The 115,343-nt window shown below is 38.9% G+C and carries 101 protein-coding genes, 1 rRNA gene and 7 pseudogenes (1 of these 109 running past the window's edge); 60 read left to right on the top strand and 49 right to left on the bottom strand.

Going from position 1 to position 115,343, the window contains the following annotated elements; translation table 11 throughout:
* Together MSG95_RS09210 and MSG95_RS09205 are read left to right on the top strand one after the other, a co-directional pair.
* A protein-coding gene (locus MSG95_RS09210) for a pyridoxal phosphate-dependent aminotransferase (protein WP_077165317.1) crosses the window boundary here: on the top strand, positions 1 to 225 show its final stretch. 930 nt of this gene lie to the left of the window's left edge; 225 of the gene's 1,155 nt are visible here — the last part of the coding sequence; its start codon lies off the left edge, out of view; its stop codon occupies positions 223 to 225.
* A gap of 105 nt (positions 226 to 330) precedes the next feature.
* Complete coding sequence (locus tag MSG95_RS09205; protein WP_200027013.1) at positions 331 to 1,698, top strand: MATE family efflux transporter; 1,368 nt, start codon at positions 331 to 333, stop codon at positions 1,696 to 1,698.
* A 56-nt stretch (positions 1,699 to 1,754) separates the two neighbouring features.
* Here MSG95_RS09205 and MSG95_RS09200 read toward each other — a convergent pair whose 3' ends face one another.
* Entirely contained in the window at positions 1,755 to 2,588 is an 834-nt protein-coding gene (locus MSG95_RS09200; protein ID WP_004704843.1) for an SDR family NAD(P)-dependent oxidoreductase, read from the bottom strand.
* A gap of 194 nt (positions 2,589 to 2,782) precedes the next feature.
* Here MSG95_RS09200 and MSG95_RS09195 point away from each other — a divergent pair, with 194 nt between their 5' ends.
* From MSG95_RS09195 to phoR, 3 genes are all read left to right on the top strand, one after another.
* On the top strand, positions 2,783 to 3,454 hold the full coding sequence (locus MSG95_RS09195; protein ID WP_004704841.1) for a TetR/AcrR family transcriptional regulator: 672 nt from the start codon (positions 2,783 to 2,785) through the stop codon (positions 3,452 to 3,454).
* A 255-nt stretch (positions 3,455 to 3,709) separates the two neighbouring features.
* On the top strand, positions 3,710 to 4,420 hold the full coding sequence (phoB, locus tag MSG95_RS09190) for a phosphate regulon transcriptional regulator PhoB (RefSeq protein WP_000650776.1): 711 nt from the start codon (positions 3,710 to 3,712) through the stop codon (positions 4,418 to 4,420).
* Positions 4,421 to 4,429: 9 nt separating this feature from the next.
* Positions 4,430 to 5,788 (top strand): phosphate regulon sensor histidine kinase PhoR, encoded by a 1,359-nt coding sequence (gene phoR, locus MSG95_RS09185; RefSeq protein ID WP_049066296.1) that lies wholly within the window; start codon positions 4,430 to 4,432, stop codon positions 5,786 to 5,788.
* Positions 5,789 to 5,855: 67 nt separating this feature from the next.
* Here phoR and MSG95_RS09180 read toward each other — a convergent pair whose 3' ends face one another.
* The 6 genes from MSG95_RS09180 to pncB form a co-directional block, all read right to left on the bottom strand.
* Complete coding sequence (locus tag MSG95_RS09180) at positions 5,856 to 7,052, bottom strand: alpha/beta fold hydrolase (protein ID WP_139344765.1); 1,197 nt, start codon at positions 7,050 to 7,052, stop codon at positions 5,856 to 5,858.
* A gap of 39 nt (positions 7,053 to 7,091) precedes the next feature.
* Positions 7,092 to 7,511 carry a hypothetical protein gene (locus MSG95_RS09175; protein WP_077165318.1) on the bottom strand — a complete coding sequence of 140 codons (420 nt, stop codon included), beginning with the start codon at positions 7,509 to 7,511 and terminating at the stop codon, positions 7,092 to 7,094.
* Positions 7,512 to 7,641: 130 nt separating this feature from the next.
* Complete coding sequence (locus tag MSG95_RS09170) at positions 7,642 to 8,862, bottom strand: acetamidase/formamidase family protein (protein ID WP_077165319.1); 1,221 nt, start codon at positions 8,860 to 8,862, stop codon at positions 7,642 to 7,644.
* Between the two features lie 411 nt (positions 8,863 to 9,273).
* On the bottom strand, positions 9,274 to 10,125 hold the full coding sequence (gene asd, locus MSG95_RS09165) for an archaetidylserine decarboxylase (RefSeq protein ID WP_004704831.1): 852 nt from the start codon (positions 10,123 to 10,125) through the stop codon (positions 9,274 to 9,276).
* Entirely contained in the window at positions 10,122 to 10,970 is an 849-nt protein-coding gene (locus MSG95_RS09160) for a sulfurtransferase (RefSeq protein ID WP_077163749.1), read from the bottom strand. The genes asd and MSG95_RS09160 overlap by 4 nt, the downstream gene beginning before the upstream one ends.
* A gap of 150 nt (positions 10,971 to 11,120) precedes the next feature.
* A complete protein-coding gene (gene pncB / locus MSG95_RS09155; protein ID WP_019458569.1) occupies positions 11,121 to 12,335 on the bottom strand; it encodes a nicotinate phosphoribosyltransferase in 1,215 nt (404 codons plus the stop codon).
* Between the two features lie 168 nt (positions 12,336 to 12,503).
* Here pncB and dtd point away from each other — a divergent pair, with 168 nt between their 5' ends.
* On the top strand, positions 12,504 to 12,947 hold the full coding sequence (gene dtd, locus MSG95_RS09150; RefSeq protein WP_077165320.1) for a D-aminoacyl-tRNA deacylase: 444 nt from the start codon (positions 12,504 to 12,506) through the stop codon (positions 12,945 to 12,947).
* Positions 12,948 to 12,992: 45 nt separating this feature from the next.
* On the opposite strand, the gene MSG95_RS09145 is transcribed toward dtd, so the two are convergent.
* From MSG95_RS09145 to serB, 3 genes are all read right to left on the bottom strand, one after another.
* A complete protein-coding gene (locus tag MSG95_RS09145) occupies positions 12,993 to 13,472 on the bottom strand; it encodes a hypothetical protein (RefSeq protein ID WP_019458571.1) in 480 nt (159 codons plus the stop codon).
* A gap of 253 nt (positions 13,473 to 13,725) precedes the next feature.
* Positions 13,726 to 14,061, bottom strand: coding sequence for a ciprofloxacin tolerance protein AciT (gene aciT / locus MSG95_RS09140; RefSeq protein WP_039252398.1), 336 nt, complete (start codon positions 14,059 to 14,061; stop codon positions 13,726 to 13,728).
* A gap of 408 nt (positions 14,062 to 14,469) precedes the next feature.
* Positions 14,470 to 15,693 carry a phosphoserine phosphatase SerB gene (gene serB, locus MSG95_RS09135; RefSeq protein WP_324645026.1) on the bottom strand — a complete coding sequence of 408 codons (1,224 nt, stop codon included), beginning with the start codon at positions 15,691 to 15,693 and terminating at the stop codon, positions 14,470 to 14,472.
* A gap of 59 nt (positions 15,694 to 15,752) precedes the next feature.
* Between serB and MSG95_RS09130 the strand changes: the two genes are divergently transcribed.
* From MSG95_RS09130 to MSG95_RS09055, 16 genes are all read left to right on the top strand, one after another.
* Entirely contained in the window at positions 15,753 to 17,060 is a 1,308-nt protein-coding gene (locus tag MSG95_RS09130; RefSeq protein ID WP_077165321.1) for a hypothetical protein, read from the top strand.
* Between the two features lie 238 nt (positions 17,061 to 17,298).
* Positions 17,299 to 18,420, top strand: a complete 1,122-nt coding sequence (gene ribBA, locus MSG95_RS09125) for a bifunctional 3,4-dihydroxy-2-butanone-4-phosphate synthase/GTP cyclohydrolase II (RefSeq protein WP_077165322.1) — start codon at positions 17,299 to 17,301, stop codon at positions 18,418 to 18,420.
* An 11-nt stretch (positions 18,421 to 18,431) separates the two neighbouring features.
* Positions 18,432 to 18,902 (top strand): 6,7-dimethyl-8-ribityllumazine synthase, encoded by a 471-nt coding sequence (gene ribE / locus MSG95_RS09120; protein WP_001007829.1) that lies wholly within the window; start codon positions 18,432 to 18,434, stop codon positions 18,900 to 18,902.
* Positions 18,903 to 18,905: 3 nt separating this feature from the next.
* Positions 18,906 to 19,355 (top strand): transcription antitermination factor NusB, encoded by a 450-nt coding sequence (nusB, locus tag MSG95_RS09115; RefSeq protein WP_004704812.1) that lies wholly within the window; start codon positions 18,906 to 18,908, stop codon positions 19,353 to 19,355.
* Positions 19,356 to 19,374: 19 nt separating this feature from the next.
* Complete coding sequence (gene thiL / locus MSG95_RS09110; RefSeq protein WP_000807414.1) at positions 19,375 to 20,292, top strand: thiamine-phosphate kinase; 918 nt, start codon at positions 19,375 to 19,377, stop codon at positions 20,290 to 20,292.
* Positions 20,270 to 20,803, top strand: a complete 534-nt coding sequence (locus tag MSG95_RS09105) for a phosphatidylglycerophosphatase A (protein ID WP_000380679.1) — start codon at positions 20,270 to 20,272, stop codon at positions 20,801 to 20,803. Before thiL ends, MSG95_RS09105 begins: the two co-directional genes overlap by 23 nt.
* Positions 20,804 to 20,811: 8 nt before the next feature.
* A complete protein-coding gene (gene glmU, locus MSG95_RS09100; RefSeq protein WP_000108586.1) occupies positions 20,812 to 22,176 on the top strand; it encodes a bifunctional UDP-N-acetylglucosamine diphosphorylase/glucosamine-1-phosphate N-acetyltransferase GlmU in 1,365 nt (454 codons plus the stop codon).
* A 12-nt stretch (positions 22,177 to 22,188) separates the two neighbouring features.
* Positions 22,189 to 24,027: a glutamine--fructose-6-phosphate transaminase (isomerizing) gene (glmS, locus tag MSG95_RS09095; protein ID WP_000334192.1), complete on the top strand. Its 1,839-nt coding sequence runs from the start codon at positions 22,189 to 22,191 to the stop codon at positions 24,025 to 24,027.
* Between the two features lie 158 nt (positions 24,028 to 24,185).
* Complete coding sequence (locus tag MSG95_RS09090; protein WP_000085285.1) at positions 24,186 to 24,995, top strand: heteromeric transposase endonuclease subunit TnsA; 810 nt, start codon at positions 24,186 to 24,188, stop codon at positions 24,993 to 24,995.
* Positions 24,979 to 27,069 (top strand): integrase catalytic domain-containing protein, encoded by a 2,091-nt coding sequence (locus MSG95_RS09085; protein WP_000267721.1) that lies wholly within the window; start codon positions 24,979 to 24,981, stop codon positions 27,067 to 27,069. Before MSG95_RS09090 ends, MSG95_RS09085 begins: the two co-directional genes overlap by 17 nt.
* Positions 27,066 to 28,718, top strand: a complete 1,653-nt coding sequence (locus MSG95_RS09080) for an AAA family ATPase (RefSeq protein WP_000181344.1) — start codon at positions 27,066 to 27,068, stop codon at positions 28,716 to 28,718. The genes MSG95_RS09085 and MSG95_RS09080 overlap by 4 nt, the downstream gene beginning before the upstream one ends.
* A gap of 15 nt (positions 28,719 to 28,733) precedes the next feature.
* A complete protein-coding gene (locus tag MSG95_RS09075) occupies positions 28,734 to 30,266 on the top strand; it encodes a TnsD family Tn7-like transposition protein (RefSeq protein WP_000267038.1) in 1,533 nt (510 codons plus the stop codon).
* Complete coding sequence (locus tag MSG95_RS09070) at positions 30,256 to 31,857, top strand: Tn7-like element transposition protein TnsE (RefSeq protein ID WP_002026997.1); 1,602 nt, start codon at positions 30,256 to 30,258, stop codon at positions 31,855 to 31,857. The genes MSG95_RS09075 and MSG95_RS09070 overlap by 11 nt, the downstream gene beginning before the upstream one ends.
* A 349-nt stretch (positions 31,858 to 32,206) precedes the next feature.
* Complete coding sequence (locus tag MSG95_RS09065; RefSeq protein WP_000384516.1) at positions 32,207 to 32,494, top strand: hypothetical protein; 288 nt, start codon at positions 32,207 to 32,209, stop codon at positions 32,492 to 32,494.
* 4 nt (positions 32,495 to 32,498) lie between these two features.
* Positions 32,499 to 34,403: a Dam family site-specific DNA-(adenine-N6)-methyltransferase gene (locus MSG95_RS09060; RefSeq protein ID WP_000879942.1), complete on the top strand. Its 1,905-nt coding sequence runs from the start codon at positions 32,499 to 32,501 to the stop codon at positions 34,401 to 34,403.
* 2 nt (positions 34,404 to 34,405) lie between these two features.
* The gene (locus MSG95_RS09055) at positions 34,406 to 34,864 is read left to right on the top strand and encodes a DUF7226 domain-containing protein (protein WP_000215928.1); all 459 of its coding nucleotides are present in this window, start codon (positions 34,406 to 34,408) and stop codon (positions 34,862 to 34,864) included.
* Positions 34,865 to 35,050: 186 nt separating this feature from the next.
* Here the strand turns inward: MSG95_RS09055 and MSG95_RS09050 are convergent, their stop codons facing one another.
* Positions 35,051 to 35,548 (bottom strand): GNAT family N-acetyltransferase, encoded by a 498-nt coding sequence (locus tag MSG95_RS09050; protein ID WP_000336589.1) that lies wholly within the window; start codon positions 35,546 to 35,548, stop codon positions 35,051 to 35,053.
* Positions 35,549 to 35,735: 187 nt separating this feature from the next.
* On the opposite strand from MSG95_RS09050, the pseudogene MSG95_RS09045 reads away from it, so the two are divergent.
* Positions 35,736 to 35,885: pseudogene (locus MSG95_RS09045) on the top strand (LysE family translocator); the annotation flags it as partial.
* Here MSG95_RS09045 and murI read toward each other — a convergent pair.
* From murI to MSG95_RS09030, 3 genes and pseudogenes are all read right to left on the bottom strand, one after another.
* A complete protein-coding gene (gene murI, locus MSG95_RS09040) occupies positions 35,872 to 36,672 on the bottom strand; it encodes a glutamate racemase (RefSeq protein ID WP_001063723.1) in 801 nt (266 codons plus the stop codon). The pseudogene MSG95_RS09045 and the gene murI overlap by 14 nt on opposite strands.
* A gap of 23 nt (positions 36,673 to 36,695) precedes the next feature.
* A pseudogene (locus tag MSG95_RS09035) lies at positions 36,696 to 37,335 on the bottom strand (HAD family hydrolase).
* Positions 37,336 to 37,434: 99 nt separating this feature from the next.
* Positions 37,435 to 37,923, bottom strand: a pseudogene (locus MSG95_RS09030) (DUF885 domain-containing protein); the annotation flags it as partial.
* A 1,209-nt stretch (positions 37,924 to 39,132) separates the two neighbouring features.
* Between MSG95_RS09030 and MSG95_RS09025 the strand changes: the two are divergent.
* Together MSG95_RS09025 and MSG95_RS09020 are read left to right on the top strand one after the other, a co-directional pair.
* Complete coding sequence (locus tag MSG95_RS09025) at positions 39,133 to 39,903, top strand: HlyD family efflux transporter periplasmic adaptor subunit (RefSeq protein WP_077165327.1); 771 nt, start codon at positions 39,133 to 39,135, stop codon at positions 39,901 to 39,903.
* A gap of 13 nt (positions 39,904 to 39,916) precedes the next feature.
* A complete protein-coding gene (locus MSG95_RS09020) occupies positions 39,917 to 42,025 on the top strand; it encodes a peptidase domain-containing ABC transporter (RefSeq protein WP_123785505.1) in 2,109 nt (702 codons plus the stop codon).
* 44 nt (positions 42,026 to 42,069) lie between these two features.
* Here MSG95_RS09020 and MSG95_RS18925 read toward each other — a convergent pair.
* Positions 42,070 to 43,169: pseudogene (locus MSG95_RS18925) on the bottom strand (IS3 family transposase).
* A 526-nt stretch (positions 43,170 to 43,695) separates the two neighbouring features.
* On the opposite strand from MSG95_RS18925, the gene MSG95_RS09015 reads away from it, so the two are divergent.
* The 5 genes from MSG95_RS09015 (at position 43,696) to MSG95_RS08995 (ending at position 47,804) form a co-directional block, all read left to right on the top strand.
* Positions 43,696 to 43,902 carry a hypothetical protein gene (locus tag MSG95_RS09015; RefSeq protein ID WP_005066667.1) on the top strand — a complete coding sequence of 69 codons (207 nt, stop codon included), beginning with the start codon at positions 43,696 to 43,698 and terminating at the stop codon, positions 43,900 to 43,902.
* A gap of 77 nt (positions 43,903 to 43,979) precedes the next feature.
* Positions 43,980 to 44,651: a hypothetical protein gene (locus MSG95_RS09010; protein ID WP_227591713.1), complete on the top strand. Its 672-nt coding sequence runs from the start codon at positions 43,980 to 43,982 to the stop codon at positions 44,649 to 44,651.
* Entirely contained in the window at positions 44,641 to 45,351 is a 711-nt protein-coding gene (locus tag MSG95_RS09005) for a hypothetical protein (RefSeq protein WP_324645024.1), read from the top strand. Before MSG95_RS09010 ends, MSG95_RS09005 begins: the two co-directional genes overlap by 11 nt.
* A 6-nt stretch (positions 45,352 to 45,357) precedes the next feature.
* Positions 45,358 to 47,322 (top strand): carbamoyltransferase C-terminal domain-containing protein, encoded by a 1,965-nt coding sequence (locus MSG95_RS09000; RefSeq protein ID WP_002123852.1) that lies wholly within the window; start codon positions 45,358 to 45,360, stop codon positions 47,320 to 47,322.
* Positions 47,319 to 47,804 carry a GNAT family N-acetyltransferase gene (locus tag MSG95_RS08995; protein ID WP_001061528.1) on the top strand — a complete coding sequence of 162 codons (486 nt, stop codon included), beginning with the start codon at positions 47,319 to 47,321 and terminating at the stop codon, positions 47,802 to 47,804. The genes MSG95_RS09000 and MSG95_RS08995 overlap by 4 nt, the downstream gene beginning before the upstream one ends.
* Positions 47,805 to 47,887: 83 nt before the next feature.
* Here the strand turns inward: MSG95_RS08995 and MSG95_RS08990 are convergent.
* The 9 genes and pseudogenes from MSG95_RS08990 to hutC all read right to left on the bottom strand — a co-directional run.
* Positions 47,888 to 48,673: pseudogene (locus MSG95_RS08990) on the bottom strand (IS3 family transposase); the annotation flags it as partial.
* A gap of 52 nt (positions 48,674 to 48,725) precedes the next feature.
* A pseudogene (locus tag MSG95_RS08985) lies at positions 48,726 to 49,255 on the bottom strand (glutamate racemase); the annotation flags it as partial.
* A gap of 95 nt (positions 49,256 to 49,350) precedes the next feature.
* On the bottom strand, positions 49,351 to 50,271 hold the full coding sequence (gene hutG / locus MSG95_RS08980) for a formimidoylglutamase (protein ID WP_001016876.1): 921 nt from the start codon (positions 50,269 to 50,271) through the stop codon (positions 49,351 to 49,353).
* Positions 50,272 to 50,281: 10 nt separating this feature from the next.
* Positions 50,282 to 51,487, bottom strand: coding sequence for an imidazolonepropionase (hutI, locus tag MSG95_RS08975; protein WP_000737801.1), 1,206 nt, complete (start codon positions 51,485 to 51,487; stop codon positions 50,282 to 50,284).
* A 51-nt stretch (positions 51,488 to 51,538) separates the two neighbouring features.
* The gene (locus tag MSG95_RS08970) at positions 51,539 to 52,951 is read right to left on the bottom strand and encodes an amino acid permease (RefSeq protein ID WP_000081460.1); all 1,413 of its coding nucleotides are present in this window, start codon (positions 52,949 to 52,951) and stop codon (positions 51,539 to 51,541) included.
* Between the two features lie 64 nt (positions 52,952 to 53,015).
* A complete protein-coding gene (hutH, locus tag MSG95_RS08965) occupies positions 53,016 to 54,554 on the bottom strand; it encodes a histidine ammonia-lyase (protein ID WP_004833497.1) in 1,539 nt (512 codons plus the stop codon).
* Between the two features lie 88 nt (positions 54,555 to 54,642).
* On the bottom strand, positions 54,643 to 56,319 hold the full coding sequence (gene hutU / locus MSG95_RS08960) for a urocanate hydratase (protein WP_077165329.1): 1,677 nt from the start codon (positions 56,317 to 56,319) through the stop codon (positions 54,643 to 54,645).
* Positions 56,320 to 56,570: 251 nt separating this feature from the next.
* Complete coding sequence (locus MSG95_RS08955; protein ID WP_032067953.1) at positions 56,571 to 57,146, bottom strand: HutD family protein; 576 nt, start codon at positions 57,144 to 57,146, stop codon at positions 56,571 to 56,573.
* Complete coding sequence (hutC, locus tag MSG95_RS08950; protein ID WP_032067955.1) at positions 57,143 to 57,895, bottom strand: histidine utilization repressor; 753 nt, start codon at positions 57,893 to 57,895, stop codon at positions 57,143 to 57,145. The genes MSG95_RS08955 and hutC overlap by 4 nt, the downstream gene beginning before the upstream one ends.
* A 369-nt stretch (positions 57,896 to 58,264) precedes the next feature.
* On the opposite strand from hutC, the gene MSG95_RS08945 reads away from it, so the two are divergent.
* Complete coding sequence (locus tag MSG95_RS08945; protein ID WP_077165330.1) at positions 58,265 to 59,377, top strand: acyltransferase family protein; 1,113 nt, start codon at positions 58,265 to 58,267, stop codon at positions 59,375 to 59,377.
* 35 nt (positions 59,378 to 59,412) lie between these two features.
* Here MSG95_RS08945 and zigA read toward each other — a convergent pair whose 3' ends face one another.
* The 3 genes from zigA to MSG95_RS08930 form a co-directional block, all read right to left on the bottom strand.
* The gene (gene zigA / locus MSG95_RS08940; protein WP_077165331.1) at positions 59,413 to 60,678 is read right to left on the bottom strand and encodes a zinc metallochaperone GTPase ZigA; all 1,266 of its coding nucleotides are present in this window, start codon (positions 60,676 to 60,678) and stop codon (positions 59,413 to 59,415) included.
* Between the two features lie 148 nt (positions 60,679 to 60,826).
* Positions 60,827 to 61,507: a D-Ala-D-Ala carboxypeptidase ZrlA gene (gene zrlA, locus MSG95_RS08935; protein WP_077165333.1), complete on the bottom strand. Its 681-nt coding sequence runs from the start codon at positions 61,505 to 61,507 to the stop codon at positions 60,827 to 60,829.
* 158 nt (positions 61,508 to 61,665) lie between these two features.
* The gene (locus MSG95_RS08930; protein WP_039254015.1) at positions 61,666 to 63,054 is read right to left on the bottom strand and encodes an amino acid permease; all 1,389 of its coding nucleotides are present in this window, start codon (positions 63,052 to 63,054) and stop codon (positions 61,666 to 61,668) included.
* A gap of 356 nt (positions 63,055 to 63,410) precedes the next feature.
* Here MSG95_RS08930 and fahA point away from each other — a divergent pair, with 356 nt between their 5' ends.
* From fahA to MSG95_RS08910, 4 genes are all read left to right on the top strand, one after another.
* Positions 63,411 to 64,718, top strand: a complete 1,308-nt coding sequence (gene fahA / locus MSG95_RS08925; RefSeq protein ID WP_077165334.1) for a fumarylacetoacetase — start codon at positions 63,411 to 63,413, stop codon at positions 64,716 to 64,718.
* Entirely contained in the window at positions 64,705 to 65,337 is a 633-nt protein-coding gene (maiA, locus tag MSG95_RS08920) for a maleylacetoacetate isomerase (protein WP_077165335.1), read from the top strand. The genes fahA and maiA overlap by 14 nt, the downstream gene beginning before the upstream one ends.
* 16 nt (positions 65,338 to 65,353) lie before the next feature.
* Positions 65,354 to 65,902, top strand: coding sequence for a VOC family protein (locus MSG95_RS08915; protein ID WP_004704758.1), 549 nt, complete (start codon positions 65,354 to 65,356; stop codon positions 65,900 to 65,902).
* Positions 65,903 to 66,198: 296 nt separating this feature from the next.
* Positions 66,199 to 66,978, top strand: a complete 780-nt coding sequence (locus MSG95_RS08910; protein WP_039254009.1) for an IclR family transcriptional regulator — start codon at positions 66,199 to 66,201, stop codon at positions 66,976 to 66,978.
* A 65-nt stretch (positions 66,979 to 67,043) separates the two neighbouring features.
* Here the strand turns inward: MSG95_RS08910 and hppD are convergent, their stop codons facing one another.
* A complete protein-coding gene (gene hppD / locus MSG95_RS08905; protein WP_077165336.1) occupies positions 67,044 to 68,099 on the bottom strand; it encodes a 4-hydroxyphenylpyruvate dioxygenase in 1,056 nt (351 codons plus the stop codon).
* A 519-nt stretch (positions 68,100 to 68,618) separates the two neighbouring features.
* Here hppD and MSG95_RS08900 point away from each other — a divergent pair.
* On the top strand, positions 68,619 to 69,089 hold the full coding sequence (locus tag MSG95_RS08900) for a DUF523 domain-containing protein (protein ID WP_077165337.1): 471 nt from the start codon (positions 68,619 to 68,621) through the stop codon (positions 69,087 to 69,089).
* Between the two features lie 15 nt (positions 69,090 to 69,104).
* Here MSG95_RS08900 and MSG95_RS08895 read toward each other — a convergent pair.
* From MSG95_RS08895 to pncA, 3 genes and pseudogenes are all read right to left on the bottom strand, one after another.
* A pseudogene (locus MSG95_RS08895) lies at positions 69,105 to 70,448 on the bottom strand (MATE family efflux transporter).
* A 177-nt stretch (positions 70,449 to 70,625) separates the two neighbouring features.
* Entirely contained in the window at positions 70,626 to 71,564 is a 939-nt protein-coding gene (locus MSG95_RS08890; RefSeq protein WP_077165339.1) for a bile acid:sodium symporter family protein, read from the bottom strand.
* Positions 71,565 to 71,618: 54 nt separating this feature from the next.
* Positions 71,619 to 72,263: a bifunctional nicotinamidase/pyrazinamidase gene (gene pncA, locus MSG95_RS08885; protein WP_077165340.1), complete on the bottom strand. Its 645-nt coding sequence runs from the start codon at positions 72,261 to 72,263 to the stop codon at positions 71,619 to 71,621.
* Between the two features lie 329 nt (positions 72,264 to 72,592).
* Between pncA and dapA the strand changes: the two genes are divergently transcribed.
* The 5 genes from dapA to MSG95_RS08860 all read left to right on the top strand — a co-directional run bounded on the left by dapA (position 72,593) and on the right by MSG95_RS08860 (position 76,420).
* Positions 72,593 to 73,486: a 4-hydroxy-tetrahydrodipicolinate synthase gene (gene dapA / locus MSG95_RS08880; protein WP_004704743.1), complete on the top strand. Its 894-nt coding sequence runs from the start codon at positions 72,593 to 72,595 to the stop codon at positions 73,484 to 73,486.
* Positions 73,487 to 73,501: 15 nt separating this feature from the next.
* A complete protein-coding gene (locus tag MSG95_RS08875; protein WP_077165362.1) occupies positions 73,502 to 74,101 on the top strand; it encodes a lipoprotein-34 precursor (NlpB) in 600 nt (199 codons plus the stop codon).
* Positions 74,102 to 74,137: 36 nt separating this feature from the next.
* Positions 74,138 to 74,857, top strand: a complete 720-nt coding sequence (gene purC / locus MSG95_RS08870; protein WP_002119240.1) for a phosphoribosylaminoimidazolesuccinocarboxamide synthase — start codon at positions 74,138 to 74,140, stop codon at positions 74,855 to 74,857.
* 192 nt (positions 74,858 to 75,049) lie between these two features.
* Entirely contained in the window at positions 75,050 to 75,253 is a 204-nt protein-coding gene (locus MSG95_RS08865) for a hypothetical protein (protein WP_025469217.1), read from the top strand.
* A 327-nt stretch (positions 75,254 to 75,580) separates the two neighbouring features.
* Positions 75,581 to 76,420, top strand: a complete 840-nt coding sequence (locus MSG95_RS08860; protein ID WP_077165341.1) for a formate/nitrite transporter family protein — start codon at positions 75,581 to 75,583, stop codon at positions 76,418 to 76,420.
* 15 nt (positions 76,421 to 76,435) lie between these two features.
* Here MSG95_RS08860 and MSG95_RS08855 read toward each other — a convergent pair whose 3' ends face one another.
* The 3 genes from MSG95_RS08855 to MSG95_RS08845 form a co-directional block, all read right to left on the bottom strand.
* A complete protein-coding gene (locus MSG95_RS08855) occupies positions 76,436 to 77,701 on the bottom strand; it encodes a replication-associated recombination protein A (RefSeq protein ID WP_004704731.1) in 1,266 nt (421 codons plus the stop codon).
* A 105-nt stretch (positions 77,702 to 77,806) separates the two neighbouring features.
* On the bottom strand, positions 77,807 to 78,976 hold the full coding sequence (locus MSG95_RS08850) for a PQQ-dependent sugar dehydrogenase (protein ID WP_139344767.1): 1,170 nt from the start codon (positions 78,974 to 78,976) through the stop codon (positions 77,807 to 77,809).
* Between the two features lie 111 nt (positions 78,977 to 79,087).
* Positions 79,088 to 79,546, bottom strand: a complete 459-nt coding sequence (locus MSG95_RS08845) for a YcgN family cysteine cluster protein (RefSeq protein WP_077165342.1) — start codon at positions 79,544 to 79,546, stop codon at positions 79,088 to 79,090.
* Positions 79,547 to 79,739: 193 nt separating this feature from the next.
* On the opposite strand from MSG95_RS08845, the gene MSG95_RS08840 reads away from it, so the two are divergent.
* The 8 genes from MSG95_RS08840 (at position 79,740) to ahr (ending at position 85,025) form a co-directional block, all read left to right on the top strand.
* Positions 79,740 to 79,898 carry a DUF1328 domain-containing protein gene (locus MSG95_RS08840; RefSeq protein WP_002053759.1) on the top strand — a complete coding sequence of 53 codons (159 nt, stop codon included), beginning with the start codon at positions 79,740 to 79,742 and terminating at the stop codon, positions 79,896 to 79,898.
* 171 nt (positions 79,899 to 80,069) lie between these two features.
* On the top strand, positions 80,070 to 80,807 hold the full coding sequence (locus MSG95_RS08835) for a dienelactone hydrolase family protein (RefSeq protein ID WP_004704724.1): 738 nt from the start codon (positions 80,070 to 80,072) through the stop codon (positions 80,805 to 80,807).
* A 182-nt stretch (positions 80,808 to 80,989) separates the two neighbouring features.
* Positions 80,990 to 81,352, top strand: a complete 363-nt coding sequence (locus tag MSG95_RS08830) for an HIT family protein (protein WP_039253978.1) — start codon at positions 80,990 to 80,992, stop codon at positions 81,350 to 81,352.
* Positions 81,353 to 81,493: 141 nt separating this feature from the next.
* The gene (mutY, locus tag MSG95_RS08825; RefSeq protein WP_077165343.1) at positions 81,494 to 82,528 is read left to right on the top strand and encodes an A/G-specific adenine glycosylase; all 1,035 of its coding nucleotides are present in this window, start codon (positions 81,494 to 81,496) and stop codon (positions 82,526 to 82,528) included.
* A gap of 47 nt (positions 82,529 to 82,575) precedes the next feature.
* The gene (locus MSG95_RS08820) at positions 82,576 to 83,112 is read left to right on the top strand and encodes a M23 family metallopeptidase (RefSeq protein WP_077165344.1); all 537 of its coding nucleotides are present in this window, start codon (positions 82,576 to 82,578) and stop codon (positions 83,110 to 83,112) included.
* A gap of 9 nt (positions 83,113 to 83,121) precedes the next feature.
* Positions 83,122 to 83,367, top strand: coding sequence for a hypothetical protein (locus MSG95_RS08815; RefSeq protein ID WP_001287364.1), 246 nt, complete (start codon positions 83,122 to 83,124; stop codon positions 83,365 to 83,367).
* A 30-nt stretch (positions 83,368 to 83,397) separates the two neighbouring features.
* Positions 83,398 to 83,958 (top strand): DNA-3-methyladenine glycosylase I, encoded by a 561-nt coding sequence (locus tag MSG95_RS08810; protein ID WP_049066753.1) that lies wholly within the window; start codon positions 83,398 to 83,400, stop codon positions 83,956 to 83,958.
* 38 nt (positions 83,959 to 83,996) lie between these two features.
* The gene (gene ahr / locus MSG95_RS08805; protein WP_324624624.1) at positions 83,997 to 85,025 is read left to right on the top strand and encodes an NADPH-dependent aldehyde reductase Ahr; all 1,029 of its coding nucleotides are present in this window, start codon (positions 83,997 to 83,999) and stop codon (positions 85,023 to 85,025) included.
* A gap of 2 nt (positions 85,026 to 85,027) precedes the next feature.
* On the opposite strand, the gene MSG95_RS08800 is transcribed toward ahr, so the two are convergent.
* Positions 85,028 to 86,452, bottom strand: a complete 1,425-nt coding sequence (locus MSG95_RS08800) for a PLP-dependent aminotransferase family protein (RefSeq protein ID WP_077165345.1) — start codon at positions 86,450 to 86,452, stop codon at positions 85,028 to 85,030.
* 90 nt (positions 86,453 to 86,542) lie between these two features.
* Here MSG95_RS08800 and MSG95_RS08790 point away from each other — a divergent pair, with 90 nt between their 5' ends.
* Complete coding sequence (locus MSG95_RS08790; protein WP_077165346.1) at positions 86,543 to 86,917, top strand: hypothetical protein; 375 nt, start codon at positions 86,543 to 86,545, stop codon at positions 86,915 to 86,917.
* Here the strand turns inward: MSG95_RS08790 and MSG95_RS08785 are convergent.
* Positions 86,901 to 87,803 (bottom strand): LysR family transcriptional regulator, encoded by a 903-nt coding sequence (locus MSG95_RS08785; protein WP_077163774.1) that lies wholly within the window; start codon positions 87,801 to 87,803, stop codon positions 86,901 to 86,903. The genes MSG95_RS08790 and MSG95_RS08785 overlap by 17 nt on opposite strands.
* Positions 87,804 to 87,923: 120 nt before the next feature.
* On the opposite strand from MSG95_RS08785, the gene dkgB reads away from it, so the two are divergent.
* Both dkgB and MSG95_RS08775 read left to right on the top strand, forming a co-directional pair.
* Positions 87,924 to 88,727, top strand: coding sequence for a 2,5-didehydrogluconate reductase DkgB (gene dkgB, locus MSG95_RS08780; protein ID WP_077165347.1), 804 nt, complete (start codon positions 87,924 to 87,926; stop codon positions 88,725 to 88,727).
* Between the two features lie 4 nt (positions 88,728 to 88,731).
* Positions 88,732 to 89,922, top strand: a complete 1,191-nt coding sequence (locus MSG95_RS08775) for an MFS transporter (RefSeq protein ID WP_077165348.1) — start codon at positions 88,732 to 88,734, stop codon at positions 89,920 to 89,922.
* Between the two features lie 41 nt (positions 89,923 to 89,963).
* On the opposite strand, the gene MSG95_RS08770 is transcribed toward MSG95_RS08775, so the two are convergent.
* Entirely contained in the window at positions 89,964 to 90,617 is a 654-nt protein-coding gene (locus tag MSG95_RS08770; protein WP_004704705.1) for an START domain-containing protein, read from the bottom strand.
* A gap of 51 nt (positions 90,618 to 90,668) precedes the next feature.
* On the bottom strand, positions 90,669 to 91,490 hold the full coding sequence (gene dapB / locus MSG95_RS08765; protein ID WP_004704703.1) for a 4-hydroxy-tetrahydrodipicolinate reductase: 822 nt from the start codon (positions 91,488 to 91,490) through the stop codon (positions 90,669 to 90,671).
* Between the two features lie 184 nt (positions 91,491 to 91,674).
* Between dapB and MSG95_RS08760 the strand changes: the two genes are divergently transcribed.
* Positions 91,675 to 92,031, top strand: a complete 357-nt coding sequence (locus tag MSG95_RS08760) for a hypothetical protein (RefSeq protein WP_077165349.1) — start codon at positions 91,675 to 91,677, stop codon at positions 92,029 to 92,031.
* A 113-nt stretch (positions 92,032 to 92,144) separates the two neighbouring features.
* On the opposite strand, the gene dnaJ is transcribed toward MSG95_RS08760, so the two are convergent.
* The 4 genes from dnaJ to MSG95_RS08740 form a co-directional block, all read right to left on the bottom strand.
* Positions 92,145 to 93,257, bottom strand: a complete 1,113-nt coding sequence (dnaJ, locus tag MSG95_RS08755) for a molecular chaperone DnaJ (protein WP_004704700.1) — start codon at positions 93,255 to 93,257, stop codon at positions 92,145 to 92,147.
* Between the two features lie 104 nt (positions 93,258 to 93,361).
* Positions 93,362 to 93,739: a hypothetical protein gene (locus tag MSG95_RS08750; RefSeq protein ID WP_004704698.1), complete on the bottom strand. Its 378-nt coding sequence runs from the start codon at positions 93,737 to 93,739 to the stop codon at positions 93,362 to 93,364.
* A 139-nt stretch (positions 93,740 to 93,878) separates the two neighbouring features.
* Positions 93,879 to 97,004: an efflux RND transporter permease subunit gene (locus MSG95_RS08745; RefSeq protein ID WP_077165350.1), complete on the bottom strand. Its 3,126-nt coding sequence runs from the start codon at positions 97,002 to 97,004 to the stop codon at positions 93,879 to 93,881.
* A complete protein-coding gene (locus MSG95_RS08740; protein ID WP_077165351.1) occupies positions 97,001 to 98,107 on the bottom strand; it encodes an efflux RND transporter periplasmic adaptor subunit in 1,107 nt (368 codons plus the stop codon). Before MSG95_RS08740 ends, MSG95_RS08745 begins: the two co-directional genes overlap by 4 nt.
* A 149-nt stretch (positions 98,108 to 98,256) precedes the next feature.
* Between MSG95_RS08740 and MSG95_RS08735 the strand changes: the two genes are divergently transcribed.
* The 4 genes from MSG95_RS08735 to MSG95_RS08720 all read left to right on the top strand — a co-directional run bounded on the left by MSG95_RS08735 (position 98,257) and on the right by MSG95_RS08720 (position 104,299).
* Positions 98,257 to 98,880 (top strand): TetR/AcrR family transcriptional regulator, encoded by a 624-nt coding sequence (locus MSG95_RS08735; RefSeq protein WP_039254035.1) that lies wholly within the window; start codon positions 98,257 to 98,259, stop codon positions 98,878 to 98,880.
* Between the two features lie 171 nt (positions 98,881 to 99,051).
* Positions 99,052 to 101,736, top strand: coding sequence for a phosphoenolpyruvate carboxylase (gene ppc, locus MSG95_RS08730; RefSeq protein ID WP_077165352.1), 2,685 nt, complete (start codon positions 99,052 to 99,054; stop codon positions 101,734 to 101,736).
* Positions 101,737 to 102,033: 297 nt separating this feature from the next.
* On the top strand, positions 102,034 to 103,329 hold the full coding sequence (locus tag MSG95_RS08725) for a solute carrier family 23 protein (protein ID WP_077163779.1): 1,296 nt from the start codon (positions 102,034 to 102,036) through the stop codon (positions 103,327 to 103,329).
* Positions 103,330 to 103,408: 79 nt separating this feature from the next.
* Positions 103,409 to 104,299, top strand: coding sequence for a LysR family transcriptional regulator (locus MSG95_RS08720; RefSeq protein ID WP_039253949.1), 891 nt, complete (start codon positions 103,409 to 103,411; stop codon positions 104,297 to 104,299).
* 9 nt (positions 104,300 to 104,308) lie between these two features.
* Here the strand turns inward: MSG95_RS08720 and MSG95_RS08715 are convergent, their stop codons facing one another.
* The 3 genes from MSG95_RS08715 to ilvD all read right to left on the bottom strand — a co-directional run bounded on the left by MSG95_RS08715 (position 104,309) and on the right by ilvD (position 108,551).
* Positions 104,309 to 105,040, bottom strand: coding sequence for a sulfite exporter TauE/SafE family protein (locus MSG95_RS08715; RefSeq protein ID WP_213033554.1), 732 nt, complete (start codon positions 105,038 to 105,040; stop codon positions 104,309 to 104,311).
* Positions 105,041 to 105,118: 78 nt separating this feature from the next.
* Entirely contained in the window at positions 105,119 to 106,408 is a 1,290-nt protein-coding gene (locus MSG95_RS08710; protein ID WP_077165353.1) for a hypothetical protein, read from the bottom strand.
* Positions 106,409 to 106,721: 313 nt separating this feature from the next.
* Positions 106,722 to 108,551: a dihydroxy-acid dehydratase gene (ilvD, locus tag MSG95_RS08705; RefSeq protein ID WP_019458622.1), complete on the bottom strand. Its 1,830-nt coding sequence runs from the start codon at positions 108,549 to 108,551 to the stop codon at positions 106,722 to 106,724.
* 348 nt (positions 108,552 to 108,899) lie between these two features.
* On the opposite strand from ilvD, the gene fmt reads away from it, so the two are divergent.
* Both fmt and rsmB read left to right on the top strand, forming a co-directional pair.
* Positions 108,900 to 109,862 carry a methionyl-tRNA formyltransferase gene (fmt, locus tag MSG95_RS08700; protein ID WP_077165354.1) on the top strand — a complete coding sequence of 321 codons (963 nt, stop codon included), beginning with the start codon at positions 108,900 to 108,902 and terminating at the stop codon, positions 109,860 to 109,862.
* Positions 109,859 to 111,163: a 16S rRNA (cytosine(967)-C(5))-methyltransferase RsmB gene (rsmB, locus tag MSG95_RS08695; protein WP_077165355.1), complete on the top strand. Its 1,305-nt coding sequence runs from the start codon at positions 109,859 to 109,861 to the stop codon at positions 111,161 to 111,163. Before fmt ends, rsmB begins: the two co-directional genes overlap by 4 nt.
* Positions 111,164 to 111,203: 40 nt before the next feature.
* On the opposite strand, the gene MSG95_RS08690 is transcribed toward rsmB, so the two are convergent.
* Positions 111,204 to 111,347, bottom strand: a complete 144-nt coding sequence (locus MSG95_RS08690) for a methionine/alanine import family NSS transporter small subunit (protein ID WP_004704675.1) — start codon at positions 111,345 to 111,347, stop codon at positions 111,204 to 111,206.
* Between the two features lie 12 nt (positions 111,348 to 111,359).
* On the bottom strand, positions 111,360 to 112,838 hold the full coding sequence (locus MSG95_RS08685) for a sodium-dependent transporter (protein ID WP_077165356.1): 1,479 nt from the start codon (positions 112,836 to 112,838) through the stop codon (positions 111,360 to 111,362).
* Positions 112,839 to 113,468: 630 nt separating this feature from the next.
* On the opposite strand from MSG95_RS08685, the gene MSG95_RS08680 reads away from it, so the two are divergent.
* Positions 113,469 to 114,161, top strand: a complete 693-nt coding sequence (locus MSG95_RS08680) for a TIGR04219 family outer membrane beta-barrel protein (protein ID WP_025465232.1) — start codon at positions 113,469 to 113,471, stop codon at positions 114,159 to 114,161.
* A 48-nt stretch (positions 114,162 to 114,209) separates the two neighbouring features.
* On the opposite strand, the gene MSG95_RS08675 is transcribed toward MSG95_RS08680, so the two are convergent.
* Together MSG95_RS08675 and rrf are read right to left on the bottom strand one after the other, a co-directional pair.
* Positions 114,210 to 114,806, bottom strand: coding sequence for a glutathione S-transferase family protein (locus MSG95_RS08675; RefSeq protein WP_077165357.1), 597 nt, complete (start codon positions 114,804 to 114,806; stop codon positions 114,210 to 114,212).
* A 187-nt stretch (positions 114,807 to 114,993) separates the two neighbouring features.
* A 5S ribosomal RNA gene (gene rrf / locus MSG95_RS08670) occupies positions 114,994 to 115,108 on the bottom strand.
* Positions 115,109 to 115,343 lie beyond the last annotated feature (235 nt).

The raw sequence follows: 115,343 nt of genomic DNA, 5'->3' as shown, positions 1-115,343 counted from the left end.
CCGTCTCAAGGCACATATTTCCAAAACCTTGACTACAGCCAGATTAGACCCGATTTAAACGATATTGAAATGTGCCAGTTTCTTGCCGAGCAACATAAAATTGTGGCCATTCCAGTTTCGGTGTTTTACCAACAAGCGCCTGAGTCTTTACGCCTCATTCGTTTCTGCTTTGCTAAAAATGATGAAACATTGCAAAAAGCAGGAGAAATCTTGAATGAATGTTAATAAATTTAGAAACTTAGCATAGCAAAACACTACAAGAAATTTCCTCTAAATATGCTAAGTTGAATATCCGCCCCGCTCATCAAAGAGATGGGCGATGGAGAATACATGCCACCAAGACAGTCTTTAATTCATCAGCAAAATCTATGGAAAACATTTTTTGTTTTCTTATTGCCACTCATTGCAACCAATATTTTGCAGAACTTGTCCGGCACCATTAACACCATTTTTGTTGGCCAAATGATGGGTGTCGATGCAATTGCTGCCGTCTCGGTTTTTTTCCCTATTTTATTCTTATTGCTCGCTTTTATTATCGGAATTTCAACTGGTACGACAATTTTAGTCGGGCAAGCATGGGGTGCGCAGAATATTGAAAAAGTTCAAAGTGTCGTAGGGTCTACTCTGTTTATGACCATTATTGGCGGTATCATTACTGCAATTATTGGTGTGTTTTTTGCCCACGATATTTTAGAACTTTTAGGCACCGACCCAAAGGTTATGCATCTCTCGTTGCCTTATGTGCAATGGATGTTGGCAGGTAGTCCACTCCTATTTGTCTATATTATCTATACCTCTATTTTACGTGGTGTAGGTGACAGTACGACACCTTTACTAGCTCTTGCTTTAACCAGTGTGATTGGTTTAGTCATTACCCCTATTTTGCTTAAGGGTTATTTTGGTTTTCCTGCTCTGGGAATTATTGCTCCAGCAATTGCCACCATTACAGGGTATGTGGCTATCCTAATTTTTCTGGCGATTTACCTAAACAAAAAAAAGCATCCGCTTCGACCGAACCGCCAACTTTTGCAGCATATTCGTCATAACCCAGACTTAAGCAAAATCATTTTGCGCCTAGGTGTGCCAACTGGTATTCAAATGATTACCACCTCTATGGCTGGACTTGTGATTGTAGGTTTAGTCAACCGTTTTGGCGCTCATGCGACAGCTGCATATGGTGCTGTGAACCAAGTACTCAACTATATTCAGTTTCCTGCTTTATCAATCTCAATTGCAGCTTCAATTTTTGCAGCACAAGCCATTGGTGCAGGTAAATCAGACCTACTTGCACGTGTTACCCGCACGGCTCTAGGTATGAACTTTTTATTTACAGGTACCCTAATCGCACTGGGCTATCTATTTTCAAAATATTTAATGGCTTTATTCATTACCGACCCAACTGTGGTGGTGTTAGGGCAGCAACTTTTATTTATTGTACTTTGGGCAATTTTGTTCTTTGGTGCAGGTGCCATTTTTGCATCCATCATGCGTGCCAGTGGTACCGTAACAGCCCCAATGCTATTAAACATATCAGCTATTTTATTTATTGAAATTCCATGTGCTTACTGGTTTAGCTCAATGTGGGGACTTAAAGGGATTTGGTTTGCTTATGCCTTGGCATTTGTCAGCCTCTGTATTGTTCAAGGCTTGTATTATCAGTTTATTTGGAAGAAAAAGAAGATCAAAGTTCTTATTTAGAATGAATTAAGCCTTATAAAAAAAGCCATCAAATGATGGCTTTTTTACATTAAAAGTTATTTCATTAATTTGGTCACAATGGTTGAAGCACGTTGGTATCCTGTCGGGAATAAACGTTGGAATGCGTCTAGAATTTTTGCATCACTACCAATCAGTAAACGGCGCTTATTTTTCAAAACTGCATCCAAAATTTGACGAGCAGCCTCTTCTGGTGGGGTACGCAATAACTTGTCAAAATTTTGAATCGATTTTGTCGGATCCATACCCAAAGTGTTCAAGCTATCGCTCATTTTTGCAGCTTTAGCAATATTGGTGCGGATACCACCCGGATGTACACACAACGAGCTTACGCCACATTTTTCAATATCTAGCTCTTGGCGTAATGACTCGGTAAAACCACGCACCGCAAATTTAGTGGCATTATAGCCAGACTGAGTAGGTTGAGCAGTTAAACCAAATAAGCTCGAAATATTAATAATATGACCATCTTGAGTTTGCTTAATAAACGGTAAAAATTCTTTAGTACCGTAAACCACACCCCAGAAGTTAATTCCAACGATCCACTCTAAATCTTCATAGGTCGCGCCTTCTACAGTTGAACCTAAGGCAACCCCGGCATTGTTAAAAATGAGATTAACAGAACCATGATCTTGCACAGTTTCCTGTGCCCACTGTTTTACAGCTTCTCGGTCAGAAACATCCAGCTTTTTAGTTGTTACGCTAATGTTGCTGTAGGGTTTTAAGAGCTCAACAGTTTTCTCTAAGCCCTTTTCATTAATATCACTCAAAGAAAGATGGCAGCCTTGTTTTGCCAAGAGAATTGCTAGTTGTTGCCCAATGCCAGAACCTGCGCCCGTAATTGCAGCGACTTTGTTTTTAAAATTTTTCATTGTCCATCCTTTGTTTTTCGATTTGCACAATCGGTTCATTGCATGTGCACTTTAGACTCTTTTAATATAATTTTGACAATATTCATTGTCAATATAGTACACTGTAATTTCAGATAGATTGGCACAATTCTGCTGACGGCTTTATCATAGGCCCATATTTGCCGAAAAACCGATAAATCAGGAAACCATTTTTTATGGCGACAAACGACTCAACCAGTAAAAAGAAAACAAAAACTGTGAGTAAAGAACGTCAGTTCAAAGGATTATCTCTTACTGAGCGTAAAGAGGCACGCCGCGAAAAACTGATTGAAGCAGGTATTGCAACTTATGGAACTCTCGGCTTTTTTTCAGTGACGGTAAAAGATGTTTGCCAAGAAGCAAAACTCACCGAGCGCTATTTTTATGAATCTTTTAAAAAGAGTGAGGATTTATTTCAAACTATCTTTTTAAAAATGATTGAAGAGTTACAACAAAACTTAATGCAGGCTGTTATTAAAGCTGCGCCAGATCCAGAAAAAATGGTCGATGCGGGTTTAAGAGCACTGCTGACAACCTTAAAAGACGATCCAAGACTAGCTCGTATCATCTATGTTGATGCAGTTCTTGTTCAAGAATTACATAATCAGGCCACCATTCAGGAAACACTTGCTCAGTTTGACCGTATGATTCAAGCTTTCGTTATGCTGACCATGCCGCAAATTCAACATCATGAAAATGAGCTATCTTTAATCGCAACTGGCTTAAACGGATACGTGACACAAATTGCGATTCGCTGGGTGATGGGAGGCTTTGAGCAGTCTCTGGAGCAAGTTTTGACAGCTTGCCGTATTGTTTTCTTATCTTTATTGGCACAAGTTTCAAAATAATATTAAAGTTTTTTGACACGACTTTGACCTAAGAAACCTATAGGAAAGCAAACTGGTAACACCTTGAATGATTTTAAGAAAATTTATGTTTTCCTGTCATCATTCGGTCATGTGCTTGCCGTATTTTTGTCACAAATTATTGCTAAATTCGATTTTATAGACTTTTCTGCAATGAAATTGTCATAATTAATCTTTGTAATAAGCCTGTCATAACTACAAAACGGTTCACCGTTAAAATCTACAAGGTATTACGCTGTGAAAGATGACTACATTTTAATTGTCGATGATGAGCTTCCTATTCGTGAAATGATCCATACTTCTTTGGACATGGCAGGCTTTCAATGTTTACAGGCTGAAGATGCTAAACAGGCTCATCAAATTATCGTCGACCAACGTCCGGCGCTTATCTTGCTCGATTGGATGTTACCTGGAGGGGTGAGTGGTGTCGACTTATGCCGCCGCTTAAAACGCGATGAAAATTTAGCAGAAATTCCAGTCATTATGCTCACCGCTCGCGGAGAAGAAGACCACAAAGTACAAGGTCTAGATGCCGGTGCAGACGACTATATGACTAAGCCATTTTCAACACGTGAACTGGTTTCTCGTATTAAAGCAGTTCTACGCCGTGCAAATGCATTAAGCGGTGAAAAAACAATTGATGCCAATGGTTTAATTCTTGATCCTGTAAGCCAGCGTGTAAGCTTTGGCAACAGCATTTTAGATATGGGACCAACTGAATATCGCTTGCTTGCATTTTTTATGACCCATCCAGAGCGTGCATATACACGTGCACAGTTGCTCGATCAGGTATGGGGCGGTAATGTATACATCGAAGATCGTACCATCGATGTACATATTCGTCGTTTACGTAAAGTCTTAGAACCTTTTGGTGTTGACCGATTTGTTCAGACCGTACGTGGTACAGGTTATCGTTTCTCAACACGTGCAGATTTAGCCGCAGGTTAACCAAAATTTATGTATGAACCCTACCCCGTCCCTGAACAGGTACGTGAACAAAAACTTTCTCGTTACAGTAGTTTATGGACGTTTGCTAAACAAGATTTACGGCTTTTATTATTTTTCCTGATTATTGCGGGTTTAGTCGGTTTAGGGGTTGGGTATTTCTGGAGCTGTATTTTTATCGCCTTCGTGGTGTTTTTTGCACTCCAGTTACGTTCTTTATATTTGGTCAATGATTGGATTGCCAATAATCCTTACGATGTTCCTCCCAACTTAAGTGGAATTTGGGGGGCATTATTGTTTAATGTGTATCGTGCTCAGCGTCAGGAACGAATTGTTCAGGCCGAAATGGTTGGGCTGATTGACCGCGCTCAATCCTCTTTAGTTGCGCTAGCTGAAGCCGTTGTACTCATTGATGATCAACATCAAATTGAATGGTGGAACCCTGCCGCAGAGCGTTTATTGGGTATTAGCCCACTCGACCGTGGTCGCAACTTATTAACGATTTTGCGCCAGCCTACTTTTATTGAATATTTTAACAACATTGATCAGGCACCTGACGGCATTAAGCTACATTCCAACTTTGATGATGATCGTTATGTGCAAGTCAAACTCACACGGTTTGGTGGTGAAAGCCGCTTACTTGTCGCTTACGACGTAACGCGTATGCACAATCTTGAGCAAATGCGTAAAGACTTCGTCGACAATATTTCGCATGAACTACGTACGCCGTTAACTGTACTGAGCGGCTATATCGAAACATTTACCGACCAAGAAGATATTAGCCCACGCTGGAAACGTGCATTTGATCAAATGCAATCACAAACCAAACGTATGAATGCGTTAGTGAATGATTTATTGCTGTTATCGAATTTAGAAAACAACAAAAAAATTGCAAAAAATCAGATTATTGAAATGCCGAGTTTAATGAATCAACTCTTTGATGATGCTCAGGCTTACAATGCCGATTATGGACACACGCTCAATTTACATATTGATAGCCACTGTGACCTCATTGGTTCCGACATGGAAATTGCCAGTGCATTTAGTAATTTAATTACCAATGCCATTAAGTACACACCAAAAGGTGGAACGATTACCATTGGTTGGCACGACGATGGTGAACATGCTTACTTTAGCGTACAAGATACAGGCATTGGGATTAACCCAAAACATTTGCCGCGGCTGACTGAGCGCTTTTACCGTGTAGACAGCGACCGTAGTCGTCAAACAGGTGGAACGGGTTTAGGTTTGGCGATTGTAAAACACGTGCTGATGCAACACGGCGCTTATTTAGACGTGCAATCTAAAGAAAATGAAGGGTCAACATTTACCGCAGTTTTTCCAAAAGAAAGACTATATAACATGACCTAAAATTACCCCTCATATATAAAAAGCCGACTTATGAAAAGTCGGCTTTTTTGTGAAAATCACACTCTGTCTATTTAGAAGTCGAGCAATACGACTTACTTTGGTTTTTCTGTATAACGTTTAAGAAATTGGTAGCGAAAGTATTACTTTGACGCAGTGCATCTCGATGATCTCCGCCATCAATCGTTTGATAAATGGTTGGTTTTTTTAATTTACATAACTGTTGGTAATAAGCATATGTTCCTCTCGGGTCAACTAAATGGTCTTTAGAACCCTGCACGATCATTAACGGTACAGTCGGCACCATATTTTCAATGGACTGCTGTTTTAGATAAGCCAAAAGAGGTTTTAAGTCTGCATCAGCTTTAAATATGCTCGAAGGAGATTTCTTCAAATCAGATTGAAGTTCAGATAAACAGCGGCTACGTCCTTGAGTCAGCACAGCGTTCATTTCAGGACTGACTAAGTTTTCAGGAACAATGCTTGGTTCAGCTGCTTGTGCGCCTAATAATACAATCGGGAAAAAAGCAGCCACACTAGGTTCTGGGTTCGGATTAGTTTTCACATATTCTGCAATACCTTCATATTGATAACCGCCTGGCGCAAGCGCAATCGCTCCTTTTAAATCCAGTTCAGGTGCATCTTTTTGGCCATAAGCAGATACTGCAATTGCCGCAGCCCCACCTTGGCTATGTCCCATGACTAACCACTGTTTATTGAAATCTTTTGGCTTCAACACATGTAATGCTCGTACGGCATCGACCACCGTATGCAGTTGGCTTTTTGCATTCATATAAGGATGCCCACCCGGTGTACCTAAACCCTGATAATCAGGTGCAACAACTGCGTAGCCTCGTGCAAGCCAACTATCTAAAGCTTTAGAAGCAACTTCTTGATATGAATGAACTGGGCCACCTACATAGTCACCCGAAGGTGCGCAGGTGTCAGCAACTCCTGTCGTACCATGTGCCCAAGCAAGTATAGGCCAGCCATTTTTAGGCGGTGTTCCTTTCGGTAGTAAAATAAATGCTGAGGTAACGATAGGTTCACCGTTCACACCTCGACTACGATAATTTATTAACAAACGCTGATCGGCGTGAGGAAATAAATTCGTTACATCTTGCTGTGCTATAGACAGTATTGAACCTGGTTTATCGTTCACAATTTGCTTGTTCAAATCTGTAATTGACGCAGCCATAGCAGAGCCAGACACTAAACAAGCACTACTAAATAAAATTTTAAAAAACGAATTACTTTTTTTAATCAAGGGATTACTCCTCTACTTTCTAATCAATTCAAGTTGAACTTATAAAAAATATGCCCCTATTGCATATAACGAACCCAACAAGAGGCAAATGAAAGAACTTATATACCAAAATAGATCACTATTCCCACTAAATCTAGCCTTTAACCACGGAAATGCCAAACCACGCAAAATAAATATAATCGCAACGAGAGAAATAATAATTTTTTCAAACGGTAAACTGATAAAGACACTTGCTGCACAAAAAGCATAAAAAGAAAAAATACAAAGAATAAAACCAACCGAAATTGCCAGAAAATTCGGATACCAATCACCTCTTTCAACCATCTGGACAATACTTTTTCCAGCCCCTAAAAACCGAAAACCATTTGCTCCCCAGAACACACAAATAAAATGAAGTAATGCAGCGCAGAATGTTAATATCGCAGCAAGATATAGTGAGACGTTCGGAAGTAAGTTCATTAGATTTTATAGTAATAAATATATGTGAGACTTATTATACTCAACTATAAAATATATAAAACTTATTAATAGTTAAAATGAGATTTAGCTTGATATTTAAAATATTAAATACCAAGCACAGATCATATAATTATTTGCTCTCAAACTCTTTAAAATCAGCTTTTCTGATTTTTGCGTGAATACCTTTAGTTTTATCTACAACTTGTGAAACTTCAAAATCTGTTGCAGCACTTAAATACGCATATGCCGTCGCTTCATCAATACCATATTCTTGGTTTAAGAAACGGATGGCTTCACGTGTAGATTTCCTCATCGCCTCATCTAGATCTTCGTCAAGTCCCGGCGTAATCCAAAACTCAGCATTTTCAGCTAAAGGCTGTTTTAACTCTTTGCCCGGTATTTTGTCTTTACCAGCTTTAAGCAAGGTAAATTTTAGTGTTGCACGTGCTGAAGCTTCGAGTGCAGTTAATGCGACTTCCCCATCCCCTTGCGCGAAATGGCTATCACCCGTATAGAATAATGCGCCTTTGACCTGAACAGGATAATAGGCTGTTGAGCCTGCACCTAGTTCATTAATATCAATATTTCCGCCATACATTGCAGGTGGTACAGAGTGAACAGGCTCAGACGTATTGGCTGCTACCCCCATAATTCCCATAAAAGGATACAGCGGGAAACGTATTGATTTACCCGATTCTGTTTTTAATACACCTTCGTACTCACCTTTAGCATTTTTTTCAATTGGGGTGAAAATCGATACATTTCCATAGCGTTCAGGATGCTCAGCCGATGCATTTTCTTGCTTTGCTTTCTTAGGAAACTCACCCACTAAAGCACCTTTACCGTGTCGATTTGAAATAACACCGTAAGGTACACGCGGCTCAACTTTAAGTACTTCAACTTTTAAAATATCGCCAGGCTGTGCACCTTCAATTGCAACAGGACCTGTCACAATATGTGGCCCATCTTTATGAAAATCATGCTTTAAATTTGACTGGGTAATTGTTTGTGCTTCTTCCAATATTTCATTAGATTTTACACCTTTCGATTTAAAGAACTTTTCAGCATTACGCCCTTGGTCTTCAAGCAAACCTTCATGAGAAACCGTATCAAACGTTACAACACTACCCGACGGAACAGTAAGCACAGGTTTAGCATCTCGATTTGGTAAATATCCCCATGTAATCGTATTTAAAGTAGAAGGAACATAATAATTACCTTTATATTCGCCAGTTTGAATTTGAGTAGGCTGTTTTGAAATTTGGTTTAAAACTTTAAAATCATCTGCATGAGTGAGTGAAATGCAAAGTACAGATAAAACCGAAGCTGTCAGCTGTTTAACATTTAACATGATTTCAGAACCTAAATATATGAAAGTTAGAGTAAAGTCCTGAATAGTTAGCAAACATTATGCCAAAGCTAATTTTTTTATAATATGTAAAAGGAACTTAATTTTTATAAAAAAATAAATAATTTTTTAGATTTAAACACTTATCTTCAAATAAAATTAAAAGTACGACTTAAGTCTAAATCAAATATCTATTTTCATTTCTATTTACTAACGTTAAATATTCTTGATCATTTCAATCATACATAAATATATCTAGTGCATATAATGTCCTAATTTAGACCACTTAATAATATTATTTCAAAATAATATAAACAAGAACATAATAATATATTATATTTTCACATCACTTAAATTTAAAAACCCTGAATAACTTTATTCAGGGTTCATATTTTATATAAGTTATATAGCTTATTAAACTGTATGACCCATACGCTCGCCCATCACAACAACTGACTCAGCTTTAAAACGCTTTTCCCACTCGACCTTATCTTTTTCAAATAAGATAACCGCAGTAGAACCTAAATAAAAACGGCCAAGCTCAGCACCTTTTTCTAGCTTTAACTGATGATGTTGTAATTCGATACGACCTGAAGGCTTTACCTTGCCTGTTGCTACAGTTTCAATACCAGCAACAATCATAGCGCCGACTAAAACAACAGCCATACGTCCAAGCTCAGTATCAAACAAACACACCATGCGTTCATTACGGGCAAATAATCCCGGTACATTTTCAGCGGTCACCTGATTTACTGAAAATAGCTCACCCGGTACATACAACGTTTCAGTTAATGTACCTGCAAATGGCATATGAACACGATGATAGTCGCGTGGCGAGAGGTAAACTGTTGCAAACTCACCTTCTTGGAAAGGTTGAGCAAGTTGTGGGTCGCCAATGAGTTTCTCTACAGAGAAGCTTTGGCCTTTTGCCTGAAAAACTTCACCAGCAGTAATTTTACCAATTTGTGAAATAGCGCCATCTGCTGGTGAAACAATGCTATCTGCATTTTCGTCGACCAAACGTACGCCATCTTTCAATGCACGAGTAAAGAAATCATTAAAAGATTTATATTTCAGTGCATTGCCTTGTTCAGCAATCGATAAATCAATCCCATACTTAGTTTTAAATGCTTGAATAACAGCAGTTTTTATAACTGGATTTTCACTCGCAGCAACTTTACCCACTACACGGCTCAATTGATGTTGAGGAACAAGATTTTGTGCCTTAATAAATAATTCTTTTTTTAATCGAGATGTGAAACTCACGACGGTGATTCTCCAGTAATAATAGGACTATCGAGGCGATTGCCCCATTCACTCCACGCACCATCATAGGCTTTTGCTTCCCAACCCAAAAGTCTAGCCAAAATGTAGGCCAAACCAGAACGGTGATGTGACTGGCAGTACACGACTACAGGTTGCTGTAAATCGAACCCAAGTTGTTCAAGGCGCTGCCGCGTGCGTTCAAGCGGATGCAATTTTAGATGATTTTGACGATTAAGTGCAGTACTCCACTCAAAATGAAGGGCATTTGGAATGTGACCACCGCGTCGCGCTGCTAAGCGGATACCACTATATTCATCAATTGTTCTACAGTCCCATAACTGAATATTTTCTTGCTCGACTTGCTTTCTTAGTTCCTCATAGTTCACTCGGTACTGAGCAGCATGCGATAAATCAATTTGAATTAAATCGGTAACAGGAGAAACTTTTTCGACTTCTGCCGTTGTGGGTAAGCCTGCTCCTAACCATGCATGAATACCGCCATTAATTAAACTGGTACGCGTAAATCCTAAGCAATGTAAATTCCAGATTAAACGCCCAGCCCATGCCCCACCTTCATCGTCATAGACCACAACGTGATGATTTGGTGAAATATTCAATTTTTCAATCAGGGCTTGTAAACCCGATTCATCAGGCAAGATGCCAGTGGCTTCTTCATGTTGAGCCACCAACCATTTAGGCTGTAAATGAATGGCATGTGGAATATGAAGTTGCTCATAAACAGATGCACGGCTCAAATCCACAATACGGATATATTCATTGCCTAAATAAGGCACTAGCTCTTCGGCTTCTATGAGTAAATCAAGTTTAAAATCAGGAGGGGTCATCGTCATGGTTACTTTTTATACCAGCTTAATTTCATCTTAGCATAAGCTTATATCTATCAAACTCTGATTTTCTGCTACCGTTTAGCAAAAAATCAGATATAAACATTCTTAAGCACTGAGTCTTTGCCAAGTCGTCAAACGACATTGTCATTAAACAGCTTCATCAAGCTCTTCAATTTGGAAAACCTGACGCAAATAGGCCAAGAACGTATCGTTGTCGGTCATGGTCTTTCCTGGACTATCCGAAATTTTGGCAACCGACTGACCGTTGCACTCAACCAGTTTCAACACAATATTGAGCGCTGTTTGCCCCATATCATTGGTCAAATTGGTTCCAATACCGAAACTCACCTGAAAACGATCTTTAAAGTATTGGTGAAGCTCCCATGCCTTTGGCAAATTGAGTCCATCACTAAAGGTGAGCATTTTGGTTTTAGTATCAATTTTTAACTTACGATAATGCGCGTAGGCTTTATCGCCCCACTCATATGGGTCACCACTGTCATGACGTAAGCCATCAAACAGTTTAGCAAAATACAGATCAAAATCTCTTAGGAAAGCATCCATTCCAACAACATCAGTCAAAGCAATTCCTAAGTCTCCACGGTACTCTTGTACCCATGTTTCTAAAGCAGCTTTTTGAAAGTCACGTAAGCGCACATCAAGGGCCTGAAACGCTTGTAGGAATTCATGCGCCATAGTTCCAATTGGCGTGATATTTAATTCTTTAGCAAGCAAGACATTACTTGTACCACGGAACACATGTGGGACAGTTTTATGAAATGCAGCCACGACATGTTTTTGCCATTCAAAGCTATAGCGACGGCGTGTACCAAAGTCGGAAACTAAAAATGGAGGATCATTCGGCTGTTGAGATTTTTCGTATTGCTGAATTAATTCGAGTTTTGCTTTTAAACGGCGTTCGCCCTCGGCCCAAACTTCATCTGTTCGAATGCGGCTAAAATATAACTCGTTTACAATCGCCAGCACAAAAATCTCGAACATCATGGCCTGAACCATCGGCCCCTCAATACGAATATCTAGACGGCCTTCGGCATCTATACTGGCTTGAATAAAACGACGTTTGAGTTGGAATAATTCTAAATAATCGACAAAATCACTTTTAATAAAACGCAATTTTCTTAAGTATTGCAATTCGTCTTCTTTATATTTGAGATTACATAAATGATCGAGTTGCTCATTTAAGTCATCCAAAATATCCACTAATGGATAAACCGTATCTTCTAAGTTTCTGCAACGAAAATGATAGACGCTATGAGTTTGCGGAAATTTGTGCAAAACCACTTGTAGCATCGTAAATTTGTACAAGTCTGTATCAAGTAAAGAATGGATAATTGGAGACATAGTCAATGATTATTCGCTTGCTTCTTTGCATTAAAGCATATTTTTATAGATGAATTATGGGCTTTTATACCATTGTTGCAACTCCATGAAATTTCCTTTTAAAAATCATTTAAATTAATTTCTGCTAAACTGCATCAATTCAAACAATTGCAGAAAATCTCTCTAACAATGCGCGCTTTAATACAACGAGTTCTTGAAGCTAAAGTGGTCGTAGACGGTGAAACGACCGGCGAAATCCACCATGGCTTATTGGTTTTTTTAGGAATAGGCCGAGATGATACCTTCGCCATGGGTCAGAAGCTTATCGATAAAATTTTGAAATATCGTATCTTTGATGATGAGCAAGGCAAAATGGGCTGGAACGTCTCTCAGGCAAATGGTGGGATTCTGCTTGTTTCTCAATTTACCCTGATGGCTCAAACCCAAAAAGGTTTACGTCCGGACTTTGGCCCAGCTATGCCACCTAGCGATGCAAAAGCACTCTATGAACAGTTGGTTGAATATACCCGTTCACAGTTTGAAGAAGTTCAAACAGGAATTTTTGCAGCCGACATGAAAGTACATCTCATAAATGATGGGCCAGTCACTTTCAATCTGGAAGTTGAAGCATAAATATAAAAAAAACTCCCAAATGGGAGTTTTTTTTATTTCTGGCAATTAACGACCAGTTTTTTCTTTAATAAAAGCACGTGCCTGACGTACTTTCTCTTTTACTGGTTTTGGTAATTTTGGTGGAATGAGTTTAGCTGCTTGGTTAAACCAAACAAGCAAGCTGAAATCACCTTCCATTTTAATGCTACCGTTTTGCATACCTGTCATAAATGCAGTTGGGTCGCCTTTTAATAATGTTTTTACACCTTGTTCACTATCTGCAAATTGCAAAATAAAGTCAGCTTTTTCAGGTGAACCCGCGACTGTGTCGATGTGACCATGATTAATAATAATTTGGCGAGCAACACCTAAATCAGTACCAATTTGAATACGGAATGCACGGTCATGAACTAGTTCAATAAACTTAGGACTTGTACGTGCCAACTGTTTCATACGAAGTGCCAAACCTGCTACCAATAAATCTAACGGGTCTGTACTAACATCAACAAGTGGTAACTTAACTACAGGTATAGAAGAAAGTTTCATGAACATTCACGCCTATTGTATTTTTATGAAAATCTTGGGGCAAAACTCGACAAGGGCTTCCCTTTGACTGTTTTGTGCATCGACTGATGATATTCTAATTGGCAACGCAATCTATATATGAAACGTCAACAGACCACGCTATCGTAGCATAACTGGCTATTTTTTAATAAATGCTTTGTATAATAAAAATCATGTTTTCGTAAATAAAAAAGGCATGCTGTGCATACCTTTTTAGCGTTAGATAATACTTTAATTATCGGCTAGAACATTGCTGTTGGTCATCTTCATATACTGGCGTATGTTCTATATATTGGCGATTTGCCAAAGCCTTTTGTGCCTGTTTATCCTCACGTAATAAAACAAATGTGACCATTACCATCGCTAGACTTAGTGCAGTTAAATAACTATATGTGACTGGCATTTCAAAAGTGACTTGAACTCCAAAACGGACCACTTCCAATAGCCCCCAAAAAAACATCCCTGCAAACATAAAACCAAGCCAACGACGGTAAGGAGAAAAGAAAACAGCAACAAGCGCGACAGCAATTAAGCTGAATCCGGCGATAGCGGCAAAATTCGCTGTTACCATAGAAACCTCCGTCTTAATGAAAACGTCTAAAAACATTCGGTCTGATCTTCAGACCTCATTCCAAAAACAACTTTAATTCATGATTTGTGTTGAAGCTTAGAAAGCATTATGGATGTTTTTTTTTAGAAAAAAAGACCTGTTATTTGTCGATGCGACACACTTTGTCGCAACATTCTTTTGTCATTACATTTTTCTAAATTTCAAAAAGTTCTACGTCCTATATGGCATCAATTCTGGCGTGTCATTACAAAAAACTATGCTGTTTTTTTGACTGAAAATAAGTTTTTTTCAGTTTTTTTTATTGCCTTTTTTCTGTGCATAATTTTGTCATAACTTGCTTGTTTTTATGACTATTCTGCATAAAAAAGCGCTACTCTTGAGCAGCGCTTAATGATTGTTCAGTATTATTTAAGCACGGTTCAAATCTTTGTCATGCATACCGAGTAAATACAGTACACCATCTAAACCAACGCTTGAAATCGCCTGATTCGCATTTTGGCGAACAAGCGGTTTAGCGCGATACGCTACGCCAAGCCCGGCAATCGCAAGCATTGGTAAATCATTTGCGCCATCACCGACAGCCATTGCCTGCTCTAATGAAATATCAAGTTTGTTGGCAAGCTCACGTAATAATTCAGCTTTACGTGCGCCATCAACAATTACACCTTTTACTTCACCAGTTACAACGCCATCTTGTACGTCTAAAACGTTGGCATGAACTTCATCAATACCTAATTTACCTTGTAAATATTCAGCAAAGTATTGGAAACCGCCAGATAAAATAGCCGTTTTATATCCAAGTGCTTTTAACGTTGAAATGAGGCGTTCTGCACCTTCGGTAATGGTTAAACGCTCAGCAATTTTAGGTAAAACAGCAGCATCCAGACCTTTTAATAATGCAACACGGGCGCGGAAGCTTTGCTGGAAATCAAGTTCACCTTGCATTGCTCTTTCAGTAATTTCAGCAACTTGTGCGCCTACCCCTGCTTCAATCGCCAATTCATCAATCACTTCTTGCTCAATTAAGGTTGAGTCCATATCGAAGCACACTAAACGACGGTTACGTCGATAAGCGCTGTCTTCTTGAACAGCGACATCAATATTTAATTCGCTTGAAAGAAGTAAACAAGCTGCACGCATTGCTTGTGCATCTAGAGTTGGACCACTGCTTAAACCGAACTGTACACAAGCGCGACGAGGCAATGTACTGTCCTTTTCAATATCTACACGACCTGATAAACGGGTTACAGTTTCGATGTTAAAACCTTGGCTAGACACAATTTGTGTAACGGCTTGTAAGTGTGCAGCAGTAAGCTCTGGTGCCAAAGCCGTGACGATATAACGGGTTCGCCCACCTTCACTTACCCATTGATCGTATTCTGCGCCCGAGATTGGTTTAAAGCGCACTGTTAAGCCAATATCATGTGCTAAAATCAAAATCTCTTTCATTGCCAACGCTGTCGCAGTTTCATTATCTGAAGCGACCACGATGCCCAATGTCAGTTGATTATGAATAACGGCCTGACCTACATCCAGTATTTGCAATGAATGTACGGATAGTACTTGCATTAATCGGGTAAACTGGTTTGGTTGGTCCGGTCCTAAAAAGGATATAAGAATGATTTCTCGCATGAATTGACTCTAGTCTGAGTGACAACTATTGTAAGAATCATAATCGAATTTCAATATAATTGCCTTGGAAGTTTAACTTGATTGCGCCTAGACAAGGGCTATTTGCTAGCCTACTGATCATTAGTTTTGCATTGCATACCTTTTTATTGGTGATTGCAACGACACACCAGCTCAATGAAAACCGTGCGAGCCAAGGTCAGCTCATGACCAGCCAACTCGTAGCAGACAGCTTATCTGAGCTTGAACCTGCCAATACGGTATCTTTGGCTCTTATTGCCAATCGCTATGCGACCAATCCAAGTGTGGCATCAATTCGCATTCTTGATGCCAATAAACAAGTCCTAGCGACAAGCGGCATGTCAAAAACTCGCGAAGGCGAAGTTTTTGTTCGTGATGCTCTTCAAAACGAGAAGAAAGTCGGTTCTATTGAAATTACGCTTATTCAACCAAGTATTGGCGAAATCCTTCGTACCCAATGGCTTGCGATTTTAGCTTCGTTATTCTTACATGTTTTATTATGGCTTGCTTATCGTGCCATCGCTCGTCCAACGCGTAGTGAATACCTAGCACGTATTAACGAAGAAAATCGTTTAAAACATGAGATTCAGGAGTTAACTCAAGCTCTCGCGCTTGAAAAACAAAATACAGTAACTTTGGTTGCACAAGCTCAGCAACAAGCTAAAGCGAAACCACTTGTTCGCCCACAACCAGAAAAAAGCACAGAATCTACAAACCAAGACAGTTTGGCACTCAATATTCAGTTTTATGATCCTAAACAGTTATTAAGTAGTGTTAACCAGTCTGTTTCTATACCTTATTTTAAACTTTGCCAGCTCTTCTTAAATAAAAGTATCGAGCTATGCACAAAGCATTATCATTTAAAGACTACAGATATTGAGGTCGTAGATGAGTTTCATGCAGAAGGTGCAACACTCGCAATCTCAACCTCACATCAGCACGCTGTAGAATGTCTGCTTATGGTGGGAACAGTTTTCCAATTACTATCAGACGTTTTATATAAACGTTACCGTGAAGATAAACGCTTTGCACTACAAACGCGTAGTGCTGTGTGTCATGCCGTAGAAGCAATGCAAATTGATGCCAAAGAAGCAGCTCAGCGTTTAGCACAACATCTGCATGCTAAAGAGTCTGCGCTTTATCTGGATAATGATCAGCTTAAAGCAATTCAAGACAGTTATCAGCTTGTTGCAATGCCAAACCCGAGCAATATTATGACTCGTCATGCATTTATGATTAATGGTATGAATGCTGAATGTGCAGAGCTTGCCCAAAATATTCGAACTGAAATTTTGATGGGCAAAAAGTCAATTCCACAAAATGATAGCCCGAGCAGCGCAGCATCTTAAAAGTCATTGTGCGCATTCAAACCTAGCCTAAAGGCTAGGTTTTTTTATTTAAATTCATGGTATTTATAATCAAGAATTTTATTTTCTTATGCTTTATTGAGATAAGTAAATCCAGATCTATTATGTTGAGATGTAAATTTGGATAAATCAGAATCATAGGCAAAATTCTTTAAACAGCGTAAACTATGCAAAATTTATTAAATAGAAATTGTCTTACGACAAAAAAAGGTGAAAGCGAATGCCGCTGAGTCGTGTTGAAGATCTTGTCGCCGATATTCGTGCAGGCAAAATGGTTATTTTGATGGATGACGAAGATCGCGAAAATGAAGGTGATCTTGTCATGGCAGCAACGCATGTTCGTCCTGAAGATATCAACTTCATGATTACCCATGCACGTGGTCTAGTTTGCCTAACGTTAAGCCGTGAGCGCTGTAAACAGTTAAATCTACCTTTGATGGTTGATCAAAACGGCGCTCAGCACAGCACAAACTTTACGTTATCAATCGAAGCTGCCGAAGGTATTACAACAGGTATTTCAGCAGCAGAGCGTGCGCATACAATTCAAACAGCTGTCGCAGCGCATGCAAAACCAAGCGATATCGTACAGCCGGGTCATATTTTCCCACTCATGGCTCAACCAGGTGGTGTTTTACACCGTGCAGGTCATACCGAAGCAGGCTGTGATTTAACACGTTTAGCGGGCTTTGAACCAGCTTCAGTCATTTGTGAAATCATCAATGAAGATGGCACAATGGCACGTCGTGCAGATTTAGAAATTTTTGCTGAGAAGCATGGTCTAAAAATTGGTACAATTGCCGACCTAATTCACTACCGTATGACCAATGAGCAAACGGTTGAACGTTTGGATCAAAAAACCATTCAAACGGAATATGGTTCATTTGAACTTTACCGTTATCGTGAGATTGGTAATCCGGACATTCATTTGGCTTTGGTTAAAGGCGAGCCAAATGAAGGTGTTACAACAGTACGTGTTCATGGTTTCAGTCCAATTCGCGATTTGCTTAAGCTCAATAAAGCTGATGGTGAACCTGCGTGGAATCTAGACCGTGCACTACAGACAATTGCAGCGAGTGATCGCGGTGTTTTAGTATGGATCGGCCAAGATCATTTGCAAGACTTGGGACCAGCGTTGGATGATTTAAATAAGCCAAAACCGGTGAAATCCAATGCAGCACTTTCACATCAATATCAAACGATTGGTGTCGGTGCTCAAATTTTGCGTGATTTAGGTGTTGAAAAAATGAAGCTTCTTAGCTCACCATTACGTTTCAATGCTTTATCTGGCTTTAATTTAGAAGTAGTGGAATATATCACTGCTGATCAAATCACAACGAAATAATCGAGGTTGCTATGGCAATTCGCCGTATTGAAGGTTTATTACATCTCGCAAGCGAAGGTCGTTATGCGATTTTAGTGGGTCGTTTTAACAGCTTTGTTGTTGAACACTTATTAGAAGGCGCGATCGACACATTAAAACGTCATGGCGTAAATGAAGATAACATTACTGTTATTCATGCTCCTGGCGCATGGGAACTCCCGATCGTTGCTAAAAAATTAGCTACATCAAACCAGTTTGATGCGATTATTGCACTTGGTGCAGTAATTCGTGGCAGCACACCACACTTTGACTTTGTTGCTGGTGAATGTGCGAAAGGTTTAGGTGTAGTCGCGTTAGAAAGCAGCTTGCCTGTTATCAATGGTGTATTAACTACTGACAGCATCGAGCAAGCAATCGAACGCTCAGGTACAAAAGCAGGAAACAAAGGTAGCGAAGCTGCTTTAACTGCAATTGAAATGGTTAATTTATTAAAGGCAATTTAAAGCATGTCTCAAACACTGCAAGCCGCTTATGCAGCAAAACGCAAAGCACGTCGTTTTGCTGTACAAGGTATTTATGAGTGGCAAATGAGTCACAACCCTGTACATGAAATTGAAGCACGTACACGTGCGGAAAATGCAATGCACAAGGTCGACTTAGGCTATTATCACGAACTACTGACTCAAGTCATTGCTCAACGTGAAGAACTTGATGCATTACTTATTCCAGTACTTGACCGGGAACTTAGTGCACTTGATGGCGTGGAACTTGCGACTTTACGTTTAGGTGCTTACGAGTTACGTGATCATTTAGAAATTCCATACCGTGTGGTACTTGATGAAGCAATCGAGCTCGCTAAGCATTTTGGCGGAGCAGACAGTCATAAGTACATCAATGGTGTATTAGACCGTCTGAGTTCGACCCTGCGTAGCGCAGAAAAACAGCAAGCAGATTAATTAATAGGCTTGATGTTCTATGGCTGAGTTTTCAATTATTGACCAATATTTTAATCGACAATCAAATCCAGATGTCGCACTTGGTATCGGTGATGACTCAGCCTTAATTACTCCCCCTCCAAATCAACAATTAGTGATCTGTGCAGATACACTGGTTGCTGGCCGTCATTTCCCTCTAGACACCTCTGCTCATGCTATTGGTTGGAAAAGCGTTGCTGTAAATCTTTCAGATATTGCTGCAATGGGTGCTAAACCCCACAGTATTTTGCTTGCAATCAGCTTACCTCAAGTTGACCATGAGTGGCTTGAAGGTTTTAGTCAGGGAATCTACGACTGTTGTAATCAGTTCGGTGTTGCCCTCATTGGTGGAGATACCACCCAAGGCCCTCATCTCACCATTACCGTTACCGCAATGGGCTGGATAGAAACCGGCAAAGCCGTGTTACGTTCAGGCGCAAAAGTCGGTGATTATGTTTGTGTAAGTGGTCAAGTGGGTGATGCAGCTTATGGTCTTCAGCATTTGGGACATTCGCTGCAGCAAAGACTCGATTATCCGACACCACGTTGTCAGCTTGGGCAAGAGCTTAAAGGACTTGCCTCTAGCATGATTGATGTTTCAGATGGTTTAGCGCAAGATTTAGGACATATTTTAAGAGCATCTAAGGTTGGAGCACGACTTGCCTTAGAAAAATTACCTGTTGACCCAGTATTGCAGCAATTAAAAGAACAACAACGTTGGCAATATGCACTTGCAGGTGGTGATGACTACGAATTATGTTTTACAATAACACCGCAAAATTATGGAAAACTTTTGCAAAAACAACTGGACGTTAAGATTACAATGATTGGACAGATCGTTGAACAAACAAAACTAATTTTTGAGCATTTGGGTTCAGATTACCCATTGCAAATTCATGGATACCAACACTTTGCATAAACCGCCGATTCATTTTAAGAACATGTCTTGGTTCAACCGCTGCATCGTTTTCTGTGGGGTTGGTTTTGGATCTGGTCTCGCCCCTAAAGCACCGGGTACTTTTGGCTCTGCTTTTGCCTTACTTTTTATTCCTATTTGGCTATCTCTCGGATTTAACTTAAGTTTAATCGCTATTATCATCATGTCTTTGGTGGGTATTTATATTTGCGGTCAAACAGCAAAGGTTATAGACGTACACGATGATGGTCGAATTGTGTGGGACGAATTTGCAGGTCAATCTATTACTCTCCTGCCTTTAATATTTTTTAATATAATGTCGTTACAATGGGCACTAATTGGTTTTTGCTTATTCCGCCTGTTTGATGTTTGGAAACCTTGGCCAATCCGTGTGGCTGACCAGAAAGTTGCTGGCGGCTTCGGAATTATGCTGGACGACATCATTGCAGGGCTTTGGGCGGCACTATGTATCATCATATTTATTACTTTCTGGGGCGTAACGCCATTTAAGTAGGTTTACTCATGTCAACTACCGTCATTATCCTTGCTGCAGGCAAAGGAACGCGAATGCGTTCACAACTACCTAAAGTATTACAGCCTTTAGCTGGCCGCCCGCTACTAGGACATGTTATTAAGACAGCAAAACAACTATTAGCAGAAAATATCATTACCATTTATGGGCATGGCGGCGATCACGTAAAGCAGACGTTTGCACAAGAAAACATTCAATGGGTTGAACAAGCAGAACAATTAGGTACAGGTCATGCGGTACAAATGACTTTACCGGTACTTCCTAAAGACGGTATTTCATTAATTTTATACGGCGATGTTCCTTTAGTCCGTCAAACAACCCTAGAGCAACTTGTTGAAGCATCAAGTCAAACTGGTATTGGCATGATTACTTTACATGTCGAAAACCCAACAGGTTATGGCCGTATTGTTCGCCAAAACGGAAAAATTCAAGCGATTGTTGAACATAAAGATGCAACTGATGCTCAGCGCCAAATTCAAGAAATCAACACAGGTATTTACTGTGTAAGCAATGCAAAACTTCATGAATGGTTGCCTAAGCTTTCTAATGAAAATGCACAAGGCGAATACTATTTAACTGACATCGTTGCGATGGCGGTTGCAGATGGTTTAGAAATTGCCTCTATTCAACCAGAACTTGCTTTTGAAGTTGAAGGGGTTAATGACCGCTTACAACTTGCAGCACTTGAACGTGATTTCCAGCAACAGCAAGCAAAAGAACTTATGCAACAAGGCGTAACTTTTGCCGACCCTGCCCGTTTCGATTTACGTGGTTCTGTGAAAGTTGGACACGATGTTCGTATTGACGTAAATGTCATTATTGAAGGTGACTGTGAACTCGGTGACTTTGTAGAAATCGGTGCTGGCTGTATTTTGAAAAATACAAAAATTGCAGCAGGCACTAAAGTTCAAGCTTATAGCGTTTTTGATGGTGCAGTTGTGGGTGAAAACACTCAAATTGGTCCATTCGCACGCTTACGCCCGGGCGCCAAATTGGCGAACGAAGTACACATTGGTAACTTCGTTGAAATCAAAAACACAACCATTGGTCTTGGTAGTAAAGCTAACCACTTCACCTACTTAGGTGATGCCGAGATCGGTGCTGACTCAAATATTGGGGCAGGTACAATTACCTGCAATTATGATGGTGCAAATAAACACAAAACCACTATTGGCGATGCAGTGTTTATCGGTTCTAATAGCTCGCTAGTTGCGCCTGTGACTATTGGAAATGGAGCAACAGTCGGTGCGGGTTCTGTGATTACGAAAGATGTAGCTGAACAAAGTCTCTCCTTTGAACGTGCTCAACAAATTTCTAAGGCAAATTATCAACGTCCCCTAAAGCGTGCAAAATAAGAGGATTGAATTATGTGTGGTATCGTCGGAGGCGTTGCAGAACGTTGTGTAACTGAGATTTTAATCGAAGGTTTAAAACGTCTTGAATATCGCGGTTATGATTCAGCAGGCGTTGCTGTACTGAATAATGAAGAAGTTTTACGTGAGCGTCGTGTAGGTAAGGTGATTAATCTTGCCGATGCAGTTGCTGATCAGCAGCTCACTGGGGTAGTTGGTATTGCTCATACACGTTGGGCAACACATGGTAAACCAACTGAAAATAATGCTCACCCACATATGTCGGGTAAAGTGGCAGTCGTTCACAACGGTATTATCGAAAACTATCAAGAGCTTAAAGATGACCTTCAAGCTCTAGGATATGTATTTACTTCTCAAACAGATACAGAAGTTGTCGCTCACTTAGTTGCAGAAGCACTAAAAAGTACTGACAGCTTACTTGAAGCAGTACAATCTGTTGTTCCTCAGCTTAAAGGTGCATACGCACTGGGTATTATCCATAGCGATTACCCAGATGAGTTAATCACTGTACGCGAAGGTTCACCACTTGTGATTGGTGTAGGTATTGGTGAGAACTTTATTAGTTCAGACCAACTTGCGCTTTTACCTGTGACTAACCGTTTTATGTATTTAGAAGAAGGTGATATTGCTCGCCTGACTCGTACTTCAATTGAAGTATTTGCAAACGGTGAACTTGTTGAACGTCCAGTGAAAGAGCTTGACGCAACAGTAAGCAATGCTTCAAAAGGTGAATACAAGCACTACATGCTCAAAGAAATTTATGAGCAACCAGAAGCAATCAAACAAACGATTTCTCAAGCACTTAACGGCAACAGCTTACGCGAAGACTTCTTGCAAAATGCTGAAGCAGACTTTAGCAAAGTTCAAAGCGTACAAATTATTGCATGTGGTACAAGTTATCACTCAGGCATGATCGCGAAATATTGGTTTGAACAACTGATTGGTGTGCCTTGCCAAGTTGAAATCGCAAGTGAATTCCGCTATCGCACCCCTGTAATTGTTGAAAATACGCTTTATATCTGTATTTCTCAATCAGGTGAAACAGCCGATACTTTAGCTGCATTACGTGAAACTCAAAAGCGTGCAAAAGCAAACAATATCGATATTCAAACTTTGACTATCTGTAACGTTGCTACGTCTTCAATGGTACGTGAAACTGATCACCACTTATTGACCCTTGCTGGGCCTGAAATTGGTGTTGCATCAACTAAAGCGTTCACGACTCAGCTTGCTGCGCTTATGCTACTCGTCTTAAAAATTGGACAAGTAAAACAGCGTATTAGCAATGTCATGATTGAAGAGATTGCTCGTGAATTGTGGCACAGCCCGAAAGTCATTCTTGATACGCTTAAAAATAACGATGAAATTTTACGTTTATCAGAATTGTTCGTTGAAAAACAACACTGTTTATTCTTAGGCCGTGGCACACACTATCCAATCGCATTGGAAGGTGCGTTAAAGCTTAAAGAAATTTCATATATTCACGCAGAAGGTTATGCGGCTGGTGAGTTAAAACATGGCCCATTGGCTCTTGTTGATAACGAAATGCCAATCGTGATTCTTGCGCCAAACGACGAAATGCTTGATAAGCTTAAGTCGAATATGGAAGAAGTTCAGGCGCGTGGTGGTGAATTATTCGTTTTCGCTGATGAAAATAGCGGTGTAGTTGAAAAAGATCGTCAACACGTTGTACACATTCCAGCAGTAAACGAATGGCTTGCTCCAATCATTTATAGCGTACCAGTTCAGTTGTTGTCTTATCACGTTGCTGTATTACGTGGTACAGACGTTGACCAGCCACGTAACTTGGCGAAGTCAGTAACTGTAGAGTAATTCAAAAAGATCATTATTAAGGCATTGTGTTTAGACAATATAGTTTTAAACTGAACATTAAAGTTCTAAACTGTAACAATATAGTTCTAAACTAGACATTAAAGTTGTAAACCAGATAGACCCAGCTATACTGATTAAAAAGTAGGCTGGGTTTTTCTATGAGTAGAGCACCGAGATTCTTCACACAAGAACAAATTAGCAAAAGAATAAAAAGCGGTCGTGGACAAGGTATGGGAAAAGATTACCAACCATGGCTGACTATTCAGGATGTACCCTCTCGTGGGGTCTCTCATCGTATCTACTCTCATAAAACGCAAAGAGTTCATCATTTACTTTCTAATTTGGAACTGTATGTTTTTTTGATTTTAGATTGGTCTAGTTTTGTTCAGGATATTCGGGAACAATTTCCCTTGAATCTAGACGACACAAAAGAAATCTGTTTAGAGCATGGTTTGAGACATCCCAGCATACAAGGCTCGGAACAGGTTATGACTTCCGATTTTCTGATTGATACAAATGATAAGAAAAAACCTCAATTCGTTATTCAGGTAAAACCATTAAAAGAACTCATCAAAGAAAGAACAATTGAAAAACTCGAAATTGAACGTCGATACTGGGAGGTTAAAGAAATCCCATGGAGTATTGTGACGGAACAAAATATTCCCACAACTGCCCGAAAAAATCTTGAATGGTTGAGCCCTTTTATTACTGAACATTTAGAGCCTGATATCTGGGATAGCCTACATACAATTTCTTATTATTTTTTAAAAAAACCAGGGATTTCTATCATTAAACTCTGTAAAGAGATTGATATTCAGGAAAAAACTACAGCTGGAACGACCCTACAATATTTAAGAACACTTATAGCAAATCGTTTAATTAAATTTGATATCCAACAGCCATTCCAGAAATTAAAAGGGTCTGACTTAGTGTTTGATTTAGAGGTGTCTTATGTGGCAAATCAATGAGGTCGTTAAATTTGATGAAAGCCACTACCGGATTTTATTCTTTCAATCTGGCGAAATCATATGGATTAATATGGAAGAAGCCAAAGGAGTTCCAACTTTAGTTCTTGAAGAACAACTTTCACAATGGATTGATGAAAAACGCTTATTTAGAAGCTCAGACCCTTGTGAATATCTTAAGTCTATAGAGCCACCCGTAAACTCAGTCGCTTTTGAAAAACGTGCTCAGGCTTACCAAATTATTGAACCAATCGTATATGACACAGGCTGTTTTAATGAAGAGATTAGAGCTAAACGGGTTCGTTTAGTAGAACAGACAAATATCGCAACTAAGGCAACGATATACAAATACCTACGCCGCTATTGGCAAAGAGGCCAAATTCCAAATGCCTTATTGCCAGATTATAGAAACGCTGGTGCACCAGGAAAGCCAAGAACCTTAGCAGGTTCTAAAAAATCGGGAGCAAAGCGTAAATTTGGCAATGGAACAGGTATTAAAATTACGCCAGAAATTGAAAGGCTCTTTCGATTAATAGTTGAATCTGAATTATTAAATGACAAGAAAATTAATATCACATCTGCTCATCGTCAATTTGAGGAACTCTTTGTTCAACATTACCCACATATAAAACAGGCAGATATTCCAACACGTAGACAATTTGACCATTTCTACAAACGTGAATATGAACTTCCACAAAGAATAGAAACCAGAACTCCTGTATTAAGTTTTCAAAAAGATATACGGCCATTAAGTGGAACTGCTACAGCAAATACGCTTGGGCCTGGTAGTCGTTATGAAATTGATGCAACTATTGCCGACATTTATTTAGTTGCTGATGATGATCGAAGCAAGATTCTAGGTCGTCCGATCCTATATGTAGTGGTTGACGTTTTCAGCAGAATGGTCGTGGGATTCTATATCGGATTTCATAATCCATCCTATGTTGTTGCCATGCAGGCGATTGTAAATGCTTGCAGTGATAAAGTTAGTTTATGCAAATTGCTTGGAATTGATATCGAGCCAGAACAATGGCCAACCCTAGGTTTACCTGATGCCATTCTTGCTGACCGTGGTGAAATGATGAGTCATCAGGTCGAACGCTTAGTACATGGTTATAATGTTCGTATTGAAAATGCACCTGCTTATCGAGGAGATGCAAAAGGTATTGTTGAACGCTATTTTGGAACATTACAGGCAGAATTCAAACCTTATGCTCCTGGAGTAGTTAAAGGAAATCGTATTCAAAAACATGGCGAAAGTGATTACCGTCTTGATGCGGTTTTACCTATTTCTGCCTTTGCCAAAATGATCATAAAGACAATACTTTATCGTAATCAGTATCATGTATTGGATACTTATGACAGAGATGCAGATTTTCCTCCAGACTTACCGTCTATTCCATTACACATATGGAACTGGGGAATTCAAAATCGTACAGGCCATCTTCGTACTGTAGATCCAGATACATTGCGAATCATGATACTACCTCGCAAGAAAGTTTCCATTTCCACTTCTGGTGTCAATTTATGGGGCCTGTATTACATTGGATCAGAAATACTCAGAGAAGGCTGGTTACATCGTAGTAAAGAAGTCACTCGCCCACAGGATCTCCAAGCGGCCTACGATCCAAGCTGTGTAGATAAGATATATTTATTCCCAAAACATGATAGTACGATCTATTGGGAATGCTCTTTATCAACCAAAAGTCGTCAATTTGCGGGTATGTCATTTTGGCAAGTGTGGGAGATACAAGATCAAGAAAAAAATCTACATGCGATTGAAAAGGATAATAGCAAAGCTGCTCGTAGAGAGCTGGATCAATTTATTCGTGACACCATTGCTGAAGCAAAAAAAATGGCGACCAACTCTGGTGTATCCAATCGCCAGCGTTTATCTGAAATAAAATCGAATAAAAAGTCTGTTCGTGAAAATGAGAAATTATCAAATACTTCCTTAAAACCTGATAAACACCCTAAAGATCAAGGAACCATTATTTCATTTAAGCCAAAACAAGATGAATCAAACTATCCGCAGTTCGTTCCAGGTCTTTTTGATGATGAGGATGATCAGTCATGACAAATCATATAATAAGAAATGCAGAATATCAGGACACAGGTGTTCATGCTTATAAAGACAATCCTTTCATTGAGGCCCTACCACCTATTCAAGAACCATTTGAAGATACAAAAAATCTTATCTCAAAAGTAACGCCTACACTTGATGATCTAAAGCAAAAAAGAGTCATTCGTGCCCATAATATCCATCAGATCACAGGTTCCTTTTTTCAGCCTTTAGCAATGCATATGTTACTGAGTGAACGTATTTCTCTCATGATTCGTGGAGGGTATGTTGGACGTAATCCAAACACAGGAAAGTTGCAACAACACCTGCAAAATGGTTATGAAAGATTGCAAACACGTGATCTGAATGCCAAACGCTTTGATGAAACTGAATCCACTGCTCATAGCATGGCCATCATTGGCTGTTCAGGTAGTGGTAAAACGACCTCTTTACGAAGAATACTAAACACATATCCTCAAGTCATTTTTCACCCAACATTAAATCGCCATCAGATCGTCTATTTAAAGATAGATTGCTCGCATGATGGTTCACTCAAAGAACTTTGTCTCAATTTTTTCCGAGCAATTGATAAAATCATTGGTTCAAATTATGAGAAAAAGTATGGGATGAAAAGACATGGCGTAGAAACCATGCTTGCCCTCATGGCACAAACAGCCAATATGTTTGCCTTAGGCCTGTTAGTCATTGATGAAATCCAACATTTGAGTCGGGCAAAGTCTGGCGGTTCAGAGAAAATGCTGAACTTCTTTGTCACCATGACCAATACCATTGGTATTCCTGTGCTGTTCGTGGGTACACCTAAAGCTAGAGACATCTTTGATCTTGATCTACGTTCCAGTCGACGTGCTGCTGGTCTGGGATCTATCTTTTGGAATCCAATCCCACAATACCTACCTGATCAGAAGAGTCAAAACCCTGAGTGGATAGCATTTACCAATACACTTTGGAAGTTGCAGTACTTGCAGAAAAGAGACCCTATCTTAAGTGATGAGATTCGAGATACCTGGTTTGATTTGAGCCAAGGTATTCTCGATATTGTAGTAAAACTTTTTATTTTGGCTCAGTTACGTGCCCTCGCAACGGGAGCAGAAACGATTACTGTAGAGCTGCTGAAACGTGTTTATGAAGATGAGCTGAAACTTGTACATCCTATGCTCAGCGCATTACGTTCAGGTATACCTGAAAGAATCGCTCAATTCTCAGATCTTGCTGTACCCGATATGGATAAGAAAATCATCCATCTTATTCAGAAAATCTCCGCATCTACCGTTGAATCCGAAGAAGACCAAGCCTTAAAACAATTGAGTAATGATGATCAACGACGTGTATATCTGATGCTAAAAGATGAATTCCCATCAGACTCCATCATCTTTGCCATTCAAAAAATTGTAGCGTTAAAACCTCAAATATCTAGACAACAGCTCTTGGCTGCTATTGTTCAAGCAATGGAGACAGACAATACACCGTCACAGGCACCAGCAACCAAAAAGAAAAACCAACGGATTAGCTTAAAACAATGGAATGAGCTAGAAGATACTGATCTTCGGCATATTTTTTCGATAAACCCAACCAGCCCAGAAAGTATTTATACCCAATTAGACCATCAAGGTTTAATTTTGCAAATGTCAGACCTGTTGTCATAGTATGGGGTAAGAATCATGTGGAATTTTCCAACACCGCTTCCTGATGAGCTGATTTACAGTACCATCGCCCGTGCTGGATTACACCATGGCATTCAAAGTCCAAAACAGTTACTTGATGAGGTTTACCAAGATAGAAAAGTCGTTGCTACCATAGACTTACCCAGTCATTTAAATGCTATCGTACATTTATTAGAGCGAACTGGCTGTTTTAGTTTAATAGACCTGATTTACAAACATACGATGTTTGGCTTATATGCACCTTTTGTTCAGGAGTCCCATCGACAAAAGGCAATCACTTTAATGGCTGAGCAGGCATCTGGCTCTATTCATCTTATGCTTGGTCTGAATGCTTCCAGAGTCCCCAACAACACCAAATTCCACTACTGTCCAATCTGCATACAGCAGCAACGAGAAACTTATGGAGAGTATTTCTGGAATAGAGCCTGGTTTCTACCCAACCTTTCAATCTGCCTGAAACACAATTGTTCACTTCTGTCTCAGGATTATATTCAACAACAGCATCGGCATCTATTCTTGCCCTTATTACCAAATCAAACTCAAGACTCCGCTCATTCCTATTACAAGGAAGACTTCATACTAGGGCAAATGGCTGTGGAGTTATTACAACTCGATCCTCAACCATCGCCAAGCCATGAACAATGGACTAAATTTTATCTGGAAATGGCTGATGCAAAGAATTTCCGTAGAGGGAATCATGTTTGTCATGAGCAAACTTATGAGCAAGTGATTAAAAATTTTAATCTTGGTTATCTTCGTTCTAAGAATTTAAGTATTGACCACCAACAAGATACTTCATGGCTTAAATCTATTTTCAGAAAACACCGCAAAGCCTTTAGTTTCTTGGAACATTGTATTGTCTGGTCTTCATTTATACCCAAAATGTCACCTAAAGAAATTATGCAATATGTCAGCTCTATTTCAGCAACCCCATATTTTGTAAAACGAACTATTTCTACTGATAATATTCCTCCTATAAAAACAGAGGAGATGAGACAAAAATGGCAAGATATCGTACAACTTCATGGTGTAAAGGCTGGCCGTAATATTAAATCAGGTTCGGCAACTTATATGTGGCTATATAGAAACGATCAAAATTGGCTACTGACATTTAATTCAGGACATTTATCACAACCTCAAGCCCGAAAAAATAAAATAAATTGGTCTATCCGTGATTTTTCAATAACCAAAGAATTATTCAAAGTTTTATATCGTTCAAATGATGACTTAGCTTGTCCAAGAATGTCAAAGAGTTGGTTTCTCAATCAGTTATCCAAAGGAAATTCCATTTCCAAACATTTGCAACAACTGCCTTTAAGCTCCAAATTTCTTTCAGCTTATTCTGAAGATACAATGGCTTATCAAATACGGAGAATTACCCATGCCATGATCAGGCTTGGTTATACAGAATCCAGTACTAAAGATAGATGGCGAATATTACGACTTGCAGGATTAAGTAAAGAAAGGATTACTCAAGAAGCCCAAATTTTCCTAAATATAATTTGTGAGAAGAAGACTTATGCACATTAAACGCCTCCCTTTAGATACATTGATTACAGGTATAGGACACCTATTTAGATATAATGATAAACCCTGGTTTATTAATCTGTGGGGAGAGTCTGAAGACTCTAAAGCAAAATATAACACCTCTTTTTCCCACATGCATTTGCTGGCTAAACGTCGAATTATCAACTCCACCAAAAATGAACATAGAAAGTCTGGATTTCACCTAAAATTTAGATGTCCCTTACCAGCAGAGTGGATGTCTTTTGCCCAATCTAAATCAAAATTTCACTTTTTTGGGTTTGATGCTCTGGCAACCTTTTCAAATGAAGCACAAACCGTTAAGCAAGTCCATATTCAATTGCCACAGCTTGAGTTAGCCAGAGCTTTCTTCTTCCAAAATGCTTATCTCACTCGATCTGCGCTTGAGTTGAATGTGCTGGCACAAGACTTTGATATTCAGAGCAAGACTGATCATTACCTAATTAATGTTCTTCCATCATGTGAAGGTTCACTTGCAACTTCTCATTTTAATAAACCAGGGTTTCGTCGATTCCTTGCATATCTACTTCTAAATAAAAATATAAGAGCTTCATATGAAAGCATCGCTCAACAGTGCCAAGCTTTTGAAAGCATTAATAATACGGTAAGAACATGGAACTTTAGTTTCATTCCACCCAATTTAACAGACGTAAACATCGAGGCACATGGTTATTACGACAGGTTAACCAATACATTTAAGATAGATGAAATCATTGGCTTTTCTGGGCTCTCCACCCATATTGATAAGCCTGTTTATTTTCATCATGATAAATTTTCTAAAGCCTCAAAAAAATCGGGTAATACCAGTACCATACCACCAAAGCCGAATCATGCAGAACCCAAACTGAATGATGAGGAAGAAGCAACGCCTAGTAATAAGCCTACTATTGTAGATGGTCCAACCACTTTACTTGATTTTGATGACCCGTTTGAAACAGGGAAAGTCGCAGATAAAACTGGCTCAAAAAATGCTGTTATCGTGGATGATGCCCAAGAGTATATTGATGAGTTAATTGGTGATGTGAATGCAGATGAGCCAGGAATTGGTGGCACAGTTAAAGCTGGTGATTTTGAGGGTTCTGAGGATCAGACCGATGATGCTCATTTATATCTAGATCGCTTCTCAGCTTTTATAAAGATGCTTTATAAACTTGAAGAAAAGTATGGAATTCAATATTCACTGACTTTAAAAGTTCTACCTGAAGTAGAGGGATTTACCAAACATTTAAAGTCCGATAATAATCCACGCTGTATTGCTGAAGTACATTTTCTGCATCAAGGCCAGCATTTCATTTTACTGGAAGTTGATACATCCGATAATGCAACTCGCCTTTCAACACAATTATTAATAATAAAAGATATGAACTGCTGGGAAGAGGATTATGAAAAAATTCGTAAATTTGTGATTCAAAAAACACTCAATTGGCCGCATAGCTTCATCAAAAAAATAGCAGTTCAGCAAGTCAGATTTAATCACCCCCGTCTTGAAGAACATGGACAACAAATCGCCATTGAAGATTTAGAAAGTTGGGCTAGTCGAATTTATAACAAACTAATTATTTTTGATAACAAATGAGTAAATTATAAATTAAGTAATAACTTCTGAGACCGAACTTCACGTCAAAGTAGATAAAATCAAATAATAAAAATAAGTTAAAAAATATGAAATTAGATTTGTATACATACTATTTGAATAGTATTCAATTTAAGAACAACTCCATACAAAGTCTATTTTGACTAATAGAATATTATTTTAAAGCAACATTTAACTGTCCACTTTCCAATAAATATTTGTCTAAGCCCACAATAAAACACATAAATTTATGTGTTTTACACATTTTATTATTTATAAATTAAATAAATTAATTATTTTATTTAATATTTTAATGTGTTAAAATAATTAAAACATGTGTTGATTGAATTGTATGGATTACATTGAATTTCGACGCCAACTTGGTAAGGCAGGTCTTACGACAGGAGAGTTTGCTGAATTGGTAAAGATGAGCAGTAATGCTGTGACCAATTGCTCAAAAAAAGGGGTTGTACCATCTCATCTAGCAATCATTGCAACGCTTATGGCTGTAATGGCCGATAACAAACTGGATTTCCGTGCAGTTTTTAATGAGATTGAGATAGAACCAAAGAAACCACGTGGTGGTGCCTCTAAAGGAAAATTTGGTGGCAGTAAACAAATAGTTTTACCAATGGAGTAACATCGTGTTAGCTAAAAAAAATGAAATACTCTATCAAGAGAAAGTAATAAATTGCCGCCCTCTATTGAAATGGGCTGGGGGGAAAACTCAACTTTTAACAGAAATTACCCCTAAAATACCAAAGAAATATGGTCGATATATTGAACCCTTTTTTGGTGGTGGAGCCCTCTTTTTTGCTTTAAAGCCAAGCAATGGGATAATTGCAGACAGTAATCCAGAGTTAGTAAATCTCTATCAATCTGTAGCAGATGATGTAGATGGAATTTTAGATCAGTTAAAGCAGTATCAAAATACAGAAGAAGTTTTTTATGCTGTTCGTAGTCAAGATTGGAAAAAACTACCTAATGTAGAAGCTGCTGCAAGAACTATATTTTTAAATCGGACTTGTTTTAATGGACTGTATAGGGTTAACAAAAAGGGACAATTTAATGTTCCTTTCGGAAAGTATAAAAATCCTAAAATAATAGATGAAGAAGCTTTAAGAGCTGCATCAATAATACTAAAAGACACTACTATTATTTGTGGAGATTATAAAGACGTATTAAGGAAACAAGCTCAGCCTGGAGACTTTATATTTTTAGATCCTCCATATTTACCTATTTCTGAATATGCAGATTTCCAACGCTATACCAAAGAGCAATTCTATGAAGAGGATCACACAGAATTGGCTGCCGAAGTCCAGCGCTTACATGAATTGGGTTGTCATATCATCCTAACAAATTCAAACCACCCTTTAGTACATGAACAATATAGAAAATTCCCAATAGAAGTAGTTCAAACTAAACGTTATATTTCATGCAATGGTAAACGACGCACTGGGGAAGATGTTATTGTGACAATTCCACCAAAACCTCGATTTGATATTCGTATAGTTCCTGAAAGCTTATCTGAACAAATAAAATTATATCCTCCTACTCGCTATATGGGTTCTAAGAATAAATTATTATCTGAGATCTGGGGTGTTGCTTCTCAATTTGAGTTTGACACAGCGGTAGATTTATTTTCAGGTTCGGGCATTGTTGGGTATATGTTTAAATCATATGGTAAAACCGTTATTAGTAATGATTACATGACTATGGCATCTGTTTTTGCTAAAGCAATGATTGAGAATAATAATATTGTTTTGACCTCTGAAGAAACCTTATCATTACTTGAATCAAAAGGGCCCAATGATTCATTTGTAGAAACTAAGTTTAAAGACTTATATTTTTCTGATGATGATAATAAATTAATAGATATTCTTAGAGCCAATATTAAAACTATAAAAAATCCATATAAGAAAGCAATTGCTATGTCTGCATTAATGCGTGCTTGCTTGAAGAAACGACCACGAGGTATTTTTACCTATGTTGGCTATCGTTATGACGATGGGCGTAAGGACTTATCAATGTCGTTTCGAGATCAATTTTTAGATGCAGTAAATATGATTAATGCCTCAGTCTTTGATAATGGTCAGCAAAATAAAGCTCGCCTCGGAGATGCGATGACATTAAAGCATCAAGGAAATAAACTCGTTTACATTGACCCACCTTACTATTCACCATTATCAGATAATGAATATGTTCGCCGATATCATTTTGTAGAAGGTTTGGCCCGAGATTGGCAAGGTGTTGAAATACAAGAACATACTGTTACAAAAAAGTTTAAATCGTACCCAACTCCTTTTTCTTCTCGTAAAGGTGCAACGGAAGCCTTTGATCTATTATTTAAGCGGTTCCGTAATGACATACTTATAGTATCTTATTCATCAAATAGTCTACCCACACTAGATGAAATGTTGGCGATTATGTCAAAATATAAGTATCATGTAGAGGTAATCCCAATAGATTATCGTTATTCAATTGGCAACAAAAATGCCAACTCCAGTGATAACAACAAAGTTCAAGAATATTTATTCATAGGGTATTAGACGTGACAGTTATAGATACAAGTAATTTTCTGCAAGCTGATGATATTGAAAAAGTAATGTTAGTTCCCTTTGCCGTACATAATGGACACCATACTGATGATGCTATGGAAAATTATATCGGGGTTGATTCAAATGGACGTCAAGGACGTTACTATAGATTAGCTGCTGAAAAGCTGGGATTAGTCGAGTTAATTAGAAATAACCATACTATTTTGACTCCTATTGGGCAAAATTTTGTTACTTTCAATAAGTCGCAACAAGATCAATATATGGATTCAGCTATTCGGAACTTGCCAGTATTCGCCGCTGCCATCCAGTTTACCCAAAGTCAAACACCTCCTCCATCTCAAAGCCAATTAAAACAGTGGTTTATTAATTTATACCCTGGAGAGCAAAACACAGCTGAACGAAGATTTTATACTTTCATAAACTATTTGCGTTTTTGTGGATTTCAATACTAAGCAAAAATTAAACCCTGTAGTTTATAACTATAATGTTAAATGAAAAAATAAAGTCTTGAACTAAGTTTAAGACTTTAATGTAAAAATTTAATTTTATGAAATTTTTAACTTATTGATTTTATTAGACCACAAGTTTACAACTTTATTGTTCAAACACAAGTTCTGTACACTCTCGTACGATATTACTTAAAGTAAACATTCCATTTTTGGATTTCTATCGCCACAATTCAACGACAAAGACTCGCAATCAACTCTTATAAAACCATGTCGAGAATAAAAATTTATTGCTCGCAAATTATGTGAAGTTACACTTAACACAACTCTATTATGCCCTTGGGAACTGGCAAACTCCTTAATCGCAGAAATAAGCTTATTGGCAATATCACTGCCACGAAACTCTGGATTGACCCACATAGCGATGACATTAAATTCAAGTGATGCATCTGCTTTACCACCAACAATACCAATCGCTCGAGTTCTTTGCATCGCTAGAATATATTGATATTGAGAACGGCCAGAAGCACGAGCACGCCAATCTGCCTCACTATATTTCAAAGCAGCCGCATATGTCACTGAAAAAGCATGAGGACTATCGAGTAGTGACTCTAGGCGAACCATTTTCAAAATTTCCCAGTCATTCTCTATAGTATGACGGACTACAACTTCACCTAAGTTTTGACACATGTCATATCTCAAACTTTTATGTGTTTAAATTTAATTAAGGAACAGACTAATGCATGAATAGATAGTGAATTGAAATGAATTTTTCTTCATATTTAACTATCAGAATGACTATAAAGCAAACCCCATTCAAAACTAGTCTTCAACTCATATCAAGATTTAGAAACTAACAATTACTACATCTAAACTGCTTGTTTCTGCTGATGTGGTTTGTGTGTTTTTAGCCAATTATATTAGCCAAAAATTAACTAAATCGAAGAAGCCCCAAAAATCTATGTCAGTGATAGGTGGACTCATTTTTATGGGGCTAGGCATTTTTCTTGGATTTAAAAATCAGTAGTTTCTACAGGTAAATGCGTACCCAACAAAGAAAAACTAACATCCGCAACTTCCAACGCGTCTGAACTGGTCCAAATAATATGATTCCCTTTATTTGGACTTTCAGAACTTAAATGATATTGATTGAGCTGCCGAATTAATTGCGCTGTTACAGCCTCCGAAGGCTCAATAATTTGAATATCACGGCCTACAATTTCCTGAATCGTATCTGAGACAAATGGATAATGTGTGCATCCTAAAATAATCGTATCAACTTTTTGCTCGACCAACGGTGCCAAAATATTTTCTAAATAATCCTTAACTTCCGCGGTATGCGCTTTGCCCGTTTCAATTTTTTCAGCCAAACCAATACATGGCACCAAAGACACTTTAATATCTTGCGCATACGTTTCAATTAAACTTTTTAAGTTTTTGCCCTTCACCGTGGTTGCCGTTGCCAAAACAGCAATATGCTTGCTCACGGTCATGGCAACCGCGGGTTTTACCGCTGGTTCTATCGCAATAAGTGGTACATTAATTTGCGCTCTAATCGTTTCAACCGCTACAGCCGTCATGGTGTTACAAGCAATCACGATCGCTTTGCACTTACCTTGAGCAACTAGGTTTGAAATTAAATGCGTGGTTCGTGAAACAATCCAGTCGCTTTCTCTGTCTCCATAAGGGACATATCTCGAGTCGGCGAAATAGATAATGTCTTCATTCGGAAGAGCCTGCCGAATATGCTTAAAGAGAGACAACCCACCTAAACCAGAGTCAATCATTCCAATCGGGTTGTTATTGTTATTCATGGTTTGTCCTGCATTTCATATATTTAGAAAAATTCTTTCATGGTTGCCAAGTCTGTTAGCACGACTTTGGGCTGGATGGTTTTTAATTTTTCGGCCGATGTATAACCCCAACCTACCGCAGCAAAATCAATACCTGCTTTATGTGCAGCTTCGCCATCGGTGGTTTGGTCGCCGACATAAATGGCATGGTTTTTACTTACATCCAAAATGTTGAGAACACGCGTTATCCGCTTCGCTTTGCCAAATATAGACGAGCCGCCATCAATATGACTAAAAAGCTCACAGAGTTCTTTACCGAGTACATTTTGACAGTTTTCTTTAGAGTTTGAAGTAATAATTGCGAGCGTATATCCACGCTTATGCAGTTCAATTAAGTGGTCCCGCATACCTTCAAACAAATGAATTTCTTCATCTCTTTCTTTCATTAACTGAATAAAATCTTTCGCAATCCAAGGCAGTTTCCATCGAGAGACATTCATCTCTTTCATAATTTCTCTAGGCGTAAGTTGTTTGTAGTACTCGACTTCGTGAAGGCTTACCGATTTAAACTTATACTTTGCGGAAAGTTGATTTAAAACGCTTAGAAAAAAAATGAAAGGAGTCGGCTAAAGTGCCATCTAAATCAAAAATAATAGCCTGATATTGTTTTAGGTTTTTTTCCATTTCTAGTTTCGAAAATATATTTTTTATTATTATATTCTGTTTTCTATTGGTTTTTAAATCAGGCCCAACGAGGACCTGACCTAAATTTCAAATTTTATTTTAAGCTGCTGCTTTTTGTTCCTTTATCCAATTTTTAATACGGGCATCAAGTATATTTAAAGGCAAGGTTCCTGCATTTAAGATCATGTCATGGAAGGCTTTAATATCAAAACGATCTCCAAGCTCCTGTTTGGCGAGCTCCCGTAGCTCTAAAATTTTGAGTTGGCCCATCTTATAAGCTAATGCTTGGGCAGGAATAGCAATATAGCGATCTGCCTCTACCTGAATATCAGGCTCGTCTAAAGCAGAGTGTTCTCGCATAAAATCAATCATTTGCTGACGCGTCCATTTTTTATAATGTACGCCAGTATCAACCACTAGACGACAAGCACGAAACAACTCACTCGATAGTCTTCCATAGTCTGAAAGTGGGTCTTTATAGAAACCAACATCTTTACCTAGTTGCTCTGCGTAAAGTGCCCATCCTTCTATATAGGCAGTATGGTTAGGCTGCTTTCGGAACATCGGCAAATTTGGCAGGTTTTGGGAAGTTTGGCAAATTAATAGTGCCCCAAAAAAGTTTGATAAACAAATATAAAAAACGAATTAGCTCAATATAATCTAAAACAAAAAGTCATGAATGTTAAGCAACAAGTAAGTACCGAAATACTATCGTCTACACGAAAACAGAAAGCCGAATCTGCGAGATTCACAATAATCAAAACCATGAAAGGTTTTAAATAAAAGGCACAACATCTAGTTCTATTGATACTGCTACACGAATTATGAAGCCCCAAATCACGTAAGATAATCAGATCAATAATTTCTACGCCAAAGCGGAAGAAGTCATCTGATGAACTTAATGAGAATTTAAAATTACGTTTCCCTTTATACCACGATTTACTCAGTGAAGGTGATGAGCCATTAACTTATTCACGAATAAGGATGAATCGAATGAGTAATAAAGTCATTGTTATGTTAAGGAATACCAACTTAGTATTGGGAATTATGCTGGCAATCCATTTATAAAGCATACTCCCTATTCTAAATTAATCTAATATTATCAATGGTTTGAGATCAAAAGTAAATTTCGACTTTACAGACCACACCCTGAAACATTATCTAAAATATGAAGAAAAACTACACTATCTCTAAAAAGTTGGACATTCACATTTGGATTGAACATTAGATGGAAATACCTACTTGAAATTAGACTCTCTATAGTGAATCAATGATATGCAATATTAGAAATTGATCTCACTGATAACACAAAACCAATCTAAACATTAGTTGTATAAATCCATGCTCTCAATAATTGAAGTCATAATTTTAAACATATTGCTAAAAAATTGTTAAAAGCCCTCTTCGATGGCCCTCTGCTGAACGTGTACAAGATTTCGGAATTACTTATACGTTAAGGCATCCCAAACCTTTAGAAGAGCTAACTGAATTTAATGAATGGTTACAAGGATTAGAAAGAATATTAAATCCAAGCATTTCAAAAACATATAACATTTCAATACTTCTTAATCTATAAGTGGTTAGGCCAATAAATCACTATTCAGATACAGTCTATTTAAATCTCATCAATTCATCTATATAATTAAGTTAGCGAAATATTTACTTATTATTTGGATACAATTAAATCCTTAATATAATGATTTGTTCGTAAAAATTTAATAGGTGTTCTAAACTCATACTAAAACTTCATTTCAGAATAGCATGAAAATATCGTATATTTAGGTTAGGTTTAATTTAATGATATATAGAAAAGAAGCACTCGAAAATCAAAGTAATAAAAATTTTAGCAATATTTCATTAGTTAGGCCATTCTCAAAAACATTATATATATATCTTCTTTTATTAACAACAACACTCATAGCCACATTTCTTTTTACTGGAGAGTACACAAGATACATCAGTGTAAAGGGAATAACCTTACCAGAAGATGGATACATAAAAATACAAACTAATGAGTCAGGTTTAATCAAAAACCAATATTTTAAAGTTGGAGATCATGTAAAAAAAAATGATTTACTTTACACTTTAGAAATTAATGGTTATAAAAAAGAAATAAGATCCCCCGTGGATGGCTCAATAAGTATAATTAATTCAATAGCTAATAAATTTCAAAAAAAAGAAAGAACTATGATGATAATAACTCCTAGTAACAAATTAAAAATAAATCTATATTTAGAAAGTCAGTACATTTCAAAAGTTAAAATAAATAATAAAGTTTTATTAAAATATGATTCTTATCCATATCAAACCTACGGAATAAGAGAAGGATATATATACAAAATTTCAAATATGGCATATTCTGCATCAGACATAGATCCCGATAACTTGATTCTAAATAATGATAAAAAAGGGGAGATCTACTTCCTGATAGAAGTAAAAATAAAAGAAAGTAATAAAAAATATTATGAAAATAAAATAGAGGAAAGAGCTGGATTGACATTAACAGCAGAAATTAAGCAAGATCGCAAAAAAATTATTGCGTGGATCTTAACCCCCTTTAAAAATTAAGAGTTACGATTAAATGTTAAATTTTAGTTTGAAGAGAAAAGTTCCTGTTATTCTACAACATGAATCGGCTGAATGTGGTTTAGCATGCTTAGCAATGATTGTAAATTACTATGGTAACAGCATCTCAATAATCACATTAAGAAACAAATATAAAATATCATTACAAGGCACTTCACTGAATATGCTGATGATAATTTCTGATGATTTGCAACTTCAAACAAGACCAATAAAAATTGATATAGAAAATTTAGAAAACATTAATTTACCGTGTATTTTACACTGGGAGTTCAATCATTTTGTTATTTTAACTAAAATAAATCATAATAACTATATAATTCATGATCCTGCAATAGGTGTTAGAAAAATTAATTCAGAAGATTTTTCAAAAAGTTTTACAGGTATAGCTTTAGAGATATGGCCAAAACCAAACTTTAACTCCCAAAATAATGAATATAAGATTAAAAAATCAAACTTTAATAATTTTTTTAATGAAATAATAGGGATTAAATCAGTCTTAGTACAAATTTTCTTTATTTCATTGAGTCTAGAACTAGTTATCTTACTAAATCCACAATTATTACAATGGATTATCGATCAAATTATTCCTACTCAGAATGAAAGTTCACTGTCAATATTAGCATTAAGTTTCGTTTTTATTTTAGCATTTCAAGTAATATTGGATTTAGCAAGAGAAAATCTTAATATTTTCATGAAATTCAATATTAGTCTAAAATGGCAGGCCAATATTGTTTCAAAGATACTAGATTTACCAGTTGATTTTTTTGAAAAAAGATCAATTGGCGATATTGCTTCGAAATTTGGATCAATCAACACCATATTGAATACTATAACATCAAGCTTTATGACAGCCATATTTGATGGAATTATGTCAATTTTAATACTTAGCTTACTATTATTTTACTCACCACTATTAACTAGTATAGTTTTTATTTTCACGATCCTCTATTTAGTAATTAAAATAGTGTTTTATTATCCACAAAAATACAAAAATGAAGAACGCATTATACATACTGCAAAACAGAACTCTCATTTTCTTGAATCTATCCGTGGGGTAAAAACTATTAAGACTTTTAATGCTCAAATTGAAAGAAAATCTATATGGTTTTCCCTACTTACTAACCAAATTAACTCTGAAATACAAGTAGAAAAAATAAACATAATGACTAAAGAATTTAGAATTTTTCTTTTTGGACTAGAAAACATTGTAATTATATACTTAGCCACATTGCTAGTATTAAAAAATGAATTGAGTGTAGGTTCTCTTGTTGCATTCGTCGTTTACAAAACACTTTTTACAAATAGAATTACTGCTTTAATTGATAAGTTATCAGAAATCGGTACAATAAAATTACATCACGATAGATTAAGAGATATTTCCCTTACTGAACCCGAAATCATTTATCCTCAAGAATTTATGGAAATAAATTCAAATAAGTTATCAATTAAAGTTAAAAATATTTCATTTAGTTATTCTAATTATGAAAAAAGCATTCTAAATAATATTACATTCGAAATACCATATGGTCAATCAGTTGCCATAACTGGTGCCTCTGGCAGTGGGAAATCAACTTTATTGAACATTTTGCTTGGTATTCTAGCTCCTACAACAGGTGATGTATTTTATGGCGAGCATAAAATCAAAGAATTAGGTTTGTATAATATAAGATCACTGGTTGGTACGGTATTACAAGAAGATGTTCTCTTTTCAGGATCCATAGCAGACAATATATCTTTTTTTGATGCCAGCTCAAATTTAGACTGGATTCAAGAGTGTGCAAAAATGGCAGCTATACATGAGGAGATAATCAATACAAGTATGGGTTATAATACACTTATAGGAGAGATGGGGACCGTATTATCTGGTGGGCAGAAGCAAAGGATCTTATTAGCTAGAGCTCTTTATAAAAGACCAAAGATTCTTTTTCTTGATGAGGCAACAAGTAATTTAGATATATATAAAGAGTTTGAGGTTAATAATCTTATCAAAAAGCTAAAAATTACTAGATTTATTATTGCTCACAGACAAGAAACTATAAATTCCGCTGATAGAGTCTTAATAATTGAAGATGGAATTTTACGTAGTGATATTATGAACTCATAAAGTTAAAATTGGACTATTCCCAGTATGCTTGACATGAAACAGCCTCATTTTGAAGTTGACTCAAAGGCTTCTGGACTCATCCCATCGAGATGCGAATGACACCTGATCCGATTGTAAAACATCTCGATATAATGAAACACATCCGCATGGGCCATTTTTCGTTTTTCATACCCTCTTTTTAATTCTTTCCTTCTTTAAGTTGCTAGAAAAGAGTCAGCAATAGCATTATCCCAACAGTTCCCTCTACAGCCCATGCTTGGGGCCAAGTTATGCTTCTGACAGAATTTCTGCCAGTCTCTGCTGTTGTATTTGAACCTTGGTCTAAGTGTATGGATCTGGGTTCATTGAGTCTGCGTCGCCATACCGCCATTAACAGTGCATCTAAAACGATATCCTTGGCAAGCGTAGATTTAATTCACCAATCGATGAATTTCCTTGAATATAAATCGAGAACCACAGTCAGATATGACCCACTTTGCTAGATGTGGATCTAGGATCACTCACCCACAAGGTATCAGGTGTGTTTACAACAAATTTTCAATTTAAACGAATAGGGGGCACAATCTGAGGACGACCACGACATGCTTTTATACTTCTTATATCCTGCCATTATTCCTCATGGTCGTCAGCACGCGAAGACTCACAACTTTCACCTAGCTCTTTAAAATATCTAGCGTGATATGACGATAACCGTAGATGTCATAACTGGCATCATAAGAAGAATGGATGAGCTGCAATAACCGCTTATTTTAATAGTTCTGCCTGATTCAAGTTCATGCAACTTGGCATAATAGAGAGCAAGAGCAATCTTAAGAACCCTACACATCGTTTTAATTTTAAATTGATGGCTGCATTCAAGGATAAACTGATACTTTACTCGGACATGCTTGCAAAGTATCTTGCGACCTTTTTTAAGATATTCCATTCCTCTTCAATCTGTTTAAGCTGACTTGTAAGGTACAGGATTTATTTCTTTACCTCGAGCAGTTCACTTTCATCAGAGTGGTTGCACCTTTAGCCATTTATAAATGCTATGCTTTTACATACCTAAACGTTCTACTACATCAGTGATAGAATATTCACATCCTGTAATCAATTTAGCGGCTTCATCTTTATATTTTGGGGTGTATCGTTGTCCAATCATAATATTTTCTTATGCAAAAAGAATAGATGATATTTATCTAGGAGAGTAATGACAGTCCAGATCAAGAATCAAGTAAGCCCTTCACCCAAGTTGTAACTTAGAATTAGTTAGAAAAGTGGAAATTTTTAAATATTTACGCAACAAGGTCATAAACTACTATAAATATTTAATCAAAATGCACTATTATGGTACCTTGCAACCGAATTAATAGTATATTGATTCTTAAATATTATTTAGTGAAATACATTTATAATTGCACCATTAAAACACCCCTCAAATATGTTAAATATTATATTTTTTTAAAATTATTTATCATCTAATAAAACACATTTTATAATTGCAACATTATGGTGCACTAAAATAATTATTGAATTAAATAGTGCTAAACTACTTAATTTTTAAGGCTTTATAAAATAATATACAATAAAATAACAATAAAATTAAAAACAATATTTTATATATTTTTAACTTATGATAAAAAATTAAGTGCCATATTTTTGGCATTATTATTTAAAGGAAATTTATTATGAAAAAAAATGCAATACATCAAGAAAATGCGTTAGATTCAATTAAAGAAAAACTAACTAATGAAGGTATTAATGGAGAGGCTGAATCTGCATTAAAGAAAATGCTAGTGTTAGCTAAGAAACGTGGAGAAACCCTATCTGAAGAAGAAGCCGTGTTAGTTTCAGGAGGAGCATACGCCAAGCCAATGTCTATACATCAAATGTAGAGAAAGATTCGACTATAAAAGCTATTAACAATAGCTTTTATAGTTTAATTAACATAAAAAAAGGGATGGTTTCTACTTTGAGTAATGAAGAGATATTTAAACATGCGTTGGCTGTAATTCCTGATTTACAGAGAGAAATATATATAAAATGGTATGATATTCCAGATTATTTAAGAGTTGCTATTCAAGTAATTAGACTAATGAATGAAGAAATTGGTCATTCAATAATTTCTAGAGGCCATCTTGATTTCTTAGACTCAAAACAGCTTAAATATTTAAGTGAAGAGGCGGAATTATTAAAAAAAAACTGTCTAACTGTTCCTAAAAAAGCACATAGATGGAATATTGCTAGTTCTGAGTCAAAAAAATTTTTTAATAGCAGTAGTTTTCAAAATTTTATCAAAACAATTTTCAAAGAAAATAAAATAAAATTTAATGGAAAGGTTAATAGTAATTATAATTTTTATAATGAAGGTGAATTAGCATATCCACATATAGATATTGAAGATTTCTGTATAAACATGATTATTATGCTAAAGCATAATTACAATATAAATGATTCATCAAAATTAATTTTATATCCAATGTTATCAGATCCTATAGAATTAAATTTAAAACCAGGTGACTATATAATATTTTGGGCAAAAACAACTGTACATGCAAGAACTACTTTAAAGAAAGGAGAGGAAGTATGCATTATGTCCTATGGCTTCCCATTAAAAAATTTGGAGATATTAAATGGTAATTGAAAGTTTTTCTGAATCAATTTTAAAAATTAAAGATAAACTTAACTCTAAGGAATTAGCCTTATTAAGAGGAAGTTTATCTATGGCTATCCAGGAAATATGTCCAAATGGAGTATTGCCAAAGAATAATGAAGAACTATCCTTATTCAAAGAGTATGCATATTTGATCTCAAGAATTCAAAATCATAATAAAATTTCTGAAACCGGGGTTAATTACTTTGGAAGACCTAGCTTCATGACTGATAAATTGCTAAATCAGCTTATTAATGAAGCAAAAAATGAAGTACGACCAAGAGCAATTAAACAAATTGGACATTATTTAGGATTAGGAGGAACGATTGCAGATAGAATTGCATTGTCAAATGAGCTAAATGAACTTGTCACTACTTATACTACGCAATCAACTCCAACAGGAATAGCAAGCTATTTATTTTATGAGAAAGTTGGAGATGGATTGGCTGCGCATGTAGATACAACAAGTTTCTCAATAAATGTAAATATAAATCTATGGCATGAAGCAGTGGAAAATAAAAATTCTTTCTTATATATTTTTGATATTAATGGAGAAAAAATGAGAAAATATTATTTCAAGCCTGGAGAAATAATGATTACTTATGGTGATTCCATAGTACATGGAAGATCACAACTATCTGTTAATGAGTCAATTGGAATTTTAACAATTGGATTTACTCCTAGAGGATAAATAATAATGGGACTATCATTAGGAATTCATTTAGGACATCATGCTTCATTAGCATTAGTTCAAGATGGTACGCTTATAGCAGCTACACAATTAGAACGAATAACCAGAATAAAAAACTTCGTTTGTCATGGTTTATCAAAGAGACTAGAAATAAAGAATTTTTTAGAATCTTTTGGATTTTCAATCGAACAAGTTGATATTATTGTGTCTTCTTTTCAGGGTACTGCAAGAGGAGGTGTAGGATTTCAGCATTCGGTTATAGAAGAGGATTTTGATGATTTTGATCCCTATTCAAATAATCATTACGTTATTTCACATCATTTAGCTCATGCTTATTGTGCTTCAAGTTATGCACCTAAAAAAGAAATTTGTGTATTAGTATCTGATTATGCTGGATCAGCTACTGAAGAATTAGAAGATTATGAAATGAAGTTTTCGGAATGGTATAATTCAATAATTGAATGTAAAAAACCAGTCAAACTTAAATCTGAAAATTTAAGTATTTATAAAATTAAATTAGGTGAATACTTTGATTTAAAATATAGAGAAAGCCAAATTCCTCACCCTAATAACTTTTCAATAATTCAAAGTGTTGGAGCCTTATATGAAAATGTTAGTAGATTAATTTTTAATAAAGAGGGGCAACATGGCTCCTTGATGGCCCTAGCAGCCTATAACAAACGTAAAGAATTAATAAAAATTTTTGAAGAAGAAGATGGAGAAATCATATATCATAATAATTGGCAACAGATGCTATATAAATTACCCTCAAATAATAATGATAAATTTACATTAACAGATGAAACTAAATTTTATTTGGCAGATAGTTGTCAAAATGCTGCAGAAAATATACTTTTACATTATGCAAAGAAAGCATCAGAATTAACAGGTTTAAAGGATATCGCATTAGCAGGCGGCTCTTTTCTTAATATTTTAGCTAATTCTAAAATCTATAACAGTAGTTTTTTCGATAGTGTTAGTTTACCAAGTGCGCCAAATGATGCTGGAATATCAATTGGTTGTGCATTTTGGGGTGCAGTTAAACTTAAAGATCAAGTTAACAAAGTTACAACGGATAGGCTTGGCATCAAATATGAACTAGATATAGATATTTTAAATAAAGAGCATAAAAATTTCATTTCATTCAAAAAAACGAATACCCATGAAGTAGCAAAATTAATATTCGATGGGAAAATATTTGCTCGTTGTTCAGGTCGCTCAGAGTTTGGCCCAAGAGCACTTGGTGGACGAAGTATATTGGCCTCTCCACTATTGGATAGTACAAAAAACAAATTAAACAAAATAAAGAAGAGACAGTCATGGAGACCAGTTGCACCTATTATTCTAAAAGAAGAAATAGGAAATATCTTTCACGGTCCCTTAAATAGCTCTTGGATGACGTTCTCATATAATATATCTGATAGTAATCTAAGAAAAATGCCAGCTTTAGAACATCCAGATAATACGACAAGATGCCAAACGCTAGATTATGAAGATGATCCTTGGTTATATGATTTAATAACAAAATTTAAAGAAATGACAGGTTTAGGCGTATTAGTTAACACATCTTTCAATGGTCCAGATGAGCCTATTATAGAAAATTATAATCAAGCAATAGATTGGTATCTAAAAAAAATTGATGTTGATTATTTATTAATAGATAACTACTTAGTCGAAAGAAACAATTATTTCATCGAAGCAATAAGGGATAATAAATATAGAATTAATAATAATATTTTTATACTTAGAAAATTTAATGATGGATCTCACAATTTAAATGATGATCTCATTCTAAGCTTAAATGATATTTCTTTAATAATTAAAGAAGAGCCTCTAAAAAGATTATTTTTGTTTAATCAAACATTAAATTTTAATGACAAATTATTAGATAATAAAAATTCAAATCTTCATTTTGAATTATACAATCTATTAATATATAAATTTTTTTTAATAAATGAGGTTTTATCATGAATAATTTAAATGTATTTTTATTGAGTATTAGTGATGCAGAAAATACTTTTAATTACCTGCAGGATGATGAATTATATTTGTATATTCCAGATGTTAAGTATGAGAATATACAACAATTGAGAAATAGGTATCAATCTTTAATAGATGGATCTCATAATACGAACGAAGAGTGGATGAACTGGATAATATATAGTGACTTTCATAAAAAGTACCCAATTGGTACAATTCAAGCTACAGTATTAAAAGATGAAAAAAAAGCTTATGTAGGTTATGTAATTTATAAAAAATATTGGAACCAAGGTTATGGATATTCTGCTTTGCAATGGCTTGAAAATTTTTTAAAAGAAAAAGATAATGTGCAGTACCTAGAAGGTTATGTTGATCCTAGAAACATATTTTCTATAAAAATTCTCGAGAAATCAGGTTTTATAAAAACTCATGAAGAAGATAATGATTATGTTTATAGAAAACAAATAAAATAATTCGACAAAGTGCCTCTTTTACAAAAGCACTTTTCATTCATCGTATTGTGTGATGGCAAATTAGTGTCCTCATAGACCTTAAATTGGTCTATTCTATGGCTGCTTTGCCTCCTACAATACGACGGCTAAATAGATCCAGCATCACACATAAATACAACTAACCTTCTTTGATCCAAATGTATGTAATGTCTGTTGTCCATACCCGAACCCGATTCGTTTTTGTGGCTGTAAATTGGCGATCCAATAAATTGGGAGTTGTATGCAAACGATGATTTGAATCTGTCGTATGCTTATATTTGCATGAAATCTTACTGCATAACCCAAGATGCTTAAGCATTCTTCCTACCATACGTTCACTCATGCTGTAGCCCAGATCATGCATGTCATAAACCAATGATGGTGCGCCCAAACGAGCATGAGGTTGCTAATATACTGCTTTTAAATCCTTATATTTCTGAGCATTATCAACTCGTCGCTTGCGCCAAGCATAATAACCAGCAGCGCTGACAGCTAAACATCTACAGGCTGAAGAGATAGTGACTTTCTTGTTCATCGTTAAATCCGCAATTACCGTGTACTTTTCGAAGTTTGATCTGCGGTCAGAAAGTACACATGCGTTTTTTAGAATATCATTCGCTTCACTAAGCTGTTTGACTTCTTTTTCTAAATCCAGAATACGTTGTTGCTCTGGTGTTAGTTGTCGTTTGCTGGCGCCAGCCACTTTTATTTCACGTATCACGTACCCGTTTATCTAGCGTTTAATAACCCACACCCAACTTCCTAGCTATGGCAGCTAATGGTTCATGTGAATTTGCCAGCACATACTCTATCGCTTGTTGCTTAAATTCGGTGCTAAAGCGTTTCGCCATTTCTTATATCTCCATAGTTAGCTTTAGAGGGACTTTGTGTCCATTATTTTGCTAGGATCATATCAACCTTTCGTCCTAACAGAGAATCCAAAATATTTTTTAAATAGCTTTTAACTTCAGCAGTGTGTGCTTTAGTATTTTCAATTTTTTCGGCCAGGCCAATACAAGGCAGTAAAGACACTTTGATATCTTTTGCGTAAGTTTCAATTAAATTTTCTAAATTTTTTCCTTTAACGGTGGTTTCAGTTGCCAAAACGATAATATATTTACTTAAGGTTATTCCTACAGCTAGTTTGACCGCAGGTTATATAGCAGCAATAAGTGGAATACTAATTTTTCGCTCTAGTCGTTTCAATCGCTCCCGCAGTCATTATATTATAAGCAACAATAATCGTTTTGTACTTCCCGTTATTTATAATGATTTGAGATTAAGTAGGTATTTCTTGAAACAATCCAATCGCTATTTTTATCTCCATAGGGAATATATTTCGAGTCTGCAAAGGAAATAATATCTTCATTCGGAAGGGTCTGCCGAATGTGCTTAATAAATAGAGACAATCCTCCTAGACCAGAATCAATCATTCCTATCGGGCTATTCTTCTAGTTCATTATTTTTTACACTCTTTTAAGTCAGGCCTTAAGTAAAGACCTGACTCAAAAGTATATTCTTTAACTTATTAATTAAAGAAGTATTGATAAACAATATAGGCAGCCAGTTTTGCTGTTCTATTGTCTAAATCAAATTTTGGATTGCACTCGGCAATATCTAAAAGTTTGATTTTACCAGTCTCTTGAATATGCTTAAAAATTGCTTCAAAAGTGGCTAAATCAATTCCTTTTACGGCTGGCGCACTGACCCCCGGTGCAACCGCAGCCGCGAATACATCTAAATCAATCGTAACGTACAAACAGTCTACTTTTGCAATAAAAGCATCTACCGCTGCAAGCACGTTGTTTAGGTTAAAAATATTAACCTCATGATCGCGTAAATATGAACAATTTAACGCATCGGCCGTATCAAACAAAACTTTAGTATTGGCATGGTTAGCAACCCCAATACATAAGTAATTAAATTGTTTTTGATGCTGTTCTGAAAGCCTTGCTGCTTGTAAAAAAGGTGTTCCAGAGGTGGCATGCTCTGCTTCACGCAAATCAAAATGGGCATCAAAATTAATAATGCCTATTTTTTTATCTGGCGCGTGGGCTTGTACATATTGGAACAGACCACTAAAGCTACCAAATGCAACTTCATGTCCACCGCCCAGCACAATCGGCTTTAAACCATTTTGCAGGCTGTTTGCGACTTGTTCTGCTAACTCGTTTTGTGCTTGCTCTAAATTCTCATATTCGCAAGTCACTGTACCCAAATCGACCAGACTCACTGGGCGATGAATCGGTAAGTTGGCCAGTTGTGTACGAATCGCATCTGGCGCATCGGCAGCACCAACTCGGCCTTTGTTACGTTTCACGCCTTCATCAGAGCTAAAGCCAATCAGGGCAAACTCGGCATGTTGAGTTTTATTCATAATATGGTGAATACGTTGATGTGCTTCACCATCGCCATCATGACGGCCTTGCCATTTAAATGTGTGATTCATGTGACACCGTTTAAAAAATAACTTCTTGTCCATGCTGAACGACTCGCTTAGGCAAATCGCCGCCCAGCCAGTAAACAATTTCAGATGGATGCTCAATATCCCAAGCCACAAAGTCAGCGACTTTACCCTGCTCTAAACTGCCGTGTGTTTGCTCTAAACCGAGCGCTTGGGCAGCATGAATGGTGACACCCGCTAATGCTTGCTCTGGCGTTAAACGGAAGAGCGTACAGCCCATATTCAGCATTAAACGTACAGAAAGTGCAGGAGATGTACCCGGATTTAAATCACTCGACAACGCAATACGCACGCCATGCTTAATAAGGCTTTCAATCGGTGGGTATTGTGTTTCACGTAATAGGTAAAAGGCACCCGGCAATAACACAGCAACCGTACCCGACTCTGCCATAGCTTTGACATCATCTTCGGTCATGTACTCTAAATGGTCAGCCGACAATGCATGATAATGTGCTGCCAAGCTTGAACCGCCTAGCGATGAAAGCTGTTCAGCATGAAGCTTAACGGGTAGACCCAATGATTGTGCCGTTTTAAAAACACGTTCAACCTGAGCGGGTGAAAATGCCAAATGCTCGCAGAACGCATCTACTGCATCGACCAAACCTTCAGCATGTAGTTTAGGCAGCATTTCTGTACAGATATGCTCAATATAAGCATCGCTTTGATCTTTGTATTCTGGCGGTAAAGCATGAGCAGCCAAACACGTGCTTTTGACTGTCATTGGTAAAGCTTCACCAATTTGACGGATCACGCGCAACATCTTGCGTTCATTTTCATAATTGAGTCCGTAACCAGACTTAATTTCGATGGTGGTTACACCGTCTTGCTGCATGCAGCGAATACGCTTAAGGGCTGATTTCAGTAATTGTTCTTCGCTGGCTTCTCGGGTTGCGCGTACTGTACTTGCAATACCGCCACCGCTTGCAGCAATTTCAGCATAACTTACGCCTTGTAAGCGCTTTTCAAACTCAACGCTACGGTTGCCACCAAAAACACTATGCGTATGACAGTCGATGAAACCTGGGGTCACCCAAGCACCATTTAAGTCAACTGTTTCGGAATAAGTATCGATAGGAAGTTGTTGTTGTTTTCCAATCCAATGGATGAGATGCCCTTCGGTAACAATTGCAGCATCTTCGATATAAGAATATTGCCCATTTTGCATGGTCGCAATATGGCAGTTCTGCCAAAGTTTTTTCATTAGCCTATCCTCGAAACTGCCCAACAGTAAAACCATTGGGCAGTTGATTTGTTAGCTTTCCATTTCTATGTTTTGCTGGACAGGCTCACTTTCCTTTCCCAAGTTTTGCTCCGGCTTTACCCAAATGCGATACGCAATGGTTAACAGAGCAAGCCATGCCGCACCTACATAAATTGCAGGACGCGAGTCTGGGAAGTAGCCCATCATCACTAAAATGAACACCATAAACCCGATTGCAAAAGCAGGTGCATATGGCCATCCGAATACAGGGAAATCCAGTGCCTTAATTTCAGCAGTAGATAATTTACGGCGCATCGCCACTTGCGAAAGCAAGATCATGAGCCATACCCAAACAGTTGCAAACGTTGCAATTGATGCAATGATGACAAATACATTTTCAGGAATCAGGTAGTTCAGTACCACACCAATTAACAGCACGCCAGCCATAACCACAACAGTCATCCAAGGCACACCATTACGTGAAAGTTTCTTGAACACTTGCGGTGCTTGACCACGATTTGCCATACCGTACAACATACGGCCTGCACCAAATACATCACTGTTAATTGCTGAAATTGCAGCAGTTACCACCACAACGTTTAAAATATTTGCAGCAGATTTAATGCCTAAGTTTTCAAAAATTTGTACAAACGGGCTACCTTGGCTACCAATCTGGTTCCATGGGAAAATCGACATAAGTACAAAAATAGTGAGTACATAGAACAGTAAAATACGGACTGGAACAGCATTAATTGCTTTTGGTAAGGTGGTTTTTGGGTCTTGTGACTCACCTGCCGTTAAACCAATAATTTCGATACCACCAAAGGCAAACACAACTACAGATAAACATGCCACTAAACCTGCAATACCATGCGGCATGAAACCATCATAAATCCATAGGTTTTGAAGCCCCGGTACAACATTGCTGTGATCAACATGGAAGCCATAAAACATAAGGCCTAAACCACCGATAATCATGGCAACAATGGCACTGACTTTGACGATTGAAAGCCAAAATTCGAGTTCACCAAAGACTTTTACATGAATCAGGTTAATTGCGCCTAGGAACATAATGAGAGACAAAATCCAGATCCACCGCGGTACATCGGGATACCAGAACCCCATATAAATCCCAAACGCAGTGACATCGGCAATTGCAACAATCACCATCTCAAAAACGTAAGTCCATCCTGTGGTAAAACCCGCCAATGGGCCAATGTACTGAGATGCATAGTGGCTGAATGAGCCAGAGACAGGGTTATGGACAGCCATTTCACCCAGTGCGCGCATAACGATATAAATTGCAATCCCTGCAACGATATACGCAAGTAATACTGAAGGCCCTGCCATTTTGATGGCGGTAGCCGAACCATAGAAAAGCCCAGTTCCAATTGCTGAGCCCAATGCCAAGAAACGAATATGGCGGGTGTTTAAACCCCGCTGTAGTGTGGAGTTTTGTGACATTTTAATCTCCAATCCTTGAGGAAATTTAGTTGGATTCGGCCACTCCATGTGACCGTTTTATCAATCACACTTCAGATAAACTAGGGAGCAGTTTTGGAATGAGTAACTTGTTTAGGCAACCACTCGCAAGCAATTCGCTAGCTTGTTCGATATCCGGAGCAAAGAAACGATCTTCGCTGTAGTAAGGAACTTGATCGCGCAAGATTTTACGAGCTTGTTCAAGTTTAGGCGAGCTTTTTAAACCTTCACGGAAGTCTAAACCCTGACAAGCGCCTAACCATTCAACAGCTAAAATGCCACGAACGTTGTCAGCCATGTACCAAAGACGCTTACCGGCATTCGGAGCCATCGATACGTGGTCTTCCTGATTGGCAGAAGTTGGTAAACTATCAACACTTGCAGGATGTGCTAATGCCTTATTATCGCTCGCAAGTGCAGCAGCTGTCACTTGTGCAATCATAAAGCCTGAGTTAACACCACCATTTGCAACCAAGAATGGTGGAAGCTGTGACATGTGGCGGTCCATCATCATCGAAATACGACGTTCTGACAGTGAGCCAATTTCAGCGATCGCCAATGCTAAATTATCTGCCGCCATTGCAACAGGTTCTGCATGGAAGTTACCACCAGAAATCACGTCACCTTGTTCAGCAAAAACGAGCGGGTTATCCGATACCGCATTTGCTTCAATTTCTAATACTTCAGCAGCCTGACGGATTTGCGTCAAACATGCACCCATCACCTGTGGTTGGCAACGTAAAGAGTACGGGTCTTGAACTTTGCTACAGTCTTCATGTGAATGTGCAATTTCACTTGAGTCTGTTAATAGGTCACGATAAGCCGCAGCTACATCAATTTGACCACGTTGGCCGCGTACTTCGTGAATACGCGCATCGAATGGGGCACGTGAACCCAACATTGCTTCAACACTTAAACCACCACAAACCGTTGCAGCAGCAAACAAGTCTTCAGCTTCAAACAAGCCACGTAATGCATAAGCAGTTGACACTTGTGTACCGTTTAAAAGTGCCAAACCTTCTTTAGCAGCTAAAGAAATTGGTTCTAAACCTGCAACTTTTAAAGCTTCAACTGCTGGTAACCATTCACCCTTATAACGCGCCTTACCTTCACCAAGTAACACTAAAGACATGTGTGCGAGTGGTGCCAAGTCACCTGAAGCACCTACTGAACCTTTTAGTGGAATGTGTGGGTAAACTTCGGCATTAATTAAAGCCAACAAAGCATCAATTACTTTACGACGAATACCAGAGAAACCACGCGCCAAGCTATTTGCTTTCAATAGAATAATTAAACGAACCATTGCATCATCAAGTGCTTCACCTACACCTGCTGCATGCGAAAGAACCAATGAACGTTGTAACTTTTCTAAATCTTCAGGAGCGATTTTGGTTGACGCGAGTAAGCCAAAGCCTGTGTTAATACCGTAAGCTGTACGCCCTTCATTTACAATTTTCTCAACGCAAGCCACACTTGCATTAATTGCAGATGAAGCACTTTCATCCAATTTCACTTTGATCGGGTTGAGGTACGCTTGACGTAAATCGGCTAAGGTCAGTTTTCCCGGTTGGATAAGTAATTCCATGTTGGCTTCCTAATTTTTTGCACTATATTCTGCTGAGACGGTGCTTTTCACAATTGCAAAAAGCACCGCCAGTTCTTCCGTGTATTTTTTATTGCGTGATCATTGGCAAGTGTAAGCCTTGCTCTTTCGCACAGTTAATCGCAATTTCATAACCTGCATCGGCATGACGCATAACACCTGTTGCAGGGTCATTGGTCAGTACGCGAGCAATACGTGCAGCAGCTTCATCTGTACCATCACACACAATCACAACGCCTGAGTGTTGAGAGAAGCCCATACCTACACCACCACCGTGATGTAAAGACACCCAAGTTGCGCCGCCTGCTGTATTTAACAACGCATTTAATAAAGGCCAGTCTGATACTGCGTCTGAGCCGTCTTGCATTGCTTCAGTTTCACGGTTTGGACTTGCAACCGAACCTGAGTCTAAGTGGTCACGACCAATCACAACTGGTGCAGACAATTCACCGCTACGAACCATTTCATTAAATGCCAAACCAAGTTTTGCACGTAAACCTAGACCAACCCAGCAAATACGCGCTGGTAAACCTTGGAAGCTAATGCGCTCACGAGCCATGTCTAACCAGTGATGTAAATGCTCATCATCAGGAATTAATTCTTTAACTTTAGCATCTGTTTTATAAATATCTTCTGGGTCACCAGAAAGTGCTGCCCAACGGAATGGACCAATACCACGGCAGAACAATGGACGGATGTAAGCAGGTACGAAGCCTGGGAAATCAAAAGCGTTTGCTACGCCTTCATCTTTCGCCATTTGACGGATGTTGTTGCCATAGTCAAAAGTTGGAACACCCCTTTTTTGGAAATCAAGCATCGCTTGTACGTGCTTCGCCATTGACTGTTTTGCAGCTTTTACCACAGCTTCCGGTTCAGTTTTCGCGCGTTCACGGTATTCGTCCCAAGTCCAACCTACTGGTAAGTAACCGTTGAGTGGATCGTGTGCACTTGTTTGGTCAGTCACCATGTCTGGACGTACACCGCGGCGAACAAGCTCAGGTAAAATTTCAGCAGCGTTACCATGAAGCGCAATTGAAATTGCTTTACCTTCTTTTGTATAGCGGTCAATACGCGCTAAAGCGTCGTCTAAATCAGTCGCTTGTTCGTCTACATAACGGGTACGTAAACGGAAATCGATACTTGCTTGTTGGCATTCGATGTTTAAAGAACATGCACCTGCAAGGGTTGCAGCTAGAGGCTGAGCACCACCCATACCACCTAAACCAGCAGTAAGCACCCAACGACCTTTTAAATCACCGTTGTAGTGTTGGCGGCCTGCTTCAACGAAAGTTTCATATGTACCTTGTACAATGCCTTGGCTACCAATGTAGATCCATGAACCTGCTGTCATTTGACCGTACATTGCGAGTGCTTTTGCATCTAACTCGTTGAAGTGTTCCCAGTTTGCCCAGTGTGGTACAAGGTTTGAGTTTGCAATTAAAACGCGTGGTGCATCTTTATGAGTTTTAAACACACCAACTGGTTTGCCTGATTGAACCAATAAAGTTTCGTCAGTTTCAAGATTTTTTAACGTATCTACAATTTTGTCGAAACATTCCCAGTTTCGTGCTGCACGACCAATACCGCCGTATACAACTAACTCTTTCGGGTTTTCTGCAACGTCCGGATCAAGATTATTCATCAACATACGTAATGGGGCTTCAGTTAACCAACTCTTAGCCGTTAATTCAGTGCCGCGTGGTGCACGAATTTCTACATCACGAAATTTTGTTGTCGTTGTTGTCACAGTCGGACTCCTTCCTTTGAGCTTACATCAGCAGAACATCACTTGTCTCTGCATTTGTATAGTAATGTATTAACTTGTATATACATCCATATACTACACAAATATTTTTCGGCGTGAAGAGGGTGACTCATATTTTTTTAAAAAAAATGAATAAGCTTATGAATTAAATTAATTTATTTTTATATTAGGCATAAAAAAAGCACATATTCTCTAACAAGACATGTGCTTTTTAAGTCGTAAATGATGTCTTTTTATCGTTGAATTAACTCAATGACATAGCAGCTTTTGAGTTGTTTTTTGGGAAAATTGACTAATGTCACGCCAGTATTTTTCTCAATTTTTAGCGTCTCGTGAACAGCAAGCTGAACGGAATGATCATCAACATTTACTTCCGTTTCAATTCCCTGATTAAAAATAAAAAACAGGTCAGCCGAGCTAATAAATGCCTGCTCCGCTGCATCATTCAACCACTGAAAACGGGCATGAAACTTTGCAGGATCATAAATTAAATTTAAATCTCGAATTGCACCGTCGACCAGTTCACTTTGAACCTGACTCTCACCATGGAAAGCAAAAATATCGCCTTGGTTCAGCGTTTTGGCAGGAAGGTTATCGACATGCAGTACCATGCCCTGTCCATCAAGTACGCTAATAATGCGCTGCTTATTGGGAAATAACGAAAACGGCCCAGAAGTGCTCACATCTGCCATCGAAATGCGCCAGTCAAAGTCGGCATCACCTTGGCTTCTGGCAATTTCTAAAGTGAAACCCGCACCGTTTTTCCAAAGCATTTTTGTATATTGATCGGCCCTGATCAATTCAATCATGGGTTAAATTTCCCTTCGAGATAATAGCGGCTGCCCGGGTAAATCAAACGCGCACTTGAAATCAACTGTTTGTTTGACCATGTGCGGCGACGGATCAGTAAACACGGCTCAGCTTTGGTGATCTTTAACCATTTACACTCTTGAGGAGATGCTAAAACCGCCTCGACAATGTGCTCACCTTCTGAGACAGGTGCTTTTGCCATGAGGTAAGCATTTGGGGTAATGGTTTTAAAATCTTGTTGTAGATAATCTGGAATGAGTGCTGCATCGACTAAACGATCTTCGACCTGAACAGGTACATCATTTTCATAATGCACAATAATCGAGTGAAATAATCTTTGCCCTTCGCGAGTCTGCATTAAGACGCTTTGCTCTGCATTTGCATAAATTTGTTCTAAGACTAAAACTTCAGCGTGGTGCTTATGGTTTCGTGCAATAATCTCATCGGCAATATTATTAATCTGAAAAAGTGCAGTTCGGCCTTGCCCTTCCGCAACGAAAGAACCAACGCCCTGAATTCGAACGAGTAAACCCTCAGTCGTTAACTCACGTAGCGCACGGTTTACCGTCATACGGCTACAGCCGAGTTGATTAACCAGTTCACTTTCCGAAGGAATTTTTTTATTTACAGCCCACGAACCTTCATAAATCTTTTGTGAAATCAGCTGTTTTACGCGTTGGTATAAAGGAACTGGACTATCAGCTTCAATCGAAAGCTCAGTATGTTCTTGTTTTGATGTTCTGGGCATAACTAATTACTCAAAAAAGGCAGCAGGCAAAACAGTATTTTAGTTGACATGCTATGTATATACAACCACATACAACATGTTAATTTATGAATTAAATAGATTTTAAAAAGTTTAAAAAGTTTAAAAAGTTTAAAAAAACATATCTCAATAAGAGCTAATTTAAAGTTTTATGTTGAAAAATTCAAATATATAAATGCTTTATAAATATTTATTTAATAATTGTTTCTGCTATGCCTTAGCTCAATTCAAAGAAGCAAAAAAGTAGTCTTTTTTGGTTTACGAAATGCTGCTTAAAATTTTTATTTAATATAACTGATCGATAGTATTCTTCTGTCACACAGTATATTAATAAAGCTGGAAGCACATCGAATGCGTAATTATAAAATAGATATTCTGCGTGGAATGTCTATCCTGTTGGTTCTTTTACATCATTTTAATATTCCTTATAAACTTAAAGATACATGGTTAGGTTTTGATTTTTTAGGTGAAGCATTTAGTACTGTCATCGCAAGAAATGGAAATTATGGCGTCACCATGTTTTTTGTGATTTCAGGTTTTTTAATTACCCATCACACGTTAAAACGAGACAAACAGTTTTCTGCAATTAACCTCAAGCATTTTTATATCCGACGGGCAGCACGTATTTTACCGTGTCTGATATTACTCATTTTAGGGGTCAGCATACTTGGTTCATTTGACTTAAAACCCTTTATGAACCAAGCCCCCAATGGCATTGAGGTTTCCTATCCTTTAACCATATTTGCAGCTCTAACCTTCTGGATGAATATCCTGATTATTAAATTTGGTTGGGTAAACTATGCTTTGGGTGTGTTGTGGTCACTCTCTGTAGAAGAAGTTTTTTACTTTGTTTTTCCATTATTGTGCCTGTTCACACGTAGTAATAAGGTCTTTATTGCTGTACTTGTTGGAGTGATTTTATATGGGCCTTATTTTAGGTCCCTGCATTTTGGGGAAGAAAGCGGCGCCTATTTATATCATTATTTTTCAAGTTTTGATGGTATAGCGGTGGGCTGTTTAACTGCCATTTTTTCTCATAAATATCAGCCAGATTGGACTTATAAAAAACCTCTTTCGTGGTTAATTATTTTGAGTATGACCGCTCTATATTTATATGCTCCAATTAAAGAAGTCAGCACATGGGGTATTAGCTTATTTGCTTTTGCCACAGGCTTACTGATTTTGTGTTTTCAGCATCCTTCCGAAATGCAAGCGCATAATCTATTGACCAAAATAATGGTCTGGTTGGGGCAAAGAAGTTACGAAACTTATTTGTTTCATCTGGTTGTATTGGGACTTATGAAAGTTGCCTTTGTTCCGGCTCAAACCGACGCTAGCATCAAAATTATGCTTTTAATTGGCTATTTGGTTCTGACTTTCATCATTAGCGCTGCGATTGAAAAATATTATTCGACACCGCTTAACAGCTATATTCGAAAGATTTTCATTAAAGACAAATCATAAAAATAAGCCCCTTTAAATCAGGGGCTTTTGTTTTATTAAGCGATCAACATAGTTTCATCATCTTGCTTAAAAGGGTTCGACCAGTTCTGCCAAGCTTGTGGTCCTAAAGCCATTTCTTCATCACTTAATAAACAACGGTCTAAGCGTTCTATTAAGGCTTGCTCATCCATTTGCATACCAATTAAAACCAGTTCCTGACGTGCATCACCTGTACGAGCGTCCCAATTTTTCTTAATTTGCTCAATGCTGGCGAGGTCACTCGGCCAATCTTCTTCTGAAACAGCAGCCCACCAATAACCTGCTAGGCCATGTCGAGCCATTGCACCCGCTTGCGACCATGAATAAGCCAAGGTAGGGTCAGCAGCCAACCAGAAAAAACCTTTAGAACGAACGACACCCGGCCATTCAGCCTGCACTAAATTATAAAAACGTTCCGGATGGAAAGGTCTGCGGGCACGGTAAACAAAGCTACTGATTCCATACTCTTCAGTCTCTGGCGTATGCTCACCACGTAACTCTTTTAACCATCCTGGTGCTTGTGCAGCTTCATCAAAATCGAATAGCTGTGTATTTAAAATTTTATCTAAGGCGATCTTTCCAAATTGAGCAATCTCAATTCGGGCACGCGGGTTTAACGTTTTTAAAATTGCGATGAGCTGGTCTTGCTGCGCCTGATCAATTAAATCAATTTTATTCAGCACAATCACATCACAAAACTCGATCTGATCAATCAGAAGGTCAACCACAGTTCTTTCATCTTGCTCACCCAATGATTCACCACGTTGTTGCAGTGAGTCGACTGAGCTGTAATCTTTAAGAAAGTTAAAAGCATCGACTACCGTAACCATAGTATCAAGTCGAGCAAACTCATTGAGTGAGTTTCCATCTTCATCTTCAAAGGTAAAGGTTTCTGCTACTGGTAATGGTTCTGAAATACCTGTCGACTCAATCACCAATTGGTCAAAGCGCCCTTCATCGGCTAAACGTCTCACCTCAACCAGTAAATCTTCTCGTAGCGTGCAGCAGATACAGCCATTGCTCATTTCAACCAGTTTTTCATCTGTCCTTGAAAGCTCCGCCCCACCTTCGCGTACTAATGCCGCATCAATATTTACCTCAGACATATCATTAACAATCACGGCAATACGGCGGCCTTCACGATTATTTAAAATATGATTAAGTAATGTGGTCTTTCCTGCACCCAAAAAGCCAGATAAAACGGTAACTGGAAGCTTGGCAAATGAGTTGGCGATTGCAGTGTGCATGGCTTGATCTCTTCGAATAATATTTAAACTGATCATGGCTGGCCATTGAAATATGGCCAGATCACAGGCGTAATCTATTTCTAAACCACAATAATGTTATGTTATAACATAACTATTGATCAAGTTTTTATTCTGCTTTTATTCAAACCAACTCATTTAGTCTTTGAAAGAATTGCTTTTATAGTCACTGACAAATCGAGGTTCTATAGTGATGGTCAGGTCCCCATGATCGGAAGCCTTGGCTATCAATATGAATTTGTCCCGAAGCATAAACACCTAGACCCATATTAAGAGCTTGTCCTTTGGTTTCCCAGAACTGACAAAGTTTAGTTTTGGTTTGCTGAATATTGAATTGGTCTAAGTCGCTAGGCTGTTCTGGTCCAATTCGAAAATCAAGCGCTGCATTAAAGACATGTCGGGAAGCATCTGCACCACCAGCACAGCGGTTTAAAGATAAAGCTCGATAGGCTGATGTCACTTCAAAATCATTAATCACGCCATCGTCAACCAATGCTTTTAAAATGCTAAGCGTCGGAACGATGTTGGACCAAATCTCTCTCGGTGGCACCGCATAAGGCTCGACTCCACATTTTTGCCAGTCTCGAGCTGAACGTAATAACTCATAATCTGGTACTAAATTGACAAGTCCTTTCTGCTTCAGAAATTGCTTATAAGCCTGCACAGACTGCGCGTGATCTGCGGTTGCGATCCAAACAATATAATCTTCGGGTTGTTGTTTTATTCTTGCTACCGTTTTAGACGGCTGAGGCAAAGAATGAGAATGTTTGGAAACTGTTGGCTTAGGTGTTTGTGTCGTACACGCTGTAAGTGAAAGTAAGATTAAACCTAAATAGGAATATTTCATAAATATGTTGTTCCTCCCTCAACATCGGGAAGCCTTAGTTATTCATTCAACAGATGTTATAATATAACAATTATAAAGTCCTTTCATTTCTGTTGTAAATTTTAAAAATAAAAAAGGACGTATCAATACGTCCTTTCTAACTTCCAACTCAGACCTGATTACATATCTGCTTCTAAAGCATGAACAGGCTGCTCAGCTTTTAACTTACGGCGTTTAAATTGATAAGCCACCATCAAACACAAAATCCATCCCGGAATCATCATCACCGCCACACGCATATCTGGCGTTAGCGACATGACAACTAAAATTCCGAGCATAAACACCATGCAAAGATAGTTGCTAAATGGATACATGAAGCTTGGGAATTTCGTAGTTTGACCTTGGCGCATCATGAATTTACGGAATTTTAAATGTGTCCATGAAATTACCACCCAGTTAATCACAATCGCTGCAACTACAAGCATCATGAGCAAACCAAATGCTTTTTCAGGGAAAATATAATTTAACAATACACATAAAATAGTGACTGCCGCAGAAAGAATCACTGCATTGGTTGGGATACCGCGTTTATTAATACGTGCAAATACTTTTGGTGCATTTCCTTGCTGAGCAAGGCCTAACAACATACGGCTACTGCAATAGCTTGTACCGTTATAAACTGAAACCGCAGCAGTCAAAATCACGAAGTTAAGTAAAGTCGCAACACCTTGGCTGTCTAAAGAAGCAAACACCATTACAAAAGGACTGCCACCTTGTGCCATTTGATTCCAAGGGAATAATGAGAATAAAACAAGAAGCGTTGCAATATAGAAAATCAAAATACGATAGATAATCTGATTTACCGCTTTAGGTAAGGTTTTGTCTGGGTCACGTGCTTCAGCCGCAGTAATACCGAAAAGCTCGATACCACCAAAAGCAAAAATAATGACTGCCATGGCCATCACCAAGCCTTCAATACCAAACGGGAAGAAACCACCTAATGCCCAAAGGTTACTGATACTTGCTTGTGGCCCTGCTGTACCGGTTGCAAGTAAATACGAACCGAAAGCAATCATGGCTAAAATTGCTAAGATTTTAACAATGGAAAACCAAAATTCCATTTCGCCAAAAAACTTAACGTGCAATAAATTAATACCATTAATGAGAATAAAGAACGTTAGCGCGGATGCCCACGTTGGGATTTGCGGCCACCAATATTGAATATACAGACCAATTGCACTTAACTCTGCCATACATACCAGTACGTTAAGTACCCAGTAGTTCCATCCTGACATGAAGCCTGCAAAAGGTCCCCAATATTTGTAAGCAAAATGACTAAAAGAACCACTTACTGGCTCTTCGACCACCATTTCACCGAGCTGGCGCATCATTAAAAAAGCAATAAATCCTGCAATCGCATAACCCAAGATTACCGACGGACCTGCCAATTTAATCGATTGTGATATACCAAGAAACAGCCCTGTACCAATCGCTCCACCCAATGCAATCAGCTGGATGTGACGATTACTCAAACCGTGTTTCAGGTTTCCTTGCTCTTGTGTTGACATATGATTATTCTCATCCTTGTCACGTAATTTTTTTTCAATAAATTACGTATATCATAAATTGATCAGATTTTCATAGAGATTGATGAAAAAATAATTGCGTTACTTTTCTCATAACCGCGCATGAAAACAGAAAATGCAAGAAATAACAATTATTATGCAATGTGTAATTAAATTATGTATTGCGTAATTTTATGAATTCAGTATTATAAGAACCATGAAGCAATTGGTTGTGCTCGGTCTATATCAAACTCATAAGTAAAAAATGATCTAACCAAGGTTAAAACTTATTGAGTAGCTCAGTCCCTAGACCGAACTTTTATTTGTATAAGACACGAGATGAAGACAAGGAAGCGAAAATGGAACAAAAACTAAACTCTTTTATTGAAGTTTCACCTCAATCTGATTTCACTATTCATAATTTGCCTTATGGTATTTTTAGTAGAACAGCCGAAGGCGAGCGTCAGGTCGGTGTAGCTATTGGTGATTGGGTCATTGATCTCGCTGCTCTTGAAAAGCACGGTCTTTTAAAACTTTCAGATCAAGACACATACTTTAACCAGCCTACACTGAATAAATTTATTGAATCAGGCAAAGCCAACTGGTCTAAAGTTCGTAAAACATTACAGTCTCTTCTTTCAGTTGAAAATTTAACACTTCAAGAAAACCAAACATTACGTCAGGAAGTTCTAGTTAAGCAAGACAGCGTAACTTTACATTTACCTGTTCGCGTACCTGGCTATACCGATTTTTATTCTTCTAAAGAACACGCGACCAATGTCGGCTGTATGTTCCGTGACCCTAAAAATGCCTTGCTTCCAAACTGGACCGAATTACCTGTAGGTTATAACGGTCGTGCTAGCTCTGTTGTAGTGAGCGGAACTCAAGTGGTACGCCCATCAGGTCAAATCAAACTTCCAAATGAAGAACGTCCAGTTTTCTCAGCAACGCGTAAACTCGATTTCGAACTTGAAACAGCATTTATTGTAGGAAAACCAACTCAGTTGGGGCAGCCTATCTCGATTGAAAATGCTTGGGACCATATTTTTGGAATGGTTCTGCTAAACGACTGGTCAGCACGTGATATCCAGCAATGGGAATACGTTCCTCTAGGTCCATTCAACTCAAAATCGTTTGCTAGCGCTATTTCACCTTGGGTGGTAACGCTTGAAGCACTTGAACCATTTAAAGTTGAAGGCCCGAAACAAGAACCAAAACCACTGGCTTATTTACAAGAAAATATCGCCAACAGTTACGACATTAATTTGAGTGTTGAGATTCAAACACCAAAATCAGCACAAACTGATGTGATCTGTAAAACCAACTTCAAATATATGTATTGGTCTATGGCTCAGCAGCTCACTCACCACACGATTGGAGGCTGTAACGTTCAGGTTGGCGACTTGATGGGTTCAGGTACTATTTCTGGCTCCACACCGGACTCTTATGGCAGCTTGCTTGAGCTCACTTGGAACACTACTAAACCATTAACACTTGCCAATGGTGAAACTCGTGGTTTCTTACAAGACGGCGATACGCTCATCATGAAAGGTCACTGTGAGAAAAATGGTATCCGTATTGGCTTTGGTGAAGTCCGAAACACTGTACTTCCTGCATTAGATTTTGATTTTGCAGAAACTTCGGAGCCTGACTATGAAGCTGTATAGTTACTTTCGTAGCTCTGCAGCTTACAGAGTACGGATTGGCCTCAACCTTAAAAGTCTCGCTTATGAAACTGCACCAGTTCATTTAGTTAAAAACGAGCAACAAAGTGAAGACTATTTAAAGTTAAATCGCAGTGCCTTAGTGCCAACTTTAGTGGACGGCGATTTAACCTTGTCACAGTCATTAAGTATTTTGGAATATCTGGATGAACAATATCCAGAAACCCAACTACTTCCAAATGATGTGAAAGAGAGAGCCAAAATCCGTGCTTTTGCACAAGCAATCGCTTGTGATATTCACCCCTTAAACAACTTACGCGTTCTGAAATATTTAAAAAATGACTTAAATGTCTCGGACGAACAAAAAAATTATTGGTATCAGCACTGGATTATTGAAGGCTTTCAAAGTCTCGAACAGCAACTTCAAGATTCAAACGGGCAATTTTGCTTTGGACAACAAGCAACGATTGCCGATTGCTGCCTGATTCCACAGGTATACAACGCGAAACGCTTCAAGATAGATTTATCTGCGTTTCCAAAAATTGAATCAATTTATCAACATTGTTTGTCTATCCCAGCCTTCTATAACGCGGCACCAGAACAACAACCAGATTGGGAATAGTAAAAGGAGTTTCAACATGACATTTGCCATTAAAAAAATACATCACGTTGCATATCGTTGTAAGGATGCGAAAGAGACTGTTGAGTGGTATAAAAAAATGCTCAACATGGACTTTATCTTAGCTTTTGCTGAAGACCATGTTCCTTCAACAAAAGCCTTTGATCCTTATATGCATTTATTCCTAGATGCTGGTCAAGGCAACGTTTTGGCATTTTTTGAATTACCAACTCAACCAGAAATGGGTCGAGATGAAAACACACCTCAATGGGTTCAACATATTGCTTTTGAAGTTGAAGACTTAAATGCTTTGATGGCTGCGAAACAACATTTAGAAGAAAATGGCGTGAAAGTGTTGGGCGTGACGAACCATGGAATTTTCCACTCAATTTATTTCTTCGACCCAAATGGCCATCGTTTAGAACTGACTTATAACGATGTTCATGCTGAAGAAAAAATTGCAAAAATTACTGAAGAAATGAAAGCTGAAATGTTAGATGAATGGAGCAAAACCAAACGCGCTCCACACCACACTCATTTCTTACATGAAGAAGAGTTAGGAACCTAATCTTAAAAACAGCAAACTAAAAAATCGGCATTGATTAGAATTGTTTGAATGAACGGTTCTATATCAATGCCGATTTATATTATTTAAAAACGCTAAATTTCTAGAAAATTGCGCTATAAATGAGAGCATAGTGATTTTAGAAAATTGTTGATTATTAAACATGCCAATTTCGCTAATAGAAAAAGGTGATTTCTATTTCTCGCGAGGCTCAGGCATGATGTAAATCGCAGCAATTTCTATTTATGTTTTGATCGTCACTGTTTAACAGCTGAAGTAAATTTATTAAGGGTATTTAAATGATTGAAGAAAAAGTATCTGGGGGGGTTCAATCACTTGAAGTCGGTTTATCTGTACTAAACGCCCTCTTAGAACACAATCAACCTATTATTCTCAAAGATCTATCTAGCAAGCTAGAAATGCATCCAGCTAAAGTACACCGCTATCTGGTTAGCCTTATTCGTATGGAATATGCAAAACAGCTTGATGATGGTCAATATGCCCTAGGTGATCAGGCATGGCGCTTAGGTCTAAACTGTGTTCAACATAGCGACACACTACAGCTCGTACAGCATTTAATTTACGACCTACAAAACAAAATTGGTTGCGGCATACAAATTAGTAAATGGTCCCCGAAAGGGCCTGTTGTGGTTCAGTCAATTGAGTCTAACCACCCTATTTCGATTGTCACTAAAGTCGGCTCGATTATGCCTTTAGTTAATTCTGCTGCAGGACGTTTATTTGCTTCTTATCTTCCAGAGCATTTTGTTCGTCCCTTAATGGAAGCCGAATGGCAAAAGCATCAGGAACTTGGGCTAAATATTGCCCCACAGAACTGGCAAGCATTTACAGAGCTTAAAGAAACCATTCGCCAGCAACAAATGTCAGCAGCGAAAGGTGATTTACTCACAGGTATTAACGCAGTAGGTCTACCAGTATTTAACTCAAACCAGAGCATTGAGTTTTGTATTGTGGCACTGGATAGCGAAATGTTTTTACCCGTCGACCCACAAAGTAAAATTATTGAAACGCTTAAAAATGAGATTAATTTAATTAATCAATATATTAAAAGCCGCTAATCATTAGCCATAAAAAAACCAAGAGCAATGCTCTTGGTTTTTTTAGATTAGAGACAAAGCAAAACTTATTTTGCTTCGAGAACGCCACGGCGAATTTGGTCACGTTCAATCGATTCAAACAGTGCCTTGAAGTTACCTTCACCAAAACCGTCATCATCTTTACGTTGAATGAATTCGAAGAAAACTGGCCCAATCATGTTTTGAGAGAAGATTTGCAATAAAAGCTTCTTCTGACCGTCTTTAGTATTACCGTCAAGCAAAATACCGCGCTGCTGTAATTCATTAGTCGGTTCACCATGCTCAGGTAAACGGTCTTCCAACATTTCATAATACGTGTTTGGCGGTGGAGTCATAAATTGCAGACCCAAGCCCTTTAACTTATCCCAAGTCGAAATTAAGTCATCACAAATAAACGCAATATGCTGAATACCTTCGCCATTAAAATCAGCTAAGAATTCTGCAATTTGACCGTTACCCTTGTCTGAGTCTTCATTTAAAGGAATACGGATCATGCCATCTGGAGCAGTTAACGCTTTAGATGTTAAACCTGTATATTCACCTTTAATGTCGAAGTAACGAATTTCTTGGAAGTTAAAAATCTTCTCGTAGAAATTTGCCCAGTACTCCATACGGCCTTTGTAGACATTATGAGTTAAGTGGTCAATTTCATTTAAACCAGCACCTTCTGGGTTACGCTGTGCATCATCAAAGAAAACAAAGTCATTTTCATAAATGTCACGGTCAACCAAGAAGATTGGCATGCCACCAATACCTTTAATTGCTGGAATATTAAGCTCCATTGGCCCAATATTAGATTGCATTGGTTCTGCACCAAGCTCAACAGCCTTTTTAAAAGCTTTTGCCGCATCACGTGTTTTGAATCCCATTGCGCAAGCAGATGGACCATGCTCATTGAAAAAGAATGAAGCATAAGATTCTGGCTGATAATTCAGGATAATATTGATATTTCCTTGACGCCATAAGTACACTTTTTTCGATTTATGCTTGGCTACTTTTGAAAAGCCGATGGTTTCAAAAATTGTATCTAATTCATTTTCTTTTGAAACAAACTCAATAAATGCAAAACCGCATAGTTCTAATGGGTTCTCTAAAATATCCATCTAGTTTCCCTCTGGTGATTACCTGATCCGTTTATTTCTGCTGATCTGGTCAGCTCCTTTCTCTATAGAATACGCATTTGCTGGGAGAGTGTTTGAACCGTCAAAATGCCTTAGCCCAACGCATCCTATGAGAAAAAAACCAATAATTAAAACGATGATTGAGTGGGCACGAAGCCGATGATTAATTTCCCTTCTATATGGTGTTTGTTTTCCATACACACAGTCCTTTCTTATCTAAAAGTACGATTGAGATTGTTCAATAAACCTTTAAAAATCGCCTTTTCCTAAAGTCATTCCTAGATTTATGGAGGCCAACATCCTTGTTGGACCTCCAATGGCCATTTACCTTAAAACAGATGCTACTAAAAACAATTAAATTATGCAATACATAATTTAATTATGAATTGTGTAATTTATTAATCAAATTACTTAGTTTGTTTGTGCTTGTTTTTAATTTCATATTTTATAAATCATTGGGTACACTCACATGGCTTTTAAAGTTCTAACGGCGGAAAACTCATGCTTTTAATCAGTGCCTGTTTAATTGGGGAGCCTGTACGCTACGATGGGCGCTCTTGCTTGCACACTACGCTTCAGCAGTTATTTTTAAATAAAAAAGCCCACGCACTTTGCCCAGAGTTATTAGGTGGATTTAGCACGCCTCGCTTACCCGCAGAAATTGTAGGAGGAACAGGTCAAGATGTACTTGATGGCAAGGCAAAAATTACTGACTCATCTGGTTTAGATGTGACAGCGCTCTATTTAAAAGGTGCTCACCGCACTCTAGAAATTGCACAGCAAATAAAAGCAAGTTGTGTGGTTTTAAAAGAAAATAGCCCATCTTGCGGCAGTCAAAAAATTTATAACGGAACTTTTCAAGGTGAGAGAATTACGGGTGTTGGGATTACCACAGCACTGTTACAGCGCCATGGTTTTAAAGTGATTTCTGAAAACGAAATTGAAGAATGGTTAGCAGCACATCCTCTTTAACCATTGTCTGCTCAATCAAAATCCTCTTAATTGTTTTCTAAAACGGAAACATAAAGCACTCAATATACAAGCTACTAAATAGCTTATGACTGCCATACTCCAGAAACCATAAATTCCCATTGCAGAAATCGAATGACTCCCCCAATACAGCCCTTTATAGGCCATCCACTAACCACCACCCAATCCGAAACATAGCACCACGACTAAAAAAATCAGCATGGGTAAAATTGAGACATCCCAACAGCGCAGCAAAGAGGTGAGTAAGGTCATGAAGCCATCTAGAAAATGAGATATACAGACAATTAACAGCAGTGATGCAGCCAAAACCTGCACAGCCAAATCATCTGAATAGAAGGTGACAATTAAGTCCCGCTCCAACCATAAACCTAGGGACAGACTGCCACTCACTGCCATAATTACCCATATACTTTGTCTGGCAATTTTGTTTGCTTCTTCCATGTTGCCACTGCCCATAGATCGCGACACCAAAATGCTATAAGCCGAGGCAATTGAGGAGGGAAAAATAAACATAAAACCCCCCGTGCTCGCGACAATTTGATGGGCTGCTGACACCACACTCCCAAAAGGCAAAATCAAAATAGCCACCGAACAAAATGCAACAACATCCATCAACGCCATGATCGCGGTAGGTATCCCTATTTTTAAAATCATACGCAGACTTTGTCGGCCATCTTCAACCGAACGTTCTGGTTGCTCAATAAAAATGTAGCTTTTCTCTAGGAAAAACAGGTAATAAACAGCCAACATAAACCACCGTACAATGAGAGTGGCTAACAAAGCCCCTATGGCACCGAGTGGCGGAATTGAAAATAAAGCGACCCCATAAATCAAAAGATAGGACAAAATAATTTTAAGAATGAAAAAAATGCTATCTGATAGTAAAACCTTATGCGCATTTTCAGTGACCTGAGACAAAGCTGTACATAGGCGCATCAGTAAATGCGCAGGTAAAATAAATACCAAGACCCAAATACAGTTTTTAGTAATTGAAACCACATGTTCAGATGCACCAAATAATTTTGGTAAATCATGGAACAAGTAAAGCAAGCCAATACTCACCAATGCCGAACATAACATCAGCCAAATGCCTTGAATAAAGATTTGACGAATATGGGGTATGTCGTGGCAACCATATGCTTCCGAGAGCTTGAGTATCACACCTTGCAGAATACCCATTCCAATGACATAAATCACTGTATATAAAGATAAGGTTACCGATAATGCGGCGACATGGTCATTACTAAAATGCCCTACATAAGCAATATCAACCAATCCACTTAAAACTAGAATTAAATTGCTTGAGAGCATGGGAATAAATAATTTAAAAATCTGGTTCATCAAAAAAAGCCTTATTTTTTTCTTTGCGATTTATGTTGATATTCACGTTATTTTTAGTGCATCAATTCAAAGCAAAAGACATACCAGTTCTAAATTCAGCTTCCTCTAAAATGTTCTTTAAATAAAAAAGCCAAACTATTCGTTTGGCCTTCTTTTGTAATGTATGTTTTTCTACAGTTATTCTTGTTTGTGTTTACTTGCCCAATAAGTGGCAAGCGCAGGACCAGAAATATTGTGCCAAAGGCTGAAAATTGCGCTTGGTACAGCCGTAATCGGGGAAGCCGCAAAATGCACTGCTGCAAGCGCCACGCCTAAGCCTGAGTTTTGCATACCAACTTCTACCGCAATTGCTTTACTGTCTGCGTAAGACAATTTAAAGAAACGAGCTGCGGTAAAACCTAATAAATAACCAAATCCATTATGGAGTATCACTACCGCCAAAATAAGCAAGCCGGATTGAAAAATAGCTGCTTTGCTTCCACCAATAATGGCTGCCACAATCGCGACAATTGCAATCACTGAAACTAACGGCATAACTTGAATATAGGACTCGACCTGACGTTTAAGCCAAGTTCGCAAAATCAGACCAATCACAATAGGCAGTAGCACCACCTGTAAAATTGAAATAAACATCGAAGCTGCATCAATCTTTAACCATTGGCTGGCTAGCAGATAGAAAATTGCAGGAGTTAATACAGGTGCTAAAAGTGTTGATACCGATGTGCAGGCGACCGATAAAGCCACATTGCCTTTAGCCATATAGGTAATCACGTTTGAAGCTGTTCCGCCTGGGCAACACCCCACTAAAATAACGCCGACTGCAATTTCAGGCGGTAAATTAAATAATTTACATAGAACATATGCTAAACCAGGCATCACCACAAACTGGGCAACCACCCCAATTAAGACGGCTTTAGGGCTTTGCAATACCCCTTTAAAGTCATCAACGGTCATGGTCATTCCCATACCGAGCATAATAATCCCTAAGATCCATGGGATGTACGCTTTAAGCCAGACAAAAAACTCAGGTTGCCACAGCGCTAGAGCCGCAAAAACGATGACCCATAAAGCAAACGTTTTCTGAACAAATTGAGTAAAACGTAATAATGCAGACATGCTGTTCATCCATATCAAATCGCAATTAAAGCCCAAACAACATGAGCACTCTCTCTAACATTCACTCAACAAATCAGTCGATTGAATACGGACAATACCCTGTTGCTGCATCGCTTGCCATGCCTGTTCTAAAGAGCCGTTCAGATTAATACCCTTACAGGCATCTTCAATCACTAAAGTTTTAAAGCCGAGTTGAACTGCATCTAAAGCAGTCCATGCAACACAAAAGTCCGTAGCAATTCCGACCACATAAACCGTATCAATGCCGCGCTCTTTTAAGTAACCCGTTAAACCCGTCATTGTACTGTGGTCTGCTTCCATAAAAGCCGAGTAGCTATCAATATGAGCATGAAAGCCTTTTCGGATAATCAGCTGGGCCGTTGGGATATTCAAATCTGGATGAAATTCGGCATCATGGCTACCTTCTACACAATGTTTAGGCCAAAGCACTTGCGGTCCATAATCGAGCTCAATGGTTTCAAATGGCTGTTTACCCAAATGGTTGGCGGCAAAAGAAATATGATTATCTGGATGCCAATCTTGTGTCAGAACGACATTTTCAAAACAACGCGCCAATTGGTTAATGGTTGGAATAATTGTATCGGCGTCGGCAACTGCTAAATTTCCACCTGGCGTAAAACCATTTTGTACATCAACTACGACTAAAGCCGAATTTTGTGGTTGTTTCTTCATTTTCATGCCATCTTAAGTCCCATTCGGGAAAAATATGCATTTTATCTTGCCATAAAAAAGACCGTAGCAAGTAAGGATTCGCAGAATTGAACCATATTGTCATATTTACTGTCTTTTACTTGAAATGATCAAATTGGCATTCTATGTTTTGCTCAAGTTTACATAGGGTTTATCAGTTAAGCATATTGTTCTTATGCGTCTGATCAGTCATAATTTGCATAATTGTCATTCAACAATCTGTTATTGTTAGAACTGGACAATCAAAATACTGCAACCATCCCACATTTTGTTTTTCTTACCTCAGATTCGGATGGATAAATAGGATATTTTTTAAAATGACTCAGCAAGCACAGACCATTCAAGGCTCAATCGTCGCAATTGTCACTCCCATGTTGAAAGATGGCGGTGTAGATTGGAAGGGTCTTGAGAAGCTGGTTGAGTGGCACATAGAACAAGGTACAAACAGTATTGTAGCCGTCGGTACAACCGGCGAAGCCTCAACATTGAGCATGGAAGAGCACACACAGGTTATTAAAGAAATTATTCGTGTAGCCAATAAACGTATTCCAATTATTGCCGGTACTGGTGCAAACTCAACCCGCGAAGCAATCGAATTAACTAAAGCAGCTAAAGACCTCGGTGCTGATGCCGCTTTACTTGTAACACCATACTATAACAAACCAACCCAAGAAGGCCTTTTCCAACACTATAAAGCGGTTGCCGAAGCTGTTGAATTACCTCTTATTCTTTATAACGTACCGGGTCGTACAGGCGTAGACTTGTCAAACGATACAGCGGTACGTTTAGCAGAAATTCCTAACATTGTAGGTATTAAAGACGCAACAGGTGATGTACCTCGTGGTAAAGCTTTAATCGATGCTTTAAACGGCAAAATGGCTGTTTACTCAGGTGACGATGAAACTGCATGGGAACTTATGCTTCTTGGCGCAGATGGTAATATCTCGGTTACTGCAAACATTGCACCTAAGGCAATGAGCGAAGTATGTGCGGTTGCAATTGCTAAAGATGAGCCACAAGCGAAGACGCTTAACAATAAGATTGCAAATTTACACAATATTCTATTTTGCGAATCTAACCCAATTCCTGTGAAATGGGCACTACATGAGATGGGACTGATTGATACTGGTATTCGTTTACCACTCACTCCTCTCGCTGAGCAATATCGCGAACCTCTCCGCAATGCACTAAAAGATGCGGGAATTATTTAATAAGAGCAATTTATGATGCAATTACGTCTTGGTTTAGTCCTTGCAGTTTCAGCCTTAAGTTTAGCTGGCTGTGGTCGCTTCGCACTCAATAATCACTCTTTAGATTATAAAAAAGCAAAGCAACTCGCCCCGCTTGAGTATCCTGCCGATGCAACTGTACGACCAGCGACGCCTTTGTATCCTGCACCAACAGTAGACCAGCTCGCTATCGATCACGCACCGAAGTTTGAAAACAAGCGTGGCAATCGTTTTGCATTGCCTCGCCCTGAACAAACTCAAGGTGATACAGCAGATACATCTGCTCAATCAGGTAGCGCGCTTAGTCGCCCTCAACTTGTAACAGATGGTAATAAAAACCCACTGTTAAAAATTGATGGAAGTACCGCTGAAATTTGGCAATACACCAAAGCAACCCTAAGCACGTTAAATTACAACATCATCGCTCAAGGCAGTAATCAAGCGACGATTAAAGTAAATGACAAAACTTATGTGCTTAAACTGACTGGTGTTGGCTCTAGTCATAGCCTTGCTCTCTTTAATCCAGACAACACTTTTGCAAGCCCTGAAGTTGCGGCAGAAGTGTTAAACCAGATTTACCAAAATTGGCCAGCCTAGTCGTTTACTAGGCATTTTTTTTTAAAAGGTTCCCTCATGTTAAAACAAACCTTGCTCTATACTGGTAAAGCAAAATCTGTATATGAAACAGACAATGCCGACCATCTGATTTTAGTCTTTCGTGATGATGCCTCTGCGTTCAATGGCGAAAAAATCGAACAACTAGATCGTAAAGGCAAGGTGAACAACCGTTTTAACGCCTTCATCATGGAAAAACTTGCTGCTGCGGGTATTGAAACGCATTTTGAAAAATTGCTTTCTCCAACTGAAGTTCTTGTTAAAAAACTTCAAATGATTCCTGTTGAATGCGTAATTCGTAACTACGCAGCTGGTTCTCTATGCCGTCGTTTAGGTGTAGAAGAGGGTAAAGAACTTACTCCTCCTACATTTGAATTGTTCTACAAAGATGATGGCCTAGGCGATCCAATGGTTAACGAATCTCAAGCGATTGCTTTAGGTTGGGCGACTGCTGAACAGTTAGAACAAATGAAAGTGTTAACTTATAAAGTAAATGATGTATTAAAAGCATTATTTGCTGAAGGCAACATGATCTTGGTGGACTTTAAACTTGAATTTGGTGTTTTCCATGACCGTATCGTACTTGGTGACGAGTTCTCTCCAGACGGTTGCCGTTTATGGGACAAAGACTCTAAGAAGAAACTCGACAAAGACCGTTTCCGTCAAGGTTTAGGCGGTGTTGTTGAAGCTTATGAAGAAGTTGCAGCTCGTTTAGGCGTAGATTTATCTGACATCTAATTAGCCAGACTTTAGTAAGAAACCGAGCTGAATTGCTCGGTTTTTTATTTTCTAGGCACTAAAATTCAGGAAAAGTAGACAGATTTGTATATTTAATTAAATTATTACTTGCACAATATAAAAGCAAAGCACTAAAATCTAAAAAAACATTAATTGCATCACAATAATTAAATTTAAAGTATGGTGAACCCTATGGAACTACTTAAGCCTGAAAAGAGATTAATGAATCACTCGATACAGTTTGGTGAAAATCCATTAGTGATTTTATCTAATTTTAGCGACTCTGCTTTGAAACAAGGTTGGAGCGAAGCTGAAGTGGAAACCGTCATTTCTGAAGCTTCTCAAGGTGACTATATGAAACTCATACGGACTTTGAGAACATATACCTTACTTTAATTATTGTTACTGATGTTATCTGATTTGCCGTAAATCTTTAGCGTCAACCCTATACTGATTTCTGACTTCTTCATCATCATTGCTCCCCTTTGACTCAGGCGGCAATTCGTCTTGTCATGCAAAGTTTTATCGACCTCTTCTTATATTTAGCTGTCCTATCTGGTTAATTGCTTCTATTTGCATACTATTTTGCTTAGCGTCGTATCTTTCAATTTATAAAAAGATACATAAAGCTGTTATGAATCAACTAGATTTATTCTGAATGCTGCCTTAACAATAAACAAAAATAATAAGTAGAAAATATTTATTCTATGAGGAGTAAACATGATGGACCATGAAATAGAGGAAAAAAAGGTCGAGCAAACCTTAAGCTGGCGTGAAAAAATGGCAGTCGAAGAACATGAAAAACTGTCACCGCGTTTAGTCTATGAAATTATCCGCCGTGATGGTGCAGAAGAGCTGGATCGGCCAACGGCTGCACTGATCTTTTCAGGAATTGCAGCAGGTCTAGTCATCAGTTTTTCTTTTGTGTTTAAGGCGATTATCGCTTCTTATCTTACAGCTGATGCAGTCTGGACCGATTTAATCACCAATGTCGGTTATACCATTGGGTTCCTGATCGCTATTTTGGGCCATATGCAACTCTTTACCGAAAATACCATCACCACAGTTGTACCTCTATTCAAACCCTTTACTCTCGAAAAATTACAAGCTGTAGGCCGATTATGGGGAATTGTGATTTTATGCAACATCATTGGAACAGCTTTAGCGAGTTTATTTTTCCTCACTACTCACCTGTTTACACCCGATATTGACAAGGCACTAGACGAGCTAGCACATCATGTTGCGTCTTTTTCTGCGACCGAAAACTTACTGAAAGGTATTATGTCAGGGCTGTTAATTGCTGCACTAGTCTGGATGCTGCCTTCAGTTAGCAATAAATTCCTACTCATCTTTTTCATGACATATTTGATAGGACTTGGTGACTTTACCCATGTAGTAGTAGGTTCTACCGAAATGTCTTATCTAGTTTGGCAAGGAGATGCCTCTATTAGTGAATATATTTTTAATTTCCTGATTCCAACGACTATTGGAAATATTATTGGTGGTACAGGCGTGTTTACCCTGCTGATTTATGGTCAGGTTACTGAGGAATTGGAACAATAGCAGGACTCAATAAAACTATTGTTCCTGCTGCCATCTGCGTTGCTGTAAGCGTTCACCTTCAACCTCACGCTTATTTCTCGCGGACTCGTAGAGTTTGGTTCCCTTCAACTCAGGTGGCAAATAGTCTTGCAACACAAAGTGCTCTGGGTAATCATGAGGATAGAGATAATTGATGCCATAGCCTTGCTGTTTCATCAGCTTGGTTGGTGCGTTTCTCAAGTGTAAAGGCACTGGTAAATTTGCCGTTTTCTCGGCAAGTTCCAATGCTTTGTTAATTGCTAAATAAGTACTATTACTTTTTGCACTTGTTGCTAAATAAACCGCGGTTTGGCCCAAAATAATTCGACCTTCAGGCATACCCACTGCTTGAACAGAGCGGAAACATTCACCTGCAAGCAAAAGCGCATTTGGATTCGAGTTTCCAATGTCTTCTGAGGCTGCAATCAACATACGTCTTGCAATAAAAACTGGATCTTCCCCGCCTTTAAGCATACGAGCCATCCAGTACAGAGCTGCATCTGGATCACTACCACGAATCGATTTAATAAATGCAGAAACGAGGTCGTAATGCTGCTCACCCGATTTGTCATAACGTGCAATGTTTTGCTGGGCAACTTTTACCACCACAGCATTGGTAATGGTATTTTCAATTTCTGGCTCAAAAGTACTCGCAATTAAGTCTAGTAAATTAAGCGCTTTACGGGCATCGCCTGCTGCAAACTGCAAAAGGGCATCGTACTCTTCAATATGAATGTAACGTTCTTTTAAGAATTTATCTGCTTGGAGAGCATTGTTGAGTAGCGTCTGAATTGCTTCGCTGTCTAAACTGTTTAAAGTATAGACCTGACAACGTGATAAAAGTGCACTATTGACTTCAAAAGACGGGTTTTCTGTGGTCGCGCCTATTAAGGTAATTTTTCCTTTTTCTACAGCCCCCAGTAATGCATCTTGCTGTGATTTATTAAAGCGATGAATTTCATCAATAAAAACCACAGGTGTTAGTAAGTCACCACTTTCTGCAATTACTTCACGTAATTCTTTTACGCCCGTATTCAGAGCAGACAAACTCACAAATGGGCGGTCTATTGCTTGCGCCAAAAGTAAAGCAATTGTTGTTTTACCAACACCTGGCGGTCCCCAAAAAATAATAGAAGGTAAATGCCCCTGATCAATCATTTGACGCAGTGGTGCGTGTTCACCTAACAAATGATCTTGCCCAATAATTTCAGACAAATCTCTCGGGCGCAGGCGTTCAGGAAGTGGAATATGGGTGTCTGACATCTCAAATAGCTTTATCGTCTTTTCACTATAGTCTATTGCGTCTCACAGAAATCTACAATTTGAATCTATGAGACGCGTTCTTTATTTACAGGCTAACTCGTAGCATTAAGATGGTTTATTACTGAGTTTCAGCAAACGTGCATCCGGGCCATCTTCAATTACCCAAATTGAACCGTCTTGTGCTTCATGTAAACCACGAATACGTTGCTTCATCTCTAATCTTTGTATTTCTTTTACAGGTTTATGCTCTAAATCTACAACCACAATGGCTTTGGAAGATAAGCCACCAATTAAGGCTTTATTTTGCCATGCAGGAAATTGTTGGCCTCGATAAATGATTAGGCTCGACGGTGAAATGACAGGTGTCCAATCAATCTCAGGTGCTTTAAATTCAGGGCGAGTATGGTGGTCTGGAATAGGCTCACCCGAGTAGTGGTCACCATTTGACACGATTGGGTAACCATAATTTTCACCTTTGGTAATAATATTAAGCTCATCACCACCTTTAGGCCCCATTTCAACTACCCAGAGTTGTCCTTTACTGTCAAAAGCCATACCTAAGGGGTTACGGTGTCCAAGTGACCATATTTCCGCAGTAACACCACCTTGTTTATAAAAAGGATTACCTACGGCTGCTGAACCATCCTCATTTAAACGCAAGACTTTGCCCAAATTACTCTGCATGTCTTGGGCAGGGTCAAACTTTTGGCGCTCACCTGAACTGACCCAAAGCTTAACATCTGCATCAAAGAGCATACGATGTCCATAATGGCCTTGTCCTGAGACTTTAGGCACCTGCTGCCAAATCTGTTTCACCTCTATAAGTTTTGGCTGATTAGGGTTAGATAAGTCTAATTTCGCACGTGAAATCACTGCACCAGATCCGCCTTGCCCTTTAGCTGCATAACTGAGATATATCCAATGATTTTTGGCAAAGTCAGGATGTAAAACAACATCGCCTAAACCACCCTGCCCGCCATAGTTCACCGCTGGAACACCTTGAACATCTAACATTTGTTTATTTTGGGGGTTAAAAAGTTTTAACTTACCTTGTCGCTCAGTGACTAATAAACGATGGTCTGGCAAACTGGTAATCGCCCAAGGTTCATTAAAATGTGCGACTGTCTCGACCTGATAAATTTGTTTGGCAGCACTAGTTTGCTCTGTTTTTGCAGTTGTATTTTGTTCAGGATTTTTTGAGTTGGTATTGTTAGAACCACAAGCCATTAATAAGAAAAAGCTACTACATAATAAGGGGGCTGCTAGTCGTTTCATCATTTTTATCTCCTTCGCTTTTATTTTTATATAACGGAGATGGTTAAAAACTTTACGATTAAAATGTTACTTTATTATACGCTGTAATTAAAAATGTCCATTGGGAGCGTATTAACGCACCCAACGTACCACATAATCTTCAAGATCATCTTCATGTACATCAGTTTCAGGAATACAACGCCCTGCAACAGATTTTTTTGCCTTAACTACGCTTTGTCTCGTACCCGTATTTAAATAATGCCAAGAAGGTAAATTTTTACCCTCATTCAGACGTTTATAGGCACAACTTGAAGGTAACCAGTGAATTGTTTTTAAGCTTTCTGGCGTCAACTGTAAACAGTCAGGCACTTGCTGCTGACGATTTGGATAATCGGTACAACGCCCTGTACCACAATCAAGCAATTTACACGCTACCTTGGTGTAAGCAACCTCATGAGTATCTTCATCTTCTAGCTTGACCAAGCAACATAAACCACACCCATCGCACAAAGCTTCCCACTCAGCCTGAGTAAGCTGCTCTAGCGTGTAATTTTTCCAAAATAATGGACGAAGTGAGGTCTCGGTAGACATAGGTTTTAACGGCTGTATACATAAAGCAAAGTCAGATTATAGCATTGAAGGCACTGTGCTTAAGGAAAGAAACTGTATTTTTAGCATCACAAAATGATTGTTTAATATACATTTCAACCACATAAACGACACATTCCGTGCAAAAAAGCCACTATATAGTAAAAACACAATGAAAAATAAGGAGGACAACATTATGTTCCGTTGGGCAATAATTTTTGCAGTGATTGCACTCATTGCCAGTCTATTAGGGTTTGGTGGTGTTGCAGGGTTATCTAAAGACTTTGCCGTGATTTTATTGGTTGTGGCTGTAATTCTCGCAGTTATTGGTTTTATTTCGCGAGGCCGAACCTAATTCAATCATGACTACATAAAAAGAAGGAAATTGTTTCCTTCTTTTTTATTGCCTAAATGTTTCTATCTTTTTCTTTTGAGGTAGATTTTTACATAGTTATTCATATGACTTTTATTTTTTTATGCTTTAATCAAGCGTGTTTAAACCAAGTTTAATTTCAGGATTAATGTCATGAGTACAGCAATTAAAACCCGTGAAATTCAATATACTGCACCAGACGGCAGCCATTTAATTGGTTATTTTGCAGCTCCAGAAAGTGAAACACCTGTACCCGGTATTATTATTGGTCCTGAATGGTGGGGCCGTAATGAATATACTGAACAACGCGCACGTGAACTTGCTGAACACGGCTATGCGGCTCTTGCGATTGACATGTATGGCGATAAAAAAGTCACATCAACCGCAGCTCAAGCATATGAATGGATGATGCAAACATTTGAAGAGTTAGACACGGTGACTGATCGTGCCAATGCAGCACTTCAGACACTTGCTGCACAACCAGAAGTAAATAGTGAAAAACTGGCTGCAATTGGCTTTTGCTATGGTGGTAAAGTTGTATTAGACCTTGCGCGCTCAGGTGCACCACTTAAAGCAGTTGTGACATTCCATGCTACATTAGCACCGAAAGCACCTGCTCAAAAAGGCAACATTCAAGGTGAGGTTTTAGTTCTACATGGTGAACAAGACACCATGGTCACCTTAGAAGATGTTGCTAATTTTGAAAAAGAGATGCAAGCTGCTGAAGTTAAACATGAGGTAGTGGTTTTAAAAGGTGCTAAACATGGCTTTAGTAACCCGCTTGCAGATGAAAAAGCGAAAGCGAATGGTGTAGACCTTGGCTACAACAGCGAAGCGGAGAAACAAGGCCTTGCTAAAATGTACGCTTTGTTAGAACGTACTTTAAAATAAAAGAAGCAAATTTGGAGCAAATGTTTTTTGCATTTGCTCCCTTAAATGTTTATGACTTTGCAATATTTTTACTGTATTTTTTAAACCATACTTCAATAACTATACTCCCGTTGAGCTAGAGCAAAGCCTAGTCTTATTTCCCGCACTCGGGGTTTAATGGAATAACATGAGAGGATACAACAATGGCTGACAAGAAATGTCCGTATTGCGAATTTGATGAATATGACATCATTGATAAGAATGAATTTGCTGTAATTTTACCTGACCCAAATCCGTTGTCTAAAGGCCACTGTGTCGTAACTCCATTACGTCACGTCAACTCGTTCTTTGATATTACCTCTAAAGAACATCAAGGCTTACTTACACTTCTTGAAATTGCCCGCCACGAAACCCAGCTTCGTCATCAGCCTGCCGGTTTTCATATCGGCTTTAATGATGGTGAAGTGTTTGGTCAAAGCTCTGACCATTTCCACATTCATGTCATTCCATACTACAAAAACCAACCGTTGAAACTTGATCAACGTTGGGGCGTAAAAGAGGATTAATCCTCTTTATGCTTGAAGCAGAGACCACTTATTTTCAAGTGATCTCTGTTTTAACAGGCTCATTTTGATTGCCTGCTTTAAACAAAACTTCTCTCTAATTTCAGCTATAATTTACCCCTTACTTTTCTTCTATAGCTGTTCATGCCTGAATTTTCTTTTTCTGATGCCCTCTTAAACTGGTTCGATCAACATGGTCGTCACGATTTGCCTTGGCAAGTTGCAGATGATCCATACAAGGTTTGGGTTTCTGAAATTATGTTACAGCAGACTCAGGTGAAAACGGTTCTGCAATATTTTGATCGCTTCATGGAGCGCTTTCCAACGGTAGAAGCTTTAGGTCATGCAACTTGGGATGATGTCGCTCCTTATTGGGCTGGCCTTGGCTATTACGCTCGTGCTCGCAATTTGCATAAAGCCGCTGGCCTTGTAGCACAGCAAGGTAAATTTCCTGAAACCCTAGAAGAATGGATTGCTCTATCCGGCATTGGACGCTCTACAGCAGGCGCACTTATGTCTTTAGGTTTGCGTCAGTACGGTGTGATTATGGACGGCAATGTGAAACGTGTTTTAGCGCGTTTCTTTGCCATTGAAGATGACTTAAGTAAGCCACAGCATGAACGTGAAATGTGGAAACTCGCTGAAGAGCTTTGCCCTACGCATCGTAACCATGACTATACTCAAGCCATAATGGACTTAGGTGCAACTATCTGTACGCCTAAAAAACCGCTGTGTTTATATTGTCCAATGCAAGCTCATTGTCAGGCCTACCAACAAGGTTTAGAACAAGAACTACCTTTTAAAAAACCTAAAAAAACTCCGCCTGTTAAAACGGCAGACGTTCTTATTATTCAGTGTGAAGATGAATGGTTCTGGCAACAACGCCAAGCCCATGGTCTATGGGGTGGTTTATTCTGTTTACCTATTTTAGAAAATGAACATGAACGACTGAGCATAAGCCAGCAATTTAAATTGCAGCCTCAAGCACAAACTTTTCAGATTAGTCATAGCTTCACTCATTTCACATGGCTACTTAATGCTCATGTGTTCCACGTGGAACCTGATCAAAAAGAACATCTGTCGATTGAGCTTGAAGGCCAATGGTTGACTCCAGAACAAGCAATTTCCAAAGGCGTACCAACTGCAATGAAAAAATTGATCTCGACTAGCCGTTCATGACATAGTGGTCAAAATAATTTTGATATAACTATGACAGGGAGTATTTCGTGCGACGTTTTGTTTCTCATCTCTCACTTGGTTTTCTCATTATTCTATTGGCAGCTTGTGCCAGTGCACCTAAAAGGCCTACACCACTTTCCCCGACTCAAGTCAGTAAGCTCAAAAGTATGCAGCTTCCAAATCGACTACCTGTACCTGTAAAAGGTGTCGATCGAGATGAACTAAAAGACACGTGGGGAGCTGCGCGTAGTCAAGGCCGTAGCCATGAAGGAATTGATATTTTGGCTCCACGTGGAACCAAAGTGTATAGCACAACCGAAGGACTCATTGCTGATCTTCGTAACAATAACCTCGGCGGCAAAGTCATCTGGATTTTAGGTCCAGCAGGAACATGGCATTATTATGCTCATCTTGACGGTCATAAACGTGGGCTAAATGTAGGTGACTATGTCAAAAAGGGCGATTTAATTGGATATGTCGGCAACACGGGCAATGCACGTTATACTTCACCTCATCTCCACTATGGTCTTTATCTAGATGGTAAAGGACGTGGTGCCGTTAACCCTTATTCATATTTACGCTAGGAACATTTTATGTCGGAAGCGCTGATCAATCGCTTAGTAGAGTTTGCCGAGTCGGGCAACCAGCAAAAGATCATTTTAAATGGCAATAGCTATCAAGGCTGGATCATGGAAATCAGCGATGATGCCCTGCTAATCAGTACCGGTTTTTCAGATAAAGTAGGCAAAGACTTTTGGCTAAAGTTTGAAGACTTAACTCAAGCTGAACTGTATTATTGGGATACTCGCCCAAATGAATGGGTGTTATTTAAACTTTAAAATTCTAAGATAAATATAAGGAGCATTATCATGAAAACTCAACGTTGCGGATGGTGTTCCGACGATCCCCTTTATATTGCCTATCATGATGAAGAATGGGGTAAGCCAGAACACGACGAAGCACGGTTATTTGAAATGCTTTGCCTCGAAGGTCAGCAAGCTGGCTTATCATGGATTACCGTACTGAAAAAAAGAGAAAGCTACCGTCAACACTTTTTTAATCATCCAATTGAAGATATTGCTTCATTTACTGATGACTTTTTAGAATTAAAATTATCCGATGCAGGCTTAATTCGTCACTTGGGTAAACTCAAAGCTATTCGTGATAATGCGATTGCTTGGCAAGCACTAAAAGCACAAATTGGTGATGTACCGACATGGCTTTGGCAGTTTGTAGATGCGGCTCCACAAAACAATGATGTTGCAGACTACCGTCAGGCTCCTGCACAGACTGAACTCAGTGTAAAACTTTCCAAGACTCTTAAAAAGAATGGTTTTAAATTTGTCGGCCCAACCACTTGCTATGCGTTTATGCAGGCTGTAGGTATGGTCGATGATCATGAAAACGATTGTCAATTTAAAGCTTCATAACCCACCAGAACGGTTCAAATCCGCTTAAGGAGTTTCCGATGAGCAACAATACGATTCAGGCCTATGCTGCAATGCAAGAAGGTGAAAAACTGGTTCCTTACCAATTTGACGCAGGTGAATTACAACCGCATCAGGTTGAAGTAAAAGTTGAATACTGTGGTTTATGTCATTCTGATATTTCAGTTCTGAATAATGAATGGCGCTCGACTGTCTACCCTGTGGTTGCAGGTCATGAAATTATTGGAAGAATTGTAGCTTTGGGTTCAGAAGCCAAAGGTCTACAAATCGGGCAACGTGTTGGTATCGGCTGGACAGCTGAAAGTTGCCAATCGTGTGATGAATGTATTGGTGGTCAGCAAGTACTTTGTACGGGCAAAAATGTTGCAACAATCGTCGGGCATGCTGGTGGTTTTGCCGATAAAGTTCGTGCAGGTTGGCAGTGGGCAATTCCCCTTCCTGAAGATTTAGACCCAGAAAGTGCAGGTCCCCTACTTTGTGGCGGAATTACCGTTTTTGATCCACTCCTCAAACACAAGATTCAGGCAACCCATCATGTGGGTGTGATTGGCATTGGCGGTTTAGGTCATATGGCGATTAAGCTCCTTAAAGGTTGGGGATGTGAAATCACGGCATTTAGTTCTAACCCAGACAAAACAGAAGAGCTTAAAGCAATGGGAGCCGACCATGTCGTCAATAGCCGCGATACCAACGCAGTAAAAGCTCAAAAAGGTAAATTCGATTTATTGCTGAGTACCGTGAATGTGACTCTAAATTGGTCTGCTTTTATTGCAACACTGGCACCAAACGGAACCTTACATTTCTTAGGTCTTACGCTTGAGCCTGTTCCTGTTTCTGTTGGCTCTCTTATTGGTGGTGCTAAGTCAGTGACTGGTTCACCTACAGGCTCACCTGCTGCACTACGTCAGCTTTTAAAGTTTGCTGCACGCAAAAAAATTGCGCCTCAAATTGAGCTGTTTCCAATGTCACAGCTCAATGAAGCAATTGAACGTCTACACTCAGGTCAAGCACGTTACCGAATTGTACTTAAAGCAGACTTCGCAGAATAAACCTAACTTACAGTTTTCATCTGTTGTCGTGACCAGTTCGCCAAGTGTTTAATCGCTTGGCGGACATCTACTGTTAACTCATGACCTGCATTTAATCGAATAAAATGCCGATAGCGTTCATCCTCACCAAAAACATGCCCGGGAACTACGGTAATTCCGTGAGATTTTGCAGTGTAATAGAGCGCCAAACTATCTACAGTTTTAGGTAACTGCATCCATAAGGCATAACCTCCTTCTGGTTGGCTCAATGCAATTGGAATACCTTCGAAAGCATTTAAAATACAACTACGATACTCCTCGACTTGCCGCATCAAATTCGGTCTTAACTGCTCTAAGTGCTCTCGATAACCTCGACTATAAATAAAATCAGCTAAGCCTAATTGTAGCGGTGTATTAACCCCAATATTACTGGCTACCAGCTCAAGCCTTAAATGCTGTAGCTTCGCGCTTAAACAGAACCACCCTACGCGATATGCACTCGATAATGACTTAGAAACCGATCCACACCAAATTACATAGCCTTCACGGTCCCAATATCGAATGGGTAATGGTCGCTCACCACTGTAGCCACACTCTCCATAAATATCGTCTTCAATAATAAAACACTGATACTTTGCTGCTAATTCGGCAATCTTTTGTTTTTCTGCATTACTTAAACAGTATCCCAATGGGTTCTGATAGTTGGCTGTCATTAAGCAAACTTTAGCTAAACCCTGCTTCATAAATGATTCTAAGCGCTCAAGATCGATACCACGATGATGCGCTGGAATTTCAATAATCTGTCGTTTTAAACTTGCTATAAGCTGTAATTGTCCATTAAAAGTAGGCGTCGGAATTAAAATACTATCGCCTACTTCTGTTAGATGTTGAATCACCAAAGATAAAGCAGGCATGCAGCCATTGGTAATAAAAATATCTTCTGCCGCGATAAAAATCCCATCTTCACGCCAATGATCAGATAGTGCTTTTCTTAACTGCTCATGACCCTGTTTATTACAATAAAGAAAATCTTGGGGCTGACAATTTTTTAAAGCGCGTTGAATAGAACGGCGTAAACCCTCAACAGGAATAAAGTGAGGTGTCAATTGAATCGAACCCAGTGGTACAAGATGACTGTGTAAGGCAGCCTCCTGAATTTGGTTATGTAACTCCAGATTGGAGACTTGTCGCGGCAAAGATAAGAAATCTGGACTATCTGGAATAGGACTAGATTGGGTACGAGCAACCACAAAATAACCTGACTTTGGCTTTACATAAATGAGTCCCCTCGCCTCGAGTAACTCATAACAACTTTTTGCCGTACTTAAACTAATGCTGTGCTGACGGGCAAAATCTCGTAAGGAAATAAGTTTCTGATGAGGTTTAAGCTCATCTTGGTAAATACGATGTGCTAATTGATTGGCAAGAACCTGATATTGAAAAGTCATTCTGTGCTGCTTTTTTAAAAATTTCTGTATCTGTACTGCTTTATAGAACACCTTTAGGCTATAGAAATCAACTCCAAGAGTAGTAAGATAATGAAATTAAAAGCTATATTATTGTTTACCATTATTTTGACAGGTTGCCAGTCACAACCCAAAACTGAACAGCACAGACATACGGTTTGCCAGAGTTTAATTGAAGGTTATTTAAGAATGACCAACCAACAAGACTACAAACTAGAGCAGCGCACTGATGATAAAGCCAATACAATTTCTCATTATCAATACAAACGTAATAACTCAAACGAAGTTGTCATGGTAAATTCGGTTTATTCAAACTTATATTTTAGTTGTCGAGAACAGCAACAAAGCTATTTCTTATCTCAACATTCATCACAAGGACAAACGACTCCTATTTTAGAAGTTCATTTTCCAAGTGATGCTTATGGTAAGTTTAGAGACAGGTTTTAAAACCATCTTTTAATTGATCTGCCAAAAACTCAATGAATAAACGGATTCGTTTTGGTAGATGCTCTTGTTGATAATAGACAGCATGGATGCTTTGATATTGATGTTCTATTTGATCTTCAAATAACGCGGTCAATCGTCCCTCTTGAATATCTTTCCAAATTTCAAATTCAGATAGCCGTGCAATACCATGTCCTCTAACCGTAAGCTGACGCACAGTCTCACCACTTGAAGCTTTAATGTGTGCTTGTGCGAAAAAATATTCATCTCCGACTTTAATCGGCCAGTTATTAATATAATCAGGTCTGGTAAAACCAATCAAATCATGATGCTCAAGTTGTTCAGGTTGAGTCGGTGTACCTTTGATCGCCAAATATTCTGGACTTGCCACAATATATAAACGGCTCTTGCACACTAACTTGGCATGAAGACTCGAATCATTGAGTTCCCCAAATCGAAATGCCACATCGGTCTTATGTTGTAATAGATCAATCACCTGATCATTACTATTTATTTCGATTTCAATGTCGGGATAGCTCTTACGGAACTTATGCATTAATGGTGCAATCACGTGCAAAACAAACGGCGTTGCAGAATCAATACGAATCAGTCCCGCGGTACCCTGATCAGACTTTTGCAAATCTTCTTCGGCAGCATTCAGCTCATTTAAAATTTTACGAGCCTTGATAAGAAACTGCTGCCCTTCTTGTGTGAGTTTTAACTTACGTGTTGTTCGCTCTAACAAAGTCACGCCTAACTTTGCTTCTAAACGTGTAAGAGAACGACTCATTCCTGAAGGCGTTTGTTTTAAGTGTTCTGCTGCGGCTACAAAGGAACCTGTATCAACAATTGTGATAAAGGCAACCAGTTCTTCAATTGTTGATTTCATGACTTATTCTATTATTGACTAATCATCAAAGATATTTTGCTTATTCATCTATTTTTTCGCAACAATAATCCAAGCAAAATGCACCTCAAGTTAAACAATTATTTAAATTTAGGTGAACACATGAATATCCCACGTTTTGGTTTAGGAACATATCGCCTTAAAGAACAAGCGGTGATTGATTCTGTTAAAACAGCTTTAGAAGTAGGTTACCGTGTCATTGATACAGCTCAAATCTATGAAAATGAAGCTGCGATTGGACAAACCATTGCTGAAAGTGGTGTAGCGCGTCAGGACTTATTTCTAACCACAAAAATCTGGGTAGATAATTTTGCGCAAGATAAGTTTATTCCGAGCTTAAAAGAGAGCTTACAAAAACTTCGTACTGACCATGTCGATCTTACTTTGATTCACTGGCCAGCACCGGACTTGGGCGTTTCGATTCCTGAAGTTATGCAGCTTTTACTTGAAGCGAAACAACAAGGTCTTACTAAACAAATTGGTATTTCAAACTTCAATATTGAGCTTACCCAACAAGCCATTGACACAATCGGTGTAGAGCATATTGCGACAAATCAGATTGAGCTAAGTCCTTATCTTCAAAACCATAAACTTGTAAATTTCTTACAAGACAAGAACATAGATGTCACTTCCTACATGACACTGGCATATGGCAAAGTGCTTCAAGACCCCGTTCTAGCTGAAATTGCAGCAGCGCATAAAGCAACAACAGCACAAATTGCATTGGCATGGGCACTGCAACGAGGTTTTGCAGTCATTCCATCTTCGACTAAGCGTGAAAACCTGATTAGCAATTTAAAAGCACAGGATATCGAGTTAACTTCAGCTGAAATGCAAATGATTGCTGAACTCGACCGTAACAGTCGTGAAGTTAGCCCAGAGCCATGGGCACCAGTTTGGGACTAAACTCATGAACACTCAATCAAATACGGCGTTCTCGTTACTGGCATTGGCAATTGGTGCCTTTGCCATTGGCACCACGGAATTTTCTCCAATGGGATTACTTCCGAATATCGCTCATGATTTAGGTATTTCCATTCCAACAGCTGGAATGTTAATTACGGGTTATGCACTTGGCGTGATGTTAGGTGCTCCATTCATGACTCTATGGTTTGGTGGTTTTGCTAGACGTAATGCTCTGATTTTTCTGATGGCGATCTTTACGGTCGGGAACCTGCTTGCAGCATTTGCCCCAAGCTATATGAGTTTATTAGGTGCACGTCTCATTACTAGCCTTAACCACGGCGCCTTCTTTGGGATTGGTTCTGTTGTAGCAGCGAGTATTGTACCCGCGCACAAACAAGCCAGTGCTGTCGCCACCATGTTTATGGGTTTAACCATTGCTAATATTGGTGGTGTACCGTTGGCAACATGGGTTGGACAAAACATTGGCTGGCGTATGTCTTTCCTTGCAATCTCTTTGCTTGGTGTGATTACCATGCTCGCTTTATGGAAGGCACTGCCACAAGGTATGGTTGCCAAAAAACCAAATGTGAAAGCTGAGTTAAAAGTATTAACACGTACTCCTGTAGTACTGGCTCTACTCACCACAGTGCTTAGTGCGGGTGCAATGTTTACGCTATATACCTATATTGCGCCAAGTTTGACTGAGTTTACCCATGCTTCACCGACCTTCATTACGTTCATGTTGGTATTAATTGGTGTTGGTTTCTCAATTGGTAACCATTTAGGTGGTCGTTTTGCAGACTTGTCCATCAATAAAACTCTAATCGGTTTTTTCATTTTGTTGATTGTCATGATGGTGTCTTTCCCAGTGCTTGCACAAAGTCAGGCTGGAGCAGCCATTGCCTTAGTAATCTGGGGTGCAGCAACCTTTGCTTTAGTGCCGCCATTACAAATGCGTGTAATGTCAGTTGCTCATGAAGCACCAGGACTTGCCTCTTCAGTAAATATCGGTGCGTTTAATCTAGGTAACGCAGTCGGTGCGGCAGCAGGTGCGGTAGTGCTCGATTTAGGTTTGGGTTATAACGCAGTATCATTTGCTGGTGCATTACTGGCTGGGTTAGGTTTGTTGTTAGTTTTATTTCAAATCAAACGCGAAAGCAGCTCTGCACAAAGTTTGCAGCAATGTTCAGACTAATAAAAAAAGCGCCTCATCTTAGGCGCTTTTTTTATCGCTTATTATTTTAAAATATCGGGCAATTTAGGTTGCTCATAAATCGGGTTCATTACTTCCCGCTTCATTTTAAGCAGCATCTGATATGGTTGCTGCTGAACAAACATATTTACAAAGCTTAAAGGAATTGAACCTGCTGGGTCAGCATAACCACTCGTGGTTACTTTAACTTTGTTATTCGCTAGTTTCTGGAATGTCCATTCACCTTCATAACGAGTTAAACGAACCACATCGGGCTGAATCGGATAATTACTATTAATCGCTGTGTTCTTAATCGTAATAGTGCCATTAGCGGCTTTACTCATTTTCCCTTTCACCACAACATCGCGGTCTTTTAGCGGAAAAGGAAAATCCAACACCATATATAACGTAAATTCGCCCTTCTTCTCATCCTGAGAAAGCATTTCAACTTTACCCATATAAGGCACCCACTGCGCTGCGCGATTTACATCTAAAATCACCGCCACCGCACGCTCAATGGGTACATCAAATGTTGTTTCAGCTTTGTACTGAAAGACAGGGTTATCAGCCTTCTGATAGGTCCACACTTTAATATGATTACGGTCAAGGCTGAGTTTCGCCTTGTCTGTAGAGGCAGCCCCTGCATAGAGGCTGCTTAAGCAAAGAAGAGTGGTCAAAGCAATTTGTTTTTTATTCATGTTCTGCTCTATCTTGTTTTTCTCGCCACATGTAAGACGTGTACAGATGGCTTACACCTGTACGTCGTTCAACCCTAAAACATCTTTCATGTCGTATTTACGCGCTTCACGACCTACAACCCATGCAGCAGCTCGTACTGCACCTGCAGCAAAGTTCATGCGGTTAGTGGCTTTGTGAGTCACTTCAACGCGCTCACCTTCACCAATAAACATAACAGTGTGTTCACCTACAATATCGCCACCACGGATGGTTTCAAAACCAATGGTTTGGCGGTCACGTGGCCCTGTATGCCCTTCACGACCATAAACAGCAACTTCTTTTAAGTTACGGCCTAAAGTATCAGCAATTGCTTCACCCATCATTAACGCTGTACCAGATGGTGCATCTACTTTATGACGGTGGTGAGCCTCAATCACTTCAATATCTACTGTATCGCCAAATACTTTAGCTGCAAGCTCAAGTAACTTGATTGATACATTTACGCCAACAGAGTAGTTCGCCGCATATACTACAGGTGTATGTGTTGCCGTTTCATCAAGCTCAGCTTTTTGTTCATCGGACATACCTGTTGTTCCAATCACCATGGCTACCCCAGCTTCACGGCATAGCTTTAAATGCTGAGCAGTTGCAACCGGTGCAGTAAAATCAATGATGACATCACAGTCTTTAAGAACTTCTGTCAAACTTCCTGAAACCTTTACCCCCACTGAGCCAATTCCTGCAAGTTCACCAGCATCAGTGCCGACCAAACTACTCTCTGGACGCTCTACTGCTGCAGCCAATTGATAACCTGCTTGTTGAACTGCCTGAATAAGTGTGCGACCCATACGGCCACCTGCACCCAAAATACCAATGCGTGGAGCTGCTGACATAATCCTTCCCAATCTTGTGTTTTACGTAATTGGCTTACTATATCAAAACTCTTTGCTCACAATAAAAAGTAAAAAATATTTTTTAAGATGAACCGAAATTTAATCAGTTTTCACAAAAGTTAAAGAATTGATCTGCACACTACGGACCCACGAATGAAAAAAAGATGACTATAAGGAGTTCAGCATGCATTCGAAAATTATGGGCTTAATAGCCGTTATGGGGATGATGAGTTCAGTAGCATTTGCAGAGCCTGCAATCCAACCAGGGGACACACTAGAAAGCTTATCCAAAGCACGCATTATCACGAATGTAAATGCGAAAGCGGCGATATCTACAGCTCAAACAAGCATAGCAAGCAATACTACTGCTGAAGTTAAAGTTGAAGATATTGACCCAATCATTGAAGAAAAAACCGCCGATGTAGAAACAGTAAAAGTAGCTGTAAAACCAGTAACTCAAGCTGCTGTAGTAGCTCCAGTTGCATCAAACGAACTTATTGTAAGTGTTGACGACATCGATGTTGCTCACCCTACAGAGTAGTCGGTAGTCATTTTCTTTTAAGCAGAATAAAAATAATAAGATGAATCAGCGCAATAAAAAGGCGGATATTTTTGAATATCCGCCTTCTTTTTAATTTACAATCTAATCAAGCATTAATCGAATAAACGATCAAAGAATGATTTTTTCTTTGGTGAAGAAGCACTGTCCTCGCCATCGAAAGATGCTTGTAATTCTTTGAGTAATTCACGTTGACGAGACGTTAAGTTGACTGGTGTTTCTATGACGATACGGCAAAGCAAATCACCCACCATGCTGCTACGTACAGGACGAACACCCTTACCACGTAAACGGAATAATTTACCTGTTTGAGTTCCCTCAGGAATCTTCAAGCTAACGCGACCTTCCAAAGTCGGGATTTCAATTTCTTTACCAAGTGCAGCATCAGCAATGCTTACTGGTACGTCCATATATAAATCGGCGCCATCACGTTGGAAAATTTCGTGTTCACGAACAACCACTTCAACGTATAAGTCACCCGCTTGACCATCACGGATAGCCTCGCCTTTACCACTTAAACGAACGCGGTCGCCATTGTCGACACCCGCTGGAATAGTAACTTCCAATGTTTGCTGGCGATCAGCTACACCTGAACCATGACATGCATGGCATGGGTTTTTAATAATTTTGCCTTGGCCACGACACGTGCCACAAGTTTGTTGTACAGAGAAGAAACCTTGCTGCATACGTACTTGTCCTGAACCATGACAAGTTTTACAGGTTTCTACATCTTTTGGATTTTGAGAGCCTTTACCATCACACACATCACATGGTGCCGGAGCAGTAAAGGTAATTGTTTTCTTAACACCTTTTACAGCTTCCTCAAGGGTAAGTTCCATGACATAGCGTAAGTCTGAACCGCGACGTTGGCGTTGCTGACGTCCGCCGCCACCAAACGCTCCACCAAAGATATCACCGAACTGGCTGAAAATATCTTCTGCACTGAAACCGCCAAAGCCACCACCAGCGCCACCAAAGCCGCCTTCAAATGCATTATGTCCCATACGGTCATACATGCTGCGCTTTTCGCTGTCGGATAAAATCTCATAAGCTTCAGAAGCTTCTTTAAACTTTTCTTCAGCCTCGGCATTGTCAGGGTTTCTGTCAGGATGATATTTCATCGCCAATTTACGATAGGCTTTTTTGATCTCATCATCACTTGCGGTTTTTGAAACGCCTAAAACCTCATAATAATCACGTTTAGCCATGTTTGGCGGTGCTCCTCACGGAAATTTTATCAATACTCTATTGCCGACTAAATGGGGGGCTTTAGCCGAATTTACAAGGGGAAAATGTTTAAAAAATAGATATATTAAAAAACTGCCTTATTTTTTAAATATTTAGACAAGCCTTTTAACCATGCATTTAATAAAAATAACCAAGCAATAGCACTAAAAACAACACCAGCAACTGTTGATGCCGTTACCCAAAGATTGCTGTTCCATGCAAAAAAGAAGAGAGGAATAAACCAAACAACAGCAAAAACTGACATGAAGAGGAATAGAATACCATTGCGCATAATCCAGAGCGCATGGGCATGAATCCAAACTTCAGCATTATCCACAACAGCTACTTTACGAGCGACCAGATAAGCAAAGGCCGCGAAAATAACCGTAAACAATGCAAGAAACATGAACGCATAAGAAATTACAATATAACGGCGATGCTGTTCGATATGGTCTTGCCCCATCTGTATTTCACCTCAATTCGCTGCAATATGCCTATTTTTTATGCAGCGAAGTAATCCTGTATTTTTTGTGTAAAGACAGGTGCTACTATATTGGAGTTTTCAATATTTCGCACCTTTATTCACAAAAAAATTATGTATTTTATGCGGTTTTTTTCACCTTAAACCACGCAGCATACAATGCAGGTAGGAAAAATAATGTCAGCATAGTCGCTACAATCAGTCCGCCCATAATTGCAACAGCCATTGGACCGAAGAAAATACTCCGCGAAAGTGGAATCATCGCTAACACAGCTGCTAAAGCTGTCAGAATAATTGGACGGAAACGACGTACTGTTGCATCAATAATCGCTTCCCATGTCGGATGCCCTGCTTGCCTATCTTGTTCAATCTGATCAATCAAAATGAGCGAGTTACGCATAATCATACCGGACAAGGCAATGGTTCCTAGCATGGCCACAAAACCAAATGGTTTATTAAACAGAAGTAAAAACAGAACAACACCGATTAAACCTAATGGTGCAGTCAAGAACACAATCGTTGCCCGAGACAGACTCTTAAGCTGAATCATCAGTAATGTCATCACAACCGCTAAAAACAGTGGCATACCGGCATTAACTGAACTTTGCCCACGTGCCGACTCTTCGACAGTTCCACCCACTTCAATCAGATAACCACTTGGTAATTCAGCGCGTAACTTGTCCATTGATTCGGCTAACTCACCCACAACAGTCGCTGGCTGCAATTTAGTACGAATATCTGCACGCACAGTAATCGTTGGTAAACGGTTACGATGCCAAATCAGGCCATCCTCAAACTTATATTCAATTTTCGCAATCTGGGCTAACGGTACTGTCGTTCCATTGGCTGTTGGGACCGCTAAACTTGCCAGTGAAGCGACTTCAACACGCTCAGCTTGATCACCACGTAAGCGGATCTCAATCAGTTCACGCTTTTCACGATACTGTTCAATCGCACTACCTGTAATTGAAGCGTTCAGGAAGCTCGCCAAATCCACACTAGAGACACCCATTTGTCGAGCACGGTCTTGATCAATCTGAATTGCAATAATCTTACTCGGCTCACCCCAGTCTAGATGCACATTGGTGGTATTTGGGTTTTCACTAATGACCTTAGCAACCTGCTGAGCCTCTTTACGTACCAAATTGAGATCTTCACCTGACACGCGATACTGCAATGGATAACCCACAGGCGGGCCATTTTCTAGTAATGACACACGAGTACGAACTTGTGGAAGCAACTGTTTAATTTGGGTTTCTAGCGAGCGACGAATTTCATCACGGTCATCAAGTGAAGTCGCTAAAACCACAAATTGTGCAAAGCTCGCTTGTGGCAATTGCTGGTCTAACGGTAAATAAAAACGCGGTGAACCTGTACCCACATAAGCCACATAGTTATCAATACCTTTTTGTTTAGACAGAAACTGTTCAACCTTTTTCACCGCTTGTTCTGTAGCGGTTAATGAAGCCCCTTCTTCAAGTTTTAAATCGACTAAAATCTCGGTACGGTTTGAAGGTGGGAAAAATTGCTGAGGAACCATTTTAAACATCAGCACAGAGAGCACGAATATCCCGACTGTTGTCGCAATTACAGTTTTACGATAGGTCACGCAAAACTCAACCATTTTCCTAAAACGTAAATAGAAACTAGATTGATAAGGATCATAATGATGGTCCTGTGAAATCTCGATAGTTTGTGGTTGCGGTTTTTTCGTTAATCTTGCCCATAAACGAACATACCAAGGTGCTTGATGTCCCGTCTTAGTAAAATCAGGCAGTAGTTTTTCACCCAAATAAGGCACAAATAAAACTGCGGCAACCCAAGACACCAATAAGGCAATGGTCACTACCTGAAAGATCGAACGCGTGTATTCACCTGTACTAGACTGTGCCGTAGCAATAGGTAAAAAGCCCGCCGCAGTAATGAGTGTCCCTGTCAGCATTGGAAAGGCCGTTGTTTTCCACGCAAATCCGGCGGCCTTAATTCGGCTATAGCCCTGCTCCATCTTAATTGCCATCATCTCGACTGCAATAATCGCGTCATCGACGAGTAAGCCTAAAGCTAAAATCAGAGCACCCAGAGAAATCTTATGTAGTCCGACATCGAATATATTCATGCCGGCAAAAGTCATTGCTAAAACCAAAGGAATGGAAAAAGCAACCACTAAACCTGTACGGAAACCTAAAGAGAAAAAGCTCACTAACAAAACAATAATGACTGCTTCAGCAAGTACTTTCACAAACTCATGAATACTGCGTTGCACAGCTACCGGTTGATCAGATACCTTCTGTAATTTCATACCTAAAGGCAAAGTCTTTTGCAGTTGGGCAAATTCCGTTTCCAGATTTTTACCCAAGGCAATAATGTCACCGCCCTTACGCATCGATACGGCGAGGCCAATACCATTTTCACCCATGAAACGCATACGAGGTTGAGCCGGTTGACTAAAACCGCGGTAAACATCAGCGACATCACCAAGTTGAATGGTTTTGTTGCCTACCAGTAAAGGCGTTTTCTTAATTTCATCAACGCTCTGTAAATGTCCACTTACACGAATTTGAATACGATCCGTACCAGTTTCAAAGAAACCAGCGCTTGCCATACTATTTTGCTTTTGTAGGGCTTCTTGAATTGCAGAAAGAGGAATACCGAGCTGAACTGCTTTAGTGTTTGAAATCTCAATCCAGATTTTTTGGTCTTGTAAGCCAACCAATTCGACTTTGCTAACGTCCTTGACACGTTGCAGCTGTAATTGCAAACGATCGGCATATTCTTTCAAAAGGGCATAGTCAAAGTCCTTGCCTGTCAGTACATAAATATTACCGAAAGTATCACCGAACTCATCATTGAAAAAAGGGCCTTGTACACCGCTTGGGAGTTCAGTGCGAATGTCATTGACCTTTTTACGAACGTTGTACCAAACATCAGGAATCTGTGCCGACTTCAATGAATCCTTGGCAAAGAAAGTAACCATAGACTCACCCGGGCGGGAGTAGGCCATAATCTTTTCATACTGCCCTGTGGTCATCAGTTCCTTTTCAATGCGATCAGTTACCAACGTTGAAACTTCTTTGGCAGTCGCTCCAGGCCAGTAGGTTTTGACGACCATCACTTTAAAGGTAAAAGGCGGATCTTCACTTTGTGATAGTTTTGAATAAGAGATTGCACCGATAATGCCAAGCAACAGCATGAAATAAAGGACAATGCCTTTATTATTCAGTGCCCATTCCGAGAGATTGAATTTCATGGCTTCGTTGCCCCCTGAATTTTCACCGCACGGTTTTCACGGTCAATCGGATGAATCTTCTGCTTATCGCGTAGCAAATGAACCCCACCAATCACAACCCAATCATTTGGTGTTAAACCAGTTAACACGGGCACACTATCTCTGCCATATGCCCCAACTGTTACAGGTACTTTACGTAAAGTTTGGTTGGCATTGACTACCCATACATAAGCTTGATTATCTGTAGCTGAAACACTCGAAAGTGGCACACTCATGACATTAGTTTGAGTCGAGCTAAAAAATACGCGAGCACTTTGTCCAAGCTGAATAGCAGATTGGCCTTCTTTGAGAGCTACCTTAACTGTAAAGGTACGAGACTGATCAGCCGCAGGAGAAACTTCGCGTACATACCCGGCAAATTTTTCATTCGGTTTAGACCACAAAGTAATCCAAGCCGCTTGACCAATTTTAATCTCGGCAACCGCTTGTTCAGGTACGCCGATGACTACTTCACGCTCACCATCAATCGCCAATTGATAAGCTGCTTGACCTGCTGAAACGACTTGTCCAATTTCAATATTACGTGCTGTAATCACCCCGTTTTTATTAGAAATGAGTTGGTTATAACCAGTTTGGTTTGCAGAAACTTCATAGTTAGAGCGGGCTTGTTGTAACGCTGCTTGAGCCGCGTCGTACTGATTTTTGACCGTATCAAATTGTGAACGGCTTACTGCATTAACAGGTAATAATTGTTGAAAACGTTTAAGTTCATCTGATGCTGTTTTCGCTGCTGCCTGTGCATTTTGTAATTGAGCTTTGGCAGCATTTAATTGTAGCTGAGCATCTGCTACATCGAGCTTTGCTAATACTTGTCCAACTTTAACTCGGTCGCCGACATCGACATAGCGAGCCGTAACTTGTCCACCCACCCGAAATGCCAAGGCAGTTTGTTGTCGAGCCTGTACATCTCCTGCATAGCTTTTTAATTCGTTTAGTGTGGTCGAAGGCTGCGTCACCATCACATAGGGTATTTCTTCTGTTTTGGGAGCCTCTTTACTACACCCCATTAATGTGACCGTGCAAACAATCACCATACTCATGATGAGAGGTTTTAACAGATTCATATCTTATCGCTCTTATTCAAACTGATTTTTTAAGGCACAATATGTTTGCATCATAGTTTGTTTGTTTTTTAATTAATATACCCATGGGTACATTAATTAAAGAAAAACTTATAAATATCTATTTTTTTAAACTTTTATTCGAGGGTTTTGTGCAAACAGTTAATCAAAGTGGTCGTCCTAAAGATCTGGAAAAGCGTGCTCGTATCCTACAAGCCGCTAAAGCTATTTTTTTAAAATCTGGTTATCACGGTACCAGCATGAACCAGATTGCACAGGAAGCCGGAGTTACTAAACTTACGGTTTATAACCACTTTCAAGACAAAGCAAACCTGTTTATCTGCGCGATTACCGAAACTTGCGAAGAGACTCTAGGCACTAAACCATTTGAATTAGATGCATCGGCAGATTTTTATCAAACACTGTATATGGTGTGTTCACGTGCCTTACAAATTATTTATTCACCTGAAGCATTAAAGCTTGAACATGTGTTATTTGAACTCGCAGCAGAACAAAGCCCTTTAGCTGAACAATTTTTCACGGCATCCCATACCCGACTTCAAAATCTGTTAGCCGCGTTCTTCCAAAAAGCAGCTGAGCTAGGTTTTATTCAGGCCGATGATCCCGTTTATCAAACAGAGCTTCTTTTAACGTTGTTGCTTGGTGTACGTCACCATAAAGTTCTACTTAGGATTATTGCTGTACCGAATGCGCAAGAGTTAGACCAGATTATTCAAGATGCAATTCATTTATTCCTGCTTAAATATCGGAATTAAACCAAAGTCCGATTGCCAAAAGTTGCACTGAGTGCATGTCATCTTTTAAGTCGCTATAAGCGAATTAAATGTGATTTTTTAAGCAAAAATTCACATTTTCTTACGCTCAAAGCTTGGAATGTTTGTTAATCGCGCTATATTCGATAAGAATAAGAACAGGAGAAAAATAGCATGGTTCAGCAAATCGATGCGCCACTGCGTGAGGATGTCCGCTTACTTGGCAATTTGTTAGGTGAAACCCTAAAACAACATGCAGGACAGGAACTGTTTAATCAGATCGAGCAAATCCGTGCACTTGCCAAAGGTGCACGTGATGGTCAAGCTGAAGCCGAAAAGCAATTAGAACAATTATTTTTAGAACTGCCCGATGAAGAGCTATTACCTCTCACCCGCGCTTTTTCTCACTTCCTCAATTTTGCCAATATTGCCGAGCAATACCATGTCGTGCGTAGCCGCAGACAGGCAGAATTTGATTCGGAGGCTAATTCTCCAAATCCACTTGTTCACTTATTTCAAAAATTTAAAGATAAAAGTATTTCGACAGAAAAACTATTTCAGCAAATTTGTGATTTAAATATTGAACTGGTACTTACGGCGCACCCAACCGAAGTCAGCCGTCGTACCCTCATTCAAAAATATGATGATATCAACGCTTGTCTTTCACAGCTTGATCAGCAAAAGCTTACTCCACGTGAACGCCAAAATGCTCTTGCCAACTTAAAACAACAAATTAGTTCGGCTTGGCAAACAGATGAAATTCGTCAGCACCGCCCGACTCCTGTCGATGAGGCAAAATGGGGCTTTGCAACCATTGAGCAAACGCTTTGGAATGCCGTACCTAAATTCATTCGTGAATTAAATGAATTAGTTCAAGACAATTGCCAACAAAACTTACCACTCAATATTGCACCAGTGCGCTTTGCTTCTTGGATGGGTGGAGACCGTGATGGTAACCCGAACGTTACTCATCAAATCACTCAAGAAGTGTTGTGGTTATCACGCTGGCAAGCTGCCGACCTTTATCTGAGAGATATTGAAAACTTACGTTGGGAACTTTCAATTCAGACGTGTTCCGAAGAAATGATTCAAGCGATTGGTAGCCAACATGCAGAACCTTATCGTGAGTATTTACGTGCTACACGCGAACGCTTAAAAGCAACTCGTCACTGGTTAGCGCAGCGTCTACAAGGTTTAGAAGCAGATGACAGCAATGTCATTAAAAGCAAAGATGAGCTGTTACAACCATTATTGCTGTGCTATCGCTCTTTAATTGACAGTAATCTTCCAGAAATTGCGAATGGTCAACTTCTCGACTTTATCTACCGTGTGAACTGTTTTGGTATTGAATTACTTAAACTTGATATTCGCCAAGAATCAGGTCGCCATCGCCAAGCCATTTCAGCCATTACCGAATATTTAGGTTTAGGTAATTTTGAGTCATGGACTGAACAGGCCCGCCAAAACTTCCTCATTCAGGAACTCCAAAGTAAACGCCCACTTTTACCGAAATATATTAATGAACCAGAAGGTAGTTTAATTGGCCACCCAGATGTCCAAGAAGTATTTGCAACCATGCGTACTTTGGCAGACCAACCGCCTGAGTCGTTAGGGGCTTATATTATTTCGATGGCTGAATATCCAAGTGATGTTTTGGCGGTATTGTTATTGCAAAAAGAAGCAGGTATTCAGCATCCTTTACGTGTGGTGCCTCTGTTTGAAACTCTAAAAGATTTAGATGGCGCTGCAACTACCATGAATACGCTGTTCAATATGCATTGGTATAAACAGCACATTCAGGGTAAACACGAAGTCATGATCGGTTACTCCGACTCTGCAAAAGATGCTGGCTTTATGTCTGCCAACTGGGCGCAATATCGTGCTCAAGAAGAGCTGACTGCAATTGCTCAAACACACGGCGTACAGTTAACGCTATTCCACGGTCGTGGCGGCTCAATTAGCCGTGGTGGTGCCCCAACCCAACAGGCACTGTTCTCACAGCCACCAGGTTCAATCTCTGGCGCAATTCGTGTGACAGAACAAGGTGAAATGATCCGCTTCAAATTCGGTCTAGAAGGTATTGCAATGCAAAACCTTGAAATCTATACCGCAGCAACACTTGAAGCGACATTGTTACCACCACCAGAGCCTAAAACCGAATGGCGTGAACTCATGAACCGTATGACAGATCATTCTGTGAAGGTTTATCGTCAAACAGTTCGTGAAAACCCACATTTTGTGAAGTACTTACGTACTGTCACACCTGAGCTTGAGTTACAAATGTTGCCGTTAGGCTCGCGTCCAGCAAAACGTAAAGTGAGTGGCGGCATCGAGTCTTTACGTGCGATCCCATGGGTATTTGCTTGGACACAAATTCGTTTGATGTTGCCTGCATGGTTAGGTACTGGCGCTGCCATTAATGAAGTAATTGCCGATCAGCAAAAAGCAACACTTGATGAAATGCTCCAGCAATGGCCTTATTTCCAAACGCTCATTGATATGCTGGAAATGGTATTGTCTAAAGCCGATGCCAACATTGCACTCTACTACGAGTCCCATTTAACTGAAGATGAAGATTTAAAAGTATTGGGCAACCAGTTACGCCAACGACTAAAAGATGCTGTACAAACTTTATTAACTCTAAAAGATGAGTCAAAACTTCTTAGCAATAATGATGTTCTTGATCAATCTATGCAGGTTCGTAAACCATACTTACTTCCTTTGCATCTTCTACAGGCTGAACTCATGAAACGCCGCCGCGATTACCTAGCGGAGCGTCAGGCAGAGAATACCCCTGTTGACCATGCCCTGATGGTCAGTATTGCGGGTATTGCTGCTGGTTTACGCAATACGGGTTAAGCTTTTTTACCAATCGTTTGACAAAGCAGCACATCACCGATGTGCTGCTTTTTACTTGCAAAGTTCCTCATTTTTCATAAATTTTCCCCGATTTTTTATTTTTTTAAAAAATTTTTTAAAATCATAAAATTAAGCTTTATTATAAAAAAATAACTAATTCCGCATATTTAGAATTATTAAGATTATACCAATCGTTAAAAAATAATTACTTTTCTCCCATATACTTCTCTCTAGAGATTAAATGCTTTCCCAAGAAAGGGTATGATTGCACCAATTAAAGAATAATGAGCTTATTTTATGTCCAACTGGTTTCCAAAATGGCAGCCTTACCAAGGTGATGTTGACCATCGACCGGTCTCTACCAATGAATATCTCCCACCAGTTCAAAGTGCCGTTTTAGGTATCCAACATGCATTTGCCATGTTTGGAGCTACTGTTTTAGCGCCGCTACTCATGGGTTTTAATCCTAACCTTGCTATTTTAATGTCCGGTATCTGTACCATCCTGTTTTTCTTAATTACAGGTGGTCGTGTTCCAAGTTACTTAGGATCAAGTTTTGCCTTTATTGGTGTGGTTGCAGCAGCGACTGGGCACATTACAGGTTCGGGTGCCAATCCAAACCTGTCTATGGCTTTAGGTGGAATCGTAGCGTGTGGTATTTTTTACGCACTCATCGGTTTTATTGTCATGCTTACGGGTACGCGCTGGATTGAAAAACTCATGCCGCCTGTGGTGACTGGCGCAATTGTGATGATTATTGGTCTAAACCTTGCACCTGTTACCATTAAAGGCGTTGCAGGCCAACCATTTGAAATGTGGATGGCATTAATTACTGTGCTTTGTATGGGCAGTATTGCAGTCTTTACACGTGGCCTACTACAACGTCTACTTCTATTAATTGGTTTAATCTTGGCTTATGCAATTTATGCCATCACGACCAATGGTTTAGGTTTAGGTAAACCAATCGATTTTAGCCAGATCTCTCAAGCTGCATGGTTCGGTATCCCAAGCTTTTCACATCCTACTTTTGATACTAAAGCTATGCTAATTATTGCGCCAGTTGCGCTTATTTTAGTAGCAGAGAACTTAGGCCATATTAAAGCTGTTGGTGCCATGACTGGCGAAAACCTAACACCACAATTAGGCAAAGCATTTGTTGCAGATGGTTTGGCTACAACGCTTTCTGGTAGTGTCGGCGCGCCGGGGATGACTACTTACGGTGAAAACATTGGTGTGATGGCAGTCACTCGTGTGTACTCAACCATTGTTTTTGTGATTGCAGGCGTCTTTGCAATTTTCTTAGGTCTATCTCCAAAATTTGGTGCTGTCATTAGCACTATTCCAAGCGCAGTTTTGACAGGTGCATCTATTGTCGTATTTGGTTTAATTACCATTGCCGGTGCAAAAATCTGGATCGAAAACAAAGTTGATTTTTCTAATAATAAAAATCTGATTGTTGCTTCAGTCACGATTATTTTAGGTGCCGGTAACTTTGAATTATTGTTCGGTAATTTCAATTTAGGCGGTATTGGTACCGCAACATTTGCGGCCATTATTCTAAATTGGTTGTTCAGTTTAAAAGATAAAACTTAAATTCAAAAAGGCAGCGTAAGCTGCCTTTTTTCATTCCGATTTAGTATGATGATTTTTTGCGCTTCAATACGTTCCTATCATGCGTTTTGATTTTTTTGATTTACAGCTGGTCCTTCATATTGTCTCGACTGGTAGCCTCACCAAAGGTGCTGACCGCTCTGCGATTTCACTTCAGGCGGCGAGTGAGCGTATAAAAAAACTCGAACAGTATTTTGAAACACCTTTATTTATTCGCCAAACTACAGGCGTAGAGCTCACCACAGCGGGACATGCTTTTGTAGAACATGCTCGTCAGCTTTTAGCACAAAAAGATCAACTCGAACAAGAAATGCAGCGCTTTAAGTCTTCTACAATAGAGCCATTAACGCTTTGGTGTAACTCTTCAGCTCAAAGCGAATATTTGCCTCCGTTATTACCGCAATATTTAGTGCTTCATCCTGAAATGAATATCGATTTGCACGAAGCAGAAAGCTCAGAAATTGTAGATGCATTAACCCAAGGAATTGCGAGCCTTGGCTTGGTCTCAAGCTTTTTTGATACCCGACATTTGCAAACGAAAGAATTTGCGAGTGATCCTTTAGTTTTGATTTGTCCTGCTACACATGAGTTAGCTCAATATCAAAAGCTAAATTTGGTAGAGGCTTTAAGCTATGGTTTTATTGGCCTTAAAGCCCATCACTCTTTGCAACAGTCCATTGAAACTCAAGCGAAATTATTAGGCTTTAACATACAGTACCGTTTGCGCTTACCTAACTTTAGCGCAATTGCTGAAGTCGTTGCCAAAGGCGTGGGTATTGCGATTATGCCTGCCCGTGCGGCGCAGCGCCTCCAATCGGACTATGATTTCCACTCCATTCAATTACTCGGCGCATGGGCAAACCGAAAACTACTTTTGGCAACACAAAATTTCAGCCAGTTGCCTAGCAGTTATAAGCAATTTGCAGATTTTCTATTAGAGCATCGCCCTTAGAAATTTGGTTTAGTGCAAAATCATATAAAGCCCTAACGACACCAACCCTATAAAAAAGATACGTCGAAATAACTGCTCATTGAGTCGATAACGAATTTTTTTACCGATCCACATTCCAATGAGTGCAGCCAACAGCGCAGCTAAAGATAAACGATAGTCCAGTGTTACTCCCGACATCGGGTTATGGTGTAAAAAGACTGCAAGGCAAATGGTAGAAACCGTAAACGTTAATCCCAAAGCCTGAACCAGCTCGTCACGTTTTAAATGTAAAGACTGTAAGTAAGGCACGATAGGAATAATAATGACGCCTGTGGCTACGGTGACTGCCCCACCAATATATCCAATAATCGGCGATAACCAGCGCTCATGTTTCCCTAAGTGTGGAAGCTTTTTGACACACAGTCCATAAAGCCCATATAAAGCCAACATACAGCCCAATAAAATCTCACTACTATGCCCATGGCTTTGACTTAAAGTCGGTAAAAAGCTCCATATTGAACCAACCACAATGCCTACGAGTAAGGTCCAGAAACGGCGAATAAAAGCCCAAACATGCCCCTCAGCAAAAAGCTGCCAAACATTGGTGACCATTGAAGGAACAATTAAAAGAGATGCAGCCTGAAAAGGGCTCATTGCGATGGTGAGTAAGCCCATTGATACTGCGGGCAAACCTAGGCCAATCATGCCTTTGATCATGCCAGCAAAGGCGAACACCATCATAATAATTGCTAAAAAAGTCACTGTTTATCTCCGATTCCCTACATGGTTATGCTACGGAAAAAACAGGTTTTGCCCTATTCTTGTTTTTAGGAGTAGGCCTCAATTAGAGGTTGAGGCCGTTTTGTATTTTTCTTCTAAAACATTACTAAAAATACTTTCAATCATCCAAACTCGGTACAAGCTATTAAATACATAACTTTGCCCATCAATACGTAACTCTAAAACAGGCAAATCAGGCTGATGCTTGTCTTTGCAAAGTGCATCATTTTGTTCCAAGAGAGAAGGGACATCCTGTTCAGTTAAGTGCTCAATGCCGAGTTGCTGTTGTAACTCTTGAAAATGCCTCTGGAAAGATAGGTCTTTTCCTTTGGTCCAAACTGCCTGCAAAATCGTAAAAATTGCATCGAGTTGCTGACTTTCTGGCACACTATAGAAAAGCTTTGCCATCTCAAGCGTACTTTCTTCTGTAGGACGACAAAACGGTGTAAAAGCCACCTCAGTACGTTTAGAAACACGGGTTGCCAAGCTCCAGTCAAACCAGTCTCTGCCTTGGTAACTAAGCGGATAAACTTTTAACTGAATATCATAATAGTCTGCGAGTTCTTCTTTAATATATGCGAGAAGTAACCAGCTCATTGGATCTTCTAAAGCAATAAATACATCAAGCTCAGGATGAAGAGCCTGAATTTCATTGAGTGCTTCAGCATCATTAATCAAATGTTCACGCCATTCGATATGATTAATTAAAAAAATCGGAATACCTGTCAGTAACTTTTGTTGTTTTAAACGACGGGTTAGACGTAATAAATCATCCACTGCGTGATATTTACGTCCACCAAATTCAAAGTACGCAGCCTGTACAGGCTCATCTGTAAAAATACGTTCTGGGAAGTGCTGTGGCATCTGATGCTTCACCGCCATGGCATGTAAAGTACGTAACTTTCCATATTGCTGTTGCCAAAGCATGTGAAAGATATCTTCAAGTAAATGGAAGAAGTTCTGACCTTGTAATGGAGTTCTTTTTAGTATGACAGTGGCTTGTTTTAAAGCTTCTTGGCTTGGGATTTCTGGGAACTCATCAAAAGCAAAACGATGCTGATTTGCTAAAATCTTGGCATCATTTAAACAATAATTCTGCCATTCCTCATGCGTCATGCTGTTTGGAGGTTCAGAAGCGGTATGAGAAATAATAATTTTTAAAGGTTTAAGCTCATCACTTAAAATTTCATCTAGCTGAGACAATTGCTGAACAGCCAGATAGCTATACACATCATCAAGTCGTAAATAAATACTTAAACCATTTTCCGTGGGTAACACCGCTTGACGAGAAGGTTTTTGGTAAAACCAGCTCGATCGGATAGGGTCAAACCAACGGCGTAGCAGTGACATGAGTAGTGCCTCTAAAAAATAAATCCTAAGCGAGATCAAAAGTTATTTGATCATAGTGCAAGGTTAAACAGTAGTCGAGATAGAAAAATGACTACCTAAGTTCGCGCAGAAAATATGTCATGTTATTTCGCGAGTTTCTGCGTAGGTGAAGATTTTATCACCATTTTATGGCAAACCCATAGAATGATCTGAAAACACCTTTTTCTACAAGCGGATTTTTTTTACCAGACATAAAAAATGCACCCATAACATGATAGCAATTCATCGTGTTAATGGGTGCATGTTTCCTACTCAATTATTAAAATTGAATATTTTATAGAACACGTACAGCTCCTTTTGCCGCACTTGTTGTATGCATTGCATAAACTTTTAACGCTTTTGATACTTTACGTTTACGTTCTTCTTTCGGATGCCAGCCTTTCGCTTCCTGAACTGTACGGCGGTGCGCCATAGTCGCATCATCAACGTTCAAGTGAATCGTGCGATTTGGAATATCAATTTCGATGGTATCACCATCTTCAACCAAACCAATTGCACCGCCTTCCGCAGCTTCCGGCGAAACGTGTCCAATTGAAAGACCCGATGAACCACCAGAGAAACGACCATCTGTCACCAATGCACAGTCTTTTCCTAAACCTTTCGATTTAAGATAGCTGGTTGGGTAAAGCATTTCTTGCATACCCGGACCACCACGTGGACCTTCGTAACGAATTACAACAACGTCACCAGCTTTAATTTCATGACCCAAAATTGCATCTACAGCGGCATCTTGGCTTTCAAATACGCGTGCTGTACCCGTAAATTTCAGGATCGATTCATCTACACCCGCAGTTTTCACGATACAACCATCAAGCGCGATGTTGCCGTATAGAACTGCTAAACCCCCATCTTTAGAGAATGCATGCTCTGCATTACGAATCACGCCTTTTTCACGATCGCCATCTAAAGTTGAGTAGTAACGATTTTGTGAGAAAGCAACTTGAGTTGGTACGCCACCCGGAGATGAACGATAGAACTCATAAACATCTGCATCTTCAGTACGAATAATGTCCCACTTATCTAATGCATCTTTTAAAGTTTTCTCATGTACAGTCGGTACAGATACATCAAGTAAATTCGCACGATCAAGCTCACCTAAGATCGCCATAATGCCACCCGCACGGTGAACATCTTCCATATGAACATCTTGTTTTGCAGGTGCTACTTTTGAAAGTACAGGAACTCGACGTGATAATTCGTCGATGTCATCCATGGTAAAATCAACTTCAGCTTCACTTGCCGCAGCCAATAAATGTAGAACTGTATTGGTTGAACCACCCATTGCAATATCAAGGGTCATCGCATTTTTAAATGCAGCCTTAGTTGCAATTGAACGAGGTAAAATACTTGCATCTTCTTGTTCGTAATAGCGCTTAGCCAATTCAACAATAAGCTGACCTGCTTTTAAGAATAATTTTTTACGGTTTGCATGCGTCGCAACAATCGAACCATTACCCGGTAAAGATAAGCCTAAAGCTTCGGTTAAACAGTTCATTGAGTTTGCAGTGAACATACCTGAACATGAACCACAGGTTGGACATGCTGAACGTTCAAATTCTGCAACTTCTTCGTCTGTATAACTTTCATCAGCCGCAACAACCATGGCATCAACAAGGTCAATCGCTTTTTCATTACCGCGGAATTTAACCTTACCTGCTTCCATTGGTCCGCCAGACACAAAAACTACTGGAATATTTAGGCGCATCGCAGCCATCAACATTCCCGGTGTAATTTTGTCACAGTTAGAAATACACACCATGGCGTCTGCACAGTGTGCATTCACCATGTATTCAACCGAGTCTGCAATCAAATCACGTGAAGGTAATGAATAAAGCATGCCGTCATGCCCCATTGCGATACCGTCGTCTACTGCAATTGTATTGAACTCTTTAGCAACACCACCTGCTGCCTGAATTTCTGCTGCGACAAGCTGCCCTAGATCTTTTAGATGGACATGGCCCGGAACAAATTGAGTAAATGAATTGACCACCGCAATAATCGGTTTGCCGAAATCTTCATCTTTCATTCCTGTTGCACGCCATAAGCCACGTGCGCCAGCCATATTTCTTCCGTGTGTCGATGTTTTTGAACGATAGTCAGGCATTTGTGTTTCCAACAAGTTGTGCTTGAGCGGAATTTCTTCCACTCTGGCTGAATGATACTGATATAGCGTTAGATCAGTCGGAATATTGACTCATCATCATAATTTGATCATTCTCCATTCTATAGAAGCAAATAATATAGGGAAAGCCAATAACGATAATACTCAGTCAATATTTAGCAAAACTTACATGAATAATTTTTTATTTTTTTATAACCTTTTTTTATCAATAAAATTTTTTCAATAATTTTTTGTTCACTATTAAAAAACTAAAACGCTCGATCGCTATGAGTTTAGGGCTTCAAACGTTTTTCACGTATACTACCCATAAACTCTTTTTGGATTGCATTTGTGAAAATTATTTTTGCTGGCACCCCCGAATTTGCTGCAATAGCATTGGCAGCTTTATTAAAAACTTCCCATGAAATTATCGCGGTTTATACTCAGCCAGATCGTAAATCGGGTCGTGGACAAAAACTAACGCCATCACCTGTAAAACAGCTTGCACTTGAACATGATATTCCTGTTTATCAACCACTCCACTTCAAAGCTTCAACTGAAGAAGGCTTGGCTGCTCAACAAGAACTTGCTGCTTTAGGCGCTGATGTGATGGTGGTTGCAGCCTATGGTTTAATTCTTCCACAAGCTGTGCTCGATACACCTAAATATGGTTGCTTAAATATTCACGGTTCATTATTACCACGCTGGCGTGGAGCAGCGCCCATTCAACGCGCGATTGCAACAGGTGACGACGAAACTGGTATCACCATCATGCAAATGGCTGCTGGTTTAGATACAGGCGATATGATGTATAAAACCTATTGCCCAATCACTGTCGAAGATACTTCTGCGACTTTACATGACAAACTTGCAGATCAAGGTGCAACAGCAATTTGTGCGGTACTTGAGTCAGAAGAAACACTACAAAAATATTTGGCAGAACGCGAAGTTCAAGACGAAAGCTTAACGGTCTATGCTCATAAACTCGTAAAGTCAGAAGCTCGTATTGATTGGTCAATAGATGCTGTTCAAATTGACCGAAATATCCGTGCATTTAACCCTTGGCCAGTCGCTTTTGTTCAGCTTGATGAAAACAATGCACTGCGTGTCTGGAACTCAACAGTTTCTAGTCAAAGCAAAGCAGATGCCCAAGCTGGTGAAATTATTGCAATTGATAAACAAGGCGTGCATGTTGCTTGCGGTGAAAATACATTTGTTTGTTTGACGAGTGTACAGTGGCCGGGTGGTAAAGCATTAAATGCTCAGCAAATTGCACAAACTCAAAAACTTCACGTAGGACAGATTCTGCCATGAGTCAGGTTAATTCAAATTCATCACGTTTTAACCTACGTGCTCAAGTCGTCCAGACGTTATTAAAAGTTCAGCAAGGACAATCACTTGCTAGTATTTTAAATACACAGCTCAATCAAGTGGCAGAGCGTGACCGTGCTTTATTCCATGAGCTTGTATTAGGTACATTGCGTCAATGGTTTGCCCTTAAATCAATTAGCTTACCTCTACTCAGTAAGCCTTTAAATAATGAGACAGTAGAAACCTGCCTATACGTTGGTCTTTATCAAGTTTTATGTACGCGTATTGCAGCACATGCTGCCATTTCGGAAACAGTAGATGCGACCAAACAACTTGGATTCCCTGCACTCAGTGGCATTGTAAATGCTATTTTACGCCGAGCTACTCGTGAAACTGATGATTTTCAGCAAGGTTTACAGCAAGCGCATGGCTTACCAAGTTGGCTCTTTAAGCGACTAAAAAAAGATTGGGGTGAACAAACCGAAGCACTCTGCCAATCGCTAAAACAAGTTGCACCTTTAACTTTACGAGTGAACCAGCGACACATTGGTCGAGATGCTTATTTAGCAAAACTACAAAGTCTAGATATTCAGGCACGTGCATGTGCTCTGTCTGAAGCAGGTATTGTTCTTGAGCAATCTGTACAAATTACCCAGCTGCCTGGTTTTGAAGATGGATGGTTTTCTGTACAAGATGAACATGCACAGCTATGTGCAACTCTATTGCCTGATTTAAACAATAAAACAGTGATTGATGCTTGTGCTGCTCCGGGTGGTAAAACAGCTCACTTGCTAGAAAAATTTAAACCAGCACAGTTAATCGCGATTGATCAGGACGCGAGTCGTTTAGTCCGCGTGACTGAAAACTTAAACCGACTAGCACTAGATCAAAGCCATACTGAAATTCTGGCTGCCGATGCAACCGAGTGGACTCCGACTGAACCAGTAGATTGTATCGTGCTTGATGCACCTTGTTCTGCGACAGGTGTCATTCGACGTCACCCTGACATACGCCTATTACGTCAATCTACCGATATAGCGCAAACCATTGAGCTACAAAAGCAGATTTTGGAACACATGTGGCAACAACTTAAAGTTGGTGGCACATTGCTCTACATCACTTGTTCAATTTTAAAAGCTGAAAATGAACAACAGATGATCAACTTCTTTGCAGAACATACCGATGCAAAAGAAGTGAAAATCGAAGCAGCTTGGGGAATTGAACAAACTCATGGCAAACAATTGTTGCCACAAGCTCAATCTGGTGATGGATTTTATTATTGTAAAATCCAAAAAATCGCATAAAAAAAGCAGGCTTAAAAGCCTGCTTTTTTCTAGACCAATATCAAAGTGTGTGCTGGTCTTTTACTTCTTCTAAAACTTCATCTAACTCTTCAGGATGCTTAGATAAATGTAAGATGGATAAAGCCAGCCCACCCCACACAAACACCATTGAAATGATCATCATCACGATTGCCGAAGTATTCATTCCTTTATCCTCCTAGCGATCTTTCATTTTGCTTAACACGATAGCAACGACTGCACAGAAAATTACACTGCCCCAGCCAAAGATACCCTGTAAGCTCATACTATAAGTATCATAGCCATTTTTGATCAAATTAAAAAAAGTCATAGAAAGTGTTGTTAATAAGATTAAAGAGGTAATAACAGTTAAAGTGAAGTCCCAACCTTTACCTAATTGAATAGTTGAAATTCGGTTTACATGGTCACGAAGCTCTTTAAGTGCTGAACGTTTAAACCAAGCTACACTAATAATTGAGATCAATGCACCACCAATAATCCCAATGTTATTAATAAAGTGGTCAACAATATCAACAAGCTTAATAGCATTTACACTTGAGAATAAAATAATTGATACAAGCGCACTACCACCACCGATAATGGTTACAGCTTTCTTACGTCCCCACTTCAACTTATCTTGCATCGCTGCAATAGGTACTTCTAAAATACTGACCATTGAAGAAATACCAGCTACAAATAATGAAGAGAAAAACAAAAGACCAAATAGGTCAGCACCAGAACCTAAACTTGAAATAATTTTAGGGAAAGCAATAAATGCGAGTCCAATACCACCACTTACAACATCTTTAACTTCAGTACCTGCTGCATGTGCCATAAAACCAAGCGCAGCAAAAATACCAATACCCGCTAAAATCTCTGTTGATGCATTGGCAAAACCAACAATAAGACCAGAACCTGTCAAATTGGTTTTTGGTTTTAAATAAGATGCATAGGTCACCATGATCCCGAAACCAACAGAAAGTGAAAAGAAGGTATGACCGTAAGCAGCTAACCAAACTTTATAGTCCATCATGGCAGACCAGTTTGGGGTAAAGAATGCATTTAAACCTTGTGCTGCACCAGGTAAACGCAATGACTGAATCACTAAAATAGTAAATAAAACAAATAACAAAGGCATGAAAATCTTATTCGATAATTCAACACCTTTTTTCACTCCACCATATAAAATGATTAAAGTCAGCGCCCAAATTCCTACAATTGGCCAAAATAGATGACTTACAAACTGCAAATCAAAGCCTGTTGCTTTTGAGGTCTGTAAGTAAGTATTGAAGAAGAAGCCTTCTGGGTCACTTCCCCACATTTGACCAATAGAGAAATAAATATAACTGCCAGCCCAAGTCAGTACACTTGCGTAGTACAAACCGATGATGATACAAACACAAACCTGCCACCATCCTAAAGTTTCTCCACCCTTAAACAAAGCTCTATAGGCTTTAGGTGGTGAACCTGTACTACGATGACCTACCGCATAATCTAAAAATAGTAACGGTAAACCAGCAGTAATGAGTGCAAGTAAGTAAGGAATAAGAAACGCACCACCACCATTTTCATATGCAACGTATGGAAAGCGCCAAATATTACCTAAGCCTACAGCCGAACCAACGGCTGCAATAATAAAACCAGATCGTGACGTCCAGTTTTCACGAGAATCTGTCATAGAACACCTAATGTTAAGAGATTACTTATTTTTACTGCTATTGTTGATTGTTATTCCGCATGCAAAAAAAGAACCAAAAAATACTTTTGTGTTTGTAGAAAATAAAATGAACCTTTTGAGTATTTTTCTTCCCTAAACAAACAAGCAAAAATAGAAAATTCTTCCTTAAAGATTTTTGTCCATTTTTTGCCCCTATATAGCTGAACAATACCTGTTTTTATTTCTTTTTACTGTAATTTCCATCTGAAATTTTACGTTTTTTTAGAAATTTTGATCTAGTCTGATCATTTTTTAACTGATATTAGTATTTTAAGACATATTATTGTGCTGCTATATACAATGATATTTTCTACCATTTAAATTCTTTTAGATTTCACAAAGTGGATATATCAACTAATTTTTCTCATAATAATGAGCAAAACATCATTTTCTGTTTTCACAAAATTTATACTAAGTTCTATAAAATAATTTTCACAACAAAATACATATTTTTATATAAAAATCAAAAACATATAATATTTTAAAAAATTAAAACTTTATTAGCTTTTTATACACTATTTTTCATCAATGCATAACTACCCAGATATCTATATCATGCTCTCAAAGATTTCTTTTACTTAGGATATGATGATGAAGATATTAAAAATGTCTTTTCTAGCACTCGGGATGAGTCTTAGTGGATTTGCTCAAGCGGATTTTATAGGGGTTAAAGGAGACGTGAGTTACTGGTTTTACGATGGTAAAGCAAACATGTCTTCACAATTACCAGATGACCAAGATTTAGATCGAAAAGGTAGTGCTCAACTATCATTAGCTTTTGAGCACCCGATTCCATTTATTCCAAATGCAAAAATTCGCTATGTAAATCTAGATACGCAAACTAAGTCAGAAACCTTAGGCCAAGCTAACTATAAAATTAATTTAGATCATAGCGATTTTATTCTTTATTACGAGTTACTTGATAATATCGTGAGTGTAGATGCTGGTCTTGGTGCAACTGTATTAAATGGTGATATCACTGCTTATACTGGCAAACGTGTGGATATAGATAAAACATATCCTATCGCTTATTTGTCAGGCGAAGTAAAACTTCCATTCACAGGTTTAAGTGCTAAAGGCGAAGCAACCTATACAAACTTTAATGATGCAAAAATTACTGATGCATTAGCAGAGGTAAAGTATAAATTCATCGATAATTTAGCAGTTGATTTAGGACTGAAGGCAGGCTACCGCGTACTCAATATTGACTTAGATGATTATGATAATAATGACCTAAAATTTGAGTTTAAAGGTCCTTATGTTGGTTTAGAAGCACATTTTTAAATCAGACTTTCAGATATAAAAAAGAACTCTATATGAGTTCTTTTTTATTTAAATCATATCTACATAACCTGAATATTCTCGAATTCTTTGACACCATGCTCGAATATTTGGGTATAAATTTAAATCAAAGCCGCCTTCCTCAGCGACATGTGTGTATGCATATAAAGCAATATCAGCAATGGTTAATTGATTTCCAACAAGATAATCATACTCTACTAAAGCTTTATCCATAATTGATAACGCTTTATGTCCTTTTGGTTGTAAGTTCTGGTATTCATCTATTCTTTCTGGCGGTAAGCCTAAATATTTATTAATAAAACGAGCAACTGCAATAAATGGTTCATGGCTATACTGCTCAAAGAACATCCATTGGTACATTTTTGCTTTAATAAAAGGATCTGTAGGAATAAATTTTGTTCCTTCAGCCACATAACCTAAAATAGCATTGGATTCACTCAAAACACGACCATCATCCAGCACTAATACAGGTATTTTTCCATTCGGATTTAACGACAAAAAATCATCTGTTTGAGTTTCTTTGTTTAAAATATCAACATGGATCCATGTATGATTAATTCTTAATAAGGAAAGTAATAATTTAATCTTATAACAATTGCCCGAACCTACATCACCATAAATTATCATCGATCCACTTCCCTTATTATTCATACTTAAAAGATTAATTTTCTTGTTATTTATAACAGAACTTTTTCTTAGAAGTAATATATATCTGCTTTTATTGTCTACTTTATTCAGAGTTTTATATTTATTTGAATTTTAGCGATAAAAAAACACCCCGGTTTCTTTCGAGACCGAGGTGTTTGGAATAATGAGCTGGCGATGACTTACTCTCACATGGGTAACCCCACACTACCATCAGCGCTAAGAGGTTTCACTTCTGAGTTCGGGAAGGGATCAGGTGGTTCACTCTTGCTATGGTCGCCAGCACAACTGTTTATGGATACTTGCTTTGGTCTTATTGTTTGCCGAAGCGTTTTCCAAATCTTTACAGATTGGGCTGATTGAATCTGACTTGTTCATTTTATCTAGCGAAATAACTAAATCAAGTTTGTTTGTCGATTTATGAATCGATTGATGCTTTATATACAACTGCTTGGGTGTTGTATAGTCAAGCCTCACGAGCAATTAGTATTGGTCAGCTTCACATATCACTATGCTTCC

It is taken from the genome of Acinetobacter sp. IK23 (assembly GCF_035615275.1).
Classification (GTDB): domain Bacteria; phylum Pseudomonadota; class Gammaproteobacteria; order Pseudomonadales; family Moraxellaceae; genus Acinetobacter; species Acinetobacter seifertii.
This window is presented reverse-complemented; position numbering and strand designations above follow the sequence as displayed.

Excerpts from the sequence above, each read along its gene's own strand:
- ahr (WP_324624624.1), top strand. The coding sequence starts at position 83,997 with ATGAGCAACAATACGATTCAGGCCTATGCTGCAATGCAAGAAGGTGAA.
- thiL (WP_000807414.1), top strand. The coding sequence starts at position 19,375 with ATGGCTGAGTTTTCAATTATTGACCAATATTTTAATCGACAATCAAAT.
- ilvD (WP_019458622.1), bottom strand. The coding sequence starts at position 108,551 with ATGCCTGACTATCGTTCAAAAACATCGACACACGGAAGAAATATGGCT.
- aciT (WP_039252398.1), bottom strand. The coding sequence starts at position 14,061 with ATGGTAACAGCGAATTTTGCCGCTATCGCCGGATTCAGCTTAATTGCT.
- MSG95_RS09015 (WP_005066667.1), top strand. The coding sequence starts at position 43,696 with ATGAAAAAAAATGCAATACATCAAGAAAATGCGTTAGATTCAATTAAA.
- ribE (WP_001007829.1), top strand. The coding sequence starts at position 18,432 with ATGGCAATTCGCCGTATTGAAGGTTTATTACATCTCGCAAGCGAAGGT.
- MSG95_RS08970 (WP_000081460.1), bottom strand. The coding sequence starts at position 52,951 with ATGTCACAAAACTCCACACTACAGCGGGGTTTAAACACCCGCCATATT.
- MSG95_RS09085 (WP_000267721.1), top strand. The coding sequence starts at position 24,979 with ATGTGGCAAATCAATGAGGTCGTTAAATTTGATGAAAGCCACTACCGG.
- hutC (WP_032067955.1), bottom strand. The coding sequence starts at position 57,895 with ATGCCCAGAACATCAAAACAAGAACATACTGAGCTTTCGATTGAAGCT.
- MSG95_RS08910 (WP_039254009.1), top strand. The coding sequence starts at position 66,199 with ATGATTGAAGAAAAAGTATCTGGGGGGGTTCAATCACTTGAAGTCGGT.
- MSG95_RS08835 (WP_004704724.1), top strand. The coding sequence starts at position 80,070 with ATGAGTACAGCAATTAAAACCCGTGAAATTCAATATACTGCACCAGAC.
- dnaJ (WP_004704700.1), bottom strand. The coding sequence starts at position 93,257 with ATGGCTAAACGTGATTATTATGAGGTTTTAGGCGTTTCAAAAACCGCA.
- MSG95_RS08800 (WP_077165345.1), bottom strand. The coding sequence starts at position 86,452 with ATGACTTTTCAATATCAGGTTCTTGCCAATCAATTAGCACATCGTATT.
- MSG95_RS09075 (WP_000267038.1), top strand. The coding sequence starts at position 28,734 with ATGTGGAATTTTCCAACACCGCTTCCTGATGAGCTGATTTACAGTACC.
- MSG95_RS09065 (WP_000384516.1), top strand. The coding sequence starts at position 32,207 with ATGGATTACATTGAATTTCGACGCCAACTTGGTAAGGCAGGTCTTACG.
- glmU (WP_000108586.1), top strand. The coding sequence starts at position 20,812 with ATGTCAACTACCGTCATTATCCTTGCTGCAGGCAAAGGAACGCGAATG.
- MSG95_RS09070 (WP_002026997.1), top strand. The coding sequence starts at position 30,256 with ATGCACATTAAACGCCTCCCTTTAGATACATTGATTACAGGTATAGGA.
- MSG95_RS09080 (WP_000181344.1), top strand. The coding sequence starts at position 27,066 with ATGACAAATCATATAATAAGAAATGCAGAATATCAGGACACAGGTGTT.
- MSG95_RS08930 (WP_039254015.1), bottom strand. The coding sequence starts at position 63,054 with ATGTCAACACAAGAGCAAGGAAACCTGAAACACGGTTTGAGTAATCGT.
- MSG95_RS09160 (WP_077163749.1), bottom strand. The coding sequence starts at position 10,970 with ATGACCCCTCCTGATTTTAAACTTGATTTACTCATAGAAGCCGAAGAG.
- phoR (WP_049066296.1), top strand. The coding sequence starts at position 4,430 with ATGTATGAACCCTACCCCGTCCCTGAACAGGTACGTGAACAAAAACTT.
- MSG95_RS08785 (WP_077163774.1), bottom strand. The coding sequence starts at position 87,803 with ATGAAATCAACAATTGAAGAACTGGTTGCCTTTATCACAATTGTTGAT.
- MSG95_RS08750 (WP_004704698.1), bottom strand. The coding sequence starts at position 93,739 with ATGGGGCAAGACCATATCGAACAGCATCGCCGTTATATTGTAATTTCT.
- zrlA (WP_077165333.1), bottom strand. The coding sequence starts at position 61,507 with ATGAAATATTCCTATTTAGGTTTAATCTTACTTTCACTTACAGCGTGT.
- MSG95_RS08995 (WP_001061528.1), top strand. The coding sequence starts at position 47,319 with ATGAATAATTTAAATGTATTTTTATTGAGTATTAGTGATGCAGAAAAT.
- fahA (WP_077165334.1), top strand. The coding sequence starts at position 63,411 with ATGGAACAAAAACTAAACTCTTTTATTGAAGTTTCACCTCAATCTGAT.
- MSG95_RS08675 (WP_077165357.1), bottom strand. The coding sequence starts at position 114,806 with ATGATAATTTATGGTGATGTAGGTTCGGGCAATTGTTATAAGATTAAA.
- MSG95_RS09145 (WP_019458571.1), bottom strand. The coding sequence starts at position 13,472 with ATGAAACTTTCTTCTATACCTGTAGTTAAGTTACCACTTGTTGATGTT.
- MSG95_RS08890 (WP_077165339.1), bottom strand. The coding sequence starts at position 71,564 with ATGTCTGCATTATTACGTTTTACTCAATTTGTTCAGAAAACGTTTGCT.
- MSG95_RS08775 (WP_077165348.1), top strand. The coding sequence starts at position 88,732 with ATGAACACTCAATCAAATACGGCGTTCTCGTTACTGGCATTGGCAATT.
- nusB (WP_004704812.1), top strand. The coding sequence starts at position 18,906 with ATGTCTCAAACACTGCAAGCCGCTTATGCAGCAAAACGCAAAGCACGT.
- mutY (WP_077165343.1), top strand. The coding sequence starts at position 81,494 with ATGCCTGAATTTTCTTTTTCTGATGCCCTCTTAAACTGGTTCGATCAA.
- dtd (WP_077165320.1), top strand. The coding sequence starts at position 12,504 with ATGCGCGCTTTAATACAACGAGTTCTTGAAGCTAAAGTGGTCGTAGAC.
- hppD (WP_077165336.1), bottom strand. The coding sequence starts at position 68,099 with ATGGATATTTTAGAGAACCCATTAGAACTATGCGGTTTTGCATTTATT.
- MSG95_RS08710 (WP_077165353.1), bottom strand. The coding sequence starts at position 106,408 with ATGTCACTGCTACGCCGTTGGTTTGACCCTATCCGATCGAGCTGGTTT.
- murI (WP_001063723.1), bottom strand. The coding sequence starts at position 36,672 with ATGAATAACAATAACAACCCGATTGGAATGATTGACTCTGGTTTAGGT.
- MSG95_RS08915 (WP_004704758.1), top strand. The coding sequence starts at position 65,354 with ATGACATTTGCCATTAAAAAAATACATCACGTTGCATATCGTTGTAAG.
- MSG95_RS08845 (WP_077165342.1), bottom strand. The coding sequence starts at position 79,546 with ATGTCTACCGAGACCTCACTTCGTCCATTATTTTGGAAAAATTACACG.
- MSG95_RS08840 (WP_002053759.1), top strand. The coding sequence starts at position 79,740 with ATGTTCCGTTGGGCAATAATTTTTGCAGTGATTGCACTCATTGCCAGT.
- MSG95_RS09050 (WP_000336589.1), bottom strand. The coding sequence starts at position 35,548 with ATGTGTCAAAACTTAGGTGAAGTTGTAGTCCGTCATACTATAGAGAAT.
- MSG95_RS08865 (WP_025469217.1), top strand. The coding sequence starts at position 75,050 with ATGGAACTACTTAAGCCTGAAAAGAGATTAATGAATCACTCGATACAG.
- MSG95_RS09020 (WP_123785505.1), top strand. The coding sequence starts at position 39,917 with ATGTTAAATTTTAGTTTGAAGAGAAAAGTTCCTGTTATTCTACAACAT.
- MSG95_RS08830 (WP_039253978.1), top strand. The coding sequence starts at position 80,990 with ATGGCTGACAAGAAATGTCCGTATTGCGAATTTGATGAATATGACATC.
- MSG95_RS09200 (WP_004704843.1), bottom strand. The coding sequence starts at position 2,588 with ATGAAAAATTTTAAAAACAAAGTCGCTGCAATTACGGGCGCAGGTTCT.
- MSG95_RS08690 (WP_004704675.1), bottom strand. The coding sequence starts at position 111,347 with ATGAATACTTCGGCAATCGTGATGATGATCATTTCAATGGTGTTTGTG.
- MSG95_RS09195 (WP_004704841.1), top strand. The coding sequence starts at position 2,783 with ATGGCGACAAACGACTCAACCAGTAAAAAGAAAACAAAAACTGTGAGT.
- zigA (WP_077165331.1), bottom strand. The coding sequence starts at position 60,678 with ATGATCAGTTTAAATATTATTCGAAGAGATCAAGCCATGCACACTGCA.
- MSG95_RS08685 (WP_077165356.1), bottom strand. The coding sequence starts at position 112,838 with ATGACAGATTCTCGTGAAAACTGGACGTCACGATCTGGTTTTATTATT.
- dapA (WP_004704743.1), top strand. The coding sequence starts at position 72,593 with ATGACTCAGCAAGCACAGACCATTCAAGGCTCAATCGTCGCAATTGTC.
- pncA (WP_077165340.1), bottom strand. The coding sequence starts at position 72,263 with ATGAAAATGAAGAAACAACCACAAAATTCGGCTTTAGTCGTAGTTGAT.
- purC (WP_002119240.1), top strand. The coding sequence starts at position 74,138 with ATGTTAAAACAAACCTTGCTCTATACTGGTAAAGCAAAATCTGTATAT.
- MSG95_RS08810 (WP_049066753.1), top strand. The coding sequence starts at position 83,398 with ATGAAAACTCAACGTTGCGGATGGTGTTCCGACGATCCCCTTTATATT.
- MSG95_RS09025 (WP_077165327.1), top strand. The coding sequence starts at position 39,133 with ATGATATATAGAAAAGAAGCACTCGAAAATCAAAGTAATAAAAATTTT.
- MSG95_RS08740 (WP_077165351.1), bottom strand. The coding sequence starts at position 98,107 with ATGAATCTGTTAAAACCTCTCATCATGAGTATGGTGATTGTTTGCACG.
- MSG95_RS08955 (WP_032067953.1), bottom strand. The coding sequence starts at position 57,146 with ATGATTGAATTGATCAGGGCCGATCAATATACAAAAATGCTTTGGAAA.
- MSG95_RS08900 (WP_077165337.1), top strand. The coding sequence starts at position 68,619 with ATGCTTTTAATCAGTGCCTGTTTAATTGGGGAGCCTGTACGCTACGAT.
- glmS (WP_000334192.1), top strand. The coding sequence starts at position 22,189 with ATGTGTGGTATCGTCGGAGGCGTTGCAGAACGTTGTGTAACTGAGATT.
- MSG95_RS08815 (WP_001287364.1), top strand. The coding sequence starts at position 83,122 with ATGTCGGAAGCGCTGATCAATCGCTTAGTAGAGTTTGCCGAGTCGGGC.
- MSG95_RS09090 (WP_000085285.1), top strand. The coding sequence starts at position 24,186 with ATGAGTAGAGCACCGAGATTCTTCACACAAGAACAAATTAGCAAAAGA.
- MSG95_RS08875 (WP_077165362.1), top strand. The coding sequence starts at position 73,502 with ATGCAATTACGTCTTGGTTTAGTCCTTGCAGTTTCAGCCTTAAGTTTA.
- hutI (WP_000737801.1), bottom strand. The coding sequence starts at position 51,487 with ATGAAAAAACTTTGGCAGAACTGCCATATTGCGACCATGCAAAATGGG.
- maiA (WP_077165335.1), top strand. The coding sequence starts at position 64,705 with ATGAAGCTGTATAGTTACTTTCGTAGCTCTGCAGCTTACAGAGTACGG.
- MSG95_RS08745 (WP_077165350.1), bottom strand. The coding sequence starts at position 97,004 with ATGAAATTCAATCTCTCGGAATGGGCACTGAATAATAAAGGCATTGTC.
- serB (WP_324645026.1), bottom strand. The coding sequence starts at position 15,693 with ATGCGAGAAATCATTCTTATATCCTTTTTAGGACCGGACCAACCAAAC.
- MSG95_RS08790 (WP_077165346.1), top strand. The coding sequence starts at position 86,543 with ATGAAATTAAAAGCTATATTATTGTTTACCATTATTTTGACAGGTTGC.
- MSG95_RS09105 (WP_000380679.1), top strand. The coding sequence starts at position 20,270 with ATGGATACCAACACTTTGCATAAACCGCCGATTCATTTTAAGAACATG.
- ppc (WP_077165352.1), top strand. The coding sequence starts at position 99,052 with ATGGTTCAGCAAATCGATGCGCCACTGCGTGAGGATGTCCGCTTACTT.
- dapB (WP_004704703.1), bottom strand. The coding sequence starts at position 91,490 with ATGTCAGCAGCTCCACGCATTGGTATTTTGGGTGCAGGTGGCCGTATG.
- MSG95_RS09005 (WP_324645024.1), top strand. The coding sequence starts at position 44,641 with ATGGTAATTGAAAGTTTTTCTGAATCAATTTTAAAAATTAAAGATAAA.
- MSG95_RS08680 (WP_025465232.1), top strand. The coding sequence starts at position 113,469 with ATGAAGATATTAAAAATGTCTTTTCTAGCACTCGGGATGAGTCTTAGT.
- pncB (WP_019458569.1), bottom strand. The coding sequence starts at position 12,335 with ATGTCTCCAATTATCCATTCTTTACTTGATACAGACTTGTACAAATTT.
- MSG95_RS09175 (WP_077165318.1), bottom strand. The coding sequence starts at position 7,511 with ATGAACTTACTTCCGAACGTCTCACTATATCTTGCTGCGATATTAACA.
- ribBA (WP_077165322.1), top strand. The coding sequence starts at position 17,299 with ATGCCGCTGAGTCGTGTTGAAGATCTTGTCGCCGATATTCGTGCAGGC.
- MSG95_RS08770 (WP_004704705.1), bottom strand. The coding sequence starts at position 90,617 with ATGAATAAAAAACAAATTGCTTTGACCACTCTTCTTTGCTTAAGCAGC.
- MSG95_RS08720 (WP_039253949.1), top strand. The coding sequence starts at position 103,409 with ATGCGTTTTGATTTTTTTGATTTACAGCTGGTCCTTCATATTGTCTCG.
- MSG95_RS09000 (WP_002123852.1), top strand. The coding sequence starts at position 45,358 with ATGGGACTATCATTAGGAATTCATTTAGGACATCATGCTTCATTAGCA.
- MSG95_RS08945 (WP_077165330.1), top strand. The coding sequence starts at position 58,265 with ATGCGTAATTATAAAATAGATATTCTGCGTGGAATGTCTATCCTGTTG.
- MSG95_RS08860 (WP_077165341.1), top strand. The coding sequence starts at position 75,581 with ATGGACCATGAAATAGAGGAAAAAAAGGTCGAGCAAACCTTAAGCTGG.
- MSG95_RS08850 (WP_139344767.1), bottom strand. The coding sequence starts at position 78,976 with ATGAAACGACTAGCAGCCCCCTTATTATGTAGTAGCTTTTTCTTATTA.
- MSG95_RS09205 (WP_200027013.1), top strand. The coding sequence starts at position 331 with ATGCCACCAAGACAGTCTTTAATTCATCAGCAAAATCTATGGAAAACA.
- MSG95_RS08725 (WP_077163779.1), top strand. The coding sequence starts at position 102,034 with ATGTCCAACTGGTTTCCAAAATGGCAGCCTTACCAAGGTGATGTTGAC.
- MSG95_RS08855 (WP_004704731.1), bottom strand. The coding sequence starts at position 77,701 with ATGTCAGACACCCATATTCCACTTCCTGAACGCCTGCGCCCGAGAGAT.
- hutH (WP_004833497.1), bottom strand. The coding sequence starts at position 54,554 with ATGGAATTACTTATCCAACCGGGAAAACTGACCTTAGCCGATTTACGT.
- MSG95_RS08760 (WP_077165349.1), top strand. The coding sequence starts at position 91,675 with ATGCATTCGAAAATTATGGGCTTAATAGCCGTTATGGGGATGATGAGT.
- MSG95_RS09170 (WP_077165319.1), bottom strand. The coding sequence starts at position 8,862 with ATGTTAAATGTTAAACAGCTGACAGCTTCGGTTTTATCTGTACTTTGC.
- dkgB (WP_077165347.1), top strand. The coding sequence starts at position 87,924 with ATGAATATCCCACGTTTTGGTTTAGGAACATATCGCCTTAAAGAACAA.
- rsmB (WP_077165355.1), top strand. The coding sequence starts at position 109,859 with ATGAGTCAGGTTAATTCAAATTCATCACGTTTTAACCTACGTGCTCAA.
- hutG (WP_001016876.1), bottom strand. The coding sequence starts at position 50,271 with ATGAATCACACATTTAAATGGCAAGGCCGTCATGATGGCGATGGTGAA.